Raw genomic sequence first — 97,274 nt, forward strand, 5'->3', positions numbered from 1 at the left:
CTCAGGGAACGGTATTTGAAGTGGCTGAGGGTTAGCTCAATCCAACGGTAACATTCGTCCTTGGAGTCCCAGCCGGGCTCCAGACAGTCTGCTTGTGAAAGGAGGCTTCTTACATCCTCCAGGGTTTTGATGAAATGGGTGTTCATGATGATTTTCATATCCTCATCATGAACGACAGTGCTGAAGTCGGCTCATTTCATGTTAGAAACCAGCCCCTTCTTCAGGCTCATTTCATATTGGAAGAGACTTTTCTAAGCAAGGAGCAGGTTGAAATGCTAATATCCAGACTGGTTCTGGAATCAAAACTTATGCTGGAAGACGTTCCTATTAGGCCTGTTTGCCAAGAACTAGCAGTACTGGGTATCGATCAATACCGACAATTGAACCTTATGGGGAAGTATAAGATTCTTTACCGCTATGATGAAGATATCCAGACTGCCTATATCATTGCTTTCATGCGCCAAAAGCAAAGTGCAGAAAAGCTCCTTGTAGACCTCTCCCTGAATATATAATTTATTTCATTAAATTCCCGGACGCCAGCCATTGGTAATCGGGTACCGGCGATCACGTCCAAAGCCACGAGGCGTGATTCTAACGCCGACCACTGCCTGGCGACGCTTGAACTCATTAACATCGATCAGGCGCAAGACACGGTAAACCGTATCCCGGTCAAAACCGGATTCGATAATCGCCTCTGCACTTTTATCTTCCTCCACATACATTTCGATGATTCGGTCCAGCTCATCGTAGGGAGGCAGGCTATCTTCATCCACCTGATCCGGTGCCAGCTCAGCGGAGGGCGGGCGATCAATCACTCGCTGAGGAATCACGTATCCGAGGGTGTTGCGATACTCAGACAGAGCAAACACCAAAGTCTTGGGTACGTCTTTCAGGGCATTGTAACCACCGCACATATCGCCATAGAGTGTGGCATAACCCACAGCCATTTCACTCTTGTTACCCGTGGTCAGTACCATGTAGCCTTTCTTGTTGGAAATGGCCATTAGCATGACACCACGACAACGGGACTGGAGATTTTCTTCCGTGGTGTCTTTTTGAGTGTTTTCGAACTGGGCACTCAGGGTTCCCATGAATGCATCGAACATCGGCTCAATGGGCATCACTGAGTAATCAACACCAAGAATATCAGCCTCTTCCTGTGCATCTTCCAGGCTCATGTTGGAGGTATAACGGAAAGGCATCATAACCGCCTGTACACGCTCAGCCCCCAGGGCATCGGTTGCAATGGCCAGTGTCAGGGCAGAATCTATACCGCCTGACAAACCCAGCACTACACCTTTGAAGCCGTTCTTATTCACGTAGTCACGAACACCGGTGACCAGAGCTTTATACACTCGCTCATGCAAACCGGGCAGTTCAGCAATATCTTCCTGAACAAACGTTTTTTCCTGCTGGTCAAAGCGGGTCAGATAAAGCCCTTCACAGAAATAATCCGACTGCACCGCTACCTGACCATTGCCGTTCATAGCGAAGGAGCCACCGTCGAATACCAGTTCATCCTGACCTCCAGACAGGTTGACATAGAGTACCGGCAGTCCACTCTCCTGACAGCGACTGCGAACGGTTTCGTATCGAATGTTCTGTTTATCTTTATGGAAAGGCGAAGCATTGAGACTCAGAATCAGATCCGCCCCAGCGTCCCTGGCCTGTTGAGCAGGCTCTGGATACCAGAGATCTTCACAAACGGTCAGTGCCAGCTTGACCCCCTTGCATTCAAAAACACAAGCTTGACGGCCGGGTACAAAATAACGCTTCTCATCAAATACCTGATAATTAGGCAGGTATTGCTTGGCGTAACGGGCGATCACCTGTCCATCTCTGATGACCACTGCCTGATTTTCCAGACCGTGAGCCCCTATGGCAGGCAGACCCATCACCAGATCAATACCTTTCACCGCACTGAGTTTGCTGAGGGCCTGCTCTATTCTCAGTACCATGCTGGGTCTGAGCAACAGATCTTCGGGCGGGTACCCGCAGAGCGTCAGTTCAGGAAAAACCACCATATCGGCCTGATGCTGGTCGCGAGCCGCTTCTGCTGACTCGATCACCTGGGTGGTATTGCCGTCGATGTCGCCCACCTTGAGGTTAAGCTGGGCCATGACGATATTGAGCTTTGCTGACATTGAAAAGCCTGATGTCTGTATCTTCAATCCGAGAGCCGGCTATTCTCAACGATGTTGCAGCCAGAGTAAAACTCAAAGTTCGTCATGTTCCTCAGGCACCTGTGTCAACCAGCGCAAAAATCGCCATAATTGCCGGGCATACGCTCTGGATTGTTGTGTATGCCAAGTGAATCTAGGTGAAAGATCGTAAGGTGTACTCCATACAGCAACCTGACCGAGCAACATAGCAAGCGCAGTGGGAATGCCATTATTCAAAGGACTTCCGAAAATAATCTGATTCACTGCGCTCCCCAAATAGAGACCGACTACCGTGCCAACAAGCAATCGACTACCAAATATTATTGCTTCACCAGCGGGAGATATTTCAGTAGGCGGATTGAAGGCAAATTGAAGGGATTGTGTGCTGACTGGTTGAGGCTGCTGCACTGGCAGAGGGGGCATATACTCAGGCTCAGAGGGAGGCTGATAATTGCCTAATGTAAACGAGAACAGATTGCTCAGTATTTTCTGAAGTTGATTCTGGTTTTGAGTCGTCACGGTCAGATTGTTATTCAAGACCAGAAGAAACTGCCCGCTGCCCAAATTTTGAGCTATGAGTATACCATTATGAGGAACGTCGAAAGACAGTTGCTGCCCAGCTGTCATACCTTCCAACTGAAGCTGCAGCGCTGTACTGGCCAGCTGACCCGGTGTTGAGGCAATCAATGGTGTAGGGTTGGTCATCAATGCCTCAATATCCTCAACAGGAAATGACGTATTCCCCATCCCCTCAAATATCAGGTTCATGAGCTTTGCCAATGTTTGCTCATCGACTTGAAGCCCCAGCCTGTTGATGAGCCAGAATTTAAACAGCAACCAGAGTTTTACTGCCCTGTCCAAAGGGCTGGCATTCTCAAACTGAGAGCCTGTGGCCAGAATTTGAAAATGAATACCCGCCAGCTGAAGAGCTTGTAATACCAATTCCTCTGTAAGCTCAACGTCATTGAGCTCAGATTCCATGGACAAAAGAATGGCTTCAATCGCTGGCAAGGTAACGGTCGGCTGCCAAAGTGAATCATCAACGCCTTCAGAAAGGCTCTGTACCTGAATATTCGTGCTTTCCTGCATGGATCGTACAAGTTTCTGAACTCTTTCTGAATAACGTTGAGAGTTTGTAGAAGAAGTGCCTGAAAGATGGACAACATGATTGGCTGGATCCTGCTGCCCCAGAACAGAAATCACCTCAGCTGCAGAAACTGAAAGGGGTTCGTGATGGTTGCTGCATTGAACGCCCTGACCTGAGAGAACAAATGTATCCGAATTACATGTTGAACAGATCAAGTAATAAAAGGGAGAGGCGGAACAAGCCCTCCAAAAAAACAATAGACACAACAGCCAGAAGAGCCTTCCCATAACGTACTACCCTGATCAGAAATCATTTTTATGGGAAGAGGTATAGCAGTGATTTCAGAATTGTCTTTCTAGAACTCACTTTCAAAATCGAAATCCATACGCTCAGAAGGTTCCTGAAGGAAATCCCCCTGGATAAAATCAACCCCGGTATGCCAGAGCGGAGCCATTTCAACGGCACTCTGTACCTGTGGCACAACCACCTTCTGTCCTTCTTCAGACAGGGCCATAATCATTTCCTTTAACTCTTCACCCTGGCTCTCGGAGGTGAGATCCTTGGTAAAAGAAGGATCAACCTTGACATAATCCAGCTCCAGTGGAGCGATGGTTTCCATCGGGTTAAGGCTACAGCCAAACTCGCTGACACCCGTACAGTAGCCAAGCTCTTTAACCGATTTGAAGAAAGCTGGCGCCTGTTTGTTAAAGCGGACGATGTTCTGTTCACTGATTTCTATGACCACTGAGGAGGGAGGGATACCCGCTGCTTTCAATGCCACCCCCATCCAGGGCAGGAATTCCTTTTCTAGAATCGCGTTACCCCCGAGGTGCATAAACAAACGAATGCGATCCTTGCTGCGGGTGCTTTCCATTAATTCCTTGCCCGCCTCAATAATTTGCCAGCGATCTACTTTGCTCCAAAGGGCATTTTTATCCAGCTTGTTACGGAAGTTGATCGAGTCATGCTCCCGGCCTCTGACATCCACCATATGCAGTTGCACTTCAAAGTGCTTTTCAGCAGATCCCTTGAGGCTGACAACAGGTTGATACATCAACTTAAAATCATCGTTCTTGAGCGCCTGACTGACCATGCCTGCGAGATGTTTCTCAACGGAGCTGACACTGTTGACCTTACGTTTCTGATAAAAGCTGAGCTTCCCCCCTCCCTGCTTCTGTGACAAGGTAGCGGCATGCCGGGCACGCACAAGCTGGGTTTTCAGATCACTGCTGGTATCCGTCAACATCACCCCACCCAGACTCACCTTTACAGGCAGTTCATTCTTGCCAACCATCACAGATTCAGCAGTGACTTCCTTCAAAAGCTGTTCGGAAAGCGTCTGCACTGTTTTTTCATCACCGGCTTTCACCAGAACCATGACACAGTCACCGCTCCAGCTGGCGGCTTTGTGTTCGATAAGACCCAGTCCAAGACGAGTGCTGACTTCCTTATGGTAAGGCTGGCTAACTCTCTTGCCTCCTTTCGCATGCAGGGCTCTCAGAGAATCGAGAGTAATGCAGACTAAAGCGAACTTGTCTTTACCTGCAACAACCCTTTGCATGGCAACATCCAGCTGCTCCTTGAAGGCTTCCCGATCATAAAGGTGAGTTTCACTGTCCGGACGAGCCACTTCCACTTCTTCCTGCTCAATCTCCGGAGCATCTTCTGTCTCCTGGGGCCTCACCAGTAAGCTCAGTGTATAGCGACCATCAAAAGAGGTAGGACTGACCATCGCCCTGACAGACACTTCACCTTCAGCCGCCAGCAGTGGGCACTGGATAGCTGCCAGCGCCTGACCACTGTCTTCAATACTGGCGAGAAAGTCTCCGACCTCCCTTCGATCTTTTTCAGCCACCAGATCGGTAAATGACTTGCCCGCCAGACTTGTGCCTTCATCCAACCCCACCAGCTCATTGAAAGCCGGATTGGAGTATTTCACCTGACCTTCACTGATGTAGATGATGGCATCGACCTGATCATCCAATAGATTTCGTCTTTGTTTTTCAGACTCATTCAGGGCTACGCTCATTCGACGATAATGCCGTCGAGTGTTGAGGTCTTCTACTTCACGATCTGAGGTCAGTAGCAGTAACTCGTCATTATCCAAAGCTATAACACTTCTTACTCCCAGCTTGAATAGTTCCAGATGCTCATCTTCGGGATGCTCTGACAGCACAATGGAAGGAATGTCCCTGCCCTGTTGATCCACACGATCGAGAACCAGATTGATGGTGAGGCCTTCAGGCAACTCTACAGAAGAGATAATCATCAAATCCCACTTCTGGTTTCCGGACAAGGCTTCTTCGAGACTTTCCATTGAAGTAATGTGATGTGCCCGGGTCGGATATCCCGCATCACGATAGACATTGAGCAGAGCTTCAGCCTCCTCGGAGGAAGCATCAACAATCAGAAGGCGTAGGGTATCCCTGTTTTCCTGCTCCATGGACATTGACCTGATTCAGCGAGAGTTTAAGGGTTATCTCCCCCTTATAACTGCCGTTGTCGTGAAATCATTAGGGCATGTTGGCAACCCGTCAATTTCCCGTCCTGCTTTTCAGTGTTCATGGGAATTCGTTATTTATTACACAGCATCTCTGACCCTTGACCGGATTCATAAAATCGACTTCTAGACTTATCGGATAAGCGCTAAAAAACCGGTCGGTCGCCATGGAGCTGTCAAACAGCCTTGAGCCAACAAATGTAAAAGGATTTTCTTTGATTGAGCTGATGATCACACTGCTGATTGCAGCGATCATTATTGCCATGGGTCTGCCACAGCTGCGTGACATGTCTAACACTATCCGCTTTGCCAATATCCAGCAAAACCTGATTTCCAACTTACTCTATGCGCGCAGTGAAGCCGTTAAGAATGGCAGCAATACCCTTGTCTGTGGATCCTCCGACGGGGTTACCTGCTCGGCTATTCCAAGCAACTGGAGTCAAGGCTGGATCATTTTCACCGATGAAAATAATAATGGCCTTTATGATGGTGATACTGTGGATACCCCGAGGCGCATCCAGACAATCGATTCCATAGCTTCTATCACCTGGAGTAATGTTACACCCGTGGTCTTCGAAGGGGATGGAACCGTTAACAACACCAGCTCCGGTACTTTTCTGATTTGTGATGGGCAGGCGACTTCTTCTATTTCCAGGGGAGTTACCATTAACCTTTCTGGCCGGGTGCGATCCACTGATGCGGTGACCTGCCCATGAGTTCTGGCTCTTTGTCCTCAAGACGCTCTGAGTCTGGAATGACTCTGGTCGAAATCCTGATAACCGTTGTTATTCTGGCTTCAGGATTACTTGGCATGGCAGCACTGCAAACTCGCAGTATCAGTTACAACAGCATTGCCTATCTGAACTCTCTATCCAATATCATTGCTTACGACATGCTCGACAGAATCAAAGCCAACCCTGTTTATGCCGTAGACGGCCCGGGATACTCCGCCAGTGTCGGTAATGTACCCACAACTTATCCTGATGATTGTGACACCGCTGATTGCACACCTTCAGAACTCGCCCGGTACGACATTGAGCAATGGAAGTTTATTCTGGATGCCCAATTGCCCAATGCCGACGGCTCCATTGTCAGAACAGACACGCCTGAAGGAAGGAACTACACAATCACCGTCTTTTTTGATGACAGTAAAGGCCAGCAGCCCCGCCGTCAGGTGATTCTCAGGAGTACTATGTAGCCTATGAAAGGAATCACTATCTACCGATTTTATCAGAAGGGTCTCAGCCTGATCGAGCTGATGATCTCCATGCTTCTGGGTATCTTTATTATTTCTTCTGTAACCCAGGTTTTTCTGAGCAGTAATGATTCCAACCGCTTGAACTTTCAACTGGGCCTGATGCAGGAAGCTGCCAGAATCGCCATGAGCTCCATGTCCAATGACGTTCGCATGGCAGGATACACAGGCTGTATCGACGAATCTTCTATTGGCAATGCCCTGCTTCAGAACAACGCCTCCAACGAATGGCTGACCGCTGAACAACCTCTGCAGGGAATGGATCTTTCTGACACCCAGTCAAAGATGGATGCACTGGCCACTTCCGAAAGCCTGTTGATCTTCAAGCTGGATCCAGACAATGTGTTTGCTGTAACCAACCATGACACAGCGACAGGCACACTGACTCTCGACAGCAACGTTGGCTCAACCCTGTCGAGCGGAGATGCCGCAGCCCTAACCCGCCAGGATTGCTCTCAGGTAGCCCTGATCGCCCTGAGTTCGATCAGTGGCAATACTGTAACCCATACCACCAGTGGCAGCGGCGACTTCAGAAACTGTGTAACCCAGCTCAAAGGAGCTTTTCGTTGTTATGACAGCTCATCGCCTACCGGAGCACTTTCTTTCAATCCTGGCTATCTGAAGCCGGTCTCTTCTGTAGGGTATTTTGTCAAACTGGATAACGGCCTGCCCACCCTGTTCAGAAAAGAAGCAGGCACTGCCAATGCCTTGCCTGTGGTGGACGGTGTTGAAGACATTCGAATTCATTATGGGCTGGATACGGATAATGACGGTGTTGCCAATCGCTATATCAGTGCCGGAGACCGCAGCTTCCGCCATGCGGACTGGCTTCAGACAACGTCTATTCGAATACATCTTCTGACTCGAAGTGAATCAGAAGTTTTGCCTGTTCCGGCTCCAGCTGCACCACCCAGAACCTACCTTTTTGATGGCACACAGGTCACCCAGACAGATCGGTTTCTGAGACGGGAATATGTAATGACTATGGCATTGAGAAACAAGGGATAACCATGAGCCGAATCAGGAAACATCATGATGAAGACGGCACAGCACTGCTTTACACCATGATCTTTCTAACCCTCATGGTAATGGCAGCCCTGACTGCGGTTCAGTTCTCCAGTCTTGAACAACGCATGTCTGCCAGTTACAGGACACACCAGGCTGCATTTATTGCTGCAGAAACAGCCCTGCTGGAAGCTGAACGTTGCGTAAAAGGCCAAAACAGTTGCAATGACATTACCAACTTTGCCAGTGACTGTGGCAATGGCCTCTGCTTTAACGGCACTGACAGCACCAGCATTGTCAGCTGTCGAGCCGGAAATGCCCGCCCCTGGGACAATGCATCACTCTGGACAGATACCAATAAAACCATTGCCGCCACTACCCTGCCAGCAGGGACATCCGCCCGCTATATTGTCGAATTTCTCTGTTACATTCCCAGAGCTCTGTTCGGCGTTACCCCCAACCCCGCTAATCCTTCCGACTGGTCAAGGCTTTACCGTGTAACGGTGCTCGCTTCGGTCGATAACCTCAATAGTCAGGTCATGTTGCAGTCCACCTACAAAAGGTGAGCAAAAACCGCTGAAAAAGGATTTCACAGTGATCTTGTTTAAACCGTCTGCTGGCTCAGGGCGCTTTTCTCTGTCTGAAGTACTGCAATTTTGTTTTTTCTGGTTGCTGACGTCCACAGCACCCTACGCTTCTGCAGCATCCTCGGACTACTCAGCAATACCCAGTCAAGGCACAACCAGCTCCCCTCCTCTGGTTTTGTTCGCCTTATCCTTTGATCATGAGCTGTTCAAAAAGGCATACAGCGACCATACCGATATCGACGGTGACGGTGTCATGGACATCACCTACACCGACACCATTGATTATTACGGGTATTTTGAATCGGACTGGTGTTACACCTATACCAGCAGTCGCTTTCAGCCTTCTGTCAGAGCCACGGGGACAAACGGTCACAGCTGTACCACTTCAGGAGCACCCTGGAGCGGTAACTTTTTGAACTGGGGCACCATGAGCCGGATCGACCTGATCCGCAAGGTGCTCTATGGCGGTATGAGAATCACTGACTCCACTACTCTCACCACGCTTGAAAGGGCTGAAATTCCCTTCGACTTCCATGCCTTCAGCAAAATCTATACAGGTTCAGACGTTGAAGACTTTACCCCTTACAGTTCATCCAGCATCACGCTCTGCAATCTGAATCAGAGCCAGAGTGGTGCGCCTTTAATGAGAGCGAAAGGCACTAATGATCCTAACTGGGCAGGGTTGAGCCGCGTGCGCTGTCAGGGTGCTTCTGATGCGGATTATATCGTCAGAGTGGTTGTCTGCCATTCAGGATCTACCGATTCCAGTTGCCAGACTTATGGCAGCTCCAGTAAGCCGGTCGGATTGATTCAAACCTATCATGGTGGATTTTGGGCTGATTACCGGCAGCTATGAAGGCAATACCCGCGGTGGTGTGATTCGAAAAAACATCTCGTCAGCCAGCGATGAAGTGAACCAGAATACCGGGCAGTTTATTAACAACTCTGGCATTGTTGCCACCGTCGATAATTTCAGAGTATCGGAGTACAGCTACAGCAGCAGCCGATACAATTGCAGTGGCGGCAGTCCTGTAGGGTGTAAAGACTGGGGCAATCCCATGTCGGAAATCTATCTGGAAGCCCTTCGTTACTTCTCTGGTGAATCCAGCCCTTCCTCGGACTATACCGTCGGCACTGATCTCGGGTTACCCAAACCAGGATGGCAGGATCCTTTCAACGCGACCAATCGGTGTGCCAACTGTGCCATCATTCTTTTATCCACAGGCCAGAACTCCTACGATGGCGATAATTACAGCAACATCAGCGATGTCCTCTCCTCCGGCGTTGCACAACTCAACCAGCTGACCAATAACATCGGAAATATTGAACCGGGCCTGACATTTCCCGGCTCTTTTATCGTAGGCAGTAACGGTGGTGGCGGAATCCGGCAATGTGAACCCAGAAATCTGAATGGGCTGTCAGATGCCAGAGGGGTCTGCCCTGAAGTTCCGGAATATGAAGGCAGCTATTATGTGGCCGGTCTTGCTCACTATGCCCGGACCCACGACCTGAGATCCAGCCTTGATGGCAGTCAGAGTGTTACAACCTATGCTGTAGAGCTGGCTCAGACTGTTCCGTCACTGTCATTCGGTGTTCCAGATGGCCTTGGCAACCGTAATATCGTTTCTGTCACACCCATCTGCCAGACCATTGGCTTTAGTAGGGGCTTTAACGAAGATCACTACCGCCCCTGCCGTTATCTGGACCAGAGAATAGAAAACTTTACGGTGGATGGTTCAGGCCTGTTAAACAGCATTACCTTCCGCATAGGCTGGGCGGATGAAACCTTTGGCGGGGATGGAGATACTGACTCCCAGGCCACCTATACCATAACAACCTCAACCAATAATCTGCGTGTGCGCCTTCATAACCCAGCGTTCAATGGTGCCAACAGTTTCAGATATGGCTACTCCATTTCGGGAGTTCAGAACTTTAACGGCATGGTTCTGGATGCAGAATACAATTCCGAATACGACCGAACCCGTCGTACAAACCTGAGCTTTGATGATGGTGACAGTGAATCTGCCTTGCTGATCCGAACTTGTGTTGACCGCAGCTGGACCGGTTCGTATTGTCTTGGTCACAGTGGTACATCGGTAACGCCTACCGATGTCACTAAAAACTTTACCCCAACCAGCACTCTTACCAATCGTCTGCCCAAACCTTTGCTGCTGGCAGCCAAATACGGTGGTTTCACCGACCTGGATAATGACCAAACCCCCAATCACGATGCCAATGGCGACAACATTCCAGACGACGATGACAAGGAATGGGACAACCGAAACAATCTGACTGGCTCCCTGGGAGCAGACGGCATTCCAGACAATTACTTCTTCCCGAACAATCCGGCTCTATTGGAGAAACAGCTGGGTCAGATTCTGAAAGACATCGCCAGTCGTATTTCCTCAGGAGCCAGCGCTGCTCTGGTTTCCAACAGTGCCAGCGGCGTAGGCTCTGCCATTCAGGGTCTGTTCCGCCCTAAAGTCACCGTTAATGACATTGAAATCAGTTGGGCCGGACTGGTTCACAGTCTGTTTGTCGACGCCAAGGGACACTTCAGGGAAGACACCAATGCCAACCGGACATTGGATGATTACACCACAGACCGGGTGGTCACCCTGTTTTTTGACCCCACCAGTAATTCCACCGTCATTCAGCGTTACACCTCTTCTGATGATGGAGATACATTGACGCTTGATGGCAGTACCGTTGACCTGACTGAACTGAACCCTGTCTGGGATGCCCGGGAGCGTCTGATGGAAGTCAGCAACATCACCAGTCAGAGAAGCTACAACGCACAGTCTGATACCGGACGGCATATTCTGACCTGGCTGGATATAAACAATAACGGCCGTGTCGATTCAGGAGAAGAGCAACCCTTTGTCTCATCGACTTTCACCGGAGCTAACAGTGGCTACCTGGGCGTGAACTCATCGGAAACTGACAAGCTGGTGAAATACATTCGGGGGGAGGATCAGACTGGTTACCGTTCCCGCTCGGTGGATTACGACAATGACGGGGATCTTGAAGTCTGGCGCCTGGGAGACATCATTCATTCCAACCCTATTTCCGTTTCCAAACCGGAAGGCTATTACTCTGACAGCAAGCCATTCAACAGCAACGACACGACCTTCATAGAGTTCCAGAACCATTACGAAAACCGAAGGCAAGTGGTGTATGTGGGTGCCAATGACGGGATGATTCATGCCTTTAATGCCGGCTTCTGGAACGACAGCAACCAGCGCTTTGATCTGAACCGGTCAGCAGAATCTCAACACCCATTGGGTGGAGAACTCTGGGCGTATACTCCCATGAATTTATTGCCTCATCTGCGCTGGTTATCCGAGGCGGACTATCCCCATGTCTATTACATGGACGGGGAACCCCTGATATTCGATGCCAACATTTTTACTCCCGACACTGATCACCCTAAAGGCTGGGGCACAGTGATGGTTATGGGCATGCGTTTGGGAGGTGGGCCGATTGATGTTTCTGTGGGTGGAGGCACCCGAACCATGCGCTCCGCCTATGTCATGCTGGATATCACCAATCCGGAAAAACCACCCACGCTGCTGGCTGAAATCACCCACCCTGAGTTGGGCTTTACCACCGGCCGACCGGTGGTCATTCAACGACGCCAGCCGAATGCTTCGGGAGACTTTAACTTCCCTACAGAAAACAACTGGTACCTGGCTTTTGGCTCTGGTCCTACAGGCACAGGCCTCAGTGGTATTCGACAAGCACTGGACAATGCGACCAGTGACCAGAATATGAAAGTGTTTGTCTATGACCTCCAGAATAAAAACTTTCTCAGCGCCTTTGACCCCATGGATAGCGGAATAGCCACTGCCTATGCCGGCAATATGGCAACCGTAGACTGGGATCAGGATTATTATGACGATGCCATTTACTTTGGCAGTGTTGAAACCTCGGGTACATTAAGTGGTGAACTACTGAGGATTAACCTTGAAGATCCTCAGGCGTCTAACTGGACTTTGGGAACATTAACTCGCCCTCAACGGCCAATTACGGCCCGACCCAATGCTGTCACCAACAGTGATAATGAACGTTGGGTGTTTGTAGGTACCGGCCGGGAGTTGACCCAGGATGACAGTCGCAGCACTCAGCAGGAATATTTCTTTGGTGTCAAAGAACCTACACTCAGTGGCGTATTCTCATTTGGTACTGTCCCTTTCAGCAGCTTGATTGATACCAGTGACATTCAGGTCGAAGCGGATGGCGACCTGATACCAGGCTTCTCAGTGGGCGGCACAACGGTGAATAACTTTGAGTCGCTGTGCAGTGCCCTGACTTCTGAAGCGGGCTGGAAAAACCGACTGATTTACGATAGAACCGACCCCAGTGGAAAAAGTGTCAGCTCTCCGGCTAACGCTTTCGCCCTGTTGTTGTTCACAGAGTATCAGCCACCCGCCGATCAATGTCTGGTGGATGACACCAGTTTTCTGAATGCCCTGCACTACCAGACAGGTACGGCTATTCCCGCCAGTATCCAGAAAGTGCTCACACCGGATGATTTTACTGAAGACACCGTCTCCAATAAGAAAATCAGTCTGGGCGCAGGCCTGGCCCCTGCTCCGGTCATCCACCAGGGCAGTGACGGCAAGACCAGTATTATAATTCAGGGAGGAGCCGGTAATATTTCCAACACAGATCTGGAATACACCCTGACGGACGACGGCCGACAACCCTGGCGACAGATATTTAATATTCCCAGGTAAAGATTCTGTAAAAAAGCAAGATTAAAGGAGCTGAGTTATGGACAATCAGCAGAAGTATTACAGAGGAAATGGTTTCAGCTTGATCGAGCTGATGATCGTAGTGGCGATCATAGGCATCATTGTCGCGGTTGCTATCCCCTCTTATCAGCAATATGTTTTTGAAAGTCGGCGGTCAGATGCTCATGTGGCATTGACAACCGCAGCCGCTGAGCAGGAAAAGTTTTATACCTATGACAATGCCTATACGACGGACATTAATAATCTGGGGGGAGCTAACTCACCGAACGGGCATTACACCATTACTGTAACCGCGACTGATACCACCTACACCATTACAGCTACCGCCATTAGCAGCAGTACACAGTTTCAGGATACCGATTGCCGAACCATTACTCTGAATCACCTGGGCGCCAAAGCGAGCTTTAACAGTACCTCAACCGCCTCTAGCGGTTGCTGGTAATCAAACCCTCCAGAAATGGCTTATTGCCAGGCATCCAGAGGCGTTCTGGTGCCTCGGCTGTTTAACGTAAGATTGCCGTCCGAAGCCTGAACACCTTGCGGCACCGCAGTCAGCTGTACACACTGGGTAATCGTTAATGAGGAGCAGGCTGCTGCACTGATCAGATAATGACCATTCTCGGAAGCAACATCAGAACCACTCAAAGTGTATCCCAAGTCAGAAAGGTCATCGGTATAAGTCAGCTGCTCGGTATAGTAACGCTCCTGCTGTTGCATTATGGTCAGAAGCGCTGATATGCCCTCACTACGTCGGGACTGCATGACATATTCGTTATAGGCGGGAACGGTTATGGCAGCCAAAATACCAATAATGGCCACCACAATAATGATCTCAAGCAGTGTGAATCCCTTTACCCTGCTCACTGGTTTTCCCTCCAGAAGGTTTTGTGGAAAGGGACTGAACCCGCTTCCCTGAGAATATCCTGAAAGCACTCCCCTCCCACGCAGATATCTGCACCCTCACTGTTCCTGTTGATAATTGTTGGAGCAGGAGAGAGCGTGGTATAACGCAGCTGACGCTTTCTATCCCCCTTAACAACAGAACTGTTGCCATCAAGATCCAGCACTGCACTGCCATTATCGATATTCAGAACGTATAGAAAGTTGGCGCCACCGCCACCCGGTGCATATGTGGTTAAGGTAAGAACGTTATTGAAGACGGTGGGTCTGCCGAACAGCTTCTCACCTGAAGTTTCAAAGCGGATAAACCAGCCTTTCTGACTGCCCAGGCTGCTCAGGGCTGCTGCCCTCTGGCTAGCATTACCCTGTTGTACGAGATTGGCTGTGGCATCGTACAAGTTAGACTCAGTTATGATCGAGCTGCCATTGTAGTTGTAGCTGCCGGGCGCATTATAGATATTCGTGTCTCTGAACACATAAAGACGGTCATTCATCTGGGTGCTCTGGGGCTTGGCCCTGAAGCCACTGCCGACAACAATATTCAGGTGATCCACCGATCTGGAAAGAGATACATCGGGTCCTTCATAAAACCGGCGTGCATCAGCCTGAGAGCTGCCTGAAAAGTTAGCAATTCGTCCACCGGTAGCAAAGTTACCACCACCGCTGTTTCCCTGATTTACGTCAAACCGCCAGACCTGTCCGCCAATATCAGCAGCAAAAAAGTAATCGGTCAGACCGTTTCTGTCTATGTCGATCACGGCCAGATCGCCAGGAATGCTGTAATTCATGTTGGACAGGTTAAGGTTGGTACCTCCTATACCGGCTGACCACAACTTTTGACCGGTTCCGGCATCCACCATGTAGATAACCCGACCCATAGCGTTATTGCCTATACTCGTTTGAGTATCGGTTGCCGGATCATACCCACCACCAAAAAACAGAACTTGCCGCTCTACCCCATTAAATCGAACTTTGGCTAGAGTGGGTGAAGACCAAGTCTGGCCCAATTCAGAAAAATCACTACTGCCTCCTCTGATTACCCACTTCAGAACCGGATCATTCCTTCTTGTGACGTCCAGTGCATAGATATTGCGACCACCACGCCTCATCGTAAGATAGACGTATACATGCTCCCCAGAATCAGTAGCTCCATTAGCAGACTGCAGGATATCCCCGTCTTTATTGAGATCATTCACCCAAATCGCCATGGGGCCATCCAAGCCATAGACTTTTGCCGGAAACGATGGTGGCGTCGCAGATGGGGGAGTATGTAATGGCCTGTCAGGCCTTAATCTGCAGCTTTGATTCAGGTTTATATCACCAAATCTAAACTGATAGAGGCATTGGCGAGAATAAGAGCATACGAGATTGTTTATATTCCAGACACAATCATCATCCCTTTTGGGATACCTCAAAACACAGTTATTGTCGCTAAAATTGTCGACATCAACTCCCGTTTCATATATACACCAATACGGATTGTTACACCTTCCAGGAAAGATTGTCGTACATTCACCATTATGAGCCGGCTCTGGTGGCAAGCTGGGAGTATCAAGCTGCAAATTACCTTTATAAATCTGCAAATTGCCTAACAAGTCCCGGGGTATATAAGAAAAATATGTCTGCCCGTTCTGGCCGTTAACCCCATGTAGAAAACCCATGTTAGTAGTGAAGTAAACCGTTCGGTCGATAACACCGCTTCGATTATTAAAATAAGTCACTATTCTCGGCTGCGTATGTAACGGGTCTCCGAAATTAATTCTGTTATCAGTGCTCGAGCCATCTCCATCTTCATTATGGATATCTACGCCTCTGCTCCATTGTAAGAGTGGAGACCGATTTGAACTGGATACATCTCCCGTAAAACCTAACATTGAAGTATTAATCCCTGAGTTACCTTCATGCAACCGGTTGTTTCCTGTATTCAACTGAACATTACTGTCTCCCTGAATATTGGACACGACGAGACGGCTCTGGTTGATATGAGCTGCAGCACCTCCTGCCACCGCATTACTACCATCATTGAAATTCCCCCAAAAACTCCTGGCGCTGGCTAAAAAAAAGCCTGTAGAACTGTCTATAGCCTGATTGCCATTAACATCATAAATCTGATTGTCTGTGCCAATTCGGTATCGCTTGAGATTCCCCCGCCATCGAGCATGATCCTCCTTACGCAACAGAATGTAATATATTTCATCTGAGCTTTGCAGCCTGTTACTGGCGTCTGCTGTCGTCGCTGGTTGGGCAAACCCTAATAAATGCACTTGTCCATTTCTGAGCACTTCAATATCATCTGCCCAACTTTTATTGAGTAAACCTAGCAATGCAAAAGCCAATAATACTTTAAATACAAAGCCAGTCAGTGTAATACCAATTTGCGGCTTCAATGATCAGTTCCTTATCCTTAATCCCTTTAACTGTCTTGCAAAAAAACTTTTTATACTTTTTACTATGACATTGCAGCTCTATCAGATTCTATTAGCTTTTCATGTTATGGGGTAAGCTGCAATTGTTGATCATGGTTGTTTTGACATTCTCTGCGGGGACTAAATTCTGGAGCTAAATAGAAGTGACATAAATAAAGCCCAGTGTCTGGCTGGATCTTGCGCCTGTCGAACCCAACGTCGCAGCACTGTCAATTTCAAACATTAAGCCAATGAATTTCCCCAGACTGTAACCAGGAGGTGGCGGAACTTCTCCAATGTAACGAAGCGTGGCTGTCTGACAAACCTGGGTTGGATTGGAGCAACCTGTAGGGTTCTGGATAACAGTCAAAGCGACATTGGCTGCGGTAGCATCGAGCAAGACGCTGGAGTTTGCTATCAGATACTCATACTGTGCATCCAGCTCACTGTAGGCAACCTGATAGACCTGTAACCGCCTCTGCTCATTACTTACCGCCATTTCTTCCACAATGGCCATTTCCATGACAAATAATCCGGAAAACAACATCACCAGCATAATGATCATGGTCATCAGCATGATCGCGCCTTTTTCCCTGGCCTTTTGTAGTTTTCCCATCTTAGAAACCGGTATTGTTCAATTTGGAGGCCGTAGTAAAGACGTAACGTGGACGACCATCGGTTAATGTCAGCGTGCCACTTTCCAGAATGTTGTATTCCCGGGTACGTTGATCAAAAGCTCTCGCCTGTTGCCCTGAATTCACCAACACTCCTACCCTGACACTTCTTACATCCTGCCAGTCAGACACGGCATTGGCAGCGAGGTATTGATGTACATTCCCAGAATCATTATTGGTCACGCCATAAACCACCTGCAGGCGCTCAACCCCTATTATTACTGGCCTTGCTGCGCCCCTGGCGGTCGAGTTTGCCGGGTTATAGCCACGACAAAACAAGGTATCTATGTTGTCATTCGCCGGATCAGTCTCCACATAGTAAACATCAGCAGTCAGTTCACCTGTGGGCACCGTATTGCCTGCACAGTCCTCCCCATTTTCCGGAAGAAACTGCACTGCGACCTGATCACTGTCAGTACCACCGCCATCAAAGGTGCACTGGGCTGCACTGCCACAACTCCCGGTAAAAAAAGGCAAGACCCGACTGTTAACAGTATCACTGTACCCTGCACGTCTCATAGCACGACTGAGCAGATATAATGTGTGGCGACCATTTTCCTGAGCCAGAGCAAGATCTTCATGAAAATAGGTCGAGCGGCTGCTGTTCAACATGATCTGCAAAAAAGTACTGCTGATCAATAACCCCAGGAGCAGGGCCAGCATCAGCTCAATAAGTGACAACCCTTGCTGTCGGAAGATCGATCTCATAATCAGTTACGCCGATAAGTCAGAGTCAGAGACTTCTGAGCCAAAGACAGACTTCCTATTCCTCCTCTGGCTTCCCATAAAAGGGTTATCGACACGGTTTCACCAGAATTACAGGGTGTAGCTGTGCAACTGATGGTCATTTGTTGATTTGAGACACGAGCATTACGGCACATAAGATCGTGGACATCAAAAGCAGCCATCTCATCAGCCGTGCAGGTATTGGCAATACATTGTCTGGGGGCTGATCCACCACAGTAGGAAGAAAGATTGGTGCTGGCTGTTTGTGCAGAATTCTGATAAACACCGGATTCCAGACCCGCGAAATTCACCTTGATGCGTTCAGACATTTCATTCGCCAGCCAGGTTGCCTGAGATCTCTGCATACTGTCCTGACTGGCTCTGACAGCTTGAGCCTGCATGCCCGCCATACCCAGTATGCCCACCAGAAAAATCAGTACACTGATAAGCACTTCAATTAAACCGAACCCGGCTTCTCTGATATTCATCACAGATTTGCAATTCCTTTTATGACTCTCCATTAATAATCATCCATTAGCAATCGTCTGTTGAAGAAGTTTTCCTGATTTGACCTGTAGCTGACACAGACACTGTTCTTACAGGAGTATCTACCCCTCCTGTTGGACAGAGCCTGATAGTACGAACCACGGCAGGGCTGCCACGAGGAACAAATGTCACCGTATTCCCTGCATCGAGATGAATAGTGACCTCTCTGTCAATCACCCCGTACACCCTGATGATATCTTCACCGGGATCAACGGAGTTGTTGTTGTTAGGATTCACAAAAACCAGCCAGCCCGCTTTCCAGTTGTTGTCTGAAGTGTCACAGCTAATGCCATTCTGACTTCGGCACATGCTGACATTCTCTCCTCTCTTTATCGCCTCACTTCGGGTCAACACCATACTGCTGAAAACACGTTGATTGTAAAAATCCATACGAAAGGACTTAACAAGAGAGTCCATCGACACCGTCAGGGAGCCAATAATGCCAACCAGAATAATGGTGATCATGATTTCGATCAGAGTCAGGCCCTTCATGGAAGACGGCCTGACTTTTGAGAAGCTACGTCTGAGCATAATCAGCTTCCTGCAAAGAACTTCATGCTCAACTCTAGAAACAGACTGAAAACAGAGCATTCAGACAATGACAGGCGGCTGATCCACACGTGAACCGGATGCATGAGAAACAAATATCTTCAAAGAATTGACGAGGTGCAGGAAACTACTGGCTTCCCCAGGGAATGCCAAAGATCTGTCGCCATGACATTCTGCCAGAAGTCTGAAAGCGATAATTCAGCTCATGGCTGCTGATGCTACCACCTGCGCCCTGGGTAACTGCAGTTCTATTACCACCAGTTCCCTGATGTATAACAGGTGATGATGCATAGCCGAGCCCAAGGTTCACTCTGTTTATGGAGAGGTCATAACTTACCTCTTCCCCCAGGTCCTGCTCACCCAGAACCGGGTCTGGAGATGCTGTGCCGGTCTGGTAATGAAGGCCTAGCAAAGCGCTCGAACCGTCCACTCGACAACTGTCTGCAGAAGGGGTGTATTCAGTAAACAAAATCAATGAGAACAATCGGGTAGCAGAAGTGATTGCCCGGCCTGCGGGGATGACACCATCGCCATTCAAATCCTGGACCCAGCCACTCTTAGCTGAAATGACAGATTGCAAAGCCGAAAAGCTGCTGACAGTGGAAGAGTCCACGGTGAAAGGTACATTACCGCTGGACGTTTTCTTGTTAATCGAGCCGTTGGTGTATACCTGCACGTCTGTAGTATTCATTAGACCGGATTGCGAGACTGAGCCATAGGTCATTGCACCACTGCTGTTTTGAGGCTCCTTGAAACCATAAAAAGACTGAGTTTGTGCAGTGCGATTATCATCATACGTCAATAGTCTTCCACTACCGACATACAGCCAGTTATGGCTTTTATCTGACAAGACAATGGGAGCAGCAGTCATTGGCTTTCCGGTATCCAGAAGTGTCGCCAGCGTGGAATTGGTCAACGTTTCCTGAAGGCGTAATCTAAGCAGTTTCCCATCCAGTGTTGATGAGCCGGTTTCAACCGAACCCAGGTAAACAGCGTCATCCTGATAATCCCGATCCCAGTCTACTGCTGTGAGACTGCCACCATAAGCTGAGGAGATACCTGAATCCATGGGCGCCATGCCGGACACAAAAGATTGAGTCTTGAGGTCATAAACAAACAACTTCAGATTCTGATTACTGGTGCCATCATCCAGCGCCGCGCGCGTACCGGACTCTCCTGTGCCGATAGGGCCTGAACTGAAGACCAGATACCAGTCGTTAGTGGTAGGTGTCTGACTCCAGTCATCTTCACCCTGATTGTTCTTGGCCGCTACGCGACGTTTGACCAATGTTGGACGAGAAGTGGTAAAGCCCAGTTCCGGATGGGTAATTTCTGCCAATACCTTTGGAGGTTCTTCAGGATTCGTTATATCCAGAACCACATAGGCTGAACGAAGGGTCTTGGTACTGCCACCTACTGAAACATCATAATTACCACCACCCAGTCGCATGCCCATCACCAGAACTGTCCCCCAACCTCCCGGGTAGTCATCATCAGAACTGTCAAAAATATTGGCATCAAACGTAACCGGTTCTGCATCCATATAATAAACGTGGGGATAGTCTGGCTCCCTGAGCCACTGAAGGTGGGGTAAGAGATTCATGGGGGTATAGGCCCATAGCTCTGAACCCAGTGGATGGCTGACTTCGTTGTTACTACCGCTGGTGTTGTAACCATAATTGGTTTCATCCCAGAAGCCGCCATTAAAGGCGTGGATCATGCCATCATTGGCTCCAACATAAAGAACATGGCGACGGTTTTTGTACTGGTTGTAGAAAGTGGTATAGGTTGCGTCAGAGTAAAGCGCATCAAAACGACTACCCGGTGATGAAACCAGCTGAGGAGTGGAATGAACAATATCCCCCAAGCGCCAGACATCGTCATCACCATCCGCGTCATAATCAATGGTTCTTGGACGGGTACCGGATAGTTCTTCACCACGCACATAATTGATCACATTGGAGACTTCAGAAGATGACACTCCCAGATAACCCTCACTGCCACTGAATGTGGCTGGTTCCAGAGGCAGAGTTTCACCCAGATCAACAACTCCATCATTATCTTCATCCAGCCAGGTCAATATATGTCGACCGCCTGAAGCCAGAGAACTGAATGTACGCTGGCTGGTAAGGTTGGACAGACTGGCTAACTGATCTCTTGCATCCCATATTGCATCGAGTTGATTCAGAGATTGGAGAGCACCATCAGGTGTTTGAGTTAGACCGTCATCCGAAGTTGAATACCTTTGAAGGAGGGTCTGGTTCGAGTTGGGATCAAATATAAGCTTTACAATCTTGTCGACAGAATAACCATCGAGCCGGTCATTGCCATTACTGTCTTCTCTGAGCAGTCCCTTACTATCAACGAAGAGCGCATGCAGCATACCTCCCCAGGAAATGGTTTTGCCATTGTATTCCATCGTAGGTTGGAACAAGGCCTGATAAAGCACCCCTGTCCCTGTTTGACTGTTTGAAAACAGCGCGGCATTGGTTGCCGATGAAACCCGGCTGGCTATATCCTGTAATACCTGTCCGAGTTGAGCTTCCAGCTGACTTGGGTTACGCGCAAAATAATAGTTGTCTGGAAGACCGTCAGAGCCAATGGAACCTGTTGTATTATTTCGGCTATCCCACTCTCGATCATCGTCGGAGACACCATCACCATTGTCGTCATATTTAGGGGTTCCGTCACCATCCAGATCAACAAAACCACCGTATTTTGCTGCAAACCAGAGCGGTTTTTTCAGCAGACCAGCTGAGTTACCACTGGCGGTAAAGTTATTCACCTCGTAATGGCTCTGACCTTTATAGACAAAGTCATTTTTCAGACCATCGTCGTAAGTACCAGTCATGGTATAACTGAACCGGAGATTTAGGCCGGCAAACACACCATCGACCTGGACCGCCATTCTCACCTGATCATTGCCAAAACTACTGATACTCAAAGTCGAGTCTGATGTTGCAGAACACTGGGCACCTACACAAAACTTAATCCGGGATGAAGCATCATAATCGAAGTCATTACCCCAGAGTGAATCTTCCCAGGTAAACAGCAGGCTGCCTTCAACAACTTCACTATCAGAATTGAGTACAACATTTTCTACAACCACATCAGTCAGTGTGCAGTCACTACCACTACCAGAAAAGTTGGTACCAGACCCAAAGTTAGAACTGGTATGACAGACAGGCTGAAATGTTACGCTCTTGCCACCCGCATTCAATGTGAAGCTTGGCATGCTTTCAGCCAGCTGAATGGAATAGGTTTTCACCTTTTGTACGCCATCCAAAGTACCGTTCAGGTCCGTCTGATTCCCATAAAAGGCCAGCCCTGAAACCTGATAGCTACCTTCCAGCTGAGGCAATTCAGGGCACAGGCCTTTAGCCTCTGATAAACCATTCAGATATTTCGCCGTACATTGACGTGTACTACCGGTACCGCCCACCAGATAATTGCCAGCAAAACTGTTGTTATATTCCAACGCCCCTACTTCATCGGTTTTACTATTAACGCTCGAAGCTCCACTTAACCCAGGTAAATCAGCACTGCTTGAGAGTTCATCGGAGTCAAAGGAATTTAATCCGCTGGATAATAAAATGATGGAGCAATTGGCACAGGCATTGGCGGATGTGATCGGTGAGATCCAGGATTCTGTAGAAAGACCCGAGACAAACTGATCATCATAACTGGTGCTAAAAGCACTGGTGGCAGAGGACTCACCAGCAAAGTAACGGAGCGCTTCCAGATACATTTCTGCCAGCGGGTTACCCCAGTTGCTGCAATGACGGTTTGAGTAGGTGGAACGGCCTGCTTTAAAAGTATCAATTGAAATGCCATAGGTGCTGCAATCTGTATATTTATTCTGGCTGTAGCTGTACTTGGCAATTCTAAAGCTGTTGATGTGCTGGATAATGCCATTAACTGAACTATTAAAAACGCCTGTAGACACGTCTAACTCATCATCAGATGCAGAGCTGTTGCCCCCTATTTTGGAGATATTTCTCCTCAGCACCCCACCCGAAATGTTCTTGTCATAACTGCCGCTGATCAACCCAAACCGAATGCTGCCGTCTTCACCGTAACGTTGAAGCAGACCCACAGGTTTGGAGTTGCTACTGTTGTATTGCCTGCAACGATCTGAGGTAGCCGCATCCTTGCCACTGACGCAAGCTTCAACCCTTACCGTATTCTCTGCCAGTTGATAGCTGCTAGAAGGACTGTTGGTAGCATTCCACTGGCACTGAACCACTTCAGTCGATGCCCAGCGAGCCCACTGGCCACTGGCTATACGTACTTTGGGGTTTCCGTTCTCACTGGTAGCCAGATTACAGAGACTCACGGAACCACTGTAGGGCGTCAAACTGGATAGATCACTGCCGCTGTAGACTTTAACGAAAGCATGAATATCTCTGGGCAGGTAAGCCCTGTCGAGGACTGTTAGAGAGGATGTATCTGTCGAACGTTTGCCACCGAAGAATACCCTTCTGAGAATATCCATACGGCTCATGGTGGCCCAGTTCAAAAAATTACCACTCCACTCTCCACCGCCAGAGGCTGAAGAAGAATTGCAGTAATGATTATTGGTACCAGTCGCCTGCTCCACTGGTGAATAACGACCGTTGGATGAGCTATAGGAGTAACACCACTTGCTGTCAAAATAACCGAGATATTCAAAGCTGTCCTTATAAGTCACATCCAGCTGACCATCACCATCCAGGTCTGAATAGTCCGGATAGGCCTTTTTGAACAGTTCGTGATCTACAGACATCACCAACATGACAAGAGGCTCTGAGCTACGGCTAAGCAATGGGGGTATGGATGAATAGAGATTGGATGAAGGATTCGCTAATGCAATAGACGACCACATCATCCCTATAGACAAGCCATGAGTTAACGTATTTTTTATATTCATGACAGCACTCCTTTTAGCTTCTGCCTTTTTAAGCTCAAGGCTGTCTATCAGCCCAAAGCCGTTCAGCAACTTCGCTTAGCTAGTCATTCTTTTTGTAGGTTGTTTGCAGCATTACCCTGGCATCGGTAGAACCGCCAGTCGCCAGAATTGTGATTCGGTAAAACTGGGCCCAATCGGTGAAGCTGGCCGGGTCAGGAATAGGTCCATCACTTTCCTTAGGGAGATAACAGCGAAATTCAACAATGTATTTGGCCAGAGCTGAAATGCCCGCCAGATTGATTGTTGTAGTTCTATGTTTAGAAGACGTAGTCCATACACTCTCGTCTTCCCAGGGCCGTGCTGTTCCATTTTCACATGTCCCCACATCACTGCTATTAGAACCGCTGAAACATAAGCCATTACTGCAGCCTGATGTAAAACTGGACATTGAAAAACTGGTGTTTGCTACATAGTTTTCAGCTTCCAGCACGCCCACTTCTGCAGAATGAAAAGCCAGTTGTTCGTTCCTGAAGTTACCGGTCATCTTCTCTTCAAGACTGGTTAGACGAATAGAAGTCACCCCAGCGACTGTGAGAATGAGTAAAAGGACAAGACTGACCAGTAAAACGCTTCCCTGCTGATTCTTTATTCGACTTTCCATATAGCCTCCCCTTACTGCGGAATTCGATTCCGAAGCTCCATGGTCATCACAAAAGTTCTGCGTAAAAAATTATCGGTGGGGGTAATTCGATTACCGGCAAAAAAGTATGACTGTGGAATATCAGTGACTTCCTGAAAGCTGCGAACCAGCAACTCCATTCTGACACTGGTCACATTTCGCCATTCCATACTGAACAAGCCTATATCTGCTGCTGTTCGATACTGATTAGCTATTCCATCGGCATCACTGTCATAGCCATAGAGCAGATTTAAACCTTCAACGCCTTCAAGAAGGGCTTCAGCTGAATTAATAGCGCCCGATGACATTTCGCCTGAAAATCTTCGATAAAGATTGGGAACGCCGTTACTCTCTCGCAGGTAATAGGCAACTGACGACAAGGGATATATTTGTGAACCGGTGTGATTCTCAACCTTCGCGTCTGCACCTGATGTCAGGCAGTTGTATGTCCCTCCTAGCTGACTGGTGCAGTTATACAATGTGCCACTTGAAGCAGACTCATGGGAAACCGTCGAACCGGTGGTATTAGCACCTGCCTTGAATACCGAAACTCCCTGACAATCTGACCTGACAGCTGCAAGTAGATCACCCTGATTAAACCCATGAGGAGCTGAAAGAGTCATTCTGGCCGTGCCAGTATTATGGCTGGCCACAGTAAAACTGTTTTCCTGATCTATTCGATGAATCACGATGCTTTCGGAAATAGCGTTAGTATCAATTCGGGATTTGTTTACCAAGGGAATACCCAGAATGCCCTTGTCGAAATGAGCCATCCAAACTCTGTCGTCCGTTGCTGAATATACTGCATTCGCAAGTTCTGAGCTGAAGGGGCAACCCGTTGAAGCAGCCATACGAATATCACGGGCGATCAGATCAATAGCAAAGCGGGCATTCTCCTGAATTCGGGAAAGTTCATCCTGTAACATGTAAGTACGATTGGCACTGAGAAAGAGGTGCCCAATACCTGCTATAAGAATCAAACCTAACAGCATGGCGACCATCATCTCGACCAATGAAAGGCCAGCCTGTCTAATACCCCCTATTCTCATAAGGCACTCCTTAGCACAACTTCACGTGCTGCCTGGGCACCATGGGAATCATTAAATTTCAGAGTAATTACGTAGACTCGACCTGAAGTTGTGTTCTCAATGGCGATAGATCCAGTAGCATCAGGCAGCTGACAGGCCATCTGAAACTTCCATTGCTGTAAGTCATAAGTAGCCAGCTGAGACTCACTGCAGGTTCCCGATTCACAACTATTCACAAAATCATTCGTGGTACAGCCTGTGGCCACATGCTGGGTTTCATTGACGACATATTCACTGCCACTGGCTGCAACCGTTCTGTTTGCCCGAATCCTGTCCATCATGTCGTTTACAATGATCACTGCCTGCGAACGGAGATAAGAGAATTGATTCTGTTGAAGGCTCTTGGTTTGCAAGCCAGCCATACCCAGCACACCAACAGAAATCACCAGCAGGGCCACCATCACCTCAATAAGGCCAACGCCTTTGTGATGTTTTTTACTGGCTATGGGCATTTGCTTTACCAGGCTGCGTGTACTTCCTTTCATACGCACCTCACTGCTTGTCAAAACCTGCTCTTAATTACATGTGCCGGACTCAGAGACTCTTGCCCGTCCAGTGAGGCTCAGCACAATCTGCCTGACTTCAAACCCACTGGAATTAGCTTCACACAATGTAAAAGTTCCTGCCTGCCGCGCCTGCCCCTGATGGTTAAATCCAACCGTGTTGCCATTGTTCCACAGCATGGACACCAAGGCATCAGCACCATCAAAGACCCTGATTAACTGATCACCGGATTCCAGAGTTCCATCAGCATCTTCATCTTCAAACACCAACCAGCCGGTGTTCCAGTTTGTCAGTGAGTTGTCACACCCGGTTCCATTACTTGATTTGCAGATAGAAACAGGACTCTGTCGCTTAATAGCTTCGCTGCGCGCCAGTAACATGCTGCCAAATAACTCCTGGGTATTGGCCGCCACCCGGCGATCTGCGACTAAATCTTTCAAAGAGGGAGCTGCAATAGCGATAAGAATTGCAAAAACAGACAGTGTGATCAGCATTTCTGGAAGCGTCATCCCTGAGCTGCTCATCCGCTTTTGACCGGATCCGAACACCATAATCAGTTCCCTGCACCTGAGCTTGAAGAGAGGCATTTCCTCAACTTCTTACAGCACTCTAGCTGCTCTTGTTTCCGAACCCGAAAAGCTCCACCCCATTGACAGATAGCAAGATCACTTCAACCGACTAATGGCAAAAACCCTTGATTTTTCAGGGATAAAAGAATGAGAAATATCACATAAAAACAGGTATTTACCGCAGCTTATCCGGATGAGTTACCGGTTATCGGTATCAACTGCCAACTGAAAATACTTTGTGTTCAACTCTGCCATGCAAAGAAGCAGCACAATGCCTGTGGCATATAAAAAGAACAGATAAATAGAACAAGAATTACTCTCTCATGGATGTTCAGGTTCCATCTAAACATAACGGCTTTACATTGATAGAGCTGATGATCACTGTAGCAATACTCGCCATTCTGGCCAGTATTGCCTACCCCAGTTTTGACGCGTCTATCCAAAACAGCAGGATTACTTCGCAGACTAATCGGATTCTTGGGGCTCTTCATCTGGCCAGAAGTGAAGCTTCAGCAAGAAATACGGCTATTACCGTCTGTGGTTCGAATAATCAGGCTGCGTGCAATAGTGCAGACTGGTCTACAGGATTCATTGTGCTCGACGGAGCTAATGTTCTTCAGACATTTACCCCTCTTGAAGGAGGTAATCAAGTCAATGTAGCACGGGTTGATTTTGATCGAAATGGGCAACTTAACCTACCTCTGCTACTGACAGTATGCGATGCAAGAGGTGCCGCTTTCTGTGGATCGATCCAGTTAAATGGTTCCGGACAAGCGAGGATTCAATGACTAAAAATAAATTTTCCTCAAATCGGATGCAGGGATTTACCCTCATAGAAATTCTTGTGGCCGTTCTGGTTCTTGCAATTGGCCTTCTTGGTATGGCCAGCCTTCAACTGCTGGGTAGTCAATCATCTCAAGGAGCTGCCTCGCGAACACAGGCAGCTCTTTTAGCATATGACCTTGCAGAAAGAATGAGAAATAACAGAAATGCTGCATTGAACGGCGACTATGGCACTGGGCAACTGGCTGCTCCTAATGACCCGAATTGCATTGCTGCAGGGTGTAACGCAGCCCAGCTTGCTGCCCATGATGTAAGAGAATGGCTAGACCATATTGTTGATGTTAATAACATAGGAATCGACGGCAATAACTGGCAACCCTCAATTGCCGGCGCAACTGCTTCTCTAACTCAAAACAACAATGAATTTACTCTGACAATCAACTGGCAGGAATCTGATAGTGGCTCAAGAAACCTATTACAAAGAAGCTACGAAATGGGTTTTGAAATATGAAGATGTACAACTCAAAACAGTTGGGCCTAAGCCTTGTTGAGCTAATGGTAGCCATTGCTCTCAGCGCATTACTAATGCTGGGAGTAACAAGAATGTTTGCCGACTCATTAAATTCAAATGCCACAGAAACTGCTCTTTCCGAAATCAGAGAGAGTGCTCGTATAGCTATGGATATGATAAAGCGTGATATCAGGATGGTGGGGTTTCAAGGAGACTGTGCTCCTGCGACTATGAACGCTATGGAGAACTCTGTTCTTAATTTTGCTTCTCAAGCCTTAGGTGGAATTGAAGGGAATGGAACAACAAGCGATTCACTGATGATGTTCACAGCATCTGAGGATTTTGCTAATGCTGAAATCACCAATTTTTCAAATGCTGGCAACATTACACTAGACAACCCTGTTTCCTACGCTGCTAATGATATCTTCCTGATATCTGACTGCCAAAACGTCGCTATTTTCACCCCTGCAGGTGCTGGTGCAAATACACAACAAATCAGATCACAACAAAATATAGATACTAGTGATTTTGTTATTCAAGCTACATGCTCCCCAGGAACACCATGTAGCCAGAGACACCCTTTATACCGAGTAGGCAGCATGGTGGGTGGTGTCCCTCAAGGCCTAGTATACGATATCAATGGTACCACCCTGCGCCGGGATGGCGTGGACATGGTCGACGGTATCGAAAATATGCAGGTACTGTATGGTGTAATTTTCAACAACGGTCTTAGATACTGTGATATCGATGACTTTGGTAATGCTGCTGGTGACTGTCAGTGGCAGAACCTGAGGAAAATCAGGATCAGTCTCATATCTGTATCCAGATTAGCAGTGCACCCCCAACCTACTCAGCAAACTTTCCCTATTCTCAATACTGCAAATGCTAACAATCAATTCATTGCTAATGACAGACTCCTCAGAAGGGTTTTTACAACAACAATAAATTTAAGAAACCGAGGATAACTCGATGAGTAATATAGCCCCCTCAAACTCTGAAAGAGGTGCAATCTTATTCATCTCTTTGATTATTTTATTACTAGTTACTGTTATTGCAATTGGTTCAGTACGCTATGCCACTCTAGATCAACGCATTTCACTGACAGTGCAACAAAAGAATACAACGTTCCAGGCTGCTGAAAGTGGCTTAAGCCAAAATGAAAATGCAATGAACTTCAAGTTTGCCATTGACCAAGCAAGAGTGGACGGATACACGGAAACATTCACTTTTACCGATACCTCTGGTTCTCAAGTCACAGCTCAGGCAACTACTAGACAAGTCGGTATCGTTCAAGGTCAAAGTTTGCGCTCGGATGGACTCAAGCTCTATCGATTCAGAACAGAAAGCAATGCAACTATGAATAATGCGAATACAGTCACAGATCTTGAGGCTGGTTTTGTTAAAGCGGTACTGGATTAACGGAAACAGCCTTATGAAATTTAGATCAATTAATGTAACACTGCTTACATCTATTTTACTCACTTCAAGCACTGCAACATGGAGTGACGATACCGATATTTTTCTGAGCAACCCAAATTACGATAGCTCAATCAAACCAAATGTTCTCTTTGTTCTTGATAATTCTGGATCGATGAACTGGGCGTTAACACGGAATAGCGATGCCCAGAATGGAGAAGATTCCAGGATGGATGTAATGCAAGAGTCATTTTCAGATATTCTTGGAAATGCATCCAATATTAATGCTGGCTTGATGAAACTTCATGCACGAAGTGGTGAATCTTCACGACTAACCTTTCCAGTTACTGACATTGACTCACCATATGGCAGTAATATTTTGCTAGATGGTACACCTACACTGCTTGAATCCAATGACGATGCGCAAGAATCTTTATCAGAACAGAGCGTTAACACAACATCAGAAAAACTGACTATTGGACTAACAGAAATACCTGGCACATCCAGCCAGGAGATTAACTCAACTATACAGTTTCCTGTTGATAATGCTGAGGGGGTCACAAACAGCGGACACTTCTGGTATAACACTAGTTACTTATCAATGTACCAGCATCCTGAATATGGTTATCAAACTAATGCTCTTTATTTTAGAAATCTGGGTATTCCATCTACAGCAACGATTGAAGAAGCAAAGATTATCTTTCGAGCAGCAGAAACGAACCATCAGGCTGCGACAGTAAGTATCAGTGCAGAAAAATCTAAAAGTGCCCAACCTCTTGATCAAGTAGTTCTTAGTAGTAGAAATAAGACAAATTCAGTTACTTGGAATATCGAGCAATGGTCAAATGATACAAGCTACGATACTGTTGATATCAGCGCAATCATTCAGGCCGTTGTAGATGACTCAAGTCTAAACTGGACGCCTGAAGAAGAATTAAACAACCTCGCGTTATTTTTTGAAACTGTAGAGGGTGATCGACAAGCATATAAAAATAATAGCTCCACGTCCTCTTCTAGACACCCTAAATTGTATATAAAATACTCAATCCAGTCACAAGAAATTGATAGTCTGGTAGGTGTTCGCTTCCAAACTGTTGGAGTACCACAAGGATCTACTATTTCAAGTGCCTCACTTCAGTTTACAGCAGCAGAAAATGATAACAGTCCAATTACTATAGAAGTTCAGGCAGGCAGACCTGAGAATAATAATAACAACTCATTTTCAAATTCTGATTCAAACCTCTCAAACAGGAGTATGTTTGATCCGATAGATTGGCTTCCTGGTCCATGGGCTATTGGGACGCCAGAGTCACCAAATCAGTATAGTGTTAATGTAACCTCTCTCTTTCAACAAGTAGTCAATGATAGTAACTGGTGTGGGAATGAAAGTGCTACGTTCTATCTTAAGAGAAAAGAAAATAGCCCAGAGGGCAAGAGGGTAGCGCATAGCTTTGATGGAGAAACTTCTAAAAAAGCCCGACTTGTTGTTGAGTATACCCCATCACCAAATGGTGGCTGCAGAAATGAAATAATAAATACCCGTATACAGTCTAACAATTTTGATGCTTATGAAAGGCTCAGCGGTAGTAATCGAAATAGAGTCTACCTCTACAATTCTGTATATGTAAGCACCTCAAGAATGGCTGCTTTACACTATCCCGGACTTCAACTTAGGAAAGACGCTACAATTCTTAGTGCTCACCTTGAGTTAACAGCAAGTCATAACCGAAATGGATCTGCCTCAATTGAGATCAGGGCTGAAGATACAGACAGTTCACTAGCTATAGCCAGTCAAAATCGCAATATAACCAACCGTTCTGGAAATGGAGTTTGGACTACAGCCTCCACAGCTTGGACAATTAACGAAGATTGGCAACAGTACACTACCTATCGTTCTCCTGATATCAAAGATGTGATAGAGGAAGTCATTGATAGAGATGGATGGAGTGCTGGGAATAACCTGACATTGCTTTTAAAAATGACGACAGGAAGCGAGAGAATATTTGTCAGTCATGATGATAACCCCACGTTCTCAGCAAGGCTTATATTAAAAGTAGCATCTGGGGGTGTGGATCAAAGCAGCGGTTATAAAGTTAAGGATCACCTGATCTCATTAGTAAACAATATGTACTCTGATGGAGGGACACCAATAGTACCCACCTATTATGAGGCAGCTCAGTACTTTCGAGGTAACAACAGCCCAATAGTCAACTCTTGTCAGTTTAATCATTTTGTTTTGCTTACTGATGGCCAAGCAAACAGTAATACACAATCTGCAGTAAACGGGATTGCTAGTTTGACTGGAGAAAACTGCTATTACGACAGTAATATTGACGGGGAAAGATGTGGAAGAACTCTCTCAGACTGGCTGGAAAATACAGATCTCAAGAGTAATATCGATGATAAAAATAACGTTACAACTCATACTATAGCTTTTGCAACCCAAGCTGATAACACTGCAAAAAGCTTCATGGAGGATATCGCTGCAGAAGGAGAAGGTGGCTTCTATACACCATCAAATGCACAAGAACTGTCAGATGCATTCAATAAAATCATTAATGAGATAAATGAGAAAGAGAGTACATTTGCGGCACCAGGTGTAGCAGCTAACTCATTTAACCAATCCCAACATCTGAATAAAATTTTTTACAGCGTATTCAAGCCTTCCCTCACTGATCGATGGATTGGTAATTTAAAAAAATACCAACTTCTGGAAAACAGCACTTCTGGTGTTACTGAAATCCACGATAGCAGTGAACCTGCTGTACCCGCTATTGACAGTAGCACTGGCTTTTTCAACGAATCCTCTCAAAGCTTCTGGAGTGCTACTCAAGATGGCAATAATGTTGATCAGGGTGGAGCTGCAAGCCGACTAAAAAATGCCAACGATAGAAAAATTTTCACCTACGTAGGAAACAGTCCTGCTGGAAATGCTGTATCAATAACCTCAGATAACAGGCTTTTAAAGACTACAAATACAGCCTTAACACCAGACTTGTTTGGCCTTAGCAGCAATAATGTATCCAGAAAAAATGATCTAATTAACTGGGCCAGGAATCCTAACACCTGGATGGGGGATCCACTCCATTCTACTCCCGCGCTGGTGAACTATCGCTGCAGGAATCAAACTGAACAAAACTTGTTCCAATGCAGTGAGGATAATCTAGAACTGGCACTATTTATCGGTAGTAACGATGGAATGTTCCATGCATTCGACACCAATCCTGCTAGCGGTGAAGAACTGAATATGGAGTATTTCTCATACATCCCTCAGGAGTTACTGCCGATTCTTGATACCCTTGAAAAGAATGAGTCAACAAGCCGGGTGGTTGGCCAACAAGGACGCCCATATGGATTGGATGGTGATATAACTGTATGGGTGAATGATAAAAATGGTAACGGTGTCATCTATGGCGGAGCGGATACGCTGGACTATGACAACGATAGCAGTACAAAGCTAATACCTGAAGACACTCTTAATCCTGGCGAGTTTGTATATGCCTATATTGGCATGCGACGAGGTGGACGAAATTACTATGCTCTGGATGTTACCGATCTAAGTAATCCAAAAATGCTATGGTTTATTCGTGGAGGTGAAGGTGACTTCAGCCGACTCGGTCAAACCTGGTCTAAGCCTATAAAAACTCAAATAAGAATAGGGAAAACACCAAATAGTTCTGCTGATACAAAGTTAAGTAGTAGCTTTACAGAGGTACTGGATGTTCTTGTGTTTTCGGGAGGTTATGACAACAGTCAAGATAGCTCTCCTACCTATCAATCTGACTCCATGGGAAATGCGTTATACATAGTTAATGCATCTACAGGGGAACTACTCTGGTCGGCTAGCACTGACAGTTCTTCTTCATTACAGTTAAATAAAATGCAGTACAGCATACCTGGTGGTGTAAGCCTTGCAGATTTACAAGGAGATGGATATCCAGATCAGATACTCTTTGGTGATACAGGTGGTCAGCTCTGGCGCCTGTACATAAATCAATGTATTCCTATCTCGGACAGTAATGGGGATTACAGCAATGATCACTGTGCAGTTACTTCAAGAAACGAGCTCTCTAACCTTGTATGGCCTTCAGATTCAGATGGAAGTGGAACTTGGGATGCAGACGATGGGGTTATGGCCTATTTAGGCTACCCAACAGTTCAGGGAACATCACCCTTAGCTCAATCTCAAAATGCACGTAAATTCTACACGCGTCCAGACATCACCACTTTTGGAAGAAATGGTCGCTTGAATATCGGTATTGCAATAGGCAGTGGAAAACGCTCAGACCCTCTAGGGCGGATTAATCAACATACTGAGGATCGTTTTTTCTTCATTACCAGTCAAGAGCTATACAACCCCAGTTTCAGCCCTGACGGCAGTTCAGACAATCATAAATCCAAGTTATCAGTTCCATCGCATACGATGTATGACGTCAACAATAGTGATTTAGTGGAAGTAGGATACTCTCAAAACTCTGATGGTGACTACGTTACTTCAATACCGTCTGGCTCAGACACTCTAGAAAATGGTTGGTATTTAAAAATGTCTACCTTGCCTGGCCTTCATGAGAAAGTAATGAGTGACCCAACTATATATAACAGCACTATATACTTCAGCAGCTTTACCCCAGAGGCTGACGCCACCAACACGTGCTCTGCAGTAACAGGTCGAAGTTACTCTTGGGAAGTCAAACTGGACGGAGAAATAATAGAACGTCGAAGAATCAATACTAACGGTATAGTGGATGCTTCTGTTTTTATTCGATTGGCTGACGGTGGAACTCCTGGTGATGGAACTCCTGGTGGAGGAACTCCTGGTGGAGGAACTCCTGGTGGAGGAACTCCTGGTGGTGGAACTCCCGGCGGTGAAACTCCCGGTGGTGGTTCGACTTGTCTAATGTTTAACGGAACCGATGGGAAAGAAGTCAGCTGCCCTGATTTTGAAGGCAGCAGTTACTGGAGACAGGTTAGATAGCCATGAAAATTAAAATCAATAATGCGGAAGGCTTTACCCTGATAGAGATGATGATTGTTATCGCAATCATTGGGGTTTTAGCCGCTGTAGCTATCCCCAGTTATAACCAACACGTTCAGGATACCGCTGCTACAGACGCAAGAGCTTCACTGATTGGGTTGGCTAACGCTATGGAAAGGCATAGAGCTCAGAACGGCTCTTATCTGGGTGCAGCTGATGGAGGTGCTAATAATGGTGCACCTACGGTATATCACAGGCAAAGCCCTGAAACAGGACAGGCTAACTTTAACCTTACGATAACTGTTCCTGCTGGAGGGGCGACATATACTTTAACTGCCACGGCTACGGGTGGTTCTGGTATAACTGCTGGAGATACAATAACTCTTACCTCTATTGGACAAAGGGCTGGAACAGGTACTCTAGCTAACGCCTGGAACTAGTCACAAAAAAGCCCTCAGCAAAGCTGAGGGCTCCCTTCAAAAAACCAAAAAAATCAATCAACAAAAATCTCAGCCGTCATGGTATGACTTACACCAGATTCCAACTCAACAGGCACCTGCGGTAACGTCATGGTTTCAACACAGACCATGGACTTGTAGTCGTCTGTTGGGACATCATGCATTTTTTCTGCGCGGATCGGGCCTGGGTTCCAGACGACTGTTCCGTTGCTGCCGGATTTTTTGATGGTTATTTTTCTGCCTAAGCCTGGATCGTGGAGGATGCAGGTTTCCGTGTCATCAATGTAGGTTCTGTCGACTTCACCCTTGATGGTGACATCGCCTTCTTGAATGCAGGCTCGTCCTTCGTCGGCTTCGTCCAGGTAATGTTCTCCATCCAAGCCTTCAACCCAGATCAAGTCGGTATTTGAGACAGTGAAGTATGTATGCAGAGCCTGACTGATTTCTACTTTTTTCTCTCCAGTGTTTTTGGAAGCCAGACTGATTTTTAAAGTTTCACCCACAATCACTTCGATACTCAGGGCTGCCTGTCCATCCCACTCAGGGATACTTTCAACAGGTAGAGATAGCACTACTCTGCTTTCACCACTCTCAAGCGCTTCGGATAACTCCAGTTTCCACAATTGAGTGCGGGCAAAACCATGGTTAGGGCCACCTTCTTTGCGAGGGCCAAACCATGGCCAGCAGACAGGTACCCCACCACGAATAGGCTTACCCTCGGACATATCCGCCAACGGACTCATCCATAGTACTTTTTCCTGACCCTGTGGCTGATAGCTCATTACCTGTCCACCCTGCAAAGAAATCATAGCCTTCGCGAAACGATTCTCAATTTCCAGAACAGGCACAGCTCCCATCATTCTTGGTTTGATAGCGGGATCAGTTTGAAAAGTCATAGCAAAACTTCCTGCGTTGATAGAGGGGTAAGTCAGTGCAACAAATTTTATTATTCGAATATGACAAAAAGCCCACTGACGTGGGCTTTTGGGGGATTCAAGCTTCTACGATACGAAGCTCTTTGGGCATGGTGAAGACAACATTTTCCTCTTCACCTTCAAGCTCTTCCGGCTCATCTGCACCCAGTTCAATTAAACGATTAATGACGCCTTTAACCAGGACTTCCGGGGCCGATGCACCTGCAGTAATGCCAAGGCTTTGTTTACCTTCCAACCATTCGGGCTTGATGTCATCAGCACCATCAACCAAGTAGGCTGACGAACCCGTTCTTTCTGCCAGTTCACGCAGACGATTGGAATTAGAGCTATTCACAGAACCCACTACAAACACTGCATCGCATTCTGTGGCCAAAGCTTTTACAGCATCCTGGCGGTTCTGTGTGGCATAGCAGATATCGTCTTTTCTCGGACCCTGAATTTTTGGAAACTTGACTCTCAGAGCATCTATTACTCTAGCAGTGTCGTCCATTGAAAGCGTTGTCTGAGTCACATAAGCAAGATGTTCCGGATTTCTAACATCCAGTTTTTGGACATCTTCTTCCGTTTCCACCAGATACATGGTTCCGCCTTTAGAGGCATCGTACTGACCCATGGTGCCTTCCACTTCCGGATGACCATCATGACCAATCAGCACACACTCCATTCCATCACGGGAATAGCGGACGACTTCCATATGTACTTTTTTGACCAGCGGGCAGGATGCATCAAACACTTTCAGGCCTCGGCGATCGGCTTCTTCTTCCACAGCCTTGGAAACACCGTGAGCACTGAAGATAACAATAACGTCATCGGGTACCTGATGAAGCTCTTCGACAAAAACAGCACCGCGCGCCTTGAGGTTTTCAACCACAAACTTATTGTGAACTACTTCATGGCGCACATAGATAGGCGGCCCAAATACATCCAGAGCTCGATTGACGATGTCGATTGCCCGGTCAACGCCTGCACAGAATCCCCGGGGATTTGCCAGCCTGATTTTCATGCCTCAGTGCTCTCTCTTTGTGTATGAGCTTCTGGAGTTTGAGCCACTTGAGTGATATTCAGAATTTTCACCTCAAACAGCAGCTCTTTGCCAGCCAGCGGGTGGTTGAAGTCTACCTCAACATGGCTTTCTGTAAGCCCTGTTACCACACCTGCCAGCTCTGAATTGGCCGCATCTGCAAAAGACACCACCAGACCTTCCTGCAGGTCCATATCACCAGAAAAAGTGTCTCTGGCAAACTCTCTGATGTTTTCAGGATTGGGCATACCAAAAGCTCCTGCAGGAGGGATTCTGTAGCTGCCCTGATCGCCAGCTGTCAGCCCGTAGATAACCTGTTCAAAGCCCTGAGGCAAGTTACCATCACCTACTACAAAGGAAGCAGGCTGACCCTCAAAGTTGCTGTCTACCACCTGCCCGTCTTCCAGTTTCAGGGCAAAGTGCAGAGTCACCTGCTTGCCAGGTCCTACCACAACATCAGACATTGTTTTTCTAAACCCGCTCTCGAAAAATCCATTCACAGACAGAGGCAGGCCATGATCAGCCCACCTCAAAATCCAATATACTCAGCTCTGGCTTGCTGGTTGCGATCGGAACATGTCCAGAATCAGCATGCCAGCTCCAATGGTGATTGCCACATCCGCAAGATTGAACGATGGGAAATACCAGCGATCATAATACACCAGCAGAAAGTCTACGACGTAGCCATTCATGACCCGATCATAGAGATTACCCATTGCGCCACCCAGTATCAGCGCCATGGAGCATGCCTGCCAGCTTTCCTCTTTTTTCATGCGGATAAGCCAGCTAACCAGCATAAGGCTGACAACTGAAGCTACTCCAACAAAGAACCACCTTTGCCAGCCCCCCTGATCACTCAAAAAGCTGAACGCAGCGCCGGTATTATAGGCCAGAGTCAGTGAGAAAAAGGATGGAATGACAGGCATCTGCTCATAAAGATAGAAGCTGTCCACTATAAGGTGCTTAACCACCTGATCCAGAATCAGAACCGCTCCGCTGATCCACAACCAGTGGAGCATTCCCCAGGATTTGTTTCTCATACCATTGAGGCCCTGTTTTAAACTGTTTTAGCCTGTCCCAGTCTAAATCTTATGTCGAGTCGCATAAATATCGATATGGTAACAAACCGAAATAGAAGATAATGTTCTAAGGCAATAACCGAAAAAACCTTACCCTTCCACTGTCTGACTGCTTGCCTTTGTAGTCCATAAATACAGAACCAGCATATAGAGCACAGCCACCAAAAGAGAGACTATTGTACCAAATTCAATACCCAATGCGGGATAGCTCCAGTGAATTGAGTAGGCATAAAGCACCAAAGAACCTAAGCCAAAAGGAAAGTTCTTGATAAGCGTCTGAACATGGAGCGGTCCGTAGCTCAAATGAATAATCAGTAACAACGGGAATACCGTGACCGGAAAAGCACTGAAGAGCCCCGACCAGGTCGGCCCTACACTTTCTGCCACACCTGTAATAACAAGAACAATCAGAGTTGCTAAAACAGCTCTTAGAAGCAACAACTTCCAGCTTGATCGGGCACGACCTTCAATTTTTATATTCTTGATGGGTGTCAGGAACTGTATGGCCAGATAGATAGCTAAAAATGGCAGCAGGAGAGCAGTCACAAAGTTGGCTGAGACAAACTTCAGTACCATCGCTGAAAGCAGAAAAACCAAAGTGGATATCACTGCTGCTATAGCAACCGAACTTCTTTTAATCTTTTGACTGACCTGATACCAGCTGATGACCAGCATCAGAGAAGCAACAAATCCCAAACCGGTATGAAAAGCCCCTTCTGCAACAAAGTCTGGCCCCTGATCCAGGCCAATAAAATAGATGGTGATAGCGGTCCCTAATGGAAAGCCTGACAAAACGCCCGCAATCCGGGTGCTGACTCGCTCAGCAATGACCGACAGAACCATTACCGCCGCTACCGAGACCACTACTTTTGCCAGTAACAACTCCACCCGATACCCCCATAAACATCAAGAGTCTTAAATGATTCACAACAAAAAATGCCCGAACGTTGTCGGGCATTTCAGGGTTCAAGATGATCTATCAGGCAAAGTGTCTGACTTCACCTTCACCATCGACATTCTCCACACAACGACCACAGAGTGTAGGGTGAGCTTCAATGGTGCCTACGTCTTCACGACGGTGCCAGCAGCGATCACACTTCTCATGTTCAGACTTGCGAACCGCTACTTTCAATCCTTCCACGTCAGTATCCACACAATCGGCAGCTTCAGCCAGAGGCTTCAGTTCTGCCTTGGAGGTAATCAGAACAAAGCGCAGCTCATCACCCAGCTTAGCCAGTGCCTGCAGCAACTCATCATTAGCGAATAATGTGACTTCTGCCTCAAGACCACCACCGATGACACTTTCTTTACGGGCATCTTCAAGGGCTTTGTTGACAGCATGTTTTACTGCCATGACAGAATTCCAGTAGTCACGACCAAGCTCATCACCTTCCAGACTCTTTAAGCCTTCATACCAGGTTTCCAGTAGCACAGACTGGCTGCGCTTGCCTGGCATAGCCTGCCAGAGTTCATCAGCGGTAAAGCTGGTGATGGGCGCAATCCAGCGAGCAAAAGCTTCTACGATCTGGTACATGGCAGTCTGACAGCTACGACGCGCCAAACTGTCTGACTTGGTTGTGTACTGACGATCCTTGATGATATCCAGATAGAAACCACCCAGATCCAGGGAACAGAAGTTATGCACTTTCTGATACACGTTCAGGAAGTTATAGCTGTCGTAAGATTCAATCACTTCTTCCTGCAGACGCATGGCACGATCCACAGCCCAGCGATCCAGAGACAGCATATCGTCCCAGGCTACGCTGTCGGTTTCAGGGTTGAAACCATTCAGATTAGACAGCAGGAAGCGAGCTGTATTTCGAATACGACGATAACTGTCTGCAGTACGCTTCAGGATTTCATCGGAAACCGTCATCTCTGCAGTGTAATCCGTCGCAGAAACCCACAGGCGAAGAATATCAGCACCCAAAGATTTGAATACCTTCTGCGGCGCAATGACATTCCCCAGAGACTTGGACATCTTGCGGCCATTAGCATCTACTGTGAAACCATGGGTCAGCAGCTGCTTATAAGGAGGCACGCCTTTAGTGGCAATACCTGTCTTCAGAGAGGACTGGAACCAGCCACGATGCTGGTCAGAACCTTCTACATAAATATCAGCCGGTGAACGCAGGCCGTCACGACGATCCAGTACGGAGACGTGAGTCACACCTGAGTCGAACCATACATCCAGAGTATCAGTCACTTTGACATAGTTTTCTGCATCTTCAGCAGACAGCAGATCCGCTGGTGACAAATCAAACCAGGCATCCATACCTTCCTGCTCAACTTTCTGCGCCACCTTCTCGATCAGGGCTGAAGTTTCTGGATGCAGTTCTTCGGTTTCCTTGTGGATAAACAAGGCAATGGGCACACCCCAGGTACGCTGTCGGGAAATACACCAGTCAGGGCTCTGACCCAACATGGATTCCATGCGGTTACGACCCCAGTCAGGCGTAAACTTCACGGTATCCAGAGACTTCATGGCGGTGTCCAGCAGACCTTCTTTTTCCATGCTGATGAACCACTGGGGTGTAGCACGGAAAATCAGAGGTGTTTTGGTTCTCCAGCAGTGTGGATAACTGTGCACCATCTTGTCCTGAGCCAGCAGACGACCTTTTTCGACAACCACATCAACAATCTTTGGATCGACTTTATAAACGTGCTCACCGGCAAACAACTCAACATTGCTACGGTAGATACCGGCATCGTCCAGATAGTTCAGAGTGCCAATGCCGTATTTTTTGCCGACATTAAAGTCATCCACACCGTGGTCAGGTGCCGTGTGTACACAGCCAGTACCTGCATCGGTGGTCACGTGATCACCCAGAATCAGAGGAATCTCACGACTGTAGAAAGGATGGGCAACTTTCTTGCCTTCCAGTCTTGCACCCAGAGTGCGGGCAATGATGGTGTAATCTTCTATGCCATAACGCTGCATGGCAGATTCAACCAACTGTTCACCCAGAATCAGTCGAGCTGGCTGGCCGTTTACTTCACATTGGATCAGGGCATAACCTAGTTCTGCACCCAGAGTAACCGCCTGGGAAGATGGCAGAGTCCAGGGCGTGGTTGTCCAGATAACAACGGCTACTTCACCTTCACCGTGCTCTTCACCTTCAAAGTTAAAGGCAGAAAGCAGATCAGCTTCATCCAGAGCGGCATAACGCACATCAATCTGGATAGAGGTTTTTTCCTGGTATTCCACTTCCGCTTCCGCCAGAGCAGAACCGCCCACCACACTCCAGTAAACAGGCTTGTAACCTTTTACCAGGTGACCGTTATCGGTGATCTTGCCCAGGGCACGAATAATGTCGGCTTCTGTCTGGAAGTCCATGGTCAGGTAAGGCTTATCCCAGGTTCCCAGGATACCCATGCGTTTGAAGTCTTCACGCTGACCATCAACCTGCTTGGCAGCATACTCACGACACTTGGCGCGGAATGTTTTGAAGTCGACCTTGTCACCCGCCTTACCCAGCATGCCTTCTACTTTGTGCTCGATAGGCAGACCGTGACAGTCCCAACCTGGAACATAAGGTGCGTCAAAACCACTGAGAGTTTTGGACTTGATGATCATGTCTTTGATGATTTTGTTAACCGCATGACCGATGTGAATATCGCCGTTGGCGTAAGGAGGGCCATCGTGCAGAATGAACTTGTCACGACCTTCAGTTACCTTGCGAATCTCTTCGTAAAGCCCCTGGTCGTACCAGCGCTTGAGCATTTCAGGCTCACGCTTGGCCAGATTTCCACGCATCGGGAAATCAGTCTCCGGCAAGTTCAATGTATGCTTATAGTCGGTCATAGTTGGATCTCATCATCACACTTCTCGTGGGCTCCATTGCCAAACACAAGAATCATCCCAAACAGTTTTCAGAAATGTCGTTTCACGGAACAACACCTCTGGTAAATCTTCACCGAAACCTTTTTCAGCCAAAGAACGGCTAAAAATCCTTATCTATCAAATCTCACTGACTTAAGGCGTGGCCTACTGATGAAAAAAGCTTTTTGCTGCTTCTACATCGTCAGCAATCGCTGCCTTGAGGGCATCCAGCGATTCAAATTTTTTCTCACTGCGGATCTTGTGAATAAACTCAACCCGCAAGGTATGGCCATAAAGGTCACCCTGATAGTCCAGCAGGTGCACCTCCAGCATCGCCCGGGTAGCATTCACTGTAGGTCTTACCCCAAGATTGGCTACCGCGTCATGACTTCTGCCATCCAGCCAGACCCTGACCGCAAATACACCCTGAATGGGCAAAGTGCGTCTACATACCCGAATATTTGCGGTAGGAAAGCCTAACTGCCTGCCCAGTTGCTGTCCCTTGATGACACGCCCCATCATGGTAAAGGGACGTCCCAGCAGTTTATCTGCCGCCTCAAGTTCTACAGTAGCCAGCAATTCACGAATCCGGGTACTGCTGATACGGCCCATATCCATGGAAACGGTACGGGTATCGCAGACTTCAAACCCGAATTGATCGCCCATTTTACGCAGATGAGCAAAATTGCCCTGACGATTCAGCCCGTAACGGAAATCATCACCTACTATCAGATAGCGTATATCCAGCCCATCAACCAGCACCTTCATAACAAATTCGTCCGGTGTCAGGTTTTGCAGCTTCTGATTAAAAGGCAGACAAAGCACCTGATCAACACCGGCCTCCTCCAGAAGAGTCAACTTTTCTCTCAGGTTTGAAAGCCTGGGAGGCGCCTGATCACCCTGAAAATATTCCCGGGGCTGAGGTTCAAAAGTAATCACACAAACCCTGACGCCCAGTTCAAAGGCTTGCTGCCGCAGTGTCTCCAGGATCGTGCGGTGCCCCAGATGAACACCATCAAAATTACCAATGGTCGCAACACAGGCGCGATGCTCTGGTCTGATATTGTGCATTCCGCGAATCAACTGCATTGGGCGGTTTATTCTCTGTTAGGCTGGCAAAAGCAGGGATTATATCTCAGGAGCGTTTTGGACTTAAGAGCCACGACCATGAAATCACCGCACTTTTTTAAAGACAATGTATTTTCGGCTCGTAATATTTCAACCGGAAAGAAGGACAGACAGAGATACTGCCTGCCCAATATTAGCCTTTAATGCTTGAAGTGGGCTGGACGGACACCAACAACCAGTAGAGATACTCCATAGACAGCCAGTCCTGCTCCCACTACTTTTGACATTTCCAGGGCACGCTGCCAGAGCGTTGCATCCAGCCACCAGTTCACATCACCCGCCATCCAGAGCAGTAATGCCGCCATAGCCAGATTGGCAAAAACCAGACGTCCCCCGAATAACAACCAGCCAGATCCAGGGGTAAACACGCCAGAACGCTTTAACCCCCAAAACAATAACCCTGCATTCAAGAAGGCGGACAAGGTAGTGGCCAGCGCCAGTCCAGCATGCTTCAGCCAGAACACCAGCATCAGGTTTAACACCATATTGGCCACCATAGCAATAATGGCGATTTTTACCGGCGTCTTGGTATCCTGACGGGCAAAGTAACCGGGTGCCAGAACCTTGATCATCATGAAAGCAATCAGACCGAGAGAGTATGCACGCAGACTCATCCCAGCCATAATCACATCCCGGTTCTGCATCTCACCGTAATCAAATAGAGTCGCCAATAAAGGTTCTGAAAGAATAAACAACGCTATCCCGGCAGGCACACCAATCAACAATACAAGACGTATGGCCCAGTCCAGGGTTTTGGAGAATTGATCGCCCGAGTCTTCAGCATGCTTTCGTGAAAGACTGGGCAAAATAACCGTAGCAATAGCTATTCCAAAGACGCCAAGTGGCAACTCTGACAAACGGTCCGAATAATACAGCCAGGATACACTGCCCGTTTCCAGAAATGAGGCCAGCACGGTATCCAGCAACAAGTTGATTTGGCTGACAGATACCCCAAACAGAGCTGGAATCATCAGCTTCATGATTCGTCTGACACCTTCATGCTTATGGCCCCACTTTGGAGCAGGCAGCAGACGAATTTGCAGAAGAAAAGGTATCTGCAATAAAAGCTGGGATACACCGGCAATCACCACCCCCCAGGCCAAAGCCATAACAGGCTCAGCAAACCAGGGGGTCAGGAACAGGGTGGAGCAGATTAAGCTCAGATTCAAGAGAACCGGAGTGAAAGCGGGTACAGCAAAACGGTTATAACTATTGAGAATAGAGCCTGCCAGAGCTGTCAATGAGATCAGAAACAGATAAGGAAAGGTGATCCTCAGCATCTCTCCCGCCAGCAGTAGCTTCTCGGGGTACTCCATAAAGCCGGGGGCAAACAACCGAATCAATATCGGTGAAGCCAGCATGCAGACCAGAGTCACCAATAGCAGTAACCCAGCCAGCGTACCACTGACCCGGCTGACCAGATAACGCACTTCATCAAAGCTGCGTTTGGTTCGGTACTCCGATAACACAGGCACAAAAGCCTGGGAGAAGGCCCCCTCGGCAAACAGGCGACGGAGAAAATTGGGAATTTTAAAGGCTACAAAAAAAGCATCAGCGGAAGCAGTGGAACCAAAGTACCCAGCAATAACCACATCCCGAGCCAATCCCAGCACCCGGGACAGCATGGTCATTATGCCCACAACCAGGCTCGATCTCAGCAAACTGGGCGATTTGCCCTTATCCTCGCCTTGGGGCGGGCTCTCTGAAAAGTTCTCTGTGGACATTCAGGTCGCTCAAACGATCAAAAACCGGCAATACTACTCAGTTGCCAGGGCCATTAACAGCATGATGCGGGTTTGCGCGCCATAACGTCAAGAAGCCTTATTGACAACCCCTGTCCAAATAGGCATGATTCCGCGACTTGACTGTATGGGTATGGCACTGGTGAAACCCTTGCCCGGGGGTTTTGATCCGGTGACGCGGCAAACTCCATACTCACAACAGGGTGCCCGAAGCAGCCCTGTTTAAGAACAGTGCAAACGGTTAATTAAGATTCTTAGGAGCACCACAAATGGCTAACTCACCATCTGCCAAGAAGCGCGCCCGTCAGGCTGAACAGCGTCGTACTCACAACGCTTCCCTGCGTTCCATGGTTCGTACTTCTATCAAGAAAGTTGTTCGCGCCATCGAAGCCAAAGACGCTGAGCTGGCTAAAACTGAATACACTGCGGCTGTACCCGTAATCGACCGTATGGCCGACAAAGGTATCATCCACAAGAACAAGGCTGCTCGTCATAAGAGCCGTCTGAATGCACAGATCAAAGCTCTGTCTGCATAATGTTCAGCCCTTGCACGGCAAGGGCATGATAAAAAAAGCCGGTTTTTACCGGCTTTTTTTATACCTTTACAAATTGAAACTTAAAATTCACAACTATACTTCCGCATTGTTTCTTCCTACCCCTCTCAATGAGGATTTTGACTATGCGGTTTGTTTATTCCCTACTCTTACTAACTCTCACCTGCCTCACCACATCACTCTCTTATGCGACACCTATTCCCGAACAGAGCACCCTGGTCTTTTGCGCCCTGAAAGGCAGCTCCTCTGAAATGATTAGCGACATAGGGGTAGCCAAATTTGACTACAAAATAAACCCAGTCAAGGCTGCCGCAATAGCGCAAGAGACTGTTTCAAACTTCCCAACACTCCCATTGGTCGTCTGCACAGGCGAACTTTCAAAGATGAGGGATAAAGTCAAAATTGACCCCAATCTTGCTGCAACCAACAACGACCTGGAAACTTTTCAGAATATCTCGAATGCCTTTGCAAGGGCAGAAACGGAACTCTACCCCCTAAAATCCAGAGATGGTTATGAGTTTACTTACCGCAGCATATCTCCAGAGGATACAAAAGATATTTTCAAACGCTCTATTATTGAGCAGAAATCGGCCACAAGTGGCGGCCTGAGTAGCTACATGAGCAAGAACACAGGCATGCTCCTGCTTCTCCCCCCCTTGGTATTCACTGTTAGCGGCGCGCCTGAATTCACCATTTACTATTTACTGGGGCTTGGGATCGGTATTTCATTCCACCAAACAGGTGTCTGGAATTCGCTCACCGTACTGGCATTAAACACGGCTGGTATTGCTGCTCAAGCAGGCCTGCTCTTCCAGCAAAACCAGGGAGCCGACTTCGAAGACGACTGGAATACTGGAGGTTATGCCAAAGACTCTGTAAAAGCAGAATACCAGAAGCTTAAAGACGCAGATGCAGACTACAATGCCGTAGCAACAACTACATGGGCTGTTCTTACCAGCCAGGTTGCAGTGGCTTCATTTACATTCAACTCCATGAAAATTGCCGCATCCAAGTACCTGGGCATGACTACAACTCAAGCGCTGGGCGTTTCATTTGGTCAGGCCGCTTTTAACATCCTCTTTGAAAACGTAACAGGCTCTCCTCTGGAAGACTGGATACCCATTTTCAAATACGATGAAAATTACAGCGCCATCAGTGCCAGGAACTGGCCTTATTACGGCAAGAAAGTCGTTGTTAGCAATTTCGCCCTGATTGGCTGGGCAGCCAAACAATCACAATGGATTGCCGGAAAGGCTGGCTGGGTAGGCGGGCACTTAGGAAAGGCAGTGACATTTATGTGGAAAAAGAAGAAAAGTTAATCGGCTAAGATGAAAATCGGGATCAGATCATGAAGCCTCATATCTGATCCCACTGCAGAATCAATACCCGGCAAGCACCATATTGTCACGGTGCAACAACTCCGGCTCACCAGAATAACCCAGCAACTCACTCATCAGATGACTGGGCTTACCTATCACTTTTCGGGCATCTCCCGAGCCGTAATTGATCAGACCCCGTGCCACCTCATTACCGGCTTCATCAACACAGGCAACCATCTCACCCCGCAGGAAGTTCCCGCTGACAGCTTTCACCCCTACGGGCAAAAGACTCTTTCCCTGATTACGCAAAACATCAACAGCTCCAGCATCCAACACCAATTGACCGGAGGTTTGCATATGCCCCTGCAGCCACTGTTTGCGGGCAGCCATCCGCTCATGATCCGGTGTCAGTAGCGTTCCCAGCGCTTCTTGCTGATACAAACGGCTTATAACATTCTCAATCTTGCCACCAACAATCACTGTCGCAGCACCTGAGGCAGCAGCCTGGCGGGCAGCCCTGAGCTTGGTCTGCATACCTCCCCGACCAAGACGACCACTGCCTCCACCGGCCATGGCATCCAGAGCCGAATCCTGAGCGCGAGCCTCAGTCATCAGCTCGGCAGCCGGATCTTTTCTTGGGTCTGCTGTGTAGAGTCCATCCTGGTCAGTAAGAATAACCAGAACATCCGCTTCAACCAGATTGGCTACCAGCGCACCCAAAGTGTCATTGTCACCGAAGCGAATCTCATCCGTCACAACGGTGTCATTCTCATTGACGACAGGCACAACCCCCATATCGAGAAGAGTTCTGAGGGTACTGCGGGCATTAAGGTAACGCTGGCGATTGCTGTGATCGGCATGAGTCAGCAAAACCTGGGCTGGCTGGACATTTCGTCTTTGAAAGCTGGTTTCCCAGGTTTGAACCAACCGGGTCTGCCCTACGGCTGCAGCAGCCTGAAGCTCATTCAAAGCGGTCGGTCGCTCTTTTTGCCCAAGCTTTTCCATACCTGCAGCCACAGCTCCCGATGAAACCAACACCAGCTCTATGCCCTGATTGCGAAGCTCACACAACTGCTCAACCCAGCCATCGATCTGGTCAGTTGCAAGGCCTCGCCCTTCATTGGTTAACAGGGCACTGCCGATTTTGACAACCCAGCGCCGGGCTGTTTTCAGCCTGCCACGCTCACTCATACCGCTCTCCTGCAGTCATCCAGCACGCTTACCTATTTAAGGTGCGTAAAACACCTCAACATCATCATCATCGTCGTCATCATCATCATCGTCTTTGGCCGCTTTTTCAGCTTTTCTGGCCAGACGATGCTGTTTTCTCTCTTCAGCCAGCTCACGCATACGACCACGAGCTTCCTCTTCCAGCTTCTGACGAACCTCTTCTTCCTGAGCCGCCATTTCAGCGTCTTCGCTTTCCTGAAGATTACGCTCTTCAATGTAAGTCATCAGATCCTGGGCCAGCTTTTCTGTACCCTGGGAGGAAATCGCAGAAATCTTGTAGACAGGACCTTCCCAGCCCAGTTCTGCTATCACACGATCACACACTTCCTGCTGCTGATCTTCCGGCAACAGGTCGAGCTTATTCAGCACCAGCCAACGCTCACGCTCAGCCAGAGCCGGACTGAAACTTTTCAGCTCATCCACAATGGCTTTCGCCACCTGCACAGGATCGCTCTCATCGAAGGGCGCCACATCGACCAAATGCAGGAGTACACGACAACGAGACAAATGTTTAAGAAAACGAATCCCCAGACCCGCACCTTCTGCAGCCCCTTCAATCAAACCCGGAATATCCGCAATCACAAAGCTGCGATGCTTTTCCACACTGACCACACCAAGATTGGGAACCAGAGTGGTAAAGGGGTAATCCGCTACTTTTGGCTTGGCATGAGAAACAGAACGGATAAAGGTGGATTTACCGGCATTCGGCATACCCAGCAGACCCACATCGGCAATCACCTTAAGCTCAAGTCTCAGAGCTCGCTCTTCACCCAGGGAACCATTGGTTGTCTGTCGGGGAGCACGGTTAACACTGGACTTGAAACGGGTGTTACCCAGACCATGCCAGCCACCCTGAGCCACCAGCAGCTTCTGCCCCACATGGGTCAAATCACCGATTACCTCCTCTGTTTCATCGTCTACCACAGTGGTACCCACAGGTACGGGTAGCTCAAGATCCTGCCCCTTGGCTCCAGAGCAGTTACGGCCACGACCAGACTCACCACTTTCAGCCTGATAGCTGCGCTGATAGCGATAGTCCACCAGCGTGTTCAAGTCGTTCTCGGCAACCACAAAAATGCTGCCACCGTCGCCCCCATCGCCACCGTCGGGACCCCCTTTGGCAACGTACTTCTCACGCCTGAAACTCAGGCAGCCATTGCCACCCTTGCCAGCCTGAACCTTGATGGTGGCTTCATCGACAAACTTCATTCAAAACCTCCCGCAGCACGGGCTCCAAACGGCCAATGCCTGCAGATAAACACTTATCTCAATGCTGCAGCGAAAGAAAAGTATTTATCTCCAGACACTGAACCCGCAGATTACATAAAGTCGCTAATAATTTTGAAACAGCACCACACAACTCAATAAGCATGAATATGCCAGAAAATGTGTCAGCCGAAAAAATAGCAGAGCGAGAAGCTCGGCACTTTATGTAATCTGCGGGTTGACCCGAGGAGTCTACACCACTCAAATCACTTTACGCATATACAAGAAAGCCCCGCCAAAAAGCGGGGCTTTCCCTTGGCGTCAGCCCCGAAGGGTGACACCTGAAGTACTGTTACGCAGCTTCGATGCGAACGTACTTACGCTTCTGAGGACCTTTAACCTCAAAAACAACTTTGCCGTCAGCTTTGGCGAACAGGGTGTGATCCTTGCCAATACCAACGTTTTCACCGGCGTGGAACTTAGTACCACGCTGACGAACCAGAATGTTACCAGCGTTTACGACCTGACCGCCGAAACGCTTAACGCCAAGGCGTTTACTTTCTGAATCGCGACCGTTACGAGTAGAACCACCAGCTTTTTTGTGAGCCATGCTGCTCTCCTTTTAGCTCGGTCCGACAGCCGGCTACCACACCAGATGCAGACCTTAGAAGTATTAAATGAACCGTTTCCAGCCCATCAGCCTTTTCAGTAAAAATTAACCAGCGATACCGGTAATCTTCAGCTCAGTGAACCACTGACGGTGGCCCATCTGCTTGCGGTGGTGCTTACGACGCTTGAACTTGATGATCTTGATCTTTGGACCACGACCATGAGCTACAACTTCAGCAGTAACCTTGGCACCTTCAACAACTGGAGCGCCAATTTTAACGTCTTCACCGTTAGCTACCAGCAGAACGTCGCTGATGTCCAGGCTCTCACCTGCAGCTACGTCCAGTTTTTCAACCTTCAGGGTTGTGCCTTCAGCAACACGGTACTGCTTGCCGCCAGTTTTGATAACTGCGTACATATTAATCTCCGAAAATCCTTAAATAGCCTCTTTGTCAAAGGCATCCGGCGAGATCGAGATCCATTCAAATGAATAGAACCAGGGTACTCAGACCGGAATTTTCAATACTATCTACGTCTATCTGATCATCACTTCCAGATGGGCAACGCCGCATAGGCTTCTGGTCAAACTCTGTAAACAGAGCCCAAAAGCATGACAAAATGGATCGTCGCCCGGATTCTCAGCCAGATTGTTAGACAGGGGGCGCAAATTTTAAGGAATTGCAACCCAACTGGCAACCCTGTTTTGACTATGCTGCCTCTAATTGCGTTAAGTCACTAGGTTTGGGGCTATGAGCGACTACTATCCGAGAAACCTCAACGGCATTTCCGACACACCGGAACAATTCCTGTGGCCTGATGGCAGTCGCCTGGTGATTAATCTGGTACTGAATTACGAAGAGGGCAGTGAGCGCAATATTCTGGACGGCGATCAGGCATCCGAACATTACCTGTCAGGCTTTCCCGCACTTCCGTGTCTGGTGGGTGAGCGACATTATTCCAGCGAAAGCTTGTTCTCCTATGGGTCCAGATCAGGTTGCTGGCGACTGTTGAGACTGTTCGACATGTTCAACATCCCTGTTACTGTGTTTGCCTGTGGTCTTGCCCTTGAACGAAACCCTGCCTTTGCCAGAGCCCTTGGGGAGGGTTCCCATGAAGTCGCAGGTCATGGCCACCGCTGGATTGATTATCGCTTGTTTACACCGGAGGATGAGGCTGCAGACATCAGGAAGTGTCTGACAACCATCTTTGCTCATACCGGCAAAAAAGCCAGTGGCTGGTATACCGGCAGAAAAAGCCCTAATACCCGCAGACTGGTTATAGAAGCAGGTCTGCTCTATGACAGTGATGATTACTCGGGAGACTACCCCTGGTGGTTACCCTCTAATGACAAAAAGCATCTCGTAATCCCGTACACCCTGGTGAATAACGACTGCCTTTATGGCACCAGCCCTGGCTGGACATCCCCTTCCTGTTTTCTTGACCACCTAAAGGCAACCTTTAACAGCCTTTATCATGAAAACAGCCAACAGACCCGTATCATGTCTGTTGGCCTGCACAGCCGGATTTCCGGCCATCCGGGTCGAAGTGAAGCGATACATCAGTTCATTCAATACGTCCAAACCCATCAACAGGTCAGCTTTATTACCCGAGAAGCCCTGGCAAGAGAGTGGATGAAGCAGTGTCCGGTCAATCATCCACGAGCAGAAGCCGTTAGCTGACACTATGCTTTCAGCACTTGTCTCTAAGAGAACACAATGTGCCTATGAAAAAACGTCCAGAAGTCATTACCCTGAAAGAAGAAGATACCGTGGCTATGTTTGACTGGGTCAGACAGCAAGGCTGGAATCCGGGCCTGCAGGATGCTTCAACGTTTTACAAGGCTGCCCATGGCCATGGAGCCCTGCTCGGCATTAAACAGGGAGACAGACTGGCGGGAGTTTCCGGAGTATTCAATCACAGTCACCGTTTTGCCTATTTCGGTCTTTATATCGTTCATCCGGACTTCAGGGAGAAAGGTCTGGGGTTTGAGATGACTCGTCATCGCCTGCACCTGGCCGGTCACAGAAATATTGCTCTGGATGGAGTAATAGAACAATGCCCTACCTATCGAAGAACAGGATTTCGTGCCGCCCATCAATCGTTCCGCTTTTGCTTCAAAAAATCACTGAAGCCGTCTGGAGCAAAACTGACCGCCCTGAAAGACATCACCCTGATCGAGTTACTGGATTACGAACAACAGGGCCTGTTTCCTTGTCGTCGTAAAGCTTACCTGAAGGCTTGGCTCACTCAGAAAGATGCCATTGGCTACTGCTCATTGAAAGATCAAACCATTCAGGGTTATGGCGTAATGCGTCCATGCATTGAAGGCTTTAAGATAGGCCCTCTCTTTGCTGACACGCCTGATATCGCCAAAGAAATCCTGCTGACATTGCTCTCTGAAACTCAAGGGGCGCCTGCATTTTGTGACATACCGGAACCCAATGAACAGGGAGTGAAACTCTTCCAGTCCTTAGGGGATAAAACCGACTTCGAGACCATCAGAATGTACAACGGTTATGAACCTGAAATGGACTACGCAAGAATTTTCGGCCTGACTTCTCTGGAAGCAGGTTAGTTGTTTTAGCCGCCAAGCAACATGACAACTGTTGCCTGATTTTTACCCAGCAGCTAAGAACTATTCTGAAATAAACTACCTTGTTAAACCCTTCTCAAAACCCGTTCACTCTGAGACTTTTCGAAGCCCCTCATCGACAAGTCTCAGGGTGAGCGGATTCCGTATGTAAATCGCGGAGTCATTTCGAGACAGATCCTGAACGACATAACAAATGTAAATAGAAGTTATAAATATTCTTCCAATAGCCATCCATAGTCCTCCAACAAAGGGGTTCTGATACTGGCTAAAACTGAAGGCTGCAACTAACCTTTTTTGATCGAGCCTGACCGTGACTCCAAAAACATATCAGGCTCAAGGCTTTTCCCAATACCACATTGAAAGAAGTCCAGACTGATCACAATGCAAGGTCCACTGTCTGAAGAGCACTTCGATGCTTATCTCACCCCCTTATCTGAAGAGGCTCCCGCCGGTGAGTACCTGAAAGGTAACAAGCCCCTCTATCGATCATTGCGCAATGCCTACAACATTGCCCAGACCAGTTTTCACAAACTGTCCATGAATCCTGACCCGGATGAGCTGGATGACCTGAAAATCATCAACAGTGAAAACTGGAAGGAACTTGAAAGTCTTCTTCTGGATTGTCTGAAAAACCAATCACGGGATCTGGAGTGCATGTCCTGGCTGGCCATCGCGCAAATGTTCACAGAAACTCCGTACACCAGGCTGACAGTAGCCCTGAAGTTGATTAATCAATCCCTGAAAACCTTTTGGCCAGCTATTCAACCCTGGTTACCCGACAACAAGCTGCAAACGGAAAACCCGGAAACAGAACGGGCCGAGCACCATTACAAAACCATGCAACGATTGCTCGGTGAGTCCGATACGACCTGCCCTCTGATTCCACCTTTATGCATGCAGCCCCTGGTGGGTGACATTGACTTCTCCCGATATCAGCGTGAACGTTCAAGCCTTCCTGAACTGAAAGAAATCTCCATTGCAACTCTTGGCACTGAGAAAGCTATCGTTGTTGAGAGAATAAAAGGCATTCAGCAGATAACAGCAACACTGGATGAACTGGATGGGACCCTGACAGAGCTTTTCAAAGCTTACTCAATGCCTGCCCCCTCAAGTGAATACCTGAGAAAACAACTGGACAACAACCTTTCAGCACTCAAAGACCTGGTGGGTGACGCTATAACTCCCTGGCCTTTGGCTCAATCTGAAGTGACGGCAGCCTCCCCTACGGTAACCAGAAGTAATGACCAGCCAGAAACCACAAATACAACTACAGAACAGTCAACCGGACAAACGACGTCAGCATTTCATTTCAGCGAAGAGGGCTTTAACAGGGATCAGGCATTCCACCAGCTCAGAATGCTGGCCGACTTTTTTCAGCAGACAGAACCTCAGAGCCCTGTGTCGTACATTCTGGAAAAAGCCATTCGCTGGGGCTATACCCCTTTACCACAGCTGATGAATGAGCTGCTGCAGGGAAACGATCAGTATTTGAACAGAATTACTGAGCTGACCGGCATGAACCTGACCGAAAAAGCGATGATTCCTGGAACTCCGGACCCCCAACAATTCAAATCACCAGCACCTGCTGCACCCAGTCCGGTTCCAAAAGCCACGGCTATCAATGAAGAACAAGAGAGCCCCCAACAGCCAATCATTACAGAGGAATCTGTTGAAGTACCCAACAGGTTCCCCAGCCCTTCAGACAGTTCAGAGGCATCTACCTCCTCTGTCAGTCTTGAAGGGTTAGGCATCAGTAACCTGGATGACCTGAGCTGACACTCAGTGCCATCAGATTATCCGGCCGGCTGGCACCTGGATGAATCAGGGCATTCGGCACCCTGTTAGGAAATAACACAAGCAGTCAGAGGGTTTTTGGATATGGCCAATATGTATATGAAGCTGGGCGATGCCCAGAGCAAAGGTGAAGCCACAGCCGAATATTCCGGAGGTGACAATGTCGGTGGCAAAGGCTGGTTTGCCATCCGGTCATTCAGCTGGGGGGCTACCCGTGCTGTCACAATGGACATTGGTAATGGCATGAACCGGGACTCAGGCATGATCGCCATGAACGAGATTACCGTCAGCAAGGAGCTGGATGGCGCCTCGGAAAATATTCTTTCCCACCTTTACGTGCCTGGCGATGAAGGCGACACCATCGACATTATTGTCACCAAACCAGATCGCTCCGGTCAGGGTGCCCAGGTCTACTTGCAGATTCAGCTCACCCATGGCCGCATTGTCAATTACAGCCTCAGCGCATCGGACGGAGCCACACCTTTTGAAAGCCTTGCCGTTGCCTACAGCAAGGTCAAGGTCAAGCACTGGAATGAAGGAGAAGGCGGCAAGCTCGAGCCCGGAGGTGACGTCACTTATGACCTGCCGACTGGCAAAGCAGAATCTCACTCCAACAAAGGGTAAACCCTCCCGCTTAAAGGTTAATGACTTATGGCCCTGAATACCCAGCACAAGCGAGTCAGCAAAAACCGGGTAAGCATTACTTATGATGTGGAAACCAACGGCTCCCTGGAAAAACGAGAACTGCCTTTTGTGACCGGTGTCATCGGGGAGTTTTCCGGTGATAAGCCTGAAGAAGAAAAAGAAAACGTCGACTTTCGTAAGTTTGTTGAGATTAACAAGGACAACTTTGACACGGTCATGTCCACCATTGACCCACAACTGCAGCTCAAAGTGGATAACCGGCTAAGCGATGACAACACTGAGTTTGCTGTCGATCTGAAGTTTAAATCCATTCGGGACTTTGACCCCGCCCACCTGGTGGAGCAGATAGAACCCCTGCGCCAACTTCTGAAAGTCCGCAATCAACTAAGGGAACTACTGGCACAGGCAGATCGCTCCCGGGATCTGGAAAAGCTGTTAAAAGAGGTACTGCAGAGTACCGATGCGCTGGCCGGACTGTCCGATGAGCTGGGTATCAAGCCCGATCAGGCTCCCAGTGAGGGAGAACCTGAACCCGGAGAGCAGCAATAATGAGTACTGAAAAACAAAGCGAACCCGCCCAGGAAGCTGCACAGGCCGAGGAATCCCAAAGCATTCTTGACCGTGCCATAGAAGCCACTCATCAGGTGACTCCGGACACCACCAAAGAACTGCTGGGCACACTCACCGAGCAGGCTATGTCAGGCACAGTCACATGGAGCAAAAATCTGACCAGCACCATAGACAAAGCCGTCACATCACTGGATCAGACCCTTTCAGCCCAGCTGGCAGAAATACTTCATGATGAAAAATTCCAGAAACTGGAAGGCTCCTGGCGAGGGCTTAATAAACTGGTTCGAAACAGCGATCTGGGCCCCATGCTGAGAATTAAAATGCTGGATATCAACAAGGACGAGTTGATGGATCAGTTTGAAGATGCCCCTGCCGTGGACAGAAGCCGCCTGTTTAACATGATCTACCAACATGAATTTGGTACCGCCGGGGGTGAACCCTATGGAGTATTGCTGGGCGATTATTCGTTCAGTCACAGCGATGAAGATATGGCATTACTGCGCTATATCGGTGAAGTAGCTGCAGCTTCCCATACACCCTTTATTGCAGCAGCTTCTCCCACTTCCCTGGGTATAGATGACTTCAAAACGCTGAATGAAGGCAAGCCGGTAGCACCTGGCTTTTCTTCCCCCGCTTATGCCAGTTGGAACGCCTTCAGAGACAGTGACGATTCCCGCTATGTCGCCCTGACTATGCCACGCACATTGGCACGCCTGCCCTACGGTCAATCCTCCAGCCCGGTAAAGGCTTTTGATTTTGAAGAATTTGCCGCGTCAGAAGATGGCCAGAGACGTCCGGACAAAGGTAACGACAGCTTCACCTGGAGCAATGCAGCCTACGATATGGGTCTATTGATTAACAATGCATTTACCGCCTTTGGCTGGTGTACTGCAATCAGAGGCCTTGAAAATGGCGGCAAAGTTGAAAACCTTCCGTCGTATACCTACAAATCAACAGCAGGCGACCTGATTCAGCAATGCCCTACCGAAGTGAATCTGACCGACGAACGTGAAAAAGAGTTATCGGACCTTGGTTACCTGCCGCTGGTTCATTACAAGAACTCCAATTTTGGCGTTTTCATGGGTGCTCAGACCATGCAACGCCCAAAAGAGTACGTCGATCCGGAAGCGACGGCTAATGCTGCAATCTCGGCCAGGCTTCCCTACATTATGGCCAGCTCCAGAATTGCCCATTACCTGAAAGTTATGGGCAGGGACAAAATCGGCTCAGCCATGGATCCGGCTGATGTGGAAAAAGACCTGACCAGCTGGATCAGTCTCTATACCAATCCGAACGCTGTAGGCAATGAAGCCAGGGCAAAAACGCCTCTGCGTGAAGCTAAAGTCATGGTTCAGGAACAAGCGGGAAGACCCGGTTGTTACTCAGCTGTAGCATGGCTCAGACCCTGGCTGCAGATGGAAGAACTGACCACCTCACTGAGAATGGTTGCTGATATTCCTGGCTGATGAACGATCTCTACTGTGAAGCCCTGATCCAGAAGCTGGTCGCTGCTATTGATGAAATGATTCAACAGCAGCTTAGCCTGATCATACAACACCCTCGCTTCAAAGAGCTTGAGTCTTTGTGGCGAGGACTGTTGCACTTGAACAGTTGCAGTCAACCCTCTCCGGCTACTCGAATTCGTATCCTGGATATGAGCTGGTCAGAGCTTTCAGACGACCTGAATCTGAGCAGCAGCTTTCAATCATCCGTCCTCTATCGACTGATCAACCAGCAGGAACTCAATACTCTCGGTGGGCATCCTTTTGGATTACTCGTTGTTGATCACTATGTATCACTGAATGCCAGTGATAACACTGATCACGATGAGATCTACACACTTCAGCTGCTTTCTGAATTGGGGCAGGCTTCTCTTTGTCCTGTCATCATGGCTTTATCGCCCAACTTTTTACTGACCCGGGATCAGGAAGTCTGGAGCAACCCTCAACGGGTCTCCCATATACTGGCCAGTGATGACTTCAGCGGGTGGCGACGTTTGAGAAATCTACCTTCAAGCCGCTTTCTGGGTCTGACTCTTCCCCAGTTTCTGGTTCGCGCCCCATGGCATCATTATTACCAGGGCATCCGCTTTGATGAAATTTCAACCTACTCACCCGTCAGCCATCATCTATGGGGCAGCAGTGCATTTGCTCTGGCTGGCAACATTGTCAGTGAATTCAACCGTATCCACTGGTTTGGCTTTCTGAGGGTGGCCCATGGTGGCGGGGCTGTCGTCAATGATCAGCAAAAGAATCTAGTAGCCAGAGTCAAACTCACTGATCGGCTGGGAGAGTTCTTCAGTGAGCATGGCTTTATTCCCATGGAGACCTGCTACCTTGGACAGGAACTGGCTTTTTTCAACAACCGCTCTATCTATAAGCCAGCCAACAAACTGAACGACCAGAAAATCACCAGCATGATTCAGACGACACTGATCGGCTGTCGTTTTGGTCATTATCTGAAAGTACTGATCAGAGAACACATTGGCAGTTATGATAGTGCTGAAGCCTGCGAACGCCAGCTGAATGCCTGGCTTCAGGAATACACATCCAATGTTGATCAGGGAAATGACCAGATCCTGGCACGATACCCTTTAAGGCATTCGAAAGCGGAAATCACCGGCGACAAGAATCTGGGTATTTATACATGTGTCGTTTATATCCAGCCTCAATACCAGTTCGACTTTATCAAGACGGATATTGTTCTGAAGACGGATGCCAGTGAACTGGTGGATATCATCTTATGAGTCTTGATCTGCTGGCCAACCTGCTGCTTGAGGACTCAACAGGGGACGAAATAGAAGACCTTCGTGATTCCATTTGCAGGAACATCAAAATACTGCTGGAAACCCGCAAAAGCCTTGCAACCATTCCTGAAGTCTACCCCGAAACAGCCGCATCGAACTTTGACCATGGACTGGATGTCTGGAATATGAGCCATAGTCTTTATCACGGCAATCGTCTGGCCAGATCACTTGGCAACCTCATTCTGAGGTATGAGCCCAGGCTGAAAGATGTATCCATTGAACTGTTGTCAAAAAATCAGGATGACAACTGCCTGCATTTCAGAATTGATGGTGTTTTTACCATAGAGCACAAGGACCGAACCGAAACCGGGACACTGACTTTTCAATCAGCAATTAACCTGACCTCACACAGTTTGTCCTTCAAGGAGAATCCCTTTGACTGAGTCGATTCTGCCCTGGTATGAACGCGAGCTGAACTTTCTGCGCAGCCAGGTCTACCGCCTTAGCCGCGAGCACCCTTTTCTGGCAAAACGTCTGGGGATCAGGCATGAAGGGGTCGATGACCCACACATGTTGCGACTGATTGATTCTTTTGCCCTATGCAACGCCAGGCTGTCCAGACAACTGTCAGAAGAGTCCACACAAATATCCAATAATCTATTGCAGGTAATCTTCCCGATGGCCCTGCAACCCCTGCCCTCTGCCAGCATGATAAGAATCAGGCCCTCCGAATCGGTACCTGAAGTAACTGCATTACCTCATGGAACCCGCTTCAGAATGATGAACAGTGAGGACTCATTCTGCCAGTTTAAAACCACTTCAGAACTGCAGCTTTGCCCTTTTGACATTGTCGCCAACCAACTTCTCAGCCCTCCTTACTCTTTGCCTCTGGATAAAATACCAAGGGAAGCCAGCTCTTTGCTAAAACTTGACCTGCAAATGCTGGACCCTTCCAGAACCTTCAGCAGCCTGCCAGATTTTGACAGCCTGAACGTACATCTGCAGGGCATACTCAAAGATCATGCGACAGTCTATGACTACATTGCCCGGCATCGCTGCGGCATTCAGCTGATCAATGAGCAGGGACAGTCCGTCGAGCTCCCCCTGAGCAGCATATCCCCCATAGGGTTTCGCCAGAACGACCGGATGCTGACCAGAGACAACACCAGTTTTGTCGACTTTCAGATCATGATGGAGTTTCTCTGCTGGCCCGAATTCTTTAATGGTTTCCGAATATCTAATCTGGGCAATGCATTTCAGCAGTTCGACTGCAGCTCACTCTATCTGCTCATCTTTCTGAAGGACACCACAGACTCACAAGAACAGATCATGAAGTATGTGAGACTGCTACTGGGCTGCGCGCCAGTCATCAATCTGTTTGAGCAGGTGGCAGAACCCGTAGTCGATGACCATACCCAACTAAACTATTCTCTGGTGCCTGACAGCCAGAGCGCCAACACCATAGAGATCCAGTCTGTCCTGAGGGTGCTGGATATCACAGAGGACACGCCCAGTGTGCTTCCACCCATGTATGGGCTGCATCATAATGAGCCTCATTGCGAACGATTCTGGCTCTATACGCCAAGAGATCGTGAGTATGAAGAATACGGGCGGCTTACCGTCATTGCCCCTGAACTGAACCTGGATAAAAATGAAACCAGGGTTTTTTCACCGCTCCTGCTCTGCAGTAATGGTGACCAGCCCCTGAAGCTTCCCAACAACCCTGAAATTGAATGCCTGGATAATTTCAGCCTGCCCAGCCCGGTTAAGATTCTGACCCGTCCTACAGCACCGGTTCTGCGCAGCTTCAATATCAAAGACCGCCTGAACTTGTTGACTCATTTGAGTAGAAACTTTGAGTCCATGCTGAATTTTGCGCAACTGAACAGACCCCTGAGAAGTCTGTTCACCCTTTACAATCTTCGACAAAATCCGACCAGCAATACCTGGCTGGACTCCATTACCTCCCTTTCTGCCAAACCCAAAGTATCCAGCCTGTTAATAGAAGGCCGCCCCTGTTTTTCCTCAGGTCTGGAAGTGACATTCACTCTGGATCACTCAAAGCTGGCCAATGTTTCCATCATGATGTTCGTTAACTTTCTGGATTACCTGGCAAATGCCATGTCCGGTGACCAGACATTTCTGCAACTGGTCGTCAAATTTGAAGGCCAGACCGGAGAGTATTACCGATGTACACGCCATCATGGCTATCAGATCAGCCGCTGAAACAGAGTCTTATCCATCACCCTGAACGCTGGCAATACGCCCAGGCAATCAGAGTGTTGTCACTCTCTCAGCAGCCCTGTCATTGTCTGGTACCTCCTTCCTATCAGTTTCCGGGCCGGGAACTGGCCAGAGTGACCCAAACCAAAGAAGGCTGGCAACTGGAAAGCTTCCAGCCATCACTGTTTGGATTTTTCAGCGTGTTGCCTTACTACCTTCAGGACATTGAACAACATCAGCGAACCAACCTGGATAAAACCGACATCTACGGCTTCTTTTCCCTTCTGAACCATAGAACCCTGTCTTTAAGTTCTGATGTCAAAACACGCTCTAACCTGGGTTTCAGATATGAACAGCGACACGTAAGGGGCCATAGCCTGGTCAACACGTTGCTGGCCTTGACTGGCACGCCTGAATTACTGAGTCTGAAAAACACCGATGGCAGCAACCTGCTTCGATACAATGCCACACTGGGCAGAACCTCCAACGACATGCATAAATTTGCTGGCATTCTGAGCGATTACTTCTCCATAAAGGTCAATGCCCACAGACCCAAGCTAGAAAAACAAAAACTGTCGTCTGACTGTCTGACACGACTGAAAGCCAGCCCCTCAGAATATGAGCAGCATAACGCCTGCCTTGGCAGAGCAGCTCCCCTGGGTCAGTACTGCTTCCTTCCCAGGTTCAAGGCCAAGCTGGAAATAGAAATCAACAATCGGCGAGAGCTTGAGGCAGTCTATGGCGACTGCACCCTGATTCCAGCCATACACGAACTCTCGGCCAGCTATTTTGGCGGACATCGCTCCGTCAGCCTGACCGTCCGATGTCCAAGACGACTCCTTCAGGCACCGAGAATCTCATCACGCCCCTCCCAGGATACAGTCAGGTTGAACCGCTCTAGCTGCCTTCGCCCTGAACTCCACCCGGATCAATACGTTGTCCTTGCTCTGCCAGAGGTCTGCCTCAATGAAACAGCTTGACCTTAAAAAACTGATCAGCCTGCTGGGCAACGAGCTCAAACTGGGACTGGAAGAAGCGGCAGCCCTGTGCGTCAAAAAGAAACATCGATCCATAGAAATAGATCACTGGCTCATGCAACTTTTCAGGTCGCCCGGTGACTCTATGCAGACTCTCATCAGGACCTTCGGGATTTCAGCTGAGAACATTATCGAAGAGATTGAGAACCGCATGATGTCCCCGGGCAGTGCCGATGTGGATGCACCCAGTCTATCGGCCGAAACTGTTTCACTGATTCAGGATGCCTGGCTGACAGCCTCGGTGAATTTTGACGACGTCGTTATCATGCCTGCTCATCTGCTATTGGCCCTGATGGATCGGGACAGTCTGGCTCTCAACAACACCCGTCTGGGTGAAGAGCTGCAGAAAATTTCTAAAGAAAGCCTGAAGTCCCTGGCTGCCAGTGAAGTGCCTGAGAGAACAGGCGAGAGATCGGCAAAGGCTGAAGCTGGCACAACAGCCCTGAACAAATACACCACCAGCATGACGGAGGAAGCTCGCAAGACACCCTCTGAGATTGTTGGCAGAGATCAGGAAATACGACAAATACTTGATATTCTCTGCCGCAGGCGCCAGAACAACCCCATTCTGGTAGGTGATCCTGGTGTCGGAAAGACGGCTGTTGTTGAAGGTTTTGCTCAACAGGTGGTTGAAGGCAGAGTACCCAAACAACTCAAGGGTATTGAGATCAGAAGCCTGGACCTGGGTCTGCTCCAGGCCGGTGCCAGCATCAAGGGGGAATTCGAGAGCCGTCTGAAAGATGTGATCACGGAAGTAAAACAGTCTCCTCACCCTGTCATAGTTTTCATTGACGAAGCACACACATTGATTGGGGCTGGAGGCACTGCCGGACAGAACGATGCAGCCAATCTACTGAAGCCAGCCCTGGCTCGGGGAGAGTTCCGCACAATCGCTGCCACTACCTGGGCCGAGTACAAGAAGTTTTTTGAAAAAGACGCTGCTCTGACCCGAAGATTTCAGCCCGTCAAAGTTCCGGAACCCGATGAACAAACCGCCACCCAAATGACGCGTCAAGTGGCCCGAGTACTTGAACAACACCATGGTGTGAGGGTGCATGACGAGGCTGTGTCCGATGCAGTGAAACTGTCTGTCCGTTACCTTCCTGAACGTCAGCTGCCTGATAAATCGATCAGCCTGCTGGACACTGCCTGCTCCCGTGTCAGCCTTTCCCAGAACACAACACCTGCAAAACTGCAAAAGCTGCAGGAACAGCAGCAGTTTATTCATTCTGAACTCACCGAGTTGAAAAGAGATCAGACGCTGGGCGCCGACCTGTCTGAAAGAATTGCTGAACTTGAACAGGCGCTGCAGTCCAATCAACAGATTTCAGAACAGCTTGAACAGCGCTGGCTTAAGGAAAAAGAACTGGCCTGCAAACTCTTTGAAATGGAACGTACTCTTGATCAGAGCAACGAATCAGAGACAACTGATAATCCAGTGCCGGCAACTACAGAGGAACTGAGGGAGCTTGCCAACGCTCTGAGAGAAATTCAGGGCGAAGACCCCATGGTGCTGGCAAGAGTGGATGCCGGTTGTGTCGCTACCGTGATAGCCGACTGGACCGGAATTCCTGCGGGCAAAGTATTAAAAGACGACATACAACGTTTACTGGATCTTGAAAGCAGTCTGCACGAAAGAGTGATTGGCCAGGATCGAGCCATAACAGCCATCAGCGAGAGCATTCGTACAGGCCGTGCAGGACTGTCTGATCCCAGACGTCCCATTGGCGTCTTTCTGATGTGTGGACCTTCCGGAGTTGGCAAAACAGAAACCGCGCTGGCTATAGCGGATCAACTCTACGGAGGAGAACACAATCTGACCGTGATCAACATGACTGAGTTCAAGGAAGAGCACAAGGTATCCATGCTGTTAGGTGCCCCGGCAGGCTATGTAGGTTATGGCGAAGGCGGTGTGCTCACAGAAGCCATTCGCAGAATCCCCTTTTCAGTCTTACTGCTGGATGAAATGGAGAAAGCCCATCCCGGCGTTCACGATATTTTCTATCAGGTTTTTGACAAGGGAATGATCACCGACAGCGAAGGCAGGGAGATCGACTTTCGCAACACCATCATCATCATGACCACCAATGCCGCTGACAGCGTAATGTGTGACCTGGCTACCCATCAGGATCTGAACAGCCAGCCAGCAGAATCTTTCATGCCCCAGGTACAGAATGAACTACTGCATTTCTTCAAGCCTGCTTTTCTGGGTCGGGTCAACGTAGTGCCCTATTTCCCACTGAATGATCAGGACTTGGAAAAAATCTGTCGTCTTTCCCTGAAAAGGATTGGCAAAAACCTGAGGGAACAATACGGAGCTACACTGTCTGTGGATGATGAGGTTGTTCAACAACTGGTGGCCTGGAATGTGACGCCGGAATCCGGAGCCCGGGCCATTGAACAACAAATCACAAGAAAGCTTCTGCCCAGCCTGGCTTCTGAGTGTCTGTCCTTAATGGCAGTAAATGAAAAAATCCACTCAGTTCGAATCAGTCTGGATGGTCAGACCATCCGATACTTCCTGAACGAGTCCTGATGCTATGAGGTTTTCTGAAGCGCTAAATCTTGGTCCCAATCGAACTCTACTGAGCATTAATGACTCAGAGTATGAGCAATTGATCGACCGATGGACCCGGGAGATGGGGGCCAGCAAACTGTTTGGTTACCGCAAGTCAACACGAGTGGAGCACTGGCAGGAAGCGGTAGATACAGCTTATACCTGCCTCGAGAAAGAGCTTCAGAGCAGTGATCCGAAAAAAATCATGTCTCACCCCAAGTGGACTCTGCTCATCGGTTGTGGAAAACGAAACTTCCCTGAACACATTGCTATTTTTCAACCCTCCCCTACTGAGCAGACCCGGGTGAAACGCATGGTCAGAAACACCCTGGTAACACGGGTGGTATCCAACAAGATTGATCTGCTCGACATCATCAAGAAAGACAAGGACGGTTCCGTGGTCACTATTGGTGATCTGGCCGTATCACGACTCCGCTACGAACTGCTGGCTGCCAGTGCCGACCGAGCTGTCGACTCTTATATGAAAGAGTCGGATACCGACTGGAGCACCTGGTTTGAATGGCAGGAAAGCAAAGCGGACTGGTATGAAGCTGGTGCGAACTCTGAAGCAGAGACCAGCCGGAAACTCACAGGTTTCAAAGACGGTATTCGAAAAGCCAGCGCCGAGGCCAGCGCTTCTTATAGTGGTTCCGCTGCTGCAGGATTGAAGCTGGACAAGGAATACGAAAAAGGCGGACTTAAACAAACACTCAAAGGAAACCTTGAAGCGTCTGCCAGCCTGAATGCCAACGCCAATGCTGCAGCCAGAATGTCAGAACTGGCTGCCAGCGCGGAAGCGGGCCTGGAATCCGACGCCCATCTCCGGGCTGACATTGACTACGAGCTGACCTATTCCTGCAAGGTCAAGGGAGAACACTTGCGGCGTATTCTTGGCCCCAAGTTTGACCTTATCAAGGTTCATGCCGCCGGACAGGCAACAGCAGATGCAACAGCCAGCGGCACTGCCAAAGCTTCGGCAAGGTTGTTCAGTGATAAAAGTGAGGTTGGAGCGGAAAAAGATCTGCAGGATTCATCAGCCAAAGCAGAAGTGTCCAAAGGGGAAGCCCTGATCCGGGGCGTGAAAGTGGATCTGGAAGGAGAAGCCACTCTGGCCGTAAAAATGAGCGGCAATGCCAGTATAAACGTTGGGCAGGCTGCTGAGATCGAACTCAGTGGTGACCTCTTCGCAGGAGCCAAAGGCAGTGGCAACATGAATTTCTTTATCAATGGCCGTGGTGTGGGCATGGATCTTGGCGCGGAGTTTTTTGCAGGCTTTGAGGTATCCAGCGAGCAAACGCTTCGATTGATTCACCCAAGTCGGCGGGTGAACATTTTCTCAATGACCGCCAAAGAATCGTTTCAGGCGGGCTTTGGTGCTGCTGCCAAGCTGGCGGCCAAGGCCACAGTGGATGAAGTCAGCTTCGATACCAAAGCTTCAGCCGCCATGGCCATAGGCTCCAGCATCAGTGCCAGCGGAATTGTATCGCCAAGGGGTATAGCTCTGGTGGGTTACGATGCGCTGGCAGTACCTGCTATTCACGCACTCTCCTATGAAATGCAGAAACATTACCCCAGCACTTATCTGACGCAGCGTTTTGTTTCCTTCAGCCCATACCTGAATCGTCAAGCCTCCAAGTCCGAACTTAACCAGGTGTATATGGACTGCAGAACCCGGATGGTCAGCCTGCTGGCCACCCTTGATAACGAAGCCGACTCTGTTCAGAAAAGAGCTGCCAGAACACCGGGCTTCAACGGTTATGGTGATGTCATGTCTGTGGATGAGATTAACAAGGTTGAGGGTTTTGCAGGCAACTCCCACAGCAAATACTTTGAGTACGCCACCGAAGAAATCAAGCTCTCATCCGGCCAGGTATTGCAATCAGTTACCAAGCAGGGAGATCGGCTTGAACAGGTAGTATCAGACGACAAAGCAGCTTTGTTAAAAGCAGCCAAAGAGTATGCAGGTCAGAAAAAGATCATGAAGAGCGGAGAATGCATTGCGTTTGAAGTGATCAAGAAAGATTACAAGTCGGGACAGATAAACTATTAACGAGTCCAAAGGAGGCTTTCTGACTCATGCTGATTGACAAGCTCGACCTGAAAAAGATACCTCAACCGAAAGCTACGGATATTCTCTGTCGCTATCAGCAGAGCAGTAGCTTTAAACAACAGGTCGACAGAAACAGTTCACCCGTTGAACTGGCCAATCAGCTATACGACAACAGTCAGTGGCAGGACCTGATCGTCTTTCTCTGCCACGCTCTCCCTTCCATAGAGTGTATCTGGTGGGGATATCAGTCGGTTTTATCTTTGGACATGCCTGTACAGGACATCCAGAAAAACGCAAAGAATGTGGTTGCTCAATGGCTGAAAAAACCTGAAGAAACTCATCGACGTATGGCGGAAGTGGCTGCTTCCCAGGCGGGGCTCGACAACCCATGGGGCTGGCTGGCTCAAGCCGTTTTCTGGAGTGGCGGCAGTATCACACCGGTCAATGGCCCGGAGTGTCCTGCCCCGGCCTTTCTCTATAGCCATGCGGTAGCTGGAGCCCTGGGGTTAGCAGCCGTTCTACCCGATGGTAAAGAGCAGGAAGCGCGATATGAAAAATTTATCAGAGACGGAATCAGGATTGCCGACGGACTTTCAATCGTTTAAACCGCCATGAGCCAATAGTTGCCATGCACTAAGCAAAAGAGATGATGCCAATGGATCGCCCCCTCATAGCCTCACTGGAAAATGGCGATGAACTGATTGTTTCACAACTGACAAGTTATGAACGGCTGGATGATTTTTTTGAGCACAAAGCCGTAGTGCTGGCCAGCGATCTTGATGAGAAAGACTTTCTGGGTAAAACCATCAGCTTCTGCTATCAACCTGAAGAAGGCTCTTCACATGTCAAGGAACGCTATTTTCATGGTTACTGCACACAACTTCAGGCGCAGGGAGAAATGCGTACCCATGACGCTCTCTCTTTTGAAGTGACCGCTTCACCATGGACCTGGTTTCTGGATCAAAGAATTAACTGTCGTATTTTTCAGCAACTCACTGCCACTGAGATTATTCAGTCCATTTGCAAAGAGCATGGTTTTCATCCCCAGCTTAAAATCAATGTTACCGCCCCCCGGAAAAGGGAATATTCCGTTCAGTTCAACGAAAGTGACTGGGCTTATATTCGAAGGCTTCTGGCCAGTGAAGGGTGGTTTTTCTATTTTGACCAACAGAGCTCTCAGCATAATCTGGTGATCAGTGACTCCAATCGGGCTTTCAATGAATGTGGGGAAAATAACGCAGAATTTTTTGTCGACAGCCAAAACCTCAATGACGCCATTACCGAATGGGTTCATCAGTATCAGATGTTGTCAGGCTCCTGTGCAACAGCGGACTATAACGTGGACCTTGCAGAACCGGTCATAGCCGATATCTCCCAGAGTCCTGAGTCGATACCTCATCGCAAAGTCCTTCAGCAATTTACCTGGCCCGGAGGTTTTAAAGAGAAAAGTCAGGGTAAGCAGGTGACCGACAGGGCTATCAAAAGCATCGACGCAGGATATAGTTTCGTAAAAGGAAAAAGTTGTCTTTTCAAGTTTGCTGCCGGCACGCAATTCCAGCTGGTTCATCACCCCAATGCTGCAGAGCAGCAAAAGTATTACCTTCAGGAAGTGAAACACACTCTGGTCAGCAATGAAGACGGTCGCTCTATGGAGTACAAAAACTGCTTCTGCTGCATTCCCCTCAGCTTTGAATGGAAGCCCGCTGATCCATTGCCAAAACCCATAATGCCGGGACTGCAAAGTGCTACCGTGACCGGGCCTGACAACGAAGAGATCTATCTGGATCAATACCATCGCATCAAGCTGCAGTTTCACTGGGACCGTTATGGCCAGAGTAACCAGAACAGTTCCTGCTGGGTTCGCGTGGCTCAGGCGGCTAATGGCGATGGCTTTGGCTGCCAGTTCACACCCAGAATTGGCGACGAAGTTCTGGTCAGTTTTCTGGATAACGACCCCGATCAGCCTCTGGTAGTAGGTACTGTCTATAACGGCAAACATGCCCAGCCTTATACGACACCGTCACAACAGGGCATCAAACTGAAGTCAACGCCTAAAGCCGGAGTCGAGAACTACAATGAGCTTCGATTCGAATGTAAGAAAGATGAAGAGCTCATTAATCTGCAAGCTGAAAAGGACATGGAAACACTGGTCAAAAATGACTGCAGCGAAACCATCAAGGGCAACTTCAAATCACTGACAGAAAAAAATTCCAGCCGACAAGTGAAAGAGGATGATGCCCACAAGGTAGAAGGTCTCCAAACCACTGAAGTCACGAAAGATATTCGACTGAAGACAGATGCAAACTATCAGGTGACCACAGCCAGTGACTATACCCAGAAAACCGATGGTAACTACAGCCTGACGGTGAGCGGTAGCACGGCAACAAAAAGCACAGGCGACCTCAGCATTGACTCCAATGCCAACATTGCTGAGAAAGCAGCCAACACACTGTCTATGGATGCCACTTCAATTCATGGTACCGGAAAAAGTTCTATTGAGCTGAGCGTGGGTGGCAGCAAAATCTCTATATCCAACACTGCAATAGAAATTACCTGTGCCGCCAGCAGTATCAAACTGTCGCCCACTGGCATTGAAATATCCGGCATGCAGGTGGTGGTGGATGGCAAAATCTCTTCTGAGGTTAAAGGCGGAGTATCCGCATCCCTCTCGGGCACAGCCAATGCCGAAGTGAAAGGCACCCTGGTATCCATCAACGGTAATGCCATGACCACTGTGAAAGCCGGTGCAATGGTTCAAATCACCGGGGCTCTGGCGAAAATCAATTAGCTGCAGCTATGAAAAATGAACTCGAAACCTCTTTGGAAACCCTGCTGATTCTTATCCGCTGGTTATTGCGGTATCTGGACGGTCTTAAACCTTTACTGCATCAGGATTCTGATTTTAATCAACAGTATGAGCGACTAACAGAATCCAGCAAAACCATTGAAGATTCTACTCTGCTGGCAATGCTGCAACATTATCAGGCATCCCACCTGGCCATGCAGCAAAGTACAAGACTCCTCTCTGACAATATCAGAAGCCTTCTGGAGATCGCTCAGCAACTCCATCTGCAATACTCAGAAGCAGGCCAGACTCCTTCGACGGACTCCTTCCAGACCGCCAAAGCTTACCGCCTGAAAGAAAAGGAATCCTTCCAGCACCTTGTCATCGGCATGCAACGTTTACAGTCAGAGTCTGAACCCGATCTATTTGAAAAGCGCCGTATAGCAGCGAAAAACCTGCAGACCTTACTGCGAGAATGTCATACGTCTGGAAATGATCAGGAGTTGTATGAAGTCATTAGTAATCAGAAACCGTTCATTGATCTTCGAGACCCGACATTTTCCTCAATTCGTACCAGAAGTCAGGACCTGATTCAGACTTTTGGAGCCTTCACAAAAGCCGTTCCGGACTCGTTGAAGCCAGTGTCTGACATTAGCGACTCTGAACGTATTGCCAATCAGAGTATTGAATCCAGACTGCCATTACTCCTCAACCAGCTAACCAGAACTGTCTCTGCCATATCGTCTCCCAGCCATTCAGGGCTGAATGACTCACTGACAGCCCTGTCAAACCCGCTGAGAGAAATTACAAAGGAGACACAGTCCTCCTCAACTGTAAAAGCGTCAGAATCGAATAGCTTGCTGGAGAGCAAGCAACAAACACTGCAATCCTTCCGGGAATTGACCCATCAAATTGACCAATACGCTTTGATACAGAGTGAGATCCCAATCGAGCTTAGCTTTACAGCCACCCAGTTTGTTCATTCATTTTCTGCAGCCAGTCCTCATTTAAGCCAGACATTTTTGGATAAAAACAATCAGGCCCTGATGCATCAGGCAATGATTCTGGAGCAAAATGCCAGCTCCGGGATCAAGCTGATAAAACCACTGATCACAGAGCTTCTGGCCCACCTTGAACGACTGATCAAAGATCAAAAAACACAGCAGGACCCGAGTCTTGAAGCCAGTCTGGCCCCTGCTCATGGAGTACTGAAGCAACTCTCGTCGATGATTCAGGAATTGAATGTCCTACAGAGTTCTTCGGAGTGCACACAAGCCAAAAACCTGAGCCAACAAATCCTTCAACAGGGTGAAGGTATAAAGGCACTGACCTCCAATTATGTAACAGGTCCACTCACTTCTTTTCAGAGAAAAAGCAACCTGCCTGATTCAAAGACAGAACTCGCTTTTGACTCCTCAGGTTCGTTACTTCACTCACCTCAACACCTCGAAGCGCTTCAGAATGACTTGATCAACAACGTCAGCTCTCTGGTCAGCAAGGACTATCGAAGTCAGGTCAAGAGAATACTCACTACCCTGTCCGGGGTTAGTGGTCTGGTGGTCAATCATCTGGTCAGCCCACAGGAGACCAACCTGCAGCTGGAAAAGCGTCGGCAGGTTGCCACGGATCAACTTAAACAGCTGATCGATAAACCGGAATCCGCCCCCAAACGAACTTTTCTTAAGCAACTGTTCAGCCAGTCCGTAGATCTTGGTTTCCAGTTTATCGCGGATCAGGTAGACCCCGCGGGGAGCGACGAAGAACCGTCTCCAGGTCGCCAGCTGGTTGGTTCAGCCGGAAATCTGTTCAAGACAGTTGTTCATCACACCGCCAGTGACTTCATTGATCGGGTTAAGGAAAAATACCCGGAATCCAAACAGGTTTTCAACATCACCGCCAAAGGTGTTCAGGCTGCCGTGGATATGCTGAGTGACGAGGATGCTCAGGCCCTGATCAAAACCGGTAAACAACTGGTTGAAAACCTCGTTGATCCTGAAGCCCACAACAAGATTGATGTTTCGAAAGCGCTCAGCCATGCAACCGGTTTAGGGCTCAAACTGGCGGATAAAGTCATCAACACCCAAACCTTTGAATCTCTGAACCAGAGCTTGGGAGTGTCCGACGCCATCAAGGGACTCCAGAACCTGCAAAAAGACGGCACCTTGGATTACGTCACTCGACGTTTACTCAGTCAGGGACCTATTGATACACCCAAAGCTCGGGCCGAAGTCATTAGAAAAACCATCAAGGAAGACCCAATGGTCAGTACCGGTGACAAGGACACTGGTGCACAACTCAAGCTGGAACCGAAGAAGCATTCAATCTCAGCCACTCTTAAAAACCTGAAGAACCTGGGGAAGAAAGTCACTACCACAGTGCTGGACAAAGTTTCAGAGCTTAACCCCTCAGTAGCTCCAAGATTGAACACGGTTAAACAGATTCTCAACTCCGTTGATCAAAGTGGCTTCATTGACTTTACCATTGATGCCCTGACCGGACAGAAAGCCACTGCTCAATCCTTTCAGGGAAGTGCGACACCCCCCTCTTTTCAACCCGCTACGCCAGACTTCCCAGCCGGCCCTGTTGGACTGCCTGCAGCAAGAGCTACAGACATGCACATTTGCTCAATGCAAAATCCACCTCCTGTCTCTGCGCCCCATGTAGGCGGCCCACTACTGCCATTACCTACCAACGTATTAATCGGCAATCTCCCCGCAGCAACCCTGGGGCAACCCTGCATCTGTGTGGGTCCCCCTGACTCTGTGATCATGGGCAGCTTCACCGTTCTGATCAATAACAAACCGGCTGTACGCATGGGAGACTCTACCGCTCACGGTGGCACTGTTATTTTTGGCTGGCCAACCGTTCTGATAGGCTGAAGAGTTGCCTCGAAATAGCTTCCCAATTTATGCAGAGATTCCGTTCACCCTGAGCTTGTCGAAGGGTCGTGATATTGGGCTTCGACAGGCTCAGCCCGAAAGGGTTTTGAGAGTGGGCCAGCAAAGAAGTAAATTTTCAGACAAGCCCTAACAGTCTAGCGAGTAATCTTTTGAGAAAAAGACACCTTGGTAAACAGCATTGGATTGAAGGGGTTTGTGCTTTGCATAGGGTCAATTTCAAGAACCGCTTTAAACCCTTTCAAGGCATATTGAAGCTCAACATTTCGATCACTGCGCCATTGCTGACAGGCAAAGACAAAATGGAACCACGCCCAGGCTCCTGAAAACTGGGTCTGTCCGAGAACAACGCTGTCGCGACTGAAAGTCACCAGCATATTCTCTGTCATACTCCCCGGCCACTTTCGCTCCTGCCATAGTTGAGGCCCATGACTGTAGGTAAAGCGCCCTCCAGCATCCCTGATAACGATATCTGTCGTCTGGTCAGAGAGATCGGTACAACGCATTCTGTAGTTAATCTGGAGCCTGCCGTCTGCAGTGAAGAAAGCCCGGGTCAACACTTCAGCATTACTCAGTTGACGTAAAAAATTATCATCAAGGGGCAATCGCTGACCTCTGACACTTTTTACCTCCCAGCCCATGCGACCCGATTCAAGAAAAGGGGCTGCAATACCGGCAACAAAACGACGAAGAACACCTTCTGGCTTGAAAAACTCGATGAAGTCCGACAGGTTGGCATCCATTGATACACTGGGCTGAAACGGAAAATAATTACTGAGATATTTTTGCCAGAAAGGGAATACCGTTTCCGACCAGTTGAACTGGATATAACTGGCAGCCCCCGCAACATAGCTGACCAGAACCTGCTGAACCAGCTGCTCCAGCCAGTCATGAACCTGAGTACTATCGGCCGCAGCAATCTGCTCAATCTTATCCAGACTGTTGCTTTCCCCTTTCATGATTTTCAGCGTTTGCTCATAAAAGCCCAGGCCATTGTTATCTTCGGCCTGTATTTTATTCAGATCCACCAGTAAGGCTGCCAATGCCTGGGTAATTTTCCCTACCTTCTCGCCGGTATAACCCGCGTACCCCTTAAAGGCCTGATTGACAACACCGGGATCACTGGGTGCAGTTTTTTTTGTCTGCTGACCGGATGGTTTGGATTTAGCCCCACTCTCCTGCTGACTGTCTTCACCGGACTTCCCTGAATCAGCAGTGGTTTCAGACTTCTCTGTGTCAGGTGGTGGAGTATGTGCCAGCTGAGTCTGCCAGCTAATGGTATGGATTAACTCAAACAGAACAGCCTTCTCCCCCTGAAAGAGCTGCGTGACCTGCTGTGTCGTCTGCGAGAGTCCTGCTTTATTCCTTAGCCTTAAGGAGCCCAGAAGACTCTGCCAATGACGAATGTAGTCCTGAAAGTACAGCTCCCTGACCTGGGCACTGATTCTCTTCATTTCATCGGAGCTGACTTTGGCAGTGCCAGACTTGATCAGATTCAGGATAGAGACAGCCTGGCGGATCAACCCGGAGTTTTCCGTAAGATCCAGCCGATCGTAGACAGCCCGGGTATAAAAGGATGGAAAGCCTGTGTGACGCCCATCAGCCGCCTCAAAGACGTCCATGACATCCTGCCCCAGCAATACTTCAAGACTGACCTGCCCATAATGACCGTGTGTCTGGATATAGTCGTATACCATCTCCTCATCACTGTGACCGGCCAGCTGGTTCCGGACCTTATCAATTAACTTCTGGTCCGGTTGGATACCCTTCAAGGGGCGCGATAACAGATCTCTCAGAAGCTGATTCAGTTCATTCTGTTCTGACAGGGTTAAATCCTGCTTTTCACGCACCTTTTCCATGACATGTTCAGTCAGTACCTCCTGATCCATCAGCTTGGGATAGAAGAGCATCAGGTAGAACATCATAATGTCCACCAGCTTTTCCTGATGGTGACCCAAGGCATCTTCCAGTCGGCTGTGAAGATGGTCAGCCAGTGGTTGGGACAGCCACTTGTTCAACTGAATCAGGTAAGTCTGATGAACCTTCTCAGCCAGATCGGTATCCATCATTCCAAGATGCCAGAAAAAACGCTCTGATTGCTGAAACTGACTGTCCAGCCTCTGTAAAGAAGTCAGGGGTTGAATCACCTGGGGAAAAGTTGGCTTAGCGCCCAGCTTTGCAGTGGCATCCGAGTATTCGCGACTGACTGTTTTCATTGAATCAACCAACAGGCTGTTCAGATAGACCTGATAGAGACAGAAAGAAACACCTCCTATAAGAACCACTCCCAGAAGGGTATAACCCAGATACCTTCGCCTTAACCAGTTACTGCCACGGGCTGACTCACCTACGTTGTTCAGATCCTGCATGACCACAGAGGAGAGAAAGCTCCGGGTAAAATAACTGTGCCGTTCAGTGGTCTGATGCTGCTCTGATTTCACCGAGAAACCATGCTTCATTCCCACATCAGTGGCCAGCAGATTAAGTGCACTTCCATGCTGGTCACAGGAACTTAACCAGACACCTTTCAACTCAGGAAATCCTTGCTGCGTCCCCATCTTGAACGTTTCATCGCAGAAGAAACTCAACCGTTCTCCAAGCAGGGTAAACTGAAGAAAAAAGCGTACCTGTGACTTTCGCGCTTCTGTATCTTTTTCCTGATAGGCCGTGCTCTGCAGAGCCGAATAAAGAGAATGGTGCAGCTTTGAAAAAGCATCCACACACTGCTTGTGGTCATAACCATCCTTCAAGGCAAAACCAAACGGCGATGACTGATCAAAATCACTTTGTCGGCGAAAGTAGTCAGCAAAACCGCTGAGCCGGTCAAACTGTGTTAATAGCAGCCACATGGGCAACCTGACAGGGCACTGCCGATACAGTTCCTGCAGGCAACGCCTGACCTGCCTGGCCAGCTCCAGCAAACTGTTGGGATGACGACTCAAGAGCTGATCAATAGAGAGAGTCATGAAAAGACCGGTCAGAGGCTGCCTTGGTCTTTTTCGGGAAATAAGCCGAGTCAGGGTTTGCCAGAGTTTGAGATCTTCTTCACTGTCTTCAATAGAGTGTTCATCACCATTCCATTCGATGATTACAGCCTGTTCGCTGACCCAGAATACAATACCCAGTGCCTTGTCATGACTTCGGGAGACCTTTTCAAAGCCGATATCCACCAGCCAGGAAGATTTCCCCGAACCTTCAGAGCCCATGATCAGTAACCACGGCAGGGAATAAGGGTTTTCAGCCTTATCCAGCTCTTTCAGTTTGGCCCAGAGTGCACACCAGTCTTCCTCCAGATCTCTGATTCTTTCTTTCAGGCATTTTTCCCGCTGCTGATCTTCTGATGTTTCATTACCACTCTGTCCTTGTCCCTTTTTCTTGAAGAGCTGCATGGCTGGACGGATAAAAAACATCAACAGGCCAGCCACTATAACGATCGAAAACCACTTTCTTTGCGCGGACCCCAGCCAGTAATACATCTTGGGAAAAAATTCAGGAGCCAGCCAAATAACCAGCAATAAAACCACTGCGGCCAGTGGCACCAGGATCAAAGCTATTTTTTTCATGGTGATCCGTGCCCGCCTGACTGAAGTTTTCCGGACACGACAGGGGATTTATTATCGGATTGGACACTCCATTTTTCATTGAGCAGGGGAACCAGATTGTCATCGGACAACTGATTAATATGTCGAATCCAGAGATGGCTGCCAATGCCTGTCAATAACAGAATAATGAATGCAGAAATCAGAATGAATCGAACCGGCTTTTGCTGAATGGGTAACCATGCTGCATGTCGATCAGAAGGAAAATCGATTCTAGGGTCAATTCTGTGAACCTGAATTTCCCGAAACAGGATGTCTGTCAGATCCACCAGCTCTCGATTGTCACTGTTCAGATAGCGGCCATGAAAACCCAGCCTCATTAGAAGATACGCTACTTCTAAAAAGTCACGCATCTTGTCAGGCTCCTGCAGCGCCTGATTGACCAGAATAAAAAAAACTTCGCCGGCATTGCGCTGCTGGAACATCCCAGCCACCAGACTGTGATTCTCCCAACAAAGATTTTGTCCCCACCAGGTTTTCATCACCTCTTCATCCAGAGCAGCACAAAGCAGGTAACAGAGCTTCTCCATGGTTCGGGGTGAATATTCGGACTGCAGCCCCCGGCTATGAACTTCGGACACAGACCTTTTCAGGTAGTTATAGAGTTCATTGATATTGGGTGTTGATTTGGCCATTGAAAGTGTCGTCAGGATGGCCAGCAATTCTGCAGAAAGATTGACCAGCCTGTTGTCTGATCCGGAAAAGCTCTGCAACTGAGCCATGACATCCCGACAGCTGGCCAGAGATTCAGGGGGGGCTTCAACTTCTGAAAGCGCCATGTTCACCACCTAAATATCAACGAATCACATAACAGTCGACCTGAGTGTCATCCGGCATCTGCTCATCAACATGCAACGCCAGTATGTCCTGCTTTTTCACCATATCCAGCCAGAGTGAATCGTTGGTATCTATTTCAAAATAGGCACACTGGGATTTCGAGCGAATTTCTATAGGTGCTGACGGCAAGTGCTCCATACTGACTCCGGAAAGAGCATTTCTGACTTTCTCAGCAATTTGCGTCTGTCCACAAAGCTTGGCAGAAATCGGAAAGACTTCCATGCTCTGGGCCCGACCCAGACTGGACGACACAGCTAAAATAAAGCGGGAATCGCTGAAAAGGCTTCTGTCTTCCACCCGTGTTCTTAACAGACGACGACTGCTAAACAAACGTCGATCCCATTCAAGATGGACCACTTTATCCTGACTGACATGCTGAAGGCTCTGAAGCAGGCTTGAGAGTACCGGAGCATATGACGCATATGTCGCAAATTCGTCAAAGGCATCAAACTCTGGCGCCAGAGTCTGGGTGAAAGTACTGATTTCTGATGCCATCACAACCAGCCGGGAATAGAGCTGGTAGGCGCTGGTTCCCTGCTGTTCATTAATGAGCTTAAGCTCGGCGCTGTAACGATTCAGAGATCGCAGCCACATGTAGGAAATCTGCAGGGTCTGATAGCTTTTCTGGTCACTTTGAACGCCTACCTGTGCAGCCAGAACGGCAGCCCTTTGCCTCATCAGGGCATAGAGACTCTGAACCTGCTCTTCCAGATAAGCCGATACCTTGTAATTCAAACACCTTGGGATAAAAGTGTTATCCAGTAGTAGTTCACCATCGGACTGAACATCATGAATTCTGGCCACCGCCAGAAAGGTGTAATTGTCCAGCGACACGCCTGTGCAGAGCAAACTGAGATTCAGGGAAGAGAGTTGTAAATCCACGGGTTCACTGGACTCATCATTACTGTCCAGAACCGAACAGGGATAGCTGGCATGACGGGCTGACTTATCCACATTTTCTTCCAGAGCAGTATCCACATACCCGCCTTTAACCAGAGGCAGAGCCAGATAAACCGTAGATCCCTTATCAGCATGGGTGACCGTAATGCTCAAATCTCTTTTTAAAATAAACGGACTGCCATCCGGGAAGACACCCACGGCCTTCCTCAGATAAACCTTACCGGCTTTCAGTTGCAATGGATCAAGCTTGAGTTCAATAAAACCGGCCCTGCCTGGCTCAAAAATCTCAAGCATCTTGCGGATATAATGCTCAAGATATCGCTCCTGCTGTTGAAAGTGCTGAGGGCTGAGAAACATGCCCTCCAACCAGACGACACGATCATAATGACTGTCCACGACCCACCTCTGTTCTATGACTCATCGCCTTCTCTGTATCAGGGGTTTTCGTTTGTTGCAGTGCAGTAGACTCGACCTGAGTAGAAAAACTCAGCCTATTGCCTTCTATATGCAGGACAAGATGATTGCTCTTGCCCTTAGTCACCGGATGCAAAAGTTTAGTCACCGCGGACAGGTAATCACTGAACTCCCCCAGGATAGCTACAAAAGCCGTCTCACTGTCCAGCTGGAAGGAAAGGGTGGTATTCATACCCGGCCAGACAGTGGGCAGATGATGTTTCCTGACCAGGCTGCCCTGCAACGTGGCGGAGTCGTTTCCATAAAGATCCAGAAAGTCAGCATGAATAAAAATGTCCTTGCTTTTTAATTCATAAAGTCGAATCTGCAGCGGTGCTGCCTTCTCATCTTTATTGGCATTGATCACCGGGCCGGCCTTGATATCTAGCGTCAATAATGTAGGTGGAACCTTGTCAGGCTTTGAGCTGCAGCCCATCAAAAACCAACAGGTCAGAGCCAACCCACAGACTTGTAGAGCGCCCGAAAGGTTTCTAAGGCATAAGGTGTTGATGAATCCAAAACGACCCAGATAACAGCGGGTCTTCAGCATATTAACGCTCCACTTTTTCACCGGCTTCTGTCTTTTTAAAGGCATTGTTTCTCAACGCTTGATGAACCCGCTGGATAAACAAATACTGGTTCTCTTCACTGAACGCCCTACTCCTGTATAACGATACAAAATCCTTCCAGAAGGCTGAGCCTGGCCCAAGCCCTGACCACCAGCTACCAGTGACCTTCATAGATTTCATTAATCGCTCAGGCTCCAATTCCTTCAGGGTTTCTTCCAGTGCCATCAGGATAGCTTTGTTCATGGGCTCATTAAGAGAAGTTACCGGCAAAGGCTCCTGAGCTGGCTGAGCCGGCAAACGATCAGATTCTGCAGGAAAGTGCGCCATCATCCTGTTGGTCTGTTTCAGCTGCAATTCGGCCGACCAGAGCGTCTCTGACTGTTCAAAGGGTTCATTCTGAAACCCTTCGTCTGCCAGCACATCAATCAGTCCCGGCGTGATGCCTTGCACCAGTCCTGGAGCCGACTTTTGAATCGCTTCGTCCGGAAGCTGGAGGTGAACTTCAGAAGACACCCGAGGCTGAGGGGTAGCTTTGGGTTCACCCACCAGAAAAGGGTCATCCAGAAAGCCTGGATCTTGAGAGCCAACCCCGGATTCAGCAGCCAGTGTTTCCAACGATTCAATCACCTCTGTGGATTCCTGCTCAGAGGTGGGTGGCTGGTCAGGCTTCCAGGGTGAAAAATTGCTGAACATCAGCTGATAACCTCGGCAACTGATGAGATCACCGTCATTCAGATCCTTTGTTTCTCCCCTGGGCAAGGCGTCCTGAGAATGATTGAGGATAAACAGTTCCGGCGCATAACTTTCCAGCGACCACTGCCCACCCTCTTCAACGATGCGGCCATACTGCTCTTTTTCCTGGCTGGCAGCACAGGGCAGTGCAATTTTGCTGGCAGTGGTATTGCCTATAGTCGCCACTTCACCTTCCGGAACAGAGAAAGAAAGGCAAGTCAGCATTTCACCCGGAGGGGTAGCAATAATCTGGATTTGCATGGGAAGCCATTCAGGTTATTAACCCATCAGAAACTCATTAAGGCATCGACTGGTTACTGGCGAATACAGTTTAGACTTATTTTTACGGACTATTCCCATTTAATCCGGCTACTGAATCAGTACGAATTAGCCATCAACATGTGTGGATGTCTGTCAATTGATCGACTTTTACATCCATCAATTTAATACAGAAGCCATGCAGCTATTGACAGTCAGGCAGCCACTACCTACGATGCTCGATTTCCCAATCTCTGCAGCAGCCTTATGCCTGAACGCAACAAGCACTCCTTCCAAACCGTTGTCAGCGAAGATTTTGCCCTGGTTAACCAGTGCATCGCCGAACAGCTGCACTCGGATGTTGTCATGGTCAGCAAGATTGGCCAGTACATAATCCAGTCGGGAGGCAAACGGCTTCGTCCTCTCCTGGTTCTGCTGACCGCCAGGGCCACTGGATTCCAGGGGCTTGGCCACATTCCCATGGCTGCTGTCATTGAATTCCTCCACACTGCTACCCTGCTCCACGATGATGTGGTTGATCAGTCTGACCTGCGCAGAGGCCGCGATACCGCCAATGCCCTTTGGGGCAACGCGCCAAGTGTACTGGTGGGTGACTTTCTGTACTCCAGAGCTTTTCAGATGATGGTCGGCCTGGACAACATGAAGCTGCTCAAGATTCTCTCTGACGCCACCAATGTCATTGCTGAAGGTGAAGTCATGCAGTTGATGAACATCAACGACGCCAGCGTGACAGAAGAACAGTACATGGAAGTGATTCGGTGCAAGACTGCCATGCTGTTCGAAGCTTCAACCCATACCGCTGCTGTAATGTCCAATGTGGACAGAAAGGTTGAACAGTCATTGAGAGATTACGGAAACCACCTGGGAATGGCTTTCCAGCTGGTGGATGACCTGCTCGATTATGAAGGTGACAGTGAAGCCATGGGCAAAAACCTGGGTGACGACCTGGCTGAAGGCAAGCCCACCCTGCCTCTGATTTTTACTTTGGCGGAAGGTAACCCTGAGCAGAAAGCCCTGGTGAAAGAAGCCATTGAACAGGGTGGTCTGGACAAGATTGACCAGATCGTTGAAGCGGTTCGAGCCTGTGGTGCATTGAATTACACCTCACAGAAAGCCAGAGAGCAGTCCGAGAAAGCTATCGCCTGTCTGCAGGCTCTGCCAGACAGCAAGTACCGTGACGCGATGGAAGATCTGGCTCGCTTTGCCGTGGCCAGAACGTTCTGATTAGAACTGAAAAACCACGCCAGGCAGCTCCTCTCCCTCCAGGTGGATAATATCCACCTGGGCATCACCATCGCCCAGGTTCTTCAAGTCCTGTTGATTGTAGATTCTCTCCAGCAGATAGCGCCCTGGACTGATGACTTCCTGCTCGCCTTTTTCATAAGCCACGCTCTCAAGCTTATGCCACTGCCCTTTGGCATCCCTGCGGAAGCAGACATAATGAGAGTTAATGCCTGAGACCAGCATCACACGATCATGCTTCAGATTATCCAAAGCCTTTGCCAGATCCTCACTCATTAAAAACTGTCCACCTCTGATCAACATGGGTTGGCCAAAAATGTCCTGATCATTCAGACGGCGTATAATATCCTTCATTTCAGGCAGAATTTCATCCATGGGTTTTGGATCTCTGGATACTGGCAGCAAAACCAGGGGGCCACCAAAAAAAGCATTGGCGGCGTGCTGACTGCAGGACTGAGCCTGCTGGGGTTCCATATAAAAAGGCCCGGAATCCGGAGTTTTATAGGTTCTCAAATTCAGGAACGGGAATCCGGGTGCAGGCATTGCAGCAGGACCTGAAATAGACCGGGTAATAGACAGGTGCCCTGCCTGGCTTTCTGTTTGCAGGCAATAACTTTCCATCAAGTCAATGAATAGCTGCATACGCTGATAGAGAGCATCCATCAATTGCTGCCTGACCTGGCCACTGACAGGTAACGTCTCCAGATATCCCTGAACACTGACTACAGAAAGGTCCAGGAATTCGTGAAACTTCTTATTCAAGGCCTCCAGGTCCCCATCATACAAGGACACCAAACGACGATAGCCGTCAAAAAACTCCTGTTCAATGGCTTCATATTGTCTATTGGTATTCTTCCAGTCAGCTTCGGGCCTATCGCCACAGGCCCTCAACCGACCTAACAATCGCTCTGATAGGCGCAGGTACTGGGAAGATTTTTGATTGAGCAGCCCATCAAGATGCTTTGAAAGGGCTTCAGGGTTGGGATCATAACTGTTTGATACTTTGAACTGATCAACAGACACTGGCATCTGTAACTTCTGTTCCCATTCAGCCGCCGCTACCGTCATCTGGTTTATAGCCTTTGATACTTCCGCCATAGGTGCAGCCAGAGAAAGCTGCGTTGCCAGATAGCTGCTTACTGACACTTCTCGAGCTTTCAACCTACCCGTCTGTTTGTCGGGCTCAAGGCTTGCAGCCCTGTCACCTGCCCGACTTAAAGCCAGGGCATCCTGATAATAGTCAGAGATTTTCTGATAATGTCCCTGCCTGACTGTTGCTGGCTCTGCATCAAGCATTTGCTATTCCTTTAGAAGGCGATGAACGTTTAGAAGGCGATGAACGCTTATTTCACTTTAAACCGGGCTTTATGAGAGCGCTGGTAGGCAAACTCACCCAATCGTTTCTTGTTTAACTGGGTCTTGAAACCAGGTCGGTTAATATTCATTTGTTGCCACTCAATATTGCCTGAGCCGAACTGGAAAGCCTGACTCAGGTTACGGTCTTCCCGGCTGATGGGTTTTCGTGGATCAGGCACATAGCCCCTGGCTTCCACTTCGGCAGCAAAACGTTTAATAGAAGCGTCTGCCTCTCCGGTTCTATCCTTGCCGCTCTTACAATTGATATGACCTACAGCACCTATCTTGAAAGCCAACAATTGCAGACGCTCGATCATTTTGTAAGCGTCTTCGCCTTCGCTACGATAGTCTCCGGAAGCATGCAGATCCCTGACCTGTTCAACCAGCATACGGACAATATTCTTGGACTCTTCTGAAGCACTCCCGGCCAGATAGTCTCCGACCCATCCTCCTATGGGATCAAACTGATCAACAGATCCTATGAACTCAACCAGCCCTTCCTTATTGACACCTTTGGCCTCACCCCAAGGCCGAACAATTGATTTCAAACCACCCAGTGAAAGCGAATTAACACCATAATTGGTGTTGGCCAGCTTCATATCGACCATCAATTTGTGCTCTGTGCCATTGGCATCAAAAAATACCAGCGGTTTACCGCCATTAAGCTCTTTCTGTATTTTCTTAAGCGCTGCAACCTGCACTCTCTGCATTGTGAGCTCATCATCATGGATATGCAGGTAATGCCTTAGCTTGTCTGCACTGAGCAGAGAGGTCGAAAGCAATTTCAAAGGAATAGGTTTGCTCGATGTTAAATAGCCGGGGTTATCTTCCAGAAATTGTTTAACGCCTGCTGTTACCAGTTCTCTGGCCCGATTGCGGGCTGCAGCTTGTCTGGGCTTTTTGTCCTTTATGCCATACGCACTCAGGGTGCCTGAACGCAGTCCCTTGAACAGGACTCTCTTCTTCCCTTTTACTGTTGTCGATAACTCAGACTGCCCCATATTCATGGCATGAAAGAGCTCTTTTGTCTCTGTCGAGGGTCTGCCCGTACCATGATAGGAATGTTCAAAGACATCCCTATCACCCTCTCCCCATTTCATCTGGGAAGCCGGAGTCAACTGATTTTCATAATGTCGAACCTGCCCTTCAATCCTGACATCAAGATGGGTGGTCACGGTTTCCCATTTAACCGTGGAAAGCACCAGACTGCGGGCGTGTTTCAATTTTTTCTCAGCCTTGCCCAGTCCAACCTCATCGAGCTGCTTCAAAATACTCGCTGTGTAAGCTTTTGCATCATTCAGTGGCTGGACATCACTGCGGGAAACCCTGCCTGTTGAGTGACTTCTGGCGGGAGGAAAATCATTGTCGTTTCCTTGCTGAATGCTAGTGAGGTGAGCACTCCACTCCTGATGCAGAGCTTCCAGGACCGCCAGCTTTTGAGTTTTTTTCCTGCTGAGTGACCCTTCGTCGCCTGAGCTTTTGATTTGCACTATTTCGCGCTCAAGCACTTTGATGGAAGACAGCACTTCCAGATATTTGAACTTTTCCCACTGCTGAGGCCCCAGTGGATCCTCCTGATCACTGACCTCCAGATGATCAATAAAATCCAGCAATCCATCCAGCTGACCAATCAAGTCCTGTTTTAACGCCTCCGTTAATTCGCTCGGAATGTTCTCCCCATGACGCTCCAGAGCATCCAGGGTTTTAATCAATTTTTTCGCAACATCTCTGGCTTCCTCAGCCTGCTGTTCATAACTGAAATGCTCCAGTCGCTCCAAGGGTGAACCGGACAGAAGACCAGCAACACGGTTGGTGTAATATTCTGCATTGCCAATCAGCTTCATTTCATACTCACTGATGTAGAGATCTTCACCTCCTTCCTCTATCACCGTTCCAGGAGTCTGATCCTTGTCGTAATGTTGTTGTGCCCAGAGCCTGAGCTGGCCAGGAAAAAGAGACTGGCCTCCCTGAGATTCTTCATTGAGAAACCGAGCCGCCCCGGGTGCATAGGCCGCAAAAACAGACTCATGCTGGCTCACCGCTTTTACAGCCAGATCCAGCGCCTTTGAATAACTCAGATAATCCGTGTGAAGCGAGAGTTGAAATTGCAGGACTTCCTCAAGATGTTCCTGCTCATGAGGAGGGAGGGATCGCCACTTGAAAGGTGTCGCACTCTCAAACGCTTTTTCTACTAAACCTGAATCCAGCCAATATTCGATACTGCTGCGATTCAGTTTTCTGACATCTCTCAGCAGGCTTGAGGCTTCGGTTTCCAGCTTTTTCAGGGTTCGCTGATTAAGGGGTTTGCTTTTGAGATCATAGTGGAGCTGCTTTTCCACATAACTGCCGTACTTGGTAGCAAAGGCTACAGCCCCTTCTCTGGCGCTGAGTTCATCGCCTTCATCCAGTTTTCTGGCAGGAAGTGGCAATAATTCTGCTTCACGCCCCCGCCATTTAGCTCTGACAGGACTGACCGGAGCTTCTTCCCGATCCCTGTTCAGCAAAGGTTGAAGACATTGCAATGTCTGCTGCGTTGGATTCAATTCGCCAGTTCCTTATCTCGAATCTCCCGCAGACTGTTATCGGCCGGTTTAACCGGAAGCTCTATAGACTTAAATCAAATAGCCCGACCATCAGCCAGAGTCTGGCTCAGTACCTGTTTAGCCATTTGGTTCACTTTATCTGACAGGCGCTCCAGCAGATAACGAATCAGTTGTTTTTCAGGATTTTCCGTTTTTACATGCCTGTGCATACCGAGGAATTCGGCAATCTTGCGCATAAGGTGAACAACCCAGCCAGAGAGTTTTTCTGTCATGTCAACGCCCCGGCTGAGAATCCAGGCAAGGGTGTCCATAAGGGTTGAGGTGGTTAACTTCAGCATCTGGTATCCACTACCTATTGCCGACAGGCACTTGCCAACCACATAGGCCAGGGCATGCTGCAGCCACTTTATGGCTGGCAGTGTGTTGGTGACTATCGTTTTATCTGCCAGCCATCGTCTGATATCTGAGTCGGCAGGTTGGGGCTCTCTAAGGGCATAGATCACCTTCCAGGACTTTTTTCCCACCGAACGAATGTAAAGATCCATAGAATGCCACTCCGCTCCGGGAAAAAATCCGGGGGAAGGCAGGAAATAATCCTTGCCAGCATGGGGTGTATGTTCAAAAGGCCATATAGGGATACAGGGAACAATATCGGTCTTGTGCCAGGCACGAAAAACATTCTCACTGCCCAGTCGTTTGGTCGTACCACTGGCAAAATCCTCCAGCCCCACTCTCGGGCTGCCAAAGGTATACAGCTTGGGTCGAATACCTTTTTCAACAGACAACCACTCGGCCGCAATGGTAGCCAAAGCACCACCCAGACTGTGGCCAATGCAATGAACCTGTGAGCCGTTAGACAGTTGCCCGGTAAACTCCCGAAGCTGGGGCAGCATGGACTGGAAGGCTTTCATAAAGCCCTGGTGAACCGACCGGCCGGTGTTGGAAAGCCCCACCGTAACATTGGCGTTACTGAGCCAATCAGCCAGGTATTTGGTGCCACGGAACACGACAAAGGTGTGGCCTTCCAGCTGTTTCTTCCCTTCAAGGACAAAACCGAAGGCGGTTCTTACCTTGATAAAGCCGGGGCCGCCGGTTTTCCCTTTGAGGAGGTTGGATTTGTGAAAAGTTAAGCTGCCATTAAAAAGAACATTCATATCGGTGATAGCATCTTCAATGGTAGGCTTTTCAGCTAATGCATATACTGCGTTTGCAATTCTGGCTGCAAGCCTTGGTTCTATAGATTGTGACATTAATTTATCCTTCCCTGCTGATTACTCATCACTAAAAAGCTTCCAGTCATCAAAATCATCCTCATCTGGCTCAACATTCCAATCACACTTCGTGATAGTAACGACCTGATTCACTACAAATGGTTTTTCTTCATTTTGAAGATCGCATCTGACTTCAATAGGTCTTCCTCTTGACTCAGAATTCTCTTCAACACTTCTCTTGACACTTCGCCAGATACTATGAGTCTCACCGTCAAACTCAACGGTGAGAGTTTGTCCTGCTACAAACTCCATAGGCAGGAATTTGGCAATGGAGCGCTCAAACTTTGCTGGCATCTCAAAATAACCATTTTCATCCGTAGTGGTCTGGTCTGTGACCTTCTTCTGAGAACCCGATTCTCTCAACACTGTGGCACCTGCTAGTGGCTTGCCGTTTTTAAGGATGACTCCCGAAACTTTCGAGAAAGTACACATTTTTCCAACATCAAGAATCGACATGGCAGACCCCTTTATGGCGAGAAGAGAGAGGAAGATCCCCAGAAATACTGAACGTAACCGATACATAGCGCTATCATTCTGGCAGGTTGTATGGGCAAAGAAGGAACGCAGAGAGTGTCTCCCTGCGTTCATGGAGAGCCTGAATGAACCGGTTATAAAGGTTCAGCGGTAGTCAGGTCGTAGCCGACCTTGAGGTTTTTCTTGTTCTTGTGGTTCTTGTCGGCATGGCTCAGGTCAGCAACGATCTTGGCATAACTCAGGGAAATGCTTTCAGTCGGTGCACCACCTGCACTGGCACCTATTTTATAGTCAGAGATCATACACTCTTCTAATACATAGCTGGCGTATTTAGTCACTGCGTTGGCACCGGTCTGGACAATATCAATCTGAACGGTCACGCCTTCCGAGCCCGTGACTGACTCTTTGAACAAGCCACCGGAAGCGGCATCCAGTTTTTTAACCAGGTTCACTTCATTGAGTGTGGGGCGGCTGGCTTCCCGGTTGGACATAGCTCCCGCTTCCATGGTGATGCTGCGGGCAGCACCAAAGTTAAACGAGTCCAGTTCAATCCAGTCTTCATAACCTTTTGCAGTGACATTGCCAGCCGGTTGCTTGCTGTTGAAATTCATGTAAATTGCCATGAATGAAATCCTCTTTCCCTATGGACATGGGTCTTGTTATTCCTGAATGCATTGCCTGCATTCATGACAAACTTCGAACTCGGAGGAGAGTTGCCCTACTGATTTCGTCGTATGCTGACAGGATTAAATCAAAAAAAGATTGAGCAGAGAAGATCAGCCCAGGCTTTTTAATTCCACTCCGGTACGAATTTTCAGGAATCATGGCAGTCATCTATCATCTATGATTTACTTTCTTCAGCATTCCCAACCGGTTGCTGTTGATTCACCGGTTCATTAAGATAGCCCCCATTTTCCACAAAGCAGGCTCAATCTCTGTTAGAGACCGGTCTGTGAATGAATTAAGAATTCCAGCATGTCGAACCCTGAATTAGCGCCAGAAGTCAGCAAAAGACGTACTTTTGCGATCATCAGTCACCCCGATGCCGGTAAAACCACCATCACGGAAAAGCTCCTGCTGCTGGGTGGTGCTATCCAGATGGCAGGTACCGTCAAAGGCCGTAAAACCGGTCGTATGGCAACTTCTGACTGGATGAAAATGGAGCAGGAGCGTGGTATCTCGATCACCACCTCGGTCATGCAGTTCCCTTATAAAGGTTGCACAGTCAACCTGCTGGATACCCCCGGACACGAAGATTTCTCGGAAGACACCTACCGTACGCTTACCGCTGTCGACAGCTGCCTGATGGTGATTGACGGCGCCAAGGGTGTCGAGGACCGTACCATCAAGCTGATGGAAGTCTGCCGCCTGAGGGACACCCCTATTTTCACCTTCGTCAACAAAATGGACCGTGAAGTGCGGGACCAGATTGAAGTTCTGGACGAAGTGGAAAGCATCCTGAAGATTCAGTGTGCCCCTATCACCTGGCCCATCAGCATGGGCAAGAATTTCAAAGGGGTTTATAACCTCTACACAGACACCATCCATGTGTTCACCCCGGGTCAGGGCCACATAGTGCCTGATGATATCCGTATCCAGGGTCTTGAGTCTGACGAAGCCAAAGAACTGCTGGGTGACATCCATGAAGACTTCGTCGATGAAGTAGAACTGGTTCGTGGTGGCAGCCATGAGTTTGATCTGGAAGCCTACCGTGCCGGCAAGATGACTCCGGTTTTCTTCGGAACAGCCCTGGCTAACTTTGGTGTCCGTGAAATGCTGGACGACTTTGCTGAGTGGGCTCCCTCACCTCTGGCGCGTGAAACAGACCAGAGAACAGTTGAGCCAGATGAAGCCAAATTCTCCGGCTTTGTGTTCAAAATCCAGGCTAATATGGATCCCAAACACCGTGACCGTATTGCCTTCCTGCGTATCTGTTCCGGCAAGTACACCCGCAACATGAAAATGAAGCACGTACGTACTGGCAAAGATGTCAAAATTGCCGATGCCGTGACTTTCCTGGCTGGCGATCGCTCCCATGTTGAAGAAGCCATGTCTGGCGATATCATTGGTCTGCACAACCACGGCACCATCCAGATTGGCGATACATTCAGCCAGGGTGAAGAGATCCGTTTCACCGGTATTCCACACTTTGCTCCTGAACTCTTCAAGCGCGTACGCCTCAGAGATCCTCTGAAGCTCAAGCAGCTCCAGAAAGGCCTCCAGCAACTGTCTGAGGAAGGCGCTACCCAGCTGTTCATGCCACTGAACAACAATGACCTGATCCTTGGGGCGGTAGGTGTGCTCCAGTTTGACGTGGTTATGCGTCGTCTTAAAGATGAGTACAAGGTGGAAGCCATGTACGAGCCGGTAAACGTCAATACAGCCCGCTGGGTGGACTGTGAAGACGAGCGTAAGCTGGAAGACTTCAGACGTAAGTGCGCAGACAACCTGGCCATTGATGGTGGTGGTTACCTGACTTATCTGGCACCAACTCGCGTCAACCTCTCACTGTCTGAGGAACGCTACCCAGAAGTCACCTTCCGTACTACCCGCGAACACTGATCCTGCTCTCTGCTCTGACTGCTCTGACTCAAATCAGAGTGGTCAGATCGACCTTCACTCAGGCAATAATGGGCATATTGGCCTACTATTCTACTTTCTTCTGCCCAATAAATAGCCTGAGCCACAATAACCGGCTCACCGCAATACTGATACCAGGTATGGATTAGACCACTTCACTTTCCACGTCGGGATGAAATACTTCTCTCTGGAAACAGCAAGGGACGCACTCGCTCTGTATTGCCATTAAATCCGGAGCCTTCATGACTGAGATTGCCCCTGTCACTGTCAAACCCCCAAGTCAACGAGCCTGCAAATATCGACAGACCATTGAGCCCCTGCTGCTACTGGCTTTCCTGGGCATTACCTTCGGTTATACCGCAGGTGAGATGGGTGTGACCAACATGTTCAACACCCTGTTCAATACAGCTCATCAACTGTTGCTGAACACGGTTCTGCTGCTAATGGGAATCACCGTTTTAGCTGGTGCCTTGAGCAAGCTTCTAACCGAGTTTCATGTCATCGCCTTGATTGAACGACTTCTGATGCCCTTGATGCGCCCGGTATTCAACCTCCCTGGCAGAGCCGCCATGGCAGCCATGATGACCTTCTTCTCAGACAACCCTGCCATTGTCAGCCTGGCCAGGGACCGACGTTTCAGCGCGAACTTCAAACCCCATGAATTACTCTCTCTGACCAATTTTGGAACAGCCTTTGGCATGGGTCTTATTGTCATTACATTTATGGCCACTCTGGAAAGTGGCACCGATCAGAACTTTTTCCGGGCCGCCCTCATAGGACTGGCGGGTGCGCTGGTAGGCGCTGTTATTTCTACCCGCCTTATGCAAAAGTTCACCCGTAATCAAATTGATCATCATCCTGTTGATTATCTGGCGGTCAGTGCCACTGAACACCCTGCAGATCATGAACACAAAGGAGCCTGGCTGAGAACCCTGAATGCCTTGCTGGATGGTGGCAAGAATGGTGTGGAAATGGGTATGGCCATCATTCCAGGTGTTCTGATCATCAGTACTCTGGTCATGATTCTGACCTTTGGCGCTCCGGAATCCGGCTATTCGGGCGGTGCTTTTGAAGGTGTGGCACTGCTTCCCCATCTGGCCAGCTATCTGGAATGGCCTTTCAGGGTTTTATTTGGCTTTGAGCATCCCGAACTGATTGCTTTCCCCATTACTTCACTGGGTGCAGTAGGGGCAGCTATGTCACTGGTTCCTAACTTTATTTCCCAGGGGCTGGTTTCAGAAAGTGATATTGCCGTATTCACCGCTATGGGAATGTGCTGGAGTGGCTTTCTCAGCACCCATACCGCCATGCTGGATACTTTGGGATACCGGAAGCTGACTTCCAAAGCCATTCTCGCCCACTCTATCGGAGGAATATGTGCTGGCATAGCGGCTCGGTACTTATATCTTTTTGCAGTCTACTTCTTTTAGCAGCTGGATTTAGTAGCAGGAGTGAGACAGACGAACAGCTCATCTGCCTCCTGACAAGATTAATGCCCCATCTTGCTGTGATCCATTGAGCTATGGTCCATCTTACTGTGGTCCATTTTGCCATCATTCATTGAGCCGTGGGCGGTGTCTTTGGTTTGATCACTGAGGTCCTTCACAGGTACGTTCACATCCACTGCATCACCATCAGAAAAATGCAGGGTAATATCAATCTTGTCGCCCGCCTTCATGGGCTTTTTCAACCCCATCAGCATGATGTGATTACCACCGCTTTTCAGTGCTTCCGTCTTGCCAGCTGGAAGATTAATGTCCTCCAGCTTGAACATTCTCATCATGTTCCCTTCATGTTTGTGGCCATGTATCTCAACCCGATCGGCAATATCACTGTCGGCGGACACCAGTTTGACGTCTTCCTTACCCTTATTGCTGATGGTCAAAAACGCCGCAGAGTTTGTGGAAACAGCGGGGACTGCTCTTGCATACTGATCCTTGATCTCAACATCCGCAGCCTGCAGGGTCATGGATGTCAGACCCGCGATAATACCCAGCGCACTAATTGCCAGAGGCTTCATGCTTCAACTCTCCAGTTCAAATACGACCGTTGTCACAACGGAATCTGATTCAATCACCAGTCTGGCCATCCAGGTCATGTTTTTATCGACAGTGCAAAAAGTCAGATTGCCTACACCACTGTATACCGAAGGCCCAAGAAAAGAGGACTGCTTGTAAAGTGGAAAGGGAGCCAAACCCATTGGCATATCGCGACCCAGAAACTCCATGGTGACCTTGTCAGCCGACATTCCCTCCAGACGGACTTCTATATCCAGAGGCTCCAGCTTCGGTAAGCTGGCGGGCTTGATATTCAGGTCAATCTGGCCACTGTCAGTCATCAATCGACAACCTTCAGCTACCTGACATATTTCCTGATAACTCTGTCGTGCCAACCCTGCTTCAGATTCCGATTTGGATTTCAATTTAGAAAAGTAGCCGGGTAAAAAAACCAGTGCCCCAATCAACACCAGTGAAACACCCAACCCTGTATACTGCTTTATTTTCATCGGGGTAACATAGCAGACTGAAGCCCTATCACCAAACGTATGAATTTATGCAGCCAAAGCCAGAATTGTTTGACAGTCACTGCCACCTGGACTTCCCCGAGTTCGACCCGGATCGTGATGAAACCCTCGAACAGTGCTGGGTTAAAGGTGTCAGATCCATCTGCATACCGGCCACTGAAGCTCGATTCTGGCCAAGGGTTCTCAAGTTGGTCAACCAGACCCCTGATAATGTGCGACGATATGTCGCACTGGGGTTACACCCCTATTTTCTGGAAAGTCACCAGAAATCGCACATTGATGGATTGGAACAGCAACTGAAGCAGAATCTGAAGACGATCTGTGCCGTTGGAGAAATCGGTCTGGATTATGCACTGAAGGATTCTGACCTGGACCTTCAACATTGGTACTTGATCAAACAGCTTGAACTCGCAGATCAGTTTAACCTGCCTGTGATCCTTCACTGCCGGAAGGCTCACGATGTCATTCTCAAACAACTAAGGCGCGTGAAGCTGAATAGAGGTGGCATCGTCCATGCATTTTCCGGCAGCGAGCAGCAGGCCCGACAGTACATTGATTTAGGCTTCAAGCTGGGATTTGGTGGAACAATCACCTATGAAAGAGCCCGTAAAACCCGTCAATTAGCGACCACACTGCCCCTCGAAAGCATCGTTCTGGAAACCGATGCACCGGATATGCCCATGGCTGGCTATCAGGGTCAGAGAAATACTCCGACCCGACTGCCTCTTATCCTTCAACAACTCGCTGAGCTACGTTCCTGCTCTGTTGAAGAGATCGCCCTGACTACCACTGAGAATGCCTCATCAATTCTGGCAAAATAGAGCGATAAGACCGTGTGTTAGAAACAGGCTGAGAGGCATTAACTCTGCCAGCCCCATTATCAGGGGGTATAGGATGACCCAGCGAGTTCAAGGGTGACTGCAGGGAAGAGGATGAACTGGACGTTGAAAAAACGCCTGAATCATCATCATGCTCCCATCCATCACTGGAGAGTATCATAGGGACTACACCAGCCATATCCTCCATAAAGCTCTGTCCGGGCGTTGCAAACATCCAGCGATTAACACCATCGTAGATCAGAACCGGTTCGCCTTCGGGAAGAGTATCTAATTCACTGATGGTACCATCCAGATTGAGACTCCATATCTGGATAACTGAACCTAACCGAATCAGAAGATACAGAGACTTGTCAGGTGGATGATTGGACCCCATAAGTGCAGCCCACGTCATCAGAATGGTAGGCAGACCTCCCAGATTACCTTCCGACAAAAAGTCCGCTTCAGCATGAATATCTCCGGCAATCCAGCTTAACAGCCTTCTCTGGGCATCATTCAACCGGTTCTGTTTCCAGGCATTCACCAATTGCCTTAGTAGAGCAATCACAACCCCCCGATTTAGATAATACTGTCGCAGGATTGAGTCCAGTGAAACAAACAAACACTCATTGCCATGATGAACCTCATGAAGCACAAGCCCAAGTGGATCCAGCATGAGCCTCACCGTTGAAAGAAACCTGCTATGCTCCATCGCCACCAGCCTTCTGTTGGGCATCAGCGGTTGAAAGTGATGGCGCATAGAGCCACTTAATACTTCGGAATTCAATCGGTTCTGTTGAAAGAGACGAGTCAGAGCAAAACCCGAATTAAAATGACGCAGTTGAAGCTGCCGAATAATATCAGGCAGTTCTGAATTAATATTTTCTGCTGTCAGTTCAGGAACTGCATTCATCGCACGCCAGTTAAAATGAATATCTGACAGGTCTGCGTTTCTTTCCCGCCAGGATTGAAAGTGTTCAAACAGGACACCTAAAATAGCAAACAACTCTCTTTCGGTTCGACTGCCCTGCTGATAATTCCTTCTCCACATATTCCATCGAATTAAAATGTCATCACTGTTTAAAAACAGAGCATGATCAATGGAGGCACGAGCTCCCGGATCATTCACATGAGTGCCTTCAATAATCAGGAGATCGCAGGTGATATGCCGGGTTTCTTCCGGACCCAGCCGACCTTCAAGATGGCGACAATAAGGTGTGTACCGAAAAGAATCCCCACAGGCTATTGCTGCCAGACAGCTGTCTCTCAGTTCCGTCCGATATTCTTCGCCACGGTTGTAACCGGATGCGCCGTCACCCAGAGTTCTGAACATTTCCCTCCGGTCTGCACGAGAGTGGAGAAAAGTATCAATCCCCAGTGTTTCCAGGCTGCAGACTCTCTCTGATAATACTGGCTGAGATTGATGGTAGCGTGCAGATGAAATTCGAAGCTGTGTTGTAAATTCATCAAGGAAAGTAGATTTACCGGCTCCAGAAGGTCCATCCAGACCAATGGTAAAGGGTCTTCCGGAAGCACTTTCTCCTTGCAAATGGCCTTGTTGCAGGTTGTACAGATAATCAAGAAAGGCATTAACAGCCAGTGCCTGAATGACCAGGCTGTTTGATCCTTCAGCAGCAGTCCATGGAATAGAAATAAATATGATTATAAATAATGAACGACGTCCCGATCGTAGAAATTCTTTTATTTTTTTATTGAGCAAAACAACACCCCCAATCAAAAAAACACACCACAACCCAAAATAGCCCACATTCATTCATCACGCCGTTAATCGAAATAGCCATACTGCTTGCGTAAATGAACAGCATTAACTTTCCTTAAGGAAACAATCCTGGTGGAGCACCTTTTTTATGCAATCCCTTGAGGAGTACCTTGGTTTTACCTTCTCCCAGAATATGGTCAGTGCGCGACAAAAGGATCGCCTGGCCTGGGTTAGAACCACAAAAGGTATTCGCAACCTGTTTATAGCCTCAGCCCCAGGCTATGACCCTGTTCAGGTAACGGCCTGGCGTGAAGACGATGGACAAATGATTTCAGGCTTGCAGATTTCGGATAATGGCCGCTATCTGTTGTTCATCCGCGGAGAAGGCAAGAATGAGCTGGATGAATACCCAAACCCCTTGTCACTGAACCAGCCTCCGAAGCAGATGTTATGGTTTATTGATCTTGAAAACAGAGGCTCACAACCTGTTGAGTTGGCGGAAACTTCCCTTGCCTGCTTCAGACCGGATTTCACTGAAATCTATTTCAGTCGAAAAGGCCAACTCTTCAGGGTTGATACTGCTGATAGTACTCTTGAGCCTGAAGAAGTCCTTTCGACCCGAGGCAAGATCACTGAACTGAGCTGGTCAGATCAAGGTGACAGGCTCGCCATGACCGTCACCCGATACCGCCATAGCTTTATTGGTATCCACAGTCCTGGTCAGGATCGCATTCAATGGCTTAACCCCAGTTTTGACCGGGACATTCAGCCCACCTGGTCAGCAGACGGCCAACATATTGCCTACCTGAAATGTCATGGTGTAAAGCCCGATATCACTGATTTCTGGTTCAACAGCTTTTCAGACCGCTTTGAACTTTGGGTGATCAATACCAACTCCATGAAAGCCAGACGTTACTGGCAATGCCCTGAAGAACACGGCCTCAGTCTGCAGGAAGGAGACAGGCCCATTACCTGGGTAAATGAATCGCAACTCTTGTTCAGTCACGAAGCCAGTGGCTGGGATCACGTCTACCGACTGGATATTGATCGCCGACAGGTAGAAGCGCTGACCGAAGGCGAATACCTTCTGCACAGCTATGCTGTCGATCGCCATGGAGGCTGGCTCTATTTCACTCATAACGAAGGTAAACACCACGGCTACCACCTGTCTCGGCTAAATCTTAATAATGGCTCTGAGGAAGACCTTCAAAGCTTGCTGCCAGAAGGCAGTATTGCCTTTCAACCGGTCACTGTAGCCTCAGGCAACGCGGTTGGTTTGATTATGGGTGGAGACCAGCAACCCCTGATCCCGGTACTGATCAAACCTGATGAGCAGCAGGTGCTCTGCTTTGGGCAACCCGCCTACGAAACAGGCTGCCGGGGATTCCATAAAGTGGAAGGTATCAGCTTCCAGTCAAAGGATGGCCTGGAAGTACACGGGCAACTGATGAAGCCAGAGGGCAAAGGTCCCTTCCCCGCACTGTTGACCCTTCACGGAGGCCCCTGGTGCCAGACGGTTGCCGGTTTCAGTAACTGGCACGGGCTCTCCTATGTTTATGCTTTCTGTCAGTATCTGGTTTCGCAGGGCTTTCTGGTTCTGTCTTTGAATTACCGTGGCAGCTCCGGTTATGGCAAGGCATTCCGGCAGCCAGATCCCTATTGCTGGAATGGTGCCACGGAATATCAGGATGTACAGGCAGCCGGAGAATGGCTGGCCAACCGATTGGATGTCGATGCCCAGAGAATAGGCATCTGGGGTAAATCCTATGGGGGTTATCTGACCGCTATGGCTCTGGCCCGTAACAGTGACATGTTCAAAGCCGGTGTGGATATTGAAGGCTGTCATCACTTCCCGAGAGAGTTTCGACAGGGACACTGGAATTCAGAGAAGTTTTTCTGCATTGCCGCAGAAGAGATTGATGAGGCCAGGGAACGAGCCCAGAAAGCTCTGGAGAGCTCACCCTGGCATTATCTGGACACCTGGCAGTCTCCGGTATTGTTGATTCACCCGGATGATGACCGAAACGTCCATTTCGAAGAATCCCAGAGACTTTACGATGAGTTGAGAAAACGAAATGTCACAGTTGAAGGGATGGCCATTCCCGATGAAGTCCATTCATTCCTGCGACACTCACCCTGGGTAGAGGGCTATAGAAGGGCTGAGCAGTTCCTGAAGAAATATCTGAAGAAGTAACCTCTGAACAAAAGTAAGGCACCTTATGGCGCCTTACTTTTGTCTTCTCTCATGTTTTTTCATCACTTTACGTGCGCGCTGACGGACCATTTTCTGCTTCAGCGCCGAGAGCTTGTCGATGAAGAGAACACCGTCCAGATGATCAATCTCATGCTGAAAAGCTTCTGACAGCACACCTTCACCTTCTATCTCGAAAAACTCACCATGACGATCCTGTGCCCGGACCTTTACCCAACCGGCACGTTTAACAGAAGCCCAGCACCCCGGCAGAGACAGACACCCCATGTCCATCTTTTGCTCACCGGACTTTTCAATAATCTCGGGATTAACGATAACCAGTGGCTGACTCTGATCTGATGTCACATCAATGACCGCCACCCTGATACCAAGACCTACCTGAGTTGCGGCCAGACCGGCGCCATTAACGGCATACATGGTTTCAAACAGGTCATCCACGATTTTCTGAAAATCCGGACCAAAATCGGTAACAGGAGTGGTGGGTGCTCTAAGGACAGGATTGGATTCCGGAACCAGTTCTAAAATCGCCATGGAGTTTCTTCTGTGTGTATTTTGTTAGTCGTTACCAAACAAATATAGACAGAAACAGCCATGAGCCGGAAATGCTGCTCAAATGCTCCCCTAAATAACCAGAGAGCAAAATGAAGCAGCATTCACATCACCAGGAGTCTTTAACGAGACATCAGGAAGAAGTCAGCTCCATTGATTATTGTGGAGTCTTCAACCTTTCAGCCCATTTTTGTCTGGCTACCTGTTGCATATCAACGGCCTTGTCACTTTCATCCACAATTTCCTGACCCAGCAGGGTTTCGATCATATCTTCCAGAGTGACAACACCCCGGATATCTCCATATTCTGTCACGACCATGGCGATATGGCAGCGTTTTTCCAGAAACTTGCTCATCAGATTCGGCAGGGATTCATTTTCCAGCACCGCCATAAGCGGACGCTTGAGATCAGACAGCCTGACCTGATGCCCCTGATTCTGGGCTACCAGAATATCCATACGCCTGACAAAACCATTGATCTCATCTGGGTCTTCACCATAGACCGGCACTCTGGAAAAAGCATTATCCGGATACTTTTCCAGATACTCTTCCGTAGTGGTGGCTTCAGGGAGGGAAAACAGAACCGAACGTGGCGTCATGATCTCGATGATTTTAAGATCCCTGAAACGCAACATGTTCTTCATCAGATCCGACTCGGCGCCCATCAGAGCCCCCTCTTCCTCACCAATGTCGGCCATGGCACGGATCTCGTCACGAAGGTAAGGATTTTTCTTATCCTTAGGCGACAACTTCTTGGTAATAAGCTCAGTCATCCAGATTAAAGGTAGCAAAGCCTTAACCATGACAAGTATTTTCCAATCCTGAAATGAGCCTGAAGGCAGGTACTACTACCTAACCCTCGGCTTGTCGCTCATGAACTAATTGAAACAGGATTTCTCTGGCTTGTTGCAGCTTTCTGGCCGCTTCATTATCGGTCATGGCTTCCGCTTTGTCCTTTAGTTGGTCCAGTGTAATCCCTTCTTTCAGGTACTGTTCTGGTTCCTTCAGTGACAGGAACTTTTCGTAAGGGGTCATCATGTTTTCATAGCGGTA

General features: G+C 48.6%; 79 protein-coding genes. 37 read left to right on the top strand and 42 right to left on the bottom strand.

All coding sequences use genetic code 11. The features are described from left to right. Positions 1–134: 134 nt before the first annotated feature. Positions 135–512: a hypothetical protein gene (locus WG89_RS31250; RefSeq protein ID WP_172806855.1), complete on the top strand. Its 378-nt coding sequence runs from the start codon at positions 135–137 to the stop codon at positions 510–512. Between the two features lie 9 nt (positions 513–521). Here WG89_RS31250 and WG89_RS18175 read toward each other — a convergent pair whose 3' ends face one another. The 3 genes from WG89_RS18175 to WG89_RS18185 all read right to left on the bottom strand — a co-directional run bounded on the left by WG89_RS18175 (position 522) and on the right by WG89_RS18185 (position 5,692). Further along, positions 522–2,144 carry an NAD+ synthase gene (locus WG89_RS18175; RefSeq protein ID WP_062268553.1) on the bottom strand — a complete coding sequence of 541 codons (1,623 nt, stop codon included), beginning with the start codon at positions 2,142–2,144 and terminating at the stop codon, positions 522–524. A 72-nt stretch (positions 2,145–2,216) separates the two neighbouring features. Further along, complete coding sequence (locus WG89_RS18180; protein ID WP_153301672.1) at positions 2,217–3,365, bottom strand: hypothetical protein; 1,149 nt, start codon at positions 3,363–3,365, stop codon at positions 2,217–2,219. 239 nt (positions 3,366–3,604) lie between these two features. After that, a complete protein-coding gene (locus WG89_RS18185; RefSeq protein ID WP_172806856.1) occupies positions 3,605–5,692 on the bottom strand; it encodes an EAL domain-containing protein in 2,088 nt (695 codons plus the stop codon). Positions 5,693–5,916: 224 nt separating this feature from the next. Here WG89_RS18185 and WG89_RS18195 point away from each other — a divergent pair, with 224 nt between their 5' ends. From WG89_RS18195 to WG89_RS18225, 7 genes are read left to right on the top strand one after another with little or no spacing between them, the layout of a single operon-like run. Then, positions 5,917–6,465 (top strand): GspH/FimT family pseudopilin, encoded by a 549-nt coding sequence (locus WG89_RS18195; protein WP_062268557.1) that lies wholly within the window; start codon positions 5,917–5,919, stop codon positions 6,463–6,465. Then, positions 6,462–6,947 carry a type IV pilus modification protein PilV gene (gene pilV / locus WG89_RS18200; protein WP_079253911.1) on the top strand — a complete coding sequence of 162 codons (486 nt, stop codon included), beginning with the start codon at positions 6,462–6,464 and terminating at the stop codon, positions 6,945–6,947. Before WG89_RS18195 ends, pilV (WG89_RS18200) begins: the two co-directional genes overlap by 4 nt. Positions 6,948–6,950: 3 nt before the next feature. Continuing rightward, positions 6,951–8,012: a PilW family protein gene (locus WG89_RS18205; protein ID WP_062268559.1), complete on the top strand. Its 1,062-nt coding sequence runs from the start codon at positions 6,951–6,953 to the stop codon at positions 8,010–8,012. 2 nt (positions 8,013–8,014) lie between these two features. Beyond that, the gene (locus WG89_RS18210; protein WP_062268560.1) at positions 8,015–8,575 is read left to right on the top strand and encodes a pilus assembly PilX family protein; all 561 of its coding nucleotides are present in this window, start codon (positions 8,015–8,017) and stop codon (positions 8,573–8,575) included. 28 nt (positions 8,576–8,603) lie between these two features. Further along, positions 8,604–9,452: a hypothetical protein gene (locus WG89_RS18215; RefSeq protein WP_062268561.1), complete on the top strand. Its 849-nt coding sequence runs from the start codon at positions 8,604–8,606 to the stop codon at positions 9,450–9,452. Further along, positions 9,418–13,335 (top strand): pilus assembly protein, encoded by a 3,918-nt coding sequence (locus WG89_RS18220; RefSeq protein ID WP_062268562.1) that lies wholly within the window; start codon positions 9,418–9,420, stop codon positions 13,333–13,335. Before WG89_RS18215 ends, WG89_RS18220 begins: the two co-directional genes overlap by 35 nt. A gap of 37 nt (positions 13,336–13,372) precedes the next feature. Then, the gene (locus WG89_RS18225; RefSeq protein ID WP_062268563.1) at positions 13,373–13,795 is read left to right on the top strand and encodes a type IV pilin protein; all 423 of its coding nucleotides are present in this window, start codon (positions 13,373–13,375) and stop codon (positions 13,793–13,795) included. A gap of 20 nt (positions 13,796–13,815) precedes the next feature. On the opposite strand, the gene WG89_RS18230 is transcribed toward WG89_RS18225, so the two are convergent. After that, positions 13,816–14,217, bottom strand: coding sequence for a type IV pilin protein (locus tag WG89_RS18230; RefSeq protein ID WP_062268564.1), 402 nt, complete (start codon positions 14,215–14,217; stop codon positions 13,816–13,818). Beyond that, positions 14,214–15,461 (bottom strand): pilus assembly protein, encoded by a 1,248-nt coding sequence (locus tag WG89_RS31255; RefSeq protein WP_172806857.1) that lies wholly within the window; start codon positions 15,459–15,461, stop codon positions 14,214–14,216. The genes WG89_RS18230 and WG89_RS31255 overlap by 4 nt, the downstream gene beginning before the upstream one ends. A 693-nt stretch (positions 15,462–16,154) precedes the next feature. Here WG89_RS31255 and WG89_RS31260 point away from each other — a divergent pair. After that, complete coding sequence (locus WG89_RS31260; RefSeq protein ID WP_172806858.1) at positions 16,155–16,310, top strand: hypothetical protein; 156 nt, start codon at positions 16,155–16,157, stop codon at positions 16,308–16,310. A gap of 502 nt (positions 16,311–16,812) precedes the next feature. On the opposite strand, the gene WG89_RS18240 is transcribed toward WG89_RS31260, so the two are convergent. The 9 genes from WG89_RS18240 to WG89_RS18280 all read right to left on the bottom strand — a co-directional run bounded on the left by WG89_RS18240 (position 16,813) and on the right by WG89_RS18280 (position 26,863). Continuing rightward, on the bottom strand, positions 16,813–17,274 hold the full coding sequence (locus WG89_RS18240; protein ID WP_062268566.1) for a hypothetical protein: 462 nt from the start codon (positions 17,272–17,274) through the stop codon (positions 16,813–16,815). 1 nt (position 17,275) lies between these two features. Beyond that, positions 17,276–18,040 carry a PilW family protein gene (locus WG89_RS18245; RefSeq protein ID WP_062268567.1) on the bottom strand — a complete coding sequence of 255 codons (765 nt, stop codon included), beginning with the start codon at positions 18,038–18,040 and terminating at the stop codon, positions 17,276–17,278. Between the two features lie 2 nt (positions 18,041–18,042). Then, positions 18,043–18,546 carry a type IV pilus modification protein PilV gene (gene pilV / locus WG89_RS18250; RefSeq protein ID WP_062268568.1) on the bottom strand — a complete coding sequence of 168 codons (504 nt, stop codon included), beginning with the start codon at positions 18,544–18,546 and terminating at the stop codon, positions 18,043–18,045. A gap of 46 nt (positions 18,547–18,592) precedes the next feature. Then, entirely contained in the window at positions 18,593–19,135 is a 543-nt protein-coding gene (locus WG89_RS18255; RefSeq protein ID WP_062268569.1) for a GspH/FimT family pseudopilin, read from the bottom strand. A 145-nt stretch (positions 19,136–19,280) separates the two neighbouring features. Then, the gene (locus tag WG89_RS18260) at positions 19,281–24,062 is read right to left on the bottom strand and encodes a pilus assembly protein (RefSeq protein WP_153301673.1); all 4,782 of its coding nucleotides are present in this window, start codon (positions 24,060–24,062) and stop codon (positions 19,281–19,283) included. 79 nt (positions 24,063–24,141) lie between these two features. Then, positions 24,142–24,702: a pilus assembly PilX family protein gene (locus WG89_RS18265; RefSeq protein ID WP_062268571.1), complete on the bottom strand. Its 561-nt coding sequence runs from the start codon at positions 24,700–24,702 to the stop codon at positions 24,142–24,144. An 11-nt stretch (positions 24,703–24,713) separates the two neighbouring features. Continuing rightward, positions 24,714–25,769, bottom strand: coding sequence for a PilW family protein (locus tag WG89_RS18270; RefSeq protein ID WP_062268572.1), 1,056 nt, complete (start codon positions 25,767–25,769; stop codon positions 24,714–24,716). Beyond that, entirely contained in the window at positions 25,766–26,293 is a 528-nt protein-coding gene (gene pilV / locus WG89_RS18275) for a type IV pilus modification protein PilV (RefSeq protein WP_062268573.1), read from the bottom strand. Before pilV (WG89_RS18275) ends, WG89_RS18270 begins: the two co-directional genes overlap by 4 nt. A gap of 30 nt (positions 26,294–26,323) precedes the next feature. Continuing rightward, positions 26,324–26,863 (bottom strand): GspH/FimT family pseudopilin, encoded by a 540-nt coding sequence (locus WG89_RS18280; protein ID WP_172806861.1) that lies wholly within the window; start codon positions 26,861–26,863, stop codon positions 26,324–26,326. 341 nt (positions 26,864–27,204) lie between these two features. Between WG89_RS18280 and WG89_RS18285 the strand changes: the two genes are divergently transcribed. Genes WG89_RS18285 through WG89_RS18310 form a run of 6 tightly spaced genes read left to right on the top strand, consistent with a single transcriptional unit; the run spans position 27,205 to position 35,006 of the window. Then, a complete protein-coding gene (locus tag WG89_RS18285; protein ID WP_062268575.1) occupies positions 27,205–27,669 on the top strand; it encodes a GspH/FimT family pseudopilin in 465 nt (154 codons plus the stop codon). Next, positions 27,666–28,175: a type IV pilus modification protein PilV gene (gene pilV / locus WG89_RS18290; protein WP_062268576.1), complete on the top strand. Its 510-nt coding sequence runs from the start codon at positions 27,666–27,668 to the stop codon at positions 28,173–28,175. The genes WG89_RS18285 and pilV (WG89_RS18290) overlap by 4 nt, the downstream gene beginning before the upstream one ends. Continuing rightward, positions 28,172–29,140 (top strand): PilW family protein, encoded by a 969-nt coding sequence (locus tag WG89_RS18295; protein ID WP_062268577.1) that lies wholly within the window; start codon positions 28,172–28,174, stop codon positions 29,138–29,140. Before pilV (WG89_RS18290) ends, WG89_RS18295 begins: the two co-directional genes overlap by 4 nt. Positions 29,141–29,144: 4 nt before the next feature. Further along, entirely contained in the window at positions 29,145–29,594 is a 450-nt protein-coding gene (locus WG89_RS18300; protein ID WP_062268578.1) for a PilX N-terminal domain-containing pilus assembly protein, read from the top strand. Between the two features lie 13 nt (positions 29,595–29,607). Next, positions 29,608–34,566, top strand: coding sequence for a pilus assembly protein (locus WG89_RS18305; protein ID WP_172806860.1), 4,959 nt, complete (start codon positions 29,608–29,610; stop codon positions 34,564–34,566). A 2-nt stretch (positions 34,567–34,568) separates the two neighbouring features. After that, entirely contained in the window at positions 34,569–35,006 is a 438-nt protein-coding gene (locus WG89_RS18310; RefSeq protein ID WP_062268580.1) for a type IV pilin protein, read from the top strand. A 53-nt stretch (positions 35,007–35,059) separates the two neighbouring features. Here the strand turns inward: WG89_RS18310 and WG89_RS18315 are convergent, their stop codons facing one another. From WG89_RS18315 to murJ, 8 genes are all read right to left on the bottom strand, one after another. Continuing rightward, positions 35,060–35,920: a D-hexose-6-phosphate mutarotase gene (locus WG89_RS18315; protein WP_062268581.1), complete on the bottom strand. Its 861-nt coding sequence runs from the start codon at positions 35,918–35,920 to the stop codon at positions 35,060–35,062. A gap of 97 nt (positions 35,921–36,017) precedes the next feature. Continuing rightward, on the bottom strand, positions 36,018–36,962 hold the full coding sequence (gene ispH, locus WG89_RS18320) for a 4-hydroxy-3-methylbut-2-enyl diphosphate reductase (protein ID WP_062268582.1): 945 nt from the start codon (positions 36,960–36,962) through the stop codon (positions 36,018–36,020). Beyond that, positions 36,959–37,444 carry an FKBP-type peptidyl-prolyl cis-trans isomerase gene (locus WG89_RS18325; RefSeq protein WP_062268583.1) on the bottom strand — a complete coding sequence of 162 codons (486 nt, stop codon included), beginning with the start codon at positions 37,442–37,444 and terminating at the stop codon, positions 36,959–36,961. The genes ispH and WG89_RS18325 overlap by 4 nt, the downstream gene beginning before the upstream one ends. Positions 37,445–37,525: 81 nt before the next feature. After that, positions 37,526–38,020 (bottom strand): signal peptidase II, encoded by a 495-nt coding sequence (gene lspA, locus WG89_RS18330; RefSeq protein WP_062268584.1) that lies wholly within the window; start codon positions 38,018–38,020, stop codon positions 37,526–37,528. Between the two features lie 129 nt (positions 38,021–38,149). Next, entirely contained in the window at positions 38,150–38,947 is a 798-nt protein-coding gene (locus WG89_RS18335) for a hypothetical protein (RefSeq protein ID WP_153301674.1), read from the bottom strand. 91 nt (positions 38,948–39,038) lie between these two features. Further along, the gene (gene ileS, locus WG89_RS18340) at positions 39,039–41,864 is read right to left on the bottom strand and encodes an isoleucine--tRNA ligase (protein ID WP_062268586.1); all 2,826 of its coding nucleotides are present in this window, start codon (positions 41,862–41,864) and stop codon (positions 39,039–39,041) included. A gap of 183 nt (positions 41,865–42,047) precedes the next feature. After that, positions 42,048–42,971: a bifunctional riboflavin kinase/FAD synthetase gene (ribF, locus tag WG89_RS18345; RefSeq protein ID WP_062268587.1), complete on the bottom strand. Its 924-nt coding sequence runs from the start codon at positions 42,969–42,971 to the stop codon at positions 42,048–42,050. Between the two features lie 179 nt (positions 42,972–43,150). Further along, a complete protein-coding gene (gene murJ / locus WG89_RS18350) occupies positions 43,151–44,641 on the bottom strand; it encodes a murein biosynthesis integral membrane protein MurJ (RefSeq protein WP_062268588.1) in 1,491 nt (496 codons plus the stop codon). 380 nt (positions 44,642–45,021) lie between these two features. Here murJ and rpsT point away from each other — a divergent pair, with 380 nt between their 5' ends. Together rpsT and WG89_RS18360 are read left to right on the top strand one after the other, a co-directional pair. Then, positions 45,022–45,288: a 30S ribosomal protein S20 gene (rpsT, locus tag WG89_RS18355; RefSeq protein WP_062268589.1), complete on the top strand. Its 267-nt coding sequence runs from the start codon at positions 45,022–45,024 to the stop codon at positions 45,286–45,288. A gap of 143 nt (positions 45,289–45,431) precedes the next feature. After that, positions 45,432–46,625: a hypothetical protein gene (locus WG89_RS18360; protein WP_153301675.1), complete on the top strand. Its 1,194-nt coding sequence runs from the start codon at positions 45,432–45,434 to the stop codon at positions 46,623–46,625. Positions 46,626–46,685: 60 nt separating this feature from the next. On the opposite strand, the gene proB is transcribed toward WG89_RS18360, so the two are convergent. From proB to rplU, 4 genes are all read right to left on the bottom strand, one after another. Continuing rightward, positions 46,686–47,816, bottom strand: a complete 1,131-nt coding sequence (proB, locus tag WG89_RS18365; RefSeq protein ID WP_062268591.1) for a glutamate 5-kinase — start codon at positions 47,814–47,816, stop codon at positions 46,686–46,688. 36 nt (positions 47,817–47,852) lie between these two features. Continuing rightward, positions 47,853–49,064: an Obg family GTPase CgtA gene (gene cgtA, locus WG89_RS18370; protein WP_062268592.1), complete on the bottom strand. Its 1,212-nt coding sequence runs from the start codon at positions 49,062–49,064 to the stop codon at positions 47,853–47,855. 349 nt (positions 49,065–49,413) lie between these two features. Continuing rightward, complete coding sequence (rpmA, locus tag WG89_RS18375; protein ID WP_062268593.1) at positions 49,414–49,671, bottom strand: 50S ribosomal protein L27; 258 nt, start codon at positions 49,669–49,671, stop codon at positions 49,414–49,416. 105 nt (positions 49,672–49,776) lie between these two features. Then, positions 49,777–50,088 (bottom strand): 50S ribosomal protein L21, encoded by a 312-nt coding sequence (gene rplU / locus WG89_RS18380; RefSeq protein ID WP_062268594.1) that lies wholly within the window; start codon positions 50,086–50,088, stop codon positions 49,777–49,779. A 331-nt stretch (positions 50,089–50,419) separates the two neighbouring features. Here rplU and WG89_RS18385 point away from each other — a divergent pair, with 331 nt between their 5' ends. From WG89_RS18385 to WG89_RS32235, 15 genes are all read left to right on the top strand, one after another. Further along, the gene (locus WG89_RS18385; RefSeq protein ID WP_062268595.1) at positions 50,420–51,349 is read left to right on the top strand and encodes a polysaccharide deacetylase family protein; all 930 of its coding nucleotides are present in this window, start codon (positions 50,420–50,422) and stop codon (positions 51,347–51,349) included. Between the two features lie 44 nt (positions 51,350–51,393). Then, positions 51,394–52,245 carry a GNAT family N-acetyltransferase gene (locus WG89_RS18390; protein ID WP_062268596.1) on the top strand — a complete coding sequence of 284 codons (852 nt, stop codon included), beginning with the start codon at positions 51,394–51,396 and terminating at the stop codon, positions 52,243–52,245. A 399-nt stretch (positions 52,246–52,644) separates the two neighbouring features. Next, a complete protein-coding gene (locus WG89_RS18395) occupies positions 52,645–54,039 on the top strand; it encodes a type VI secretion system protein TssA (RefSeq protein ID WP_062268597.1) in 1,395 nt (464 codons plus the stop codon). 102 nt (positions 54,040–54,141) lie between these two features. After that, complete coding sequence (locus WG89_RS18400) at positions 54,142–54,681, top strand: Hcp family type VI secretion system effector (RefSeq protein ID WP_062268598.1); 540 nt, start codon at positions 54,142–54,144, stop codon at positions 54,679–54,681. Positions 54,682–54,708: 27 nt separating this feature from the next. Continuing rightward, positions 54,709–55,251, top strand: a complete 543-nt coding sequence (gene tssB / locus WG89_RS18405; RefSeq protein ID WP_062268599.1) for a type VI secretion system contractile sheath small subunit — start codon at positions 54,709–54,711, stop codon at positions 55,249–55,251. After that, complete coding sequence (tssC, locus tag WG89_RS18410; RefSeq protein WP_062268600.1) at positions 55,251–56,738, top strand: type VI secretion system contractile sheath large subunit; 1,488 nt, start codon at positions 55,251–55,253, stop codon at positions 56,736–56,738. Before tssB ends, tssC begins: the two co-directional genes overlap by 1 nt. Next, entirely contained in the window at positions 56,738–58,018 is a 1,281-nt protein-coding gene (locus tag WG89_RS18415) for a type VI secretion system contractile sheath domain-containing protein (protein WP_062268601.1), read from the top strand. The genes tssC and WG89_RS18415 overlap by 1 nt, the downstream gene beginning before the upstream one ends. Continuing rightward, positions 58,015–58,461, top strand: coding sequence for a type VI secretion system baseplate subunit TssE (gene tssE, locus WG89_RS18420; protein WP_062268602.1), 447 nt, complete (start codon positions 58,015–58,017; stop codon positions 58,459–58,461). The genes WG89_RS18415 and tssE overlap by 4 nt, the downstream gene beginning before the upstream one ends. Beyond that, on the top strand, positions 58,454–60,244 hold the full coding sequence (gene tssF, locus WG89_RS18425; protein ID WP_062268603.1) for a type VI secretion system baseplate subunit TssF: 1,791 nt from the start codon (positions 58,454–58,456) through the stop codon (positions 60,242–60,244). Before tssE ends, tssF begins: the two co-directional genes overlap by 8 nt. After that, the gene (locus WG89_RS18430) at positions 60,208–61,221 is read left to right on the top strand and encodes a type VI secretion system baseplate subunit TssG (RefSeq protein WP_079253919.1); all 1,014 of its coding nucleotides are present in this window, start codon (positions 60,208–60,210) and stop codon (positions 61,219–61,221) included. The genes tssF and WG89_RS18430 overlap by 37 nt, the downstream gene beginning before the upstream one ends. Further along, complete coding sequence (gene tssH / locus WG89_RS18435) at positions 61,208–63,814, top strand: type VI secretion system ATPase TssH (RefSeq protein ID WP_062268605.1); 2,607 nt, start codon at positions 61,208–61,210, stop codon at positions 63,812–63,814. The genes WG89_RS18430 and tssH overlap by 14 nt, the downstream gene beginning before the upstream one ends. Positions 63,815–63,818: 4 nt before the next feature. Then, positions 63,819–65,885, top strand: coding sequence for a hypothetical protein (locus WG89_RS18440; RefSeq protein ID WP_062268606.1), 2,067 nt, complete (start codon positions 63,819–63,821; stop codon positions 65,883–65,885). A 26-nt stretch (positions 65,886–65,911) separates the two neighbouring features. Next, complete coding sequence (locus WG89_RS18445) at positions 65,912–66,490, top strand: DUF6931 family protein (protein WP_062268607.1); 579 nt, start codon at positions 65,912–65,914, stop codon at positions 66,488–66,490. A gap of 50 nt (positions 66,491–66,540) precedes the next feature. Continuing rightward, a complete protein-coding gene (locus WG89_RS18450; protein WP_062268608.1) occupies positions 66,541–68,673 on the top strand; it encodes a type VI secretion system Vgr family protein in 2,133 nt (710 codons plus the stop codon). Positions 68,674–68,681: 8 nt separating this feature from the next. Continuing rightward, a complete protein-coding gene (locus tag WG89_RS32235; protein WP_245662934.1) occupies positions 68,682–71,549 on the top strand; it encodes a PAAR domain-containing protein in 2,868 nt (955 codons plus the stop codon). A gap of 155 nt (positions 71,550–71,704) precedes the next feature. Here WG89_RS32235 and tssM read toward each other — a convergent pair whose 3' ends face one another. Genes tssM through WG89_RS18480 form a run of 5 tightly spaced genes read right to left on the bottom strand, consistent with a single transcriptional unit; the run spans position 71,705 to position 78,918 of the window. Further along, positions 71,705–75,130, bottom strand: a complete 3,426-nt coding sequence (tssM, locus tag WG89_RS18460) for a type VI secretion system membrane subunit TssM (protein ID WP_062268609.1) — start codon at positions 75,128–75,130, stop codon at positions 71,705–71,707. Next, on the bottom strand, positions 75,127–75,945 hold the full coding sequence (gene icmH / locus WG89_RS18465) for a type IVB secretion system protein IcmH/DotU (RefSeq protein WP_153301676.1): 819 nt from the start codon (positions 75,943–75,945) through the stop codon (positions 75,127–75,129). Before icmH ends, tssM begins: the two co-directional genes overlap by 4 nt. 16 nt (positions 75,946–75,961) lie before the next feature. Beyond that, complete coding sequence (gene tssK, locus WG89_RS18470; protein ID WP_062268611.1) at positions 75,962–77,299, bottom strand: type VI secretion system baseplate subunit TssK; 1,338 nt, start codon at positions 77,297–77,299, stop codon at positions 75,962–75,964. Beyond that, the gene (tssJ, locus tag WG89_RS18475; RefSeq protein ID WP_062268612.1) at positions 77,283–77,906 is read right to left on the bottom strand and encodes a type VI secretion system lipoprotein TssJ; all 624 of its coding nucleotides are present in this window, start codon (positions 77,904–77,906) and stop codon (positions 77,283–77,285) included. The genes tssK and tssJ overlap by 17 nt, the downstream gene beginning before the upstream one ends. A 1-nt stretch (position 77,907) precedes the next feature. Further along, positions 77,908–78,918 (bottom strand): hypothetical protein, encoded by a 1,011-nt coding sequence (locus tag WG89_RS18480; RefSeq protein ID WP_062268613.1) that lies wholly within the window; start codon positions 78,916–78,918, stop codon positions 77,908–77,910. Positions 78,919–79,182: 264 nt separating this feature from the next. Here WG89_RS18480 and ispB point away from each other — a divergent pair, with 264 nt between their 5' ends. After that, on the top strand, positions 79,183–80,160 hold the full coding sequence (gene ispB / locus WG89_RS18485) for an octaprenyl diphosphate synthase (RefSeq protein ID WP_062268614.1): 978 nt from the start codon (positions 79,183–79,185) through the stop codon (positions 80,158–80,160). Here ispB and WG89_RS18490 read toward each other — a convergent pair whose 3' ends face one another. From WG89_RS18490 to WG89_RS18510, 5 genes are all read right to left on the bottom strand, one after another. Further along, complete coding sequence (locus tag WG89_RS18490) at positions 80,161–81,474, bottom strand: hypothetical protein (RefSeq protein ID WP_062268615.1); 1,314 nt, start codon at positions 81,472–81,474, stop codon at positions 80,161–80,163. Positions 81,475–81,521: 47 nt separating this feature from the next. Then, positions 81,522–84,077, bottom strand: coding sequence for an inositol phosphate phosphatase SopB (locus WG89_RS18495; protein ID WP_153301677.1), 2,556 nt, complete (start codon positions 84,075–84,077; stop codon positions 81,522–81,524). A gap of 74 nt (positions 84,078–84,151) precedes the next feature. Then, positions 84,152–85,327, bottom strand: a complete 1,176-nt coding sequence (locus tag WG89_RS18500) for a lipase family protein (protein WP_062268617.1) — start codon at positions 85,325–85,327, stop codon at positions 84,152–84,154. A gap of 21 nt (positions 85,328–85,348) precedes the next feature. After that, complete coding sequence (locus tag WG89_RS18505) at positions 85,349–85,936, bottom strand: DUF6795 domain-containing protein (protein WP_153301678.1); 588 nt, start codon at positions 85,934–85,936, stop codon at positions 85,349–85,351. 20 nt (positions 85,937–85,956) lie between these two features. After that, positions 85,957–86,445 carry an Hcp family type VI secretion system effector gene (locus WG89_RS18510; RefSeq protein WP_062268619.1) on the bottom strand — a complete coding sequence of 163 codons (489 nt, stop codon included), beginning with the start codon at positions 86,443–86,445 and terminating at the stop codon, positions 85,957–85,959. Positions 86,446–86,797: 352 nt separating this feature from the next. On the opposite strand from WG89_RS18510, the gene WG89_RS18515 reads away from it, so the two are divergent. Beyond that, positions 86,798–88,384 carry a peptide chain release factor 3 gene (locus WG89_RS18515; RefSeq protein WP_062268620.1) on the top strand — a complete coding sequence of 529 codons (1,587 nt, stop codon included), beginning with the start codon at positions 86,798–86,800 and terminating at the stop codon, positions 88,382–88,384. 260 nt (positions 88,385–88,644) lie between these two features. Then, positions 88,645–89,832, top strand: a complete 1,188-nt coding sequence (locus tag WG89_RS18520; RefSeq protein ID WP_153301679.1) for a CD0519/CD1768 family membrane protein — start codon at positions 88,645–88,647, stop codon at positions 89,830–89,832. A 59-nt stretch (positions 89,833–89,891) separates the two neighbouring features. Here the strand turns inward: WG89_RS18520 and WG89_RS18525 are convergent, their stop codons facing one another. Together WG89_RS18525 and WG89_RS18530 are read right to left on the bottom strand one after the other, a co-directional pair. After that, the gene (locus tag WG89_RS18525) at positions 89,892–90,422 is read right to left on the bottom strand and encodes a copper chaperone PCu(A)C (RefSeq protein WP_062268621.1); all 531 of its coding nucleotides are present in this window, start codon (positions 90,420–90,422) and stop codon (positions 89,892–89,894) included. A 3-nt stretch (positions 90,423–90,425) separates the two neighbouring features. After that, positions 90,426–90,908 (bottom strand): hypothetical protein, encoded by a 483-nt coding sequence (locus WG89_RS18530; protein ID WP_062268622.1) that lies wholly within the window; start codon positions 90,906–90,908, stop codon positions 90,426–90,428. Between the two features lie 47 nt (positions 90,909–90,955). Between WG89_RS18530 and WG89_RS18535 the strand changes: the two genes are divergently transcribed. Continuing rightward, the gene (locus tag WG89_RS18535) at positions 90,956–91,747 is read left to right on the top strand and encodes a TatD family hydrolase (protein WP_062268623.1); all 792 of its coding nucleotides are present in this window, start codon (positions 90,956–90,958) and stop codon (positions 91,745–91,747) included. On the opposite strand, the gene WG89_RS18540 is transcribed toward WG89_RS18535, so the two are convergent. Then, the gene (locus WG89_RS18540) at positions 91,710–93,461 is read right to left on the bottom strand and encodes a nucleoside/nucleotide kinase family protein (protein WP_153301680.1); all 1,752 of its coding nucleotides are present in this window, start codon (positions 93,459–93,461) and stop codon (positions 91,710–91,712) included. The two genes, WG89_RS18535 and WG89_RS18540, sit on opposite strands and share 38 nt — an antisense overlap. Positions 93,462–93,609: 148 nt before the next feature. Between WG89_RS18540 and WG89_RS18545 the strand changes: the two genes are divergently transcribed. Continuing rightward, a complete protein-coding gene (locus WG89_RS18545) occupies positions 93,610–95,655 on the top strand; it encodes a S9 family peptidase (RefSeq protein WP_062268625.1) in 2,046 nt (681 codons plus the stop codon). A gap of 33 nt (positions 95,656–95,688) precedes the next feature. Here the strand turns inward: WG89_RS18545 and def are convergent, their stop codons facing one another. From def to WG89_RS18560, 3 genes are all read right to left on the bottom strand, one after another. Continuing rightward, entirely contained in the window at positions 95,689–96,204 is a 516-nt protein-coding gene (gene def, locus WG89_RS18550) for a peptide deformylase (protein WP_062268626.1), read from the bottom strand. A 175-nt stretch (positions 96,205–96,379) separates the two neighbouring features. Further along, complete coding sequence (locus WG89_RS18555) at positions 96,380–97,024, bottom strand: CBS domain-containing protein (RefSeq protein WP_079253922.1); 645 nt, start codon at positions 97,022–97,024, stop codon at positions 96,380–96,382. Between the two features lie 49 nt (positions 97,025–97,073). Further along, the coding region (locus tag WG89_RS18560) for a hypothetical protein (protein WP_062260213.1) at positions 97,074–97,274 on the bottom strand (201 nt) is incomplete at its 5' end.

The sequence above is a fragment of the Endozoicomonas arenosclerae genome (assembly GCF_001562015.1).
GTDB classification, from domain to species: domain Bacteria; phylum Pseudomonadota; class Gammaproteobacteria; order Pseudomonadales; family Endozoicomonadaceae; genus Endozoicomonas_A; species Endozoicomonas_A arenosclerae.

What these genes read in the sequence shown, in the direction of transcription:
- WG89_RS31250 (WP_172806855.1), top strand. Translation starts at nt 135, where the DNA reads ATGGGTGTTCATGATGATTTTCATATCCTCATCATGAACGACAGTGCT.
- WG89_RS18175 (WP_062268553.1), bottom strand. Translation starts at nt 2,144, where the DNA reads ATGTCAGCAAAGCTCAATATCGTCATGGCCCAGCTTAACCTCAAGGTG.
- WG89_RS18185 (WP_172806856.1), bottom strand. Translation starts at nt 5,692, where the DNA reads ATGGAGCAGGAAAACAGGGATACCCTACGCCTTCTGATTGTTGATGCT.
- WG89_RS18195 (WP_062268557.1), top strand. Translation starts at nt 5,917, where the DNA reads ATGGAGCTGTCAAACAGCCTTGAGCCAACAAATGTAAAAGGATTTTCT.
- pilV (WP_079253911.1), top strand. Translation starts at nt 6,462, where the DNA reads ATGAGTTCTGGCTCTTTGTCCTCAAGACGCTCTGAGTCTGGAATGACT.
- WG89_RS18205 (WP_062268559.1), top strand. Translation starts at nt 6,951, where the DNA reads ATGAAAGGAATCACTATCTACCGATTTTATCAGAAGGGTCTCAGCCTG.
- WG89_RS18210 (WP_062268560.1), top strand. Translation starts at nt 8,015, where the DNA reads ATGAGCCGAATCAGGAAACATCATGATGAAGACGGCACAGCACTGCTT.
- WG89_RS18220 (WP_062268562.1), top strand. Translation starts at nt 9,418, where the DNA reads ATGGTGGATTTTGGGCTGATTACCGGCAGCTATGAAGGCAATACCCGC.
- WG89_RS18225 (WP_062268563.1), top strand. Translation starts at nt 13,373, where the DNA reads ATGGACAATCAGCAGAAGTATTACAGAGGAAATGGTTTCAGCTTGATC.
- WG89_RS31255 (WP_172806857.1), bottom strand. Translation starts at nt 15,461, where the DNA reads ATGGCGATTTGGGTGAATGATCTCAATAAAGACGGGGATATCCTGCAG.
- WG89_RS31260 (WP_172806858.1), top strand. Translation starts at nt 16,155, where the DNA reads ATGCAACCGGTTGTTTCCTGTATTCAACTGAACATTACTGTCTCCCTG.
- WG89_RS18240 (WP_062268566.1), bottom strand. Translation starts at nt 17,274, where the DNA reads ATGGGAAAACTACAAAAGGCCAGGGAAAAAGGCGCGATCATGCTGATG.
- WG89_RS18245 (WP_062268567.1), bottom strand. Translation starts at nt 18,040, where the DNA reads ATGAGATCGATCTTCCGACAGCAAGGGTTGTCACTTATTGAGCTGATG.
- pilV (WP_062268568.1), bottom strand. Translation starts at nt 18,546, where the DNA reads ATGAATATCAGAGAAGCCGGGTTCGGTTTAATTGAAGTGCTTATCAGT.
- WG89_RS18255 (WP_062268569.1), bottom strand. Translation starts at nt 19,135, where the DNA reads ATGCTCAGACGTAGCTTCTCAAAAGTCAGGCCGTCTTCCATGAAGGGC.
- WG89_RS18260 (WP_153301673.1), bottom strand. Translation starts at nt 24,062, where the DNA reads ATGAATATAAAAAATACGTTAACTCATGGCTTGTCTATAGGGATGATG.
- WG89_RS18265 (WP_062268571.1), bottom strand. Translation starts at nt 24,702, where the DNA reads ATGGAAAGTCGAATAAAGAATCAGCAGGGAAGCGTTTTACTGGTCAGT.
- WG89_RS18270 (WP_062268572.1), bottom strand. Translation starts at nt 25,769, where the DNA reads ATGAGAATAGGGGGTATTAGACAGGCTGGCCTTTCATTGGTCGAGATG.
- pilV (WP_062268573.1), bottom strand. Translation starts at nt 26,293, where the DNA reads ATGAAAGGAAGTACACGCAGCCTGGTAAAGCAAATGCCCATAGCCAGT.
- WG89_RS18280 (WP_172806861.1), bottom strand. Translation starts at nt 26,863, where the DNA reads ATGGTGTTCGGATCCGGTCAAAAGCGGATGAGCAGCTCAGGGATGACG.
- WG89_RS18285 (WP_062268575.1), top strand. Translation starts at nt 27,205, where the DNA reads ATGGATGTTCAGGTTCCATCTAAACATAACGGCTTTACATTGATAGAG.
- pilV (WP_062268576.1), top strand. Translation starts at nt 27,666, where the DNA reads ATGACTAAAAATAAATTTTCCTCAAATCGGATGCAGGGATTTACCCTC.
- WG89_RS18295 (WP_062268577.1), top strand. Translation starts at nt 28,172, where the DNA reads ATGAAGATGTACAACTCAAAACAGTTGGGCCTAAGCCTTGTTGAGCTA.
- WG89_RS18300 (WP_062268578.1), top strand. Translation starts at nt 29,145, where the DNA reads ATGAGTAATATAGCCCCCTCAAACTCTGAAAGAGGTGCAATCTTATTC.
- WG89_RS18305 (WP_172806860.1), top strand. Translation starts at nt 29,608, where the DNA reads ATGAAATTTAGATCAATTAATGTAACACTGCTTACATCTATTTTACTC.
- WG89_RS18310 (WP_062268580.1), top strand. Translation starts at nt 34,569, where the DNA reads ATGAAAATTAAAATCAATAATGCGGAAGGCTTTACCCTGATAGAGATG.
- WG89_RS18315 (WP_062268581.1), bottom strand. Translation starts at nt 35,920, where the DNA reads ATGACTTTTCAAACTGATCCCGCTATCAAACCAAGAATGATGGGAGCT.
- ispH (WP_062268582.1), bottom strand. Translation starts at nt 36,962, where the DNA reads ATGAAAATCAGGCTGGCAAATCCCCGGGGATTCTGTGCAGGCGTTGAC.
- WG89_RS18325 (WP_062268583.1), bottom strand. Translation starts at nt 37,444, where the DNA reads ATGTCTGATGTTGTGGTAGGACCTGGCAAGCAGGTGACTCTGCACTTT.
- lspA (WP_062268584.1), bottom strand. Translation starts at nt 38,020, where the DNA reads ATGAGAAACAAATCCTGGGGAATGCTCCACTGGTTGTGGATCAGCGGA.
- ileS (WP_062268586.1), bottom strand. Translation starts at nt 41,864, where the DNA reads ATGACCGACTATAAGCATACATTGAACTTGCCGGAGACTGATTTCCCG.
- ribF (WP_062268587.1), bottom strand. Translation starts at nt 42,971, where the DNA reads ATGCAGTTGATTCGCGGAATGCACAATATCAGACCAGAGCATCGCGCC.
- murJ (WP_062268588.1), bottom strand. Translation starts at nt 44,641, where the DNA reads ATGACCATGCTGTCCCGGGTGCTGGGATTGGCTCGGGATGTGGTTATT.
- rpsT (WP_062268589.1), top strand. Translation starts at nt 45,022, where the DNA reads ATGGCTAACTCACCATCTGCCAAGAAGCGCGCCCGTCAGGCTGAACAG.
- WG89_RS18360 (WP_153301675.1), top strand. Translation starts at nt 45,432, where the DNA reads ATGCGGTTTGTTTATTCCCTACTCTTACTAACTCTCACCTGCCTCACC.
- proB (WP_062268591.1), bottom strand. Translation starts at nt 47,816, where the DNA reads ATGAGTGAGCGTGGCAGGCTGAAAACAGCCCGGCGCTGGGTTGTCAAA.
- cgtA (WP_062268592.1), bottom strand. Translation starts at nt 49,064, where the DNA reads ATGAAGTTTGTCGATGAAGCCACCATCAAGGTTCAGGCTGGCAAGGGT.
- rpmA (WP_062268593.1), bottom strand. Translation starts at nt 49,671, where the DNA reads ATGGCTCACAAAAAAGCTGGTGGTTCTACTCGTAACGGTCGCGATTCA.
- rplU (WP_062268594.1), bottom strand. Translation starts at nt 50,088, where the DNA reads ATGTACGCAGTTATCAAAACTGGCGGCAAGCAGTACCGTGTTGCTGAA.
- WG89_RS18385 (WP_062268595.1), top strand. Translation starts at nt 50,420, where the DNA reads ATGAGCGACTACTATCCGAGAAACCTCAACGGCATTTCCGACACACCG.
- WG89_RS18390 (WP_062268596.1), top strand. Translation starts at nt 51,394, where the DNA reads ATGAAAAAACGTCCAGAAGTCATTACCCTGAAAGAAGAAGATACCGTG.
- WG89_RS18395 (WP_062268597.1), top strand. Translation starts at nt 52,645, where the DNA reads ATGCAAGGTCCACTGTCTGAAGAGCACTTCGATGCTTATCTCACCCCC.
- WG89_RS18400 (WP_062268598.1), top strand. Translation starts at nt 54,142, where the DNA reads ATGGCCAATATGTATATGAAGCTGGGCGATGCCCAGAGCAAAGGTGAA.
- tssB (WP_062268599.1), top strand. Translation starts at nt 54,709, where the DNA reads ATGGCCCTGAATACCCAGCACAAGCGAGTCAGCAAAAACCGGGTAAGC.
- tssC (WP_062268600.1), top strand. Translation starts at nt 55,251, where the DNA reads ATGAGTACTGAAAAACAAAGCGAACCCGCCCAGGAAGCTGCACAGGCC.
- WG89_RS18415 (WP_062268601.1), top strand. Translation starts at nt 56,738, where the DNA reads ATGAACGATCTCTACTGTGAAGCCCTGATCCAGAAGCTGGTCGCTGCT.
- tssE (WP_062268602.1), top strand. Translation starts at nt 58,015, where the DNA reads ATGAGTCTTGATCTGCTGGCCAACCTGCTGCTTGAGGACTCAACAGGG.
- WG89_RS18430 (WP_079253919.1), top strand. Translation starts at nt 60,208, where the DNA reads ATGTACACGCCATCATGGCTATCAGATCAGCCGCTGAAACAGAGTCTT.
- tssH (WP_062268605.1), top strand. Translation starts at nt 61,208, where the DNA reads ATGAAACAGCTTGACCTTAAAAAACTGATCAGCCTGCTGGGCAACGAG.
- WG89_RS18440 (WP_062268606.1), top strand. Translation starts at nt 63,819, where the DNA reads ATGAGGTTTTCTGAAGCGCTAAATCTTGGTCCCAATCGAACTCTACTG.
- WG89_RS18445 (WP_062268607.1), top strand. Translation starts at nt 65,912, where the DNA reads ATGCTGATTGACAAGCTCGACCTGAAAAAGATACCTCAACCGAAAGCT.
- WG89_RS18450 (WP_062268608.1), top strand. Translation starts at nt 66,541, where the DNA reads ATGGATCGCCCCCTCATAGCCTCACTGGAAAATGGCGATGAACTGATT.
- WG89_RS32235 (WP_245662934.1), top strand. Translation starts at nt 68,682, where the DNA reads ATGAAAAATGAACTCGAAACCTCTTTGGAAACCCTGCTGATTCTTATC.
- tssM (WP_062268609.1), bottom strand. Translation starts at nt 75,130, where the DNA reads ATGAAAAAAATAGCTTTGATCCTGGTGCCACTGGCCGCAGTGGTTTTA.
- icmH (WP_153301676.1), bottom strand. Translation starts at nt 75,945, where the DNA reads ATGGCGCTTTCAGAAGTTGAAGCCCCCCCTGAATCTCTGGCCAGCTGT.
- tssJ (WP_062268612.1), bottom strand. Translation starts at nt 77,906, where the DNA reads ATGCTGAAGACCCGCTGTTATCTGGGTCGTTTTGGATTCATCAACACC.
- WG89_RS18480 (WP_062268613.1), bottom strand. Translation starts at nt 78,918, where the DNA reads ATGCAAATCCAGATTATTGCTACCCCTCCGGGTGAAATGCTGACTTGC.
- ispB (WP_062268614.1), top strand. Translation starts at nt 79,183, where the DNA reads ATGCCTGAACGCAACAAGCACTCCTTCCAAACCGTTGTCAGCGAAGAT.
- WG89_RS18490 (WP_062268615.1), bottom strand. Translation starts at nt 81,474, where the DNA reads ATGCTTGATGCAGAGCCAGCAACAGTCAGGCAGGGACATTATCAGAAA.
- WG89_RS18500 (WP_062268617.1), bottom strand. Translation starts at nt 85,327, where the DNA reads ATGTCACAATCTATAGAACCAAGGCTTGCAGCCAGAATTGCAAACGCA.
- WG89_RS18505 (WP_153301678.1), bottom strand. Translation starts at nt 85,936, where the DNA reads ATGAACGCAGGGAGACACTCTCTGCGTTCCTTCTTTGCCCATACAACC.
- WG89_RS18510 (WP_062268619.1), bottom strand. Translation starts at nt 86,445, where the DNA reads ATGGCAATTTACATGAATTTCAACAGCAAGCAACCGGCTGGCAATGTC.
- WG89_RS18515 (WP_062268620.1), top strand. Translation starts at nt 86,798, where the DNA reads ATGTCGAACCCTGAATTAGCGCCAGAAGTCAGCAAAAGACGTACTTTT.
- WG89_RS18520 (WP_153301679.1), top strand. Translation starts at nt 88,645, where the DNA reads ATGACTGAGATTGCCCCTGTCACTGTCAAACCCCCAAGTCAACGAGCC.
- WG89_RS18525 (WP_062268621.1), bottom strand. Translation starts at nt 90,422, where the DNA reads ATGAAGCCTCTGGCAATTAGTGCGCTGGGTATTATCGCGGGTCTGACA.
- WG89_RS18530 (WP_062268622.1), bottom strand. Translation starts at nt 90,908, where the DNA reads ATGAAAATAAAGCAGTATACAGGGTTGGGTGTTTCACTGGTGTTGATT.
- WG89_RS18535 (WP_062268623.1), top strand. Translation starts at nt 90,956, where the DNA reads ATGCAGCCAAAGCCAGAATTGTTTGACAGTCACTGCCACCTGGACTTC.
- WG89_RS18545 (WP_062268625.1), top strand. Translation starts at nt 93,610, where the DNA reads ATGCAATCCCTTGAGGAGTACCTTGGTTTTACCTTCTCCCAGAATATG.
- def (WP_062268626.1), bottom strand. Translation starts at nt 96,204, where the DNA reads ATGGCGATTTTAGAACTGGTTCCGGAATCCAATCCTGTCCTTAGAGCA.
- WG89_RS18555 (WP_079253922.1), bottom strand. Translation starts at nt 97,024, where the DNA reads ATGGTTAAGGCTTTGCTACCTTTAATCTGGATGACTGAGCTTATTACC.